The sequence below is a fragment of the Clostridium sp. MF28 genome (genome assembly GCF_002969175.1).
Taxonomy (GTDB): domain Bacteria; phylum Bacillota; class Clostridia; order Clostridiales; family Clostridiaceae; genus Clostridium; species Clostridium beijerinckii.
The window spans coordinates 4,143,908-4,259,250 of record NZ_CP014331.1 but is presented as its reverse complement, the minus strand read 5'-3'; the positions used below and the strand labels follow the sequence as shown (position 1 = coordinate 4,259,250).

Genomic DNA, 115,343 nt, shown 5'->3' with positions numbered 1-115,343 from the left:
ATGAATGTTATACATCCAAACAATATAATAGTATTATTATGAAATCTTCCAAACCTAGAAAGCGTATATAACTCATAAAGCGAAATACAATATATAAATACAAATATTGGGTTAGACATCATTGATAAAAATATAATTCTTCTTATAATCTGCCTGTATTTTTTCATTTTAACCTCCTTGCTTTTTTATTAGTATATATAAATTATACAGCAAATTCCCAATTATTTGTATTGTTCTACTTTTTATATCTAATTTACAACTGAAATGGTCCATATAAAATCTAATTATTATTTAGATTTATGGTCATTATCACTCACTCCCATATTAATCTACATAAGAAAAATTAAAAATGACCAATGATTTACATTTAAAAATCATTGATCATTTTTATTATACACCTATTAATAATGCTCTTTTACTTTTTACTTTGCGCTTATACTCATACATACGTCTATCAGCTCTCTTTATTAATTCATCAAATTCAATTCCTTCTCTTGGGAAGTTAGCAATACCATAGCTATAACTACAAACAATTTTGTTTCCTTCAAATACTAGTGGGCAGTCTTTAAACTTTCTAATCGTTCTTCAAGCTTATTAGTTAAACTTACTAAATCTGAATTCAAAAAGATTCCTACAAATTCATCTCCACCAAATCTTCCTATAATATCGCCCTCTCCAGCCAAAGCATTTAAGCCTTTTGAAAATTCCTTAATTAATTCGTCCCCAGCCAAGTGGCCATAGTTATCATTAACAAGTTTTAAATCATTTAAGTCAAAAACTACAAGGAAAAATTCTTCTATATTCTTATCTTCATTATAAATTTCACTGTGAATTAATTGTTCAAACCACGTTCTGTTACATACATTAGTTAATTTATCATATCTAGATAAATATAAAGTTCTCTCATGAAGTTTATGATTAGTAATTGCAACCGAAACTTGATTTCTCATGTATTCCATTAATTCCAAATCTCCTTCATTAAAACAATTATTGTAGATACTATCAATATTCAAAAATCCATATAGTTCACCATCTATAATAATAGGTGAACTAATAATAGATTTTATTTTCATTCCCTCTGCCGTATCTAGCATTTTTATATTTTCTATTTTATGAATATCATTGAAAATAGTTGTTGTATCTACATTATTTCTCTCATTAGCCCATGCAAAGTGCTCTTCGTACTTTAATTCAAATGTTTTAATATCCTCTAAGTTATAGCCTTTAGCCACAGCTATTTTTAAACTTTTGTCTTTATCTAAAAGCAGCACCGATCCACAACTTCTGCTATCTATACAATTAATGACTTCGTCCAATATTAATTGCAGTAAATTATTAATATTAGATATCTCGTTAATCGAGTACCCTATTTTTAGCATTGATTCTTTTAATTTTAATAATTTACTTATCTTTTCTTTGCTCTTTTTTTGTTCAGTAGTGTCTATTATAACGCCAACTAATCCTTTAACATTATCATCTTCATTTACAACAACTGATTTATTAAAGATTACATCATGATATGTGCCATCTTTATGTGTAAGCCTTTCTTCATAGGCTTGGGATTGCTTTTGACTCATTATATTCTTATCTGAATTACTATAAACTTCAGCTAGTTCCTTTTCGAAAATATTATAAACGGTACTTCCCAAAAATTCTTCTTTACTCATTCCTAAAAATTCTGTAAATGCTGCATTGCAATGATTATATACTCCAAATTCATCCTTAGAATATATAGGATTAGGAATAGCATCAATAAGTGTTTGAAGAAATTTCGCATTATCATATACTTTTTTTCTTTGCACTTCAATCTCAGTAATATCTGTTAAAATTAGTATTTTACCAACTATCTTACCATTATTCTCAGATATATTATTAATATTTATCTTATAATATTTTAGCTTTTCTTCATAACTTATACTCATCAAGCTTTCATTGCTGGAACCATTCTTTATAACATTTAATAATGTTTTATATTTCCTACATACTTCATCAATCTTATGCTCTCCTTTACCTATGTCTCTTAACTCTAAAATAATATTTTTTGCTGAATCATTAAAATTTACTATATTATTTTCGGAATCCAATATTATAACACCTTCTAGCATACTGGAAAATACCTTGTTTAACGCTATTGGGGTAAGCTCCAAAAATTTGAATTTTAATATAGCAAAACTATAAATTATTCCCGAAAAAGAAAGCGTAAATGGAGATAAATCAAGAGTAAATGGTAACAGCTTCAATATATAAATGATATTCGCCCCCCATGGAATTACCCATGCAACTATTATAAGTAAAATTTGTTTTCTAATAATTGCAGCTGATTTTAAATATGCTGCTACCAAAAACACTAACCCTGCAATCATTAGAATGTATGTATAAGCAATATGTATCCAATACCAAGGCCCTTCTATTATCTTTGCTATTGGAAAAACTCCAGTATCATTCATATATAGTTCTTTATAGAATAGATGATGAAAATCATTCGTACAATTCAGAATAAATGTAATTGAAGGTATTATATATAGTAATGCTAAAGTATTCTTTTTAAATTTATCTTTATATCCTGTAAAGTTAAGTGCAAGCATTAACCAAAACACAGCTATAAATGGAATACCTAAGTATTCTATTTTTATCCAGAATTCTACTCCTTCGATGCTTGTACATAATATTTCAAATCCATATCCTAATGCATAAATTGATACAGGAATCAAAGACATTGAAACATATGATTTATCTCTTTTCCATGAAGAATATCCTATATACATTAATGTTAGCGCAGATAATAATAGTATCAAGCAAAAAAAAATGTTTAGCTTCAAAAACATCACCTCATACACTCCATTATACTAAATATATCTTGTAATATTCTACAATTTTATATTTAAAATAAAACATAATGCCACCTAATTCTAAAATTATGGCATATATGTCATTATAAACGTGTTACTAAATTTACACTGGATTATTATGTATCCAAAAATAATCCATTCTCAGAATTTCATAGATTCAGTAACGACTTTTAATCTTATATTAATTTATACTTTTGTGATTATAAGTTTAATTATAAAACACATTAAATATAAATCTAATATGATATATAAATAAAAATGATATCAGCATAAGAAATACTTATTTTTATGTTTCTTGTAATATTAAACTAAAGTTATAAAACACAAATATCCAATCTCTAAAATATCATCTCCAAAACCATCCCTAATGAATTCTATCATAGCATCAGTATTATTACCTATTATTCTTGAAAAAGCTACAGTGTAATTCTTTATGTCTTCCTCATCTATTTTATTTTCCATGCAATATTTTAAGAATAAGGAATACCTTAACAATAAATACTCTAATATAATCATTTGAAATGAAATAATCATCTCTTCTATATCATCACTGATACAATTGCTAAAAATTTTAGATATAATGCAATTTTCAATAAAGCTGCTATATTGTTCAAATAAACTTTTATAATCATTCCATTTAGATGAAAGTTTTTTAATTTTAGCATTTTCCGCGAAATTAGCAATATCTTTTAAAAGAATATTAAAAATAGAAACTTCCTTGTAATTCTCTATGATATCTAAAAATAGATTATTGACTTCCTCAACTGAGTCATTTGTGTTTATCTTTATTCCCTTATACATGTCAATAAGCTCTTTTACATAATTACTATTCTTATACTTTTCTAATTCTTTTAATAAGGCATGTTCTCCAAAATTCTCATTTTCTAAAATAGTCGATAACATTTGAAAGCTAATAATAAGCTTATTTTCTAGCAAGAAATTTTCTTGCTGCAGTATGTTTATGATGGTTTCTCTAACTTTAATTTCTAACGCATTACTTTCTAAATTATTATGACTTTCTGAAGTCATATTTATTTTGCCAGTCTCACTACCTATAACCTCTAATACTTCTGGACAGGAACATGATAATGAAAGCTCTCTTCTATCCTCAAAAATATTCTCTATTCTAGGAAAAATTTGGCATGTTAACGATAAATAATTTTCCCCATGATCTTTTACTATATTGCATAATCCATGGCTGTCTAAAAGCGGACATGCTTCATTTGTTTTCTTATTTATAAAATACTCATCTTTACCTTCATATCTTTTTATTTTTACATTATTTAAAATATTATTAGATTTGTCATTTTTCCAATTATCATATGTATTGTCATCTACACTAATATCCCATCCTTCACAACATGTGAATTTACACTTATCAGCTGTGCACTTAAACTTATCATAGTTTGAAATTTTTAAGGTATCTATTTTATTCATATATATCTCCAGTTTTTTATAATATTAACTTAACATTAACCATTATAGTTTAATTCCTTATCCTTAGTATACTGTTTATATAAAATATTCATATTTATTTCTCACTTTAAACTATTTCCTTTAAATATAACGCTTTTATAAATAAGATGCTCTTACTTTACCATGAAATAAAACTCTAAAAATATAATATAAAAAATCCCCTTCACTATTATATCCTCATGTATAATAGTGAAGAGGTTAATTTTTTAATAATTATTGTTCTATTAACTGCTGATAAAGTACATTTCACATTAATTTCCTGAATTTGCAGTTGTCCCACCTGTCGATGACTTTGTATCCATATTTTTAGTAGTTCCATCTGTAGAAGTTTTCTGATCTATATTCCCATTTGTTCCACTTGTTGATGCCTTTGCATCCGTATTTTCACTTGATGTTCCTGATGGCGACTTTAAGTTTGTGCTTCCATTTGTTCCACCACTTGTTGATGCTTTTGTATCTATATTATTTGGGCTATTTGCATCTGTTGATGTTTTTATATCTGAATTTCCCGATGCTCCACCTGCTTGTGTCTTTGCATCTGGTGTTCCAGTATCTCCATTTTGTGATGTTTTTGCGCCTGAATCTTTATTTGCTTCATTACCTGAAACTTTTACTGGAGAATTTTTACTTTTTCCATTTGTCGGTATTTTTTCATTCGCATTCTTAGTCTGTTCACCTTCTGACTGCGATTCACTCGTTGATTGCTTCTGAACTTCAGTTTTTTCATCTGAAGTTTTTGCATTAGTGGACATCTCTTGAAAATATAATGCTCCTAATGCTCCAATGCTTATAATCAAAATGAGTGATATAATGGCTATTAGCGCCTTTCTATTGTTATATGAGTTTTTATCTCTACCAAATCTCGTACTATTTTCTTTACCACCTATTTTCTTAGCAGTTTGTCCTTTATTTACTGTAGATCTGCGCCCTCTATTAGAAGTTGAAGCTTTATCATCCTTCGTTATATTACAAAGTAAATTCTTTATATTTTTAGGCATGTTAAGTAATGAGGATATTATTCCTCCTTGCTCAATTGATTGTATCTCTTTAAAATTTTCAGGTGATCTAATTGTTACAACAGGCTTTTTATATTCTCCATACTTACTTTCCACATACAATGTAGCTGAAAATTCATCATCTTTACTTAAGAAAGGTATATATATATCTAAAATGTTATCTTCTATTGAAGAATCAAATTTCAAACCTTTCGTTATTTGAGCATCTCCAATTTTCAAATCATTTTGTAACCCTTGTATATTTAAGGTTAACTTATGAATTGTTTTATTTGATATGTTTCTTACCGTAAGAACATATGCACATATTTTTTTGTTGTTTAATTCTAGTGGTACACCTTCTCCTATATTGCATAATATTTTAGGAGCCAGATTTTTATAATACTCTAACAGTAATCCAGATATAAATGATATTATTATAGTTATAATTGCAGTTTCGATAACACTTATCATAGTAATTTTCGCTTCCTTGTTTTTAAAAATTGTGTAACTAAATTATAGAGTAGAGGGATATTCATGTCAAACTTGAAAATTAATTATAATTTCTCCAATAATTCATATATAGCAGTACAGATTAATCTATAAATCCATTTAAATTACTATTCATAAATATTCTACATATGCTATATTTATGTTTATTATTGACTTTTTGTTATTATTAATAAAGTGCTTTTACTTTTATTTATCTTCTCTAATATCTATGCTATTTGTTTTAGTAGTTCGTTTTCAAAATTACTGTTTGTAAAAAAAGATATTGCAATAAAAACTCTACTGCAATATCTTTTGATATATACTATTTTGCAAAAAGTATTAATTCTTAATTCTTACAAAATAAAGGAAAACTGCGATATTTATTTTGTAAAAGCCTAACAATTGGTACACCAACTATTGTAACAACAACAAACTCGCCAATTGCAACTTCCCCAATTGATAGTACAAGTGGAAATTGATAAATATAGTTAAGCATCCATCCAATTATTACTCCATTAAAAATAGTAGGCCAAAGCGATGCTATTATTAATGATGTTTTCTTATTCTTTACAAACTTTTTCGTAATTGAGACAGCATAAACACTAATAAATGTTGCTACAGTACCAAATATTATATCTGCTAAACCATTAGGTCCAAGAATATTTGCAATAAAACATCCAAGAGTAAGACCTACAATATAAAACGGATCAAAAAATGCTAATAGTACCATTATCTCTGAGACTCTAAATTGTATAGGACCATAGCTTATTGGTGCCAGAACAAGTGTTATAACTGCGTAAAGTGCGGCTATGATAGCTGTTTTAACTAGCCTTTTCACTGTATTATTATTATTCATATAAACTCCTCCATTTTACTAATGATATTTTTAAAGGTAACCTGCTTAATCAACCTTCCCCATAATTTCCGTACTCTCAAAGAACAAAATCTCCACAAATTTTGCTTCAATATAGATTCCTAGAAAAGAACAAAATCGCAGGCGACTGTGGAGCCGGAGATTTTTTTACGCATCTGCCTTTTCGAACGCATGTGAGAAAAATCTGGCAGGCGAATATATTTTCTTTTTTATTCTCTTTTAAAAGCCAACCTTCTAAATCAGCCTTTCTTATAAGTTATCCACAGATTATCCAACAATATAATTTCCCACAAGTGTTGATTAACCAAATTTTTACTTTAAATTATTAACTTATTTTTGATATTTTTCAAAAATAAGTTAATAGATATATAGACTTCGACCTTAAGACTTTTTTTAAGCAATTTTCTTACAAATTGAATTAGTGATAATTTAACATATTTTAAATTTTTAGTCGTTTCAACATAAGTAAATTGAAGCAAAACATAAGCTATCAATGATATGAAAAGTTGATTATAGACAGCATTTTCAGTTGTTCCAAATATTCTTTTTACATTCAAGTTTTGTTTTATAAATTTAAAGAAGGTTTCAATTTTCCAACGTTCCTTGTATATTTCTGCTATTTTTTCTGGAGTAATGTTCATTAGGTCAGTGCACACTTTTACTGATTTACCATAATAATCAGTAAATTCAACTACTCTAAATCTATTTTGAGTTTTTTTAGTCTCTTTTCCTAAATAACATGTAACATCTCGAATTACAGAAGAATTTTCTACTACTCCTAAACTTCTCAATTTCTTTGGTTTTGAAAGTATTGTATTATTTTTTATTCTTATAACAAAAGATTGTTTTATTTCTTTAAACATATCAAATCTCTCATGATTTTCATAAGCCCTATCTTCAACTAAAATAGAGTGTACATCTATTAAACCTTCACCTATCGGTCCATCATGCTTTTTAGCAATAGTTTCAATAACTTTTTGTGGTGTAAAGTCATTAATATTTAAAGATATATGAAGTTTTATTCCAGATTTCTTCCCATTAAATTTTGCCCATTTAAGACGGTTTTCACCTACGGTCACGGTAGTTGAATCAATTGCTATTAATTGTTTTGGCAAATTTAGAATTCTTCGCATTCTACGATTACATTTAGAAACAATAATCTCAAATAAAGTTTTAGAAATTTTGTAATCTACCTTAGAGGCTTTTTTAGAAATAGTTGAATAATCAACTGGTGTTAGCCCTACTGATTCCATATGCTCAACGCCATCCCTATAACTCTTATATTCATTCGTAGCTGCTGCAATAAAGAATTTTATTAAATCATATAATGTGAATTTTCTTGCAGTATCAACATATTCTAAAATTTTACTAAATTTTTCAACTTCCTTTTCACTTAAAAATGTTTGAAATATATCAAATATAGTGGTAGTATTTTTCATGAGGGCATTCTCCTTAAGTATTATTTTGGTTCGCACTTTAATATTACTACAGAATGACCTCATTTTTTATATATTTTCACTTCTATTTTTTGGTTAATCAACACATATGATAATTTCCTAGAGAATAAAAAAATCGCAGGAAAAATCCTACGATAAATATACTCAACAAAAATAAAAGATTCCATTAACACAAATTAATTTAATCTTTATTATTATTAATTATTTAACCGTAGTTTTATTTTAAGTCAGGAGGCTTTCGAACTGACTATATGTTATTTTTTACTCTTATGATTATATCAAATAGATGAACTTACCACAAGCTATGCATTAGCTTTCCACTATATATTCTATATTAATTTATTAGATTTATTCTAAGTAAATTAATATGAACTTTCAATAAAATCTATATGTTATATTTCTATGATTTTAGTAAGAAACATAACATCTCCGACTAAAGTATCAATAATTTCTGCATCATTAAAATTTTCTTAATTAAATTAACGTCAATATTAACTTTTAGTTATGCCATTAAAAGCGCAAGTGACCATATTCCTTATAAAATTCTCATCTACTATATCACCTGTTATTAATAATCTATAAAATAATGGACCAAAAACTAAATCCATAACTAATTCTATATCTAAATCCTCTTTTAGTTCTCCCCTCGAAATACCACGTTCTAGAATATATCTTGAATCAAGTCTACGAGGCTTAAAATATACTGTTCGGTATGTTTCAGCTAATTTTTGATCAGATTGTCCTTCTGCTATTATCTCATTAATTACCTTCCCCTCGCGACTAGTTAGAAAATTTGCTAAGTTATTTACTTGAATTATTATATCATCCATAGTTGATCCTGTATCCGGAACTGGGAGTCTCACAACAGCTGCGTCAAAAAAAGCATCCATAACAACAGCTGCCTTATTGGACCACCATTTATAAATAGTAGCTTTACTAACTCCAGCTTTCTCAGCAATCTTTTCAATTGTAACAGATCCAAAACCACTTTCAAGCAATAAATCATAGGCAGCGGAAAGAATTGCATTTTTAGTTTTCTCGCTACGAGGGCGTCCTAACTTTTTCTCCATATGTAGTTACCTCCATTGTAATTAACTTATAGCCTATACTTAGTAAACTATACGTCTATTATACTATATATATTATACTTATCAATTCTAATTTATCTCTTTTAAACATTTGACTTAATTGTTAGTGATATTATACCTCTTATGCCTTTTTAATAGACTTAAAAATAATTTTTTTATTTCTTCAAAAAACTATTTACAATACTGAACGTTTAGTATAATATATATTTATAAACTAAACGTTCAGTTTTATCAAATGCCTTATTATTTTATTAAGAATTTTTAAGATATATGGCGGGAATAATATTTATTAATATTCAATTAAAAACAAATAAGTAATAGATCTTATAAATTTCATCAAATTATATGTATTATTAGGAGGAAAAATAAATGAAAGTTGTAGCATTTAACGGAAGTCCAAATAAAGAAGGTAATACTTATCATGGAATAAAATTAGTTACTGATGAACTAGAAAAGGAAGGAATAGAAACAGAAATAATTCATGTGGGGAACAAGTCTATAAGAGGTTGCATTGCTTGCGGATATTGCACAAGAAATAAAAATGGTAAATGTGCCATTGCTACCGATCCAGTTAACGAGTGGATTGAAAAAATGAAAGATGCTGATGGCATAATCTTAGGGTCACCAGTACACTATTCAGCAATTGCCGGAACAATGAAATCATTTTTAGATAGGGCTTTTCGTGTAGCCGAAGCTACTGATAGTATGTTAAGACTTAAAGTAGGCATTGCAGTAGTCGCAGTAAGACGTGCAGGTGGAATTCCAACCTTCGATCAATTGAACAATTATATTAATCATTCTGAAATGATTATACCTACTTCAAACTATTGGAATGTAATTAACGGAAGAGCCCCAGGTGAAGTAATGCAAGATGAAGAAGGACAACAAATTATGAGAATCCTAGGCAAGAACATGGCCTGGCTTATGAAGCTTATCGAAAATGGTCAAGGAGTTATAAAAACTCCTGAAAGAGAAGAAAAGATTTTTACTAATTTTATTCGATAAACTTTTATCGAATCTAACCCTCATATAATTGTAGCATTGATATTTATAAGAAATTTTTATTACTTGTAAATTAGACCTTTGCTCAATTATATGTATTATATAATTTTAAGGAAGTGATTTATAAATGTATCAATCAACTAATGCTGTATTAAAAACAAATTCATCAATAGATAATGCTAATACTAGACCTATATTAACTAAATTACTAATCTTAGTTATGTCAATAGCTTGTGGACTTACAGTAGCAAATCTATATTACATTCAACCGCTTTTAGGAGACATAGCAAAAACTTTTCATGTTGACCAATTAAGTATAGGTTTTGCAGCTATGCTCACACAAATAGGTTATGCAATCGGAATGATATTTATATTGCCTTTAGGAGATATAAAAGAAAAGAGAAACTTAATAGTAATAATGCTTTTATTCTCAGTAATTTCACTTATGAGTATGTTTTTCTCTTCAAATATATATATTCTTACGATCTCTTCTTTTGCCGTTGGGTTTACTTCTATAATCCCTCAACTTATTATTCCTTTGGCAGCACAGCTCTCAAATCCGCAACAAAGAGGACAAATTATTGGCACAATAATGAGCGGTTTATTAATTGGAATATTACTTTCTCGTACAGTTAGTGGCATATTAGGAAGCTACCTTGGCTGGAGAATAGTTTATCTTATCGCAGCAATTATGATGTTTGCTCTCATGTTTATTCTTAGAAAATTAATACCATTATGCAACCCTATTTCCGACATTAAATATTCTGAGTTATTAAAATCGATGATACACTTAATAAAAACAGAACCAATCTTAAGAGAATCCTCTCTTAATGGTGCATTAATGTTTTCAGCTTTCAGTGCCTTTTGGACATCCCTTATATTTTTACTTGAAAGTTCTCATTACAATATGGGAGCTGAAGCAGCTGGCTTACTTGGGTTAGTAGGTGTTAGCGGTGCTCTTGCTGCTCCACTGGTTGGAAAAGTAGCTGATAAAAGAGGTTCAAGATTTGCTATAGGCATATGTATAGTCGTGGTTATAGTTTCCTATTTATTATTTTTCCTATTCGGATTCAAAATTTGGGGATTAGTTTTAGGAGTAATTCTTCTAGATTTAGGAGTACAATCTTGTAATGTATCTAATCAGGCAAGAGTACATTCTTTAAATGAAGAAACACGTAATAGACTTAATACTATTTATATGGTTAGCTTTTTTCTTGGTGGGGCGTTTGGATCGTTTTTGGGTTCCTATAGCTATTCTCACTTTGGATGGTATGGGGTATGTACTTTTGGTATAATAACTCAAATCCTTGCGCTTATTATACACAATATTAGCAAAAAAGCATAAAGTTCTATTTTGCATATTTAAATTTTATTTATTAGAATTTTCCTTTTATTCACCTGAGAAATAATCCTGCATTAATATATATGTTGCAATTCACAATGCATATTTATCAATTCACAATTACAGATAAAATTCTTGCAATACTTTTAGAATTATGATGAAGAATTATTTATCAAATATATATATTAATATTATGTGATAACTTATAAAAGGACTTACCTTTATATGGTGAGTCCTACTTTTTAATAATAACATTGTCCGCTGCATTTGCCATCAAGTAACTTATTTTTTATATATTCTTCATAAGTTTCACTTATTTCAGTATTATCTAATATAGCTATGGCCTTTTTTAGGCTTTTTATATCTTTTTCCATATTCTCAATAGAATTTCCTCTTCCGACTACCTTTAAATGAGTAATGCCAGCTTTCTTTAACTTTTTTAACGAGCATAATCCACATCCAGTTTCTCCAATGAAATATGAACCTTCCATTCCCTCTTCGCTTTCACTTCCATATTCATTTTCTGGATCAAATTGATTTTCTATATCGAATTCTTCCTTATCCTTGTCATCTATGGCTTTGTAATAAGACTCAATTCTCTTATCAACTTCGCAAAAACTAATCTCATTTTTATCTATTCTTAATAGTTCATATGGAACTTTACACAAATGTATCATTTCATCACAATGCAGGGAGCTGCAAAAAGCACCAGTATAATGGCATCTTTCATTTAAAATAAATGCTTCATATTCAAGATTTTTTACTTCGTTGCTTCTTATACATGATTTCATATCTTCAATTGTATTTTTCCTATGAAATATGTATCGTGATATATTTAGTTTATTGAAAAATTCGATAGAAAGCCGGTTTAGTTCAGCGCATTCTCCACTTAAATGTATTGAGCACTTTATATTCCTTTCCTTTAAATATAATATAAGCGCAATATCTGCTACAATAAAATCATTAAAGCCAATATTTATCAAATCTTTTATTATGTTAGCTATCATTTCATATTGTTCTTCAAGATAGTATAAATAATTAAAAGTTATATTTACTGGTACTTTATAAAAATCAACCATTTTCTTTAGTATTCTCATGTCCTCAAGTGAATTTATTTGAATGTTATAATAAAGTACTTCTCTCCTATTTAAAGGAAATAAACTTCCATATTTTTTGTTCCATTCATAAGGAACATATCCACAGAACACTTCATCTGCTCCAGCCTTTACTAGTTTTATATAATCATCAATACATCCCATTCCTGCTACTATCTTCATTATGTTTTCCTCCTTCATAGATAAACCTATATGTGCGTTTGTGAAATAGTTACATATCACCGTTAAACTCTACATAAGTATAAGCTCATATTTCAATATCTATAGAAAATTTAAAACAATTCTATCGATTCCGCTATTTATGTAATACTCTAATTCTTTTGGATTTTTAAGCAAAGTATCATCAAAAGTGAATAGCGAATTATATCTTCCAACCATTTTTAAGTGCTTTGGATAAGAAAATACATAATCGCTACAATACTTTGGGCAGTCAGTAACAAGTTTCTGATTTCCTCTATCCATAGTTGTACACATTGCATATAGTGGACAATATTGAGATGTATTTGTTTGATAGAAAGGAATATGCATACTATGGTGCCCATCTGCAATAGAAATTTTATAACCACAATTTTCATATTCATATCGTTCTATTTTACATTCTCTCAAAAACTTTGTAAAAATTGAACTATTAAGACTGTTTGTTGCTATAAGCTCTTTATTTTCTAAGTACCCTTTCTTGTAAATATATCTTGGATCCTTTTTTCTCTTATTTAATAAAACGCCTAGTGACAGCTTGAAAATATCTATCTTATCTTTAAGCAATTTTAGCATTCCAAAATCATTTACAACAATTTCTATCTTAGTATTATTTTCATTACACCAATTATATACTGCCTCTATTATATCTTTTGTTTTTTCTATATAACACTCTCTCATATATGTAAAACATAATGTTATCTCCAGGCTCTCTTCTTTGGCTTTCTGCATCATGCCTTTTAACAATTTTATTTTTGGAAATAAGTTATGACAAAATTCATTTCCAATATAAATCCTGTTAATATCTTTCTTAAATAACTCATGACCCCCTATAAAATTTTTATTTAAGTAATCCATCTTAAATGTTTGAATATCATTATCCATAAACTTTTTATATAATATATCATTATCTAAAGAAATAGCTATTTCCAATGAATCGACGATATTGTCATCCCAATCCGCATAATTTACGCCTAACAACCATTCTTCTTTCTGTTCTAAATAATCCTTATAAAACTCCTCATCTAGCTTTGCCGGATAATTAACCATTTCCTTTGAAAATTCATTGCCATCACCAAAAGCTTTTAACATAATATACTTTGAATACTTTTTAAAAGCACTTCTTACATTATGTGAATATTCTTGTGATTCAATGTTGAAAATATATGTTAAACTAAAATCTTCTTTTCTTTTTTCCACTATATTATAATCTTGTATTATTACCTCTTCATATCTGTTTTCATCGAACTTATGAAATGCAACTTTTATACTGCTTATCTTTTCTATTTCGTCAGCCACACGCACTGTCAATTTTTCAGGAGATATTTTTATTATATGTACTTCTTTGTCATCTAATAAACATGTTATGAGTCCTGCTGGCAATAATTCAACTTCTTCTTTTTCCAAAATTATACCTCCTAAACTTTTTCATATATATCTTCAAAAATACTTCATATACCTTATTTTATCTGATCCCACTTAATTCATCAATTTAACTATATATATTTTGCAATTAAGTTTCTACATTATAACTTATACTTGACTTGTACTAGCAGCAATGCCATTCTCCCATCTCTTTTGCATCTGACAGAACTTTGAGCAACACGAAAGCCCACTGAAATCAATGGGCTTTCTATTGCATAAGTATAATATTGTTCCAGATAAGCTAAAGAAAAATAGTACTATATCAACTATATAAAAGTATTTCTATAATATAAACTTATAAATTCTAGCTTCATATGGCTTAAGTTCTATGCTATCAATCGGATCATTTTCATTAACATTATAATTTGAAATTAAAAGTTCTTTAGATTTAAATTCAAATTTTCTTTCAAGTACAAACTCTGTCTCATTTCCTGTAAAGTTACATATAACTAATAACATTTCATTTTCTAAAGTTCTTGTATATGCAAAAATTTCTTTGTTTTCTTCTAAGATCAATTCATATTTTCCATGAACTACTACTGGATTTGTTTTTCTTATTTTTATTAATTTCTTATAGTAATTAAATATAGAGTTTTCGTCTTTTAATTGTGATTTAACGTTTATTTCCTTGTAATTAGGATTTACTTTTAGCCAAGGCTGTCCACTTGTGAACCCTGCATTTTGACTATCATCCCATTGCATTGGAGTACGGGCATTATCTCTGCCTTTTGTATATATAGATAGCATTATATCCTCATGAGTATAACCTTGTTTTTTTCTTTCATTATACATGTTCAGAGTTTCTATATCCTTATAATCCTCTAACTCTTCAAATCTTACATTTGTCATACCAAGCTCTTCACCTTGATATATATATGGAGTCCCCTTCATTCCATGTAATAATGTAGCAAGCATTTTCGCACTTTCTACCCTATATTCTTTATCATTCCCCCACCTTGAAACTATTCTTGGTACGTCATGATTATTCCAGAATAAACTATTCCAGCCTGTGCCTTCTAGCTCTACTTGCCATCTAGATAACGCCTTCTTTAAATCTAATAATTCTAACGGCTTTAAATCCCATTTTTCCTTACCTGGTTGTTGATCTAATAAAATGTGCTCGAATTGAAATATCATGCTAAGTTCACTATCATCTGGATTTGAATATTTCTTAGCTATTTCTGTAGTACATCCCCAAGTCTCTCCAACTGTTAGTAAATCTTTGCCGCCGAATGTTTTCTTATTCATTTCTCTAATATATTCATGGAGTTTTGGACCATTATGCGTAACTTTTTTATCTGGAATCTTTCCTATAAGTTCAATTACATCCATTCTAAATCCGCCAATACCTTTATCAATCCAGAAGTTCATCATTTTATAAATTCTATTGCGGACCTCTTCATTTTCCCAGTTTAAATCTGGCTGTTTTTTACTAAATAAATGTAAGTAATACTGCCCTGTAGTTTCATCATATTGCCATGCACTACCACTAAATGTTGATCTTAAATCATTTGGTTCTTCTCCATTTACTGGATCTCTCCATATATAATAATCTCTATAAGGATTATCTTTTGATTTCTTAGCTTCGATAAACCATTTATGTTCGTCAGAAGTATGGTTTACAACTAAATCCATAAGAATTTTTATTCCTCTTTTATTTCCTTCCTGAATAAGATCATCCATATCTTCCATTGTTCCGAATTCATCCATTATATCTTCATAATCGCTTATATCATATCCATTATCATCGTTTGGTGATTTATATACTGGAGATAACCATATTACGTCTATCCCCAATTCTTTCAAGTAATCTAACTTCTCTATAATTCCTCTTAAATCTCCAATTCCATCTCCATTAGAATCATTAAAACTCCTAGGATATACCTGATAAACTACACTTTCTTTCCACCATTTTTTATCCATGACTTATTCTCCTTTTAATATTACTTATTTTATTTCGTTTAAATGCATTTTTATTATTTAACAGCTCCAGTTACAATACCATTTCTTATCCATTTTTGCGCAAAGATGTATACAATAAACATTGGTAATAATGCTAGTAAGTATGACGCAAAAGCCAGATTATAATTTGTAGTAAATTGGGACTGGAATACGTATTGAACTAAAGGCAATGTAGCCATCTCTGGCTTACCTAAGATGATAAGTGGCAACATGAAATCATTCCATGTCCACAAACAAGTAGTAATTGCAACCGTAGCATTAATAGGTTTTAGTAAAGGGAAAATTATTCTCCAAAATACTTGAAATGTAGAAGCACCATCTATTGTTGCTGCTTCTTCAAGTGAAACTGGAATTGATTTAATATAACCTGAATATAAAAATATATTAAAAGGTAATCCAAATACAACATACAAACATATTATTCCAATGATGTTATCCATATTTAACATATTTACTTGTTTTACAAGAGGCAGCATAATTATTGGAAATGGTACAAACATAGCACTTAAAAAGTAATAGTACAATGCATTAAAAAACTTTTTCTTTCTATTTCTAGCTATGGCATATGAAACCAAAGAATTTGAAAGTATTGTAAGAATTAATACTGAAATTGTTATTGTTAAACTGTTTTTTAGAGCATCAAAGAAATTTGTCATTTCAATAGCTTCAGTAAAATTTTCAAAACGCAATGACTTTGGAAATGATAACGCACTTGGTACCATATCTTGTGGAGATTTTACAGCTATTAATATTGTTAGATACAATGGAAATATTATAGCCACCAAAGCTCCTGCTATCATAAGCGTAGTTACTATCCAATTGGTTTTGTTTCTCCTCATAGTACTTTTTCCTCCCTCTTTTCAAGGACTCTAAGCTGAAATAATGATATTGCTACAATTACGATGAAGTAAATAACAGCATTTGCGGATTGATATGCAAAACTTCCTTGGTTAAATCCTCCGTTATAAATTACATAAGATATTGATTGAGTAACAGTTCCAGGTCCTCCTCCTGTCATAGCTACAACCTGATCAAATACCATTAAAAATCCTTTCATACATAAAACCATGTTAATTGTGAAAAATGGTGCTATTAATGGAAATGTTATGCTTTTAAATCTTTGCCATGAACTAGCGCCATCAATATCACAGGCTTCGTAAACATCAGTATCGATTGTCTGAAGTCCAGATAAATATATGATTGTATTAAAGGCTATGGATTGCCATGCCGCTACGAACACTATTCCAAGCCATGCAAGTTTTTCATCACCTAAGATGTTTTTACTAAGCATAGAAATGTTCATAGTCTCTCCAATGTTTGGTATAACATGAGCAAATACAAAATTGAATATAAATGCTACTATTAAAGTTCCTAATATATTAGGAATAAAATATATTGACTTTAAAGTATTTTGAAATTTTATTTTTGAGTTTAAACCCACAGCAATTAAAAGACTTAATATGTTTACTATAATTGTAGTTATAATTGCAAATTTGAAAGTAAAAATGTACGCATGCATAACATTAATATCTTGAAATACTGCAATATAGTTTTTTAATCCAACAAAACTCCAATCACCATATCCTTTTGAATTGGTAAAACTATAAAATACACCTTCAAAAAGGGATAATGTATGAAATATAAAGAATAACAAAACTGCTGGTATAGTCATAATATAAAAAGCTTTTTTCTTTTTCAAAACCTTCAGCCCCCTATTATTTTTTCATTTGACAAATAAATATTATTAGCATATAGCATAGGTTGTCCTAAAATCAGTCTATTTTCATAGAGACATTATTTTTCATGCTTATCAGTAAATATCGCATCCTCAACTATCTTTTAGGACATCCTCATGCCTTTTATTTTCTCTATTTATTGTTTGCTACTGGCTTTATCGTATTCAGTATCAAGTTGTTTTAAGAATTCTGCCTTATCTTTTTTACTATAGAACCCTTGAACTAAACTTGCTGCATCAAATGAGCTTGGATAGTAGTGATCAGGGAAAACACCAATTTTTCCATTTTTAAAGCTTTCTTGTACATCTGTTACACTTTGATCATCTTGTGTCACATCTTTAACTGCAGAAAATGCAAATTGATCTTTTATATATTTTTGAGCATTCTCCTTTTGAGTCATAAATTCTATAAATTTTTTTGCTTCATCAGAGTGTTTTGACTTACTTGTTATTCCAAATAACACATCTATACCAGATACTATATTATTTTTAGATGGATCGTTACTTGCAGGTAATGGGAACATGCCTATATTTATATTAGGATTTGCTTTTTTTATTTCACTAATAGCCCAATTACCTTGTAAATACATTGCTGATTTACCTTGTGCAAAGGATGCATTACCATCATTGTATGATACTCCTAAAATATCTTCTTGCCCAAGAGTTCCTATAGTCTCCATTTTGTCCACTATTTCTCCATGTGTAGCTTCAAAAGTTGTTTTTCCTGCTTTTTTATCAGCTAAGAAATTACTAGGCTCCAAGTCACTAGCTATAACATTCCAGAAACACATTCCAGTCCATGCATCTTTAAGTGTCAAATAAAGTGGTAATTGACCTGCATCTTTAATTTTTTTCGATACAGCCATAAATTCATCCCATGTTTTAGGAATTTGCAATCCTAGCTTTGAAAATATATCTTTATTGTATAGAACGCCATCAGCATTAGTAGCATATGGAACTCCATATATCTTTCCATTATCATTACTTGCTATGCCATGAAGCATATCTAAATATGGTTTTTGTATGTTTTCAAGAATGCCATCATTAGTAAGATCAACAAGAGCATTTGCATCTACTAGTGCACCATAATTTACATCTGCACCTAAAGCTACTAGATCAGGCATATCATTTTTAGCAAGTCTTGTTTTTAAAACAGTGCCAGCATTTGCAGGTGAATTAATTGAAATTTCAATATTAGGATTCTTTTCTTGAAATTCATTTGCTAATGATTGTAATATTGTTTTATTTTCTGCCTTAGTTGAAAATAACTCTAATTTTACTTTTCCATTTTCTGTGCTGCCTCCCTTAGAACCACATCCTGCTAATAATGAAGTTCCAATTACTGCACTAATAGTAATTGACATTAGTAATTTTAATTTTTTATTCATTTCTCTTCCCCCTACTTTGTAATTTCAGTATACGATTACGTAAATTTAATATTATATTAACTATACTATTTTAGGCACATCAGCCTTAAAAAGTACATTTTAATATCTTTTTCTATTCCTTAATACTTAATCGTTTACGTAAACTATAAAAATTTACGTAATATCTTTCTCAAATCTTATATGAAATTATATTACAAAGTTTTAAACTTAGAATTGTATATAGAAACTTGTAATATAGCTTCATACTATTCTATAAATAATCATTGAAATCTTATATTCCTATAATAATTTATATATTACTATTAATTTTCTACATTTAAATCATAACTGAGTACTTAATATCTTATAACTTTAAATGTAGATTTATTAGTGCAGTCTATATATCTTTAATTTTTTTAACTGTTTCTCTTTCTATAATTTCAAATGGCATTATTATGCTTTCAACTTTTTCGTTGTAGGATATTCTTTTTATTAACATTTCAACAGACTTTTTCCCCATATCATATAAAGGTTGTGCTACTGTTGTTAAAGGTGGATATGACATCTCAGCTATATTTGTGTTATCATAACCTACTATAGATAGATCATCTGGTACTTTTAAACCATTCTTATGTGCTACTGATAATGCTCCAACAGCACAATCATCAGATGCCGCAAAAACAGCTGTAAATTTCTCACCTGTCTCTAGAAGTTCATTCATTCCTTCAACCCCATCTATAAATCCAAACCCTTTTTCTTTAATAAGATTTTTCTTTATGGATATGTTATTATCTCTTAATGCTTGCAAAAATCCATTTAAACGTGGCACTCCTGCTATAGGGTCTTCAGTCGGTCCAGATATAATTGCTATCTCTTTATGGCCATTTTCAATTAAATATGATGTTGCTGAATAAGCAGCCTGATAATCATCAACCTTAACATAAGGCAATGAATACTTGTACGATAATCCTGAAACAAGAACTGTTGGAATATGTGAGTCTATTATTCTTTTGCATAAAGTATCATCTGGAGGTATGCTGCAAACAATTAATCCATCTACCTGTCTTTCAGATAATACCTGAAGATATTCTGACATTCGCTCCCACTTATCTCCACCATTACAGATTATAACGCTGTAATTATTGCGCTGCGCAAAATCTTCTATTCCATTTAAAATTTCTACATAATATGTAGTGCTTATCTTAGGACGTAACACTCCAATAGTTCGTGTTTCTTTAACCTTGAGATTTCTCGCAATTGCATTTCTTTGATAACCAAGTTCATCCATAGCTTCAATTACTTTTTTTCTAGTCTCTTCTGAATAACCATCTAGATTATTTATTATCCTAGAAACTGTGGCAACAGAAACATTGGATTTCTTAGCGACATCTTTAATTGTGGGTCTTTTAATATTACTATTCATAACATATTCCCCTTTTTCAGTAAACGTTTAAGTGATTAAATCTTATCATAATTGGATTTAATTGTCTATATCTTCGTATAATATTTTTTATATTTTTAATTTCTATATAAAATTAGCTGTTTTTATATTATACGTTTACTAAACAATGAACGCTTAAATCTTCTTACAAAATATGGCTTTAAACTTCACTTAATATCTTGCAGAGCTATCAATTCAACACTATACTATATTATGTGAAGTATTTTGGGCATGTGCTAAAGCGTATTCAAAATAGCAGTCAATAGCCAGTCTATTTTATATATAGAGTCTAGACTCTTAAAATGCAACATTTATAAGAAATTACGAGTTTCTAAAGGAAATGTTTTAGAGTCCAAGCATAAAATATTCATAGCAAATTTGGACATGTTATTTCATGTATCTAATAAAAACTCGGCGAAATGAGAGGGAGATTTATGAACAAAAAAGATATATTAGAATTAAAAAGACGTTTAAAAAAAGATGACTGTACATTTACTAAAATGTGTGGTTGTTATGTAGATGGTCAAAAAGATATTGTATTAAAATTTAAAGAAACTTTTTTAAATCTAAGAGAGGAAGAATTCTTTAAATATTTAGAAATTGCCAAGAAAACACTATCTGGAACAGTTGGAAATAACATTCTTGAACTTAACTTTCCTCTTGATGAAGAAGGCATAGGTGGCAGACAGCTTTCCTTAATGGAGCTAAAAAAAAGTAAATTAAAAGATGATTCTATGCTCGATAGCTTTTATAAAATGATTATAAATAGTTATGAATATACTGGTAACTTTCTAATACTCGTTTTTCACGATGCCTATGATGTTATGACAAAAACTACGGATAACTCAAAATTAGATGAATCTGAAGAGGTATATGAATATATATTATGTGCAATCTGTCCAGTATCACTTTCAAAACCAGCTCTTGGATATCTTGAAGATGAAAATCGAATTGGAGCTCGTATTAGAGATTGGGTAGTTGGTCCACCAGACCTTGGATTTGTATTTCCAGCATTTATAGATCGTAGTACTGATATTCATTCTATTATGTATTACACAAAAGATGCAAAAGATCCTCATCCCGAATTTATGGAGGAAGCTTTAGGTTGTAGTTCAAAACAAACAGCTACTGAGCAAAAAGAAACATTCCAAAATATAATTCGTAAAGCTGTTGGAAGTGATGATGAAAAATCAGAGCATTTATTTATGGAAATTCAAGAAACTCTCAATACTATAGTAGATGATCATACTACTGTTAACGGCAAAAATGCTGAGCCTATAGTTTTGAGTAATGATAATATTCAAGATATTTTAATCGAAAGTGGAGTTCCTGAAGAGATCACTGCAAAGATTGAAAAATCATATACAGAAGCATTTGGAGATACTCCGCCTGTAGCAGAAAATTTAATTGATAAAAAAGCACTTGCAGCAAATGAACAAAGAAAAAAGGAAGAAAAACTTGAAAAGAAAGTACGCATATTAGAAGAAAGACTTGAAAAGACAAAACTGGATGCTTTAGCAGATTCAGAGAAAGAAGCTGCTTTAGAATCAGAAACTGAATCAGCTTTGAATAAGATCTTAGAGTCAGAGCCTAATTCTGCTTTAAAGACAGAATCTGATACCATCTTAGAAGTGGCTTCTGACTCTAATTTAGATGAAAATCTTGATTCAGAAACAGCATCTGATGCAAATAATACTGAAAACACTGAAATAGAAACTGAGATTAGCGATGCTCCAAATTATGATATTGTACTTAATGTAAAACCTCAAAAAGTATCTCAAATAAAATCACAAATAATAGACGGAAAGAAATGTATTATAATTCCTATAGATGATGATGAACAAGCTAAAGTAAATGGCGTTAATGCTTTGCTTTAACTTACTGCAAATAATACTTTTCTCATTTAAATAGCCATAAAGATCCTGATTAAGGGTCTTTATGGCTATTATAATCTATATATAATTCAGTAATGAGTTTATATTTAAAATTCGGGAAGTTATATACCTGATTAAACCTAAAATATAGAGGCTTGATTCTAATACATATAATATGATTCAATATTCATTACTTTATATACATTCCACCAGGAGTTTCTGATAAATTAACTATGATATTTTTCTTTTGAGTATACGCTTCTAATATAACTTTGTGAGTTTCCCTGCCTATACCAGATTCTTTGTATCCACCAAATGTTGCACCTGCTGGGAAAGTATTATAAGTGTTAACCCATATACGTCCAGTCCTTATTCCTTTAGCAACTCTTATCGCACGATTTAAGTTAGTAGTAAATACTCCACCACCTAAGCCATATTCACTATCATTTGCCATAGCAATGACTTCTTCTTCTGTCTTAAATTTAATTACAACTCCAACTGGCCCAAATATTTCTTCTCTAGCTATTCTCATATCATTAGTAACATCTGTAAGTAAAGTAGGTTTCATAAAGTATCCATTCTTAGCATCACCCTCAATGAATCTTTCCCCTCCTGTCGCTACTTTTGCTCCTTCTTTTTTACCTATTTCTATATATTTAAGAATTTTTTTAAGTTGAGATTCACTAACTTGCGCTCCCATTTGAGTATTAGGATCTAATGGGTTTCCAACTTTAACTTTTTCAAAAGCAGCAATTGCTTTTTCCATAAATTCATCATAAAAATCTTCTTGTACAAATATTCTAGAACCTGCAGAACAAACTTGTCCTTGGTTAAATAAAATTCCCAATTGAATACCTTCTAATGCAATGTTCATATTTGCATCACTAAAGAAAATATTAGCTGACTTTCCTCCAAGCTCTAAAGTTGCAGGAATAATACGTTTAGCCGCAGCAAGTCCAATTTGTCTTCCAACTTCTGTAGATCCTGTAAATGCTAATTTATCAAGTCCTTCATGATTTTGCAGATATTCACCGCTCTTTGATCCTTTTCCTGTAATAACATTAATTACACCACTAGGAACAATATTTTGTATTAGTTTCATAAGCTCTAATACGCTCAATGAAGTAGTACTTGATGGTTTAAATACTGAAACATCCCCAGCTGCTAACACTGGAGCTAACTTCCAAGCCGCCATTAAGAATGGAAAATTCCAAGGAACTATTTGCCCTACAACACCAATTGGCTCACTTAATATTAAATTTAAAGTATTTTCATCTATCATTGTTGCAGAACCCTCATCAGCACGAATAACACCTGCAAAATATCTAAAGTGATCTGCTGCTAATGGAATATCTGCTCCTGTTGTCTCTCTAATTGGTTTTCCATTATCTAAAGTTTCTACTGTAGCTAAGTATTCTGCGTTTTCTTCAATAATATCAGCAATTTTATTTAATATATTTGCTCTTTCTACAACAGTAGTTTTGCCCCATGTAGCAAAGGCTTGTCTTGCAGAATTAACAGCATCATCTACATCTTTTTCTGTAGCATCTGCAATCTCAGCTAAAAATTCCCCATTAGCTGGATTATAAGTCTTTATTGTAGCTCCATCTGAAGCATCTCTCCATTCTCCATTGATAAATAATCTATATCTATTTTCTAATTTAACATTCATAATAAACACCTTTTTTCCTCATATAATCGATCTTTTATAATTTTATTATAGCACTAAATTAATTGTATTCAATATAAAATAATTATTTAACAATAATAATTATCCATATAATTATTGGTAAATATTGAAATCACATGGTGTTCCTGTATAATATTATAAAATTTTTTTATTTAAAGACAAAAAAGTATAATATAAAACAAACACTTTGTTAAGAATTTATTTTATATTATACCTTTCATATTTGAAAAAGGTGCTATATTTATTTCTTATTAATAATTAAAATTAGCTCTCTTACTCTCTTTTCCTATTCCTTTATTAAAATGTCTAATGTATGTGCACTTGCTCCAAGCAACTCTGGTCTTTCACATGTAGAAAAATGATAGTTAATAAAAAGCTTAAATGTCTCTTCATCCATAGAATTCAAAACAGATCTCATGTAATTCGCTGGCCCATCTGCTGAAATTAATTTTATCCTTTTTAGTCTTACTTCTTCATTTAACTTATTGATATCTTCAATCCTTACATAATCATATAAATCTTTTGGTTCAGATATAACATGAAAATCATCAGTAAGCTTTCCATTTTCAATAGATGAACGAATATTATTTTCCTTAAAACCATATGTTATTACGCTATATTCATTCATGCAATAAGCTACTAAGATAACTCCTCCAATTTTTGTTACTCTCTTCGCCTCTTGTAAGGCTTTTGCTTTATCCTGAAAATTGTATAAATGATACATCGGTCCAAATACCAATGTCATATCAAATGTATTTTCTTCAAATCTTGATAAATCTAATGCTGTCCCTTGATATGCTTTTACTGAACTTCCTTTTGATTTCAAAATACCTAGATTATGCTTTACAAGTTCAATTGCTGTAACATCATACCCATCATTCGCTAGCTCCACAGAGTATCTTCCTGTTCCAGCACCAACATCTAAAATTTTGGAACCATTATTCTTTTCTAGATACTCATGAATATATTTCATAGAAGTTAAAAACTCAACTTGTGCATATTTTCTAGTTAATCTTTTATCTTCACAAAATTTATTATAGTATTTCTCTAATTCCATTGTCATCTCTTTACGTTCCTCACCTATCATTTATTAGAAATTATTAAATATAAATATTAATTTCTTTCCTGATTTCTAACAACTATTATACTATATATTGCAACTATTAAAAATATAGATTTATTCTTTAAATATCTATGAATAAAGGTAACCCCACAAGAATCTAATTTCTAGATTCTTGTGGGGTTATAATGAAATAGAAATACTCTTTTTACAAATACACAACTACTAGAAAAATAATATTTTATAAATCAATATAAATATAATTCCCTATTATCTTATAATTGTCACTGTATTTTCCTTCAATACTTTTTTCTCTGGCTTAATACCATCTATATAACCAATACAAATAGAACCACAAACCTTATGTTTTTCTGAAATTCCTAAGCGTGTAAGTAAATTTCTTACATTTTCATCATTGTCAAACCATGTTAATTGATTTATCCAACATGCTCCAAGTTCCAAGTAATTTGCGGTTAAAAGCATATTTTCTATAGCACAAGCACTATCTGCCATTGCATTACTATAGTTAGACTCATTCGATACTATAATCAATGTTGGAGCGTTGTAATAAAAATTGTAGTCATCTTTCTTCGATGCAACTTTACCTGCTTTTTTACTTTTATAGGTATTTTCATCAACTTCAAGCTTTTCAAAAGCTTCTTTAATATATCCATTTAACTCTAAAAGAATTTCTTTATTTTGAACTACAGTAAATTGCCATGTTTGAGAGTTACCTCCACTTGGTGCATGTTTTGCTGAATCTAAGATTGTAAATAGTTCCTCATCTTTTATTTGTTCCTCTTTGTATTTTCTTATACTTCTTCTTGATTTTATATTTTCAATTACATTTTCCATATTAATCCTCCTTGTATAATCTAGTTGTAACATTTGATAGAAAACTATTTATCTTTCTAACGAACATTACACCTCTTATTATTTTTAATATTCTAATTTATTACTTTGCCTACGCCCCGATAGGGAATATGCATTTCATATCTTAAATAGTTTTTTATTTAAATTCCTTAAAGGAATCTAACCAAGTTTTATATAGTCTAGTATAATACTCCTGAATAGAAGATAGATGTAAACCTCCTGGGAGGTCTTTTAGAACCTATACCCGTAAAAAAGCGTATCATTTCATCAGGTAGAATTCTATGTTTAGCTGGTTGGGTTTCCCTTCGGGAATTACCCGTGTCACAAACAAGGTTATAAGCTATCTGACAGAGTGGAAGTTCTATTCTATATCTAAAATTTAATTTAAGGAGATATATACAATGTCTAATTTTTTTTATAGTCCTGTAATAGGAATTGATGTTTCAGCTGATTTTTCATATACTGCAATACTCGCACCGAATGGTGATATTTATAAGAAGTCATTTAAAATAAAGCATGATCTCAATGGCTTCAACCACTTAGTTGATGAAATAAAAAAAGTGGAAGAAGAGTTTAACATGAAAACTGCAATTTTCATGGAGTCCACTGGCGTGTACCATTTATCTCTTTTCCACTATCTTAATAAATATTTCGATAACACATTTGTTATCAATCCACTCGTTACTAAGTCTAACAAAAATGGCGACATAAGAAAAGTGAAAAATGATAAAAAAGACGCTTTATCTATTGCAACAATAGGAAAATTTCAAAACATTAAGTTATCACAACAACTTAGCCTTGATATTTTTCTTCTGAAAAATCTTGTAAGAGAGTATTACAAACTTACAGATACTAGCTCTACTTTTAAGAAAAAATTATCCGCTGATTTAAGAGTTATTTTTCCTGGCTATAATACTATATTTTCAGATTCAACATCTAAAAGTTCAATTGAGCTTTTAAGTCAATACCCAACGCCACAATCAATTTTAGAGGCACCTAAGGAAAATATAATTAAGATTTTCCTTAATAGCTCTAAAAAGGGCATTATCTGGTCGGAAAATACATATTCCAAATTATTTAAGGTTGCTAATGAAGCTAAAATAATTGGCTTACCGTTAGACGGTTTAGCCGTCAAAATAGCCAGCTCTATAACATTAATAAAAACTATTCAATCAGAGATTGATACATTGCTACAGAAAATTAACAATTTTATACAGTCTGAAACTTTTCCTGAATCTATTAGAGCTAATATTGAACTAATTGATTCAATTCCTGGCATAGGGCAATTAACTGCTATTACTATAATAGCTGAAATAGGTGATATTGATGGTTTTCTTAAGCCCAAACATCTTGTAGCTTTCTTTGGTATTGATAGCTCAGTTAATCAATCAGGTAATTTTAAAGGCGATGATAATAAAATTTCAAAAAGAGGAACTCGAATCGGTCGAAGAGCATTATATTCTGTTGCACTAGCTTCAATCCGTAACAATCGTAATGGAGTTCCTATAAATAAAGTCCTATTAGATTATTATCAAATAAACCTTAAAGGCAAAAAGCCTAAAATCGCCTTAGTCGCTATAATGCATAAAATTATAAACTACATTTTTGCTGTTCTCCGAAATCAAACTCCGTTTGAGCAAAGAGATCCAAAAATACATAAGCAAATGTTCCTAGAAAATAACTCTTTAAACAAAGTCGCTTAATTTTATTCCAATTTCTGTAACCGTTCGTGTTTTGAAACGGTTTGTTTGCCATACTCTTTTTCCAAAAACTATTTTTTTTAAAATTAACTTGACTATTATTAGCTGGTCTTTTTAATAATTATATTCTAAGTCTAATTCAAATAAAATGCTAATCTTGGATATTAGAAAAGTGATTAAAACCTTGCAATCACTTTTCTTTAGCTATTTAATGATATCTAAAGATATAAATTAATAAATAATGTTCCATAACCTATGCCATATCAACTCTTTCTTTAATATTCTCTCCTCTTTTACAATATAAAAGAAATAAACTTAACCCTAGTGCAACTACAAAGAAAATTGTAAAAAATCTGAAACTTGAATCTATGGACTTAACTAAATTTCCACTTATATTTACATTAGAAAAGCTTCCCAAACCTATAATTGCCTTAGAGACTACATCCGCAGGTATAATAACTTCTATTGTTAATATGGCTAATGTCTGACTTAAGGCTTTACCAACATTCATTATAGTATAATGCATCCCTGATGCTGAACCAGATTGTTCTTTAGGCACTGCTGACAATACAGTTTTAGCTAACGACGGCCAAGCTAAGCCATTTGCTATTGATAATAATATTAGTGGTGTAACTATAGCTTTAACTGATAGCTCTCCCCCAAGATTTCCAAGAAAGAATATCCCTATAATAAGAAATACAATTCCAAATGTAAGAGTCTTTAATGATCCGATATTATCTACAAGTTTACCTGCAAATGGACCTAATATAAGCTGTGGTACAGATAGTGAAATCATCAATAGCCCTGACATAGTTGGACTTAAATGTAATGCACTTTGCAAATATATACTCAACAATAAAGGTAATGAAAAATATGCAATACAATAAAATAATGTAATTATAAGTCCAATTGAATAATTTCTGTACAAGAGCAGCTTGAAATTAAATAATGGATTTTCTACGCGTAATTCTGTGATTATAAATGCAACCCATAATAAAATTGTAACTATACATAGCCCTAAAGTTTTATATGATACCCATCCTAATGATTGTCCTTCTGAAAGTACTATCATCGTTAATATTAAACCTAAGCTGAATGTTAATATCCCAATCCAGTCATTTTTTTGATTAATATTAGGTTTAGTCTCTTCCATTACTAAAAATGCTCCAATTATGCAAAGAAGTACAAAAGGTACTGTAATAAAGAATATTGATCTCCAACCAAAGCTGCTAATTAAAGCACCACCAGCTACTGGTCCAATTATTGCTCCAATAACCCATGAAGTAGCATTAATACTCAAGGCTAGCCCAAGCTCATTACTATGAAAAGTCTTAATTATAGTTGGAGTTGCAGTTGCCATAGCCAATGCTGCTCCACCTCCTTGAATTAACCTATATAAATTTAATGTCAATCCTGAGTCTGCAATTCCACAAAGTATTGTACCAACTGCAAAAATTATAAGTCCTAACATGAAAATACGCTTTGTTCCAACTGTATCTGCCCATTTTCCAGCAGGCAATATTAAAACTGTACTTGCAATAATGTAACCAGTAATTATCCACAATCCAGTAGTTAATGAAATGTTTAATCCTTCCATCATATTAGGCAAACCTATTATTACAATAGTAGAATCTAAATTTGTAATAAATGAAACCAATGTAACAACAAGTAGAATGCTCCATTTGTGTGATTTAGAATTTGTCATATAATCTCCTTATTTATAAATGGAATAAATTTTCGAGTGTAGATAACCCCTTATATGATTAATCCCATCGAAGCCATTTAATTTTGTTTTCTATACATAGTTTACAAGAGATTATATATCATGTAAAATGATTATATGAGATATCAAGATTCACTTTTAGTGATTTATATATTGGGGTGATAAAATGGAAAGTAGTGAATTAAGAATTTTCAGAGCTGTTGCTCAAGCAGGCAGTATAACAAAGGCTGCGCAGGCTCTGGGATATGTTCAATCTAATGTTACAGCTAGAATTCAACAATTAGAGTCTGATTTAAATACACAACTCTTTTATAGACAGCGAGGTATGATTTTAACTCCTACAGGTGAGAAATTACTAGCTTATGCCGAAAAAATCATTTATTTATTGGATGAAGCTGATAAAGCCTTAAATGATTGTTGCGATCCTTCAGGAAGTTTATCAATCGGTGCTGTTCACACAGTATCTGCAATACGTCTTCCTGAAATCTTATCTCAGTATCATAAAGCTTACCCTAAAGTTGATCTGTCTCTTATAACAAGTCAATCAGATGAACTTATTTATAAAATAAAACACTTCCAGTTAGATGGAGCTTTTGTCAAAGCTCAGTCCTTTAGTGATGAGAATATCGTAAGTGAACTTGTGGTCGAAGAAACCTTAGTTCTAATATCAAGTCCTAAATATGATAATATAGAAGATCTATATTCAAAACCATTTTTGATGAGTACAGCAGGATGTCCTAATAGAACACAACTTGAAAACTGGCTCAAATCCAAAAGCATTCATAATATTCGATATATGGAATTTAATAATTTAACTTCTATTATTGAAGGCGTTATTGCTGATCTTGGTGCATCATTTGTACCAAAGTCCACTATTGAAGATTATGAAGAGAAGGGACTTCTAAAATCATTCTCAGTGCCCGATAAATATAATACTACAAAAACATTTTTTATAAGGCGTAAAGATTCTTTAATGACTAACTCACTTTCAAAATTCATTGAAATGACTGAGCTAAATACACCATATAAAAGAACTTAAAATATTAGCTAAATCCCCCCATGAAAAATCAGAATTTCGTGGGGAATAGTTATGAATCTCACCCTTGCACGTAAATCAAATATTAAGTCGTATTTTTCTTTTTGAGCTAAAAAGAAAACTCACTAAATACACTTTCGCCTTTACCTAAAGGCTTTCTATCTCCTTCATAAAAACCGAATTCATCATCATCTTCCTCATCAGTAACCTCAATATCCGTATTTTTCTTTATATCTTTCTTCGGCTTCTTATTTTTATTCATCACTAAAGGTACAGGTATATTGTCTTTCGGTACACCATTAATTTTCCCTGTGCTTATTATGTTCTTATTATCGCTGATTCCTTCATTTTTAATTTCTATATTATTCTTAGTATCAATTGCATTCTCCATATTACACATATTGTTGTCTTTCTGCTGTTGCTTTTCAATAATTTCATTGCCAAGCTCTTCTTCAATATCATGTTTTTCATCATAGATATTTTCAACACTTTTAGTCTCTTCGCTTTTTAACTTACTATCCTTTTTACCCATTTTTTCTTTATCCGCAGTAATATCTTTAACCTTTGCTTTGATATTTTGATGCTTTGCAAAATTCTTTACTTTATAAACATTTTCTTCAATAACTTCAACCATTTCTAAATCTATAAATGTATCTAATGCCAATTTTACTTGACTTTCATCCCTATTAAATTCTATAGCTAAAGTCTTTAATGTATATGGAATGCTTTTTGACATATATAAGTTGCCATCTAGATTAACTCTCCCAGCTAAAATTACAATTCTGGTCCAGATATAATAAATAACATCTCTTTCTGGCATTCTATCTATTATTTTAAATTTTGTATCATCATACATATCAACTCTAAATCTTACATATCTTCTCTCTTTCATCTTAATTGCTCCTCCTAAAAATTTTTATTTTTCTATTCTTTTCAATTAAGATATATGTCCCAATTAATAAAATAACAGAATCTTTATAAATTTTTTTCTAAAACTTTTTCAAAACTAAAATACCCACGAAAATCTAAAATTTAGATTTTCGTGGGTTTCACTGCTGATTTTATAATCTTATTGTTTCTCCCCCCATAACTTTTACAGCCTTATCATCTACACTAATCCATACTGTTATTGCAGTAGGGTTATACACAATATCTCCCTTTGCAGAGAATTCAAGTTTCTTTAACGCCTTAATATATCTCATTACCTCGATATTAGTTGCAAACCAAATTTCTTTATTTTTTGAAACTAACTCACAAAAGTTCTCAATTAAATTCCAATTATTATTTCTCTCAAATTCAAAACTATGTCCCCAAACGTACATTAGCTTTAACTTTCCCTTGAATTCATAATCTGAGAACTTTTGACCAATTTCCATAAGATTATCATCATGATGACAGGTTGCATTCCAAGCCAAGAAATCTTCTGGAATATAGAAATCATGATGTGAAACTACAGTTCTTGAATACTGAATTCCAAGACTCTCAAGAGTTTTCATCAGCTTTCCATTAAAAGCTCCATAAGGATAAGACATCCCTTTTATAGGATAGCCAACTAAAGACTCTAAGCATTTCCTGTCTTCAACTATTTCTTCTATAATAGCTTCAACAGGTATCCAGTCTAAAAAGGGATGAGTTTTTGCATGCACTGAAACCTCATGACCTTTGTAAAGTTCTGCGACTTCCGCTTTAGTAATGAAATTTTCTTTATCTAAGATTCCGGAGTTTAAATGAAACGTACCTTTTATTCCATATTTATTAAATATGCTTACTAATTTTCTATCAAAAATTTGGCCATCATCATAACTCATGGTTAATGCTTTTGTTTTTCCTTCTGGAAATAAATCAAAATTAATATTCATAACTTTCACCTCAAATTTTATATATAGATATCCAAATTTAAAACCACATTTATGTGATACCTTACCGAAATCATAAATATTTTGATTCCGAAAAGCTATGAAAATATCGCTGAAGGTTCTAAGCCGCAGGTTGTGTTATACTCTAAATATTTACAACTTCCACATTGCTGAAGCCTTTTGTTATATATTCCTTCAGGTACTATATTAAAATTTCTGCTATTAATAATGCTAAGTACCATTGCTTTTATGTCCTCTGATGCAACCCTAACGCTTGCAGAGCATCCTTTACAACTATCTATATAGGACATATAATTACCCAAGTTCCAATGTAACTAATGACATAGCAGGAAGCACTGCTGTAAGTTTGCCTTCAGCTATACTAGCACCATCAAATGATTTCAAGGATACTTTTTCTGGATCTTCAAATGTATTATGCGCATTCATTGCTTCTGCAGTAAGTATAGTTCCTGTTACCTTAGCCATTGCTTTTCCTCTAAGTTCACACTGAATATCAACAGACTCTGCAGGACTTAAATTACATAAAGATATATGAAGCTTGCCATCCTTATCCATTGAAGCAGTGGCACTTACCTGTGGTATCTTATCATCACCACAATTATAATTAGGTGATTCAATATTTAAGTCAATTAATTCAGCATCCTGATGAACTTTATACATATTAAAAGCATGATAAGTTGGAGTTAATATCATCCAGAACCTTCTGTGAGTATAACAGCTTGAAGTACATTTATTGTCTGAGCTATATTTGTCATCTGAACTCTATCACAATGCTTATGGAAAATGTTAAAATTTACTCCAGCAACTAAGGCATCCCTTATTGTATTTTGTTGATACAAGAATCCTGGATTTGTTCCTGGTTCAACATCGAACCAAGTTCCCCATTCATCCACTATTAAAGCAACTCTCTTATCTGGGTCATACTTATCCATAATTGTTGAATGCCTTGTAATAAGTTCCTCCATCTTCATTGATTTTTTCATAGTAATAAACCATTCTTCTTCGCTAAATTCTGTAGCAGAGCCTTTACCTAACCAGAAATCTCCTGGTACTGTGTAATAATGCAAGCTCATTCCATCCATAAATTTACCTGCTTCTCTCATAAGAACTTCAGTCCATTTATAATCATCATCATTAGGGCCACAAGCTATCTTAAATATTTTATTATCTCCAAAGTTTCTTACATAGCTTGAATATCTTCTATATAAATCAGCATAATATTCTGGACGCATATTACCACCACAGCCCCAGTTTTCATTTCCGACACCAAAGTATGTAAGCTTCCAAGGTTCCTTATTACCATTTTCTGCTCTTAAATTTGACATTGGTGATTCTCCATCAAAAGTCATGTACTCAATCCATTCTCTCATCTCTTGAACAGTTCCGCTTCCTACATTTCCACAAATATATGGTTCTGCTCCTAAAAGCTCACAAAGTTCAAAAAATTCATGTGTACCAAAATGATTATTTTCTGTAACCCCTCCCCAATGTACATTTACCATCTTAGGTCTTGATTCAGGATCACCTATACCATCTTTCCAATGATACTCATCAGCAAAACATCCTCCCGGCCATCTTAAAACTGGAAGCTTTAACTCTCTTAAAGCTTCCACTACATCTTTTCTTATTCCATTTATATTAAGTATTTCTGAATCTTTTCCCACCCAAAAACCACCATAGATGCACCTTCCTAAATGTTCAGCAAAATTACCATAAATATTCTTATTTATTTTTCCTTTTTTAATATCTGTATTAATAATTATCTTTGACATCTTACACCTCTCAAAATTGATTTTAGTACATAAAAGATACTAAGAAACTACTAAATTATTATTTTGATTATGCCTTATATATGCTATTTATATTATTCCTTTACCGCACCTGCTGTAAGGCTCTTTTGTACCTGATCACTTAAAAGTATATATATAAGTATTGTTGGTATTGTTGCTATAACAAGACCTGCGCCTATATCTCCCCATTTTGTTACATAATTGCCTACCATGGACATAATACCTACAGTAAGTGTTTTAAATTCGGCTTTATTTATAAAGGTTACCGCAAACATCAACTCATTCCATGAAGATAGGTATGTGAATATAGCTACAGTAGCCATAGCTGGTCTTATAATAGGGATAATTATAGAAAAGAATATTCTAAAAATACCACATCCATCTATTACTGCTGCTTCCTCCAATTCCTTTGGAATACCTCTTATAAATGCTGCTAATATAATGACTGCCATTGGAATAGCGAAAGCTGTATAAGGTATAATTAAAGCCCAATATGAATTTAGCATTTTTAAATTCTTAAGAACCATAAATAATGGTAATAATGCTGCATGTATCGGCACCATCATTCCTATTAAAATTATTATCAATGTAGGTTTACTCAATTTCCATTTCATACGACTGATTGCATAAGCTGTCATAGAAGATAATAAAAGTACTAAAACTATAGTAATTACTGTGACAATCACACTGTTAAAGAAATATTTCATAACATTGGCCTGTTTGATAGCACTTTCATAGTTTTCAATACGCCAAACATGTGGAAGACCAGCAATGTTGCCACCAAATATCTCCCCATTATCTTTAAATGAGAATAATACTAACCATATAAGCGGATATATCTGTATTATTGCAACAATAATAAGAAATATTTGTATAGGTATTTTACCTATTCCAAGCCTAATAATCGAAGAATTTTCACGTATCTTCATATTGAATCACATCCTTCCACTTTTCTATTCTATTTTAATAAGTCTGTCTAGAATTACTGTAAGTATTAAACACTCTATTATAATAAATACTGACATTGCACTTCCATAACCGTATTTATAATTATCAAAAATAGTAGTATACATCAAGGTACTTGGAACTTCAGTTGAGAAGAATGGACCACCATTAGTTAATACATAAATTAAATCGAATACCTTTAATGCACCAATTAATGAGAAAGTCATACAAACTTTTAAAATAGGCTTCAAAAGAGGAATAGTTATATATAATGCAGTTTTTACTGGAGAAGCTCCATCTATCTTAGCTGCTTCACTAATATCTGAAGGAATCGATTTTGCTCCCGCATACATAATTAACATATGATAACCCACGTATTGCCAGAGTATAGGAATAAAACAGCTTATAAGAGCTGTATCTTCTTTTCCTACCCAGTCATGTGCTAATTGGCTTTGCCCAATAGCTCTAAGTATTGTATTAAGTAATCCATAATCAGCATTATATATTTTTATCCATAGCTGTCCAATTACAACAGTAGAAATAATTACAGGTATAAAATACACTGTACGGTAGAACTTTTCAAATCTAACTCCTGATGCTAAAATTAGCGCTAAAAGAAGAGATATTGGTAATTGAATTACTATGGAAACAACTGCAAATAACAATGAATTCTTAACCGAATGTAAAAACCTCATATCCATAAACATATTTTTATAATTCTCTAATCCAATAAATGTTCCAGTTCCTACACCACCCCAGTCAAACATACTATATTTTACTGATAAAATAATTGGAATAAATATAATTGCAGACATTATGATTAAGGTAGGAAGAACAAATATACAAATTATTTTCTTGTTTGATAAAATAGAATTTATGATAATCACCTCTTCAATAAAGACTGTGGTAAAATCCTTTGTTTCACCACAGACTCAGTATTATACTAACTCTTTTTATTTTTCTCCTTCTACTTTAGACATCTTATTGCAGAATTCTTCTGGAGTAATCTTCTTTCCTAAAAGTTCTGCAATCAGATTTTTATGTGTCTCTGAAGAATCTGCAGGAAGTATATTATCCCACCAGTTAATAAATGATGTACCTGTTGCCATTAATTCTGCTGATTTCTTTGTTAAATCAGAAACTGTAGATGTATCTAATCCTTTTGTATCCCAGCATGGCAGACCGGCATTTGCTAAGTAACCTTCTTTACCTATTTTTTCACTTAAATAGATTAAGAATTGAGCTGCCTCTTTAGGATGTTTTGTATTTGCATTCACATAGAAACCATCTACACCGCCCCCATAAAATTCTGTTGCCTTACCTGCACCATCTTTAAATAAAGGAAATGGAACTGCTACAGTTTTTCCACTGCTAGCTGCTGACTTATCTTCTATTGGTGAATTCACCCAGTTTGCTTGGAACATCATAGCAGAATTGCCTCCTGTGAAAGCACCTAACATTTCATCGTAACTCATACTAAACATATTATCGTTAAAGGCTCCAGCATCAGCCATTTCTTGAATCTTTTTTGCAGCTTCTACAAATTCAGGAGAATTAAATTTTGATGGATCTTTTAGAGCCGCCGTTGCTGCATCATTTCCTGCCTGACGCATAGCAAAAATGTCAAACCAATACATTCCACGCCATCTATCCTTTTCACCTAATGCTATTGGAGTAATATTGGCTGAACGTAATTTCTTTACAGCATCAAGCAATTCATCATATGTGGTAGGTATCTTAGCTCCTGCCTTATCAAATAACTCCTTATTACAATATAAGCTTGCTATAAATGAATACATTGGCAAACTATATGTCTTACCATCAACTACACAACCATTTATAGTACCTTTAACCAACTTGTCCTTAACATCTTGAGTTAAATATTCATCAAGGGCTAACATATTCCCTGATTGTATATATGGTTTAACAAAACTTCCTCCATACATATACTCTATATCTGGTCCCTCATTTGCTGCTATAGCTGTTTTAATCTTTGTCTTATATTGTTCTCCTGTAACTCCATCTTCTTCAACAATTATGTCCGGATGTTCTTTGTTCCACTGTTCAACAGCATCTTTTAATAGCTTTGAAGTCGGATCAGTATCTCCAACAGATTGATGCCACATGGCCAATTTAATTGTCCCATTCCCTCCGTCAGAACTATTTACACTTTTTGAACTTGAACATGCAGTGAAAGAAAATGCCATTGCACTAACAAGTGTAGCAGTTATTATTTTTACAACATGCCTTTTCATTAAATATCCCCCTTATACGTACTTTTTATTTCTCTTATATTTTAAGAGTATGTGATATTGTTTACAATTCAATATCTGTACATAAACATTCAAAAAAACAACATTCTATTTATACCTTTTTGCACTTTTTAAAATCATTAATGCAAATACCTGTATGTTTCTTAAATAAAATGCTTAGATAATGCGAATCGCTTATTCCTACTCTTTCGCTAATCTGCGTTCCATTTAAATTAGTTTCCAATAAGAGCTTTTGAACTTTCTTAATTCTTATAGAAGTTAGATATTCAATAAAAGTCTGAGAAGTTTGCTGTTTAAATAAGCGTCCCAAATGCCCTGGACTTATGAAAAATTCTTTTGCAACACTTGATAGTGACAGCTCCTGATTGTTAATATTATTATTCAAATATTCCTTTACATCTTCAATAAATGTATTTGCTTTTACATCATTTGATTTTTGCATTAAACCAGTAATGTTTTCTACACATTCTTTCATGCACTGTTTTAGCTCTGGCAGATTATCAGCATTTAAAATCAATCCATTTATTTTTTCATGGCTTTTCCAGATGTCTACAAGATTAATTTTCTGCTCACTAGCAATACGCTGGCAAACAAATAACACATCTAATGCTTCTGATCTCATTTTTTCCATGGCCTCTAGGTAATCAATAGCTGAAGTAGTAAAGATCTGCTCTAAAATTTCTAAAGCATTCTTCTTTGCTCCTGCATTAATAAATAAATTTAATCTCTTCATCTTATCCTCATCCCTGTTAAAGAGAATATTTTCACCTACATGTATATCAGCATAACTAGTAACCTGATTCTTCCCTACAATTACCTTGTAATTCACCGCTTCCATGGCTTCTTTATAAGAAAATCTGATATTTTGAATTTCTCCTTTTTTCATACCAACTCCAAAACTAACCGAACACTCTAACCTATCTAAAATCTTCTTCTTTAATAATTCACAACTTTCTATTAAATCTGTCTTCTTGTTATTTAATAATATAGAAATCCTTCTTCCGTTATCAAAGAATACAAAAACATACTTATCTTCGCTAAAAAAATTCTGTATGATATTGAAGCACTGCATAGATATCAAAATTTTATTTTCTTCTTTTTTCTCATTCTTTATAGAATTATTTACTTCCATCAAAGCTATCTGAAATATATCACAGTTAGGATTTATATTTATCTTAAAATAATTGCATTTACTTATAATCTCTTCAAAAGTTAGCTGCTCCAATAAAAGTTCATTTAAAAACTTTTCTCTTAAAATTGGTAAGCTTTCTTCGACCTGCTTTTTCAATTGATTATATTCTATTTCACGATTTCTTTCTGAGCCTATTATATTTCTAAGCTTGCTTAAGGTCTGCATAAGCTCAGATGAGTTTATAGGTTTTAAAATAAAGTCAGATATTCCAAGTTTAATACTGCTTCTTGCATATTCAAAATCATCGTAACCCGTAACAATGATAATTTTAATATATGGATATTTTTCTACTATACGTCTGCTAAGTTCAATTCCATCCATAGCAGGCATACATATATCAGTAAATATAATGTCCGGTTTTAATTTATCTACCAATTCCAAGGCTTGCTCCGCATTTCCTGCTTCTCCTACCATCTCCATATTTACTTCTTCCCAATTAACCTTCATCCTTATAAGATTCCTTATTAAGTATTCATCATCCACAATAATAACCTTTAATATATCCTTCATTTTTAATCCTCCTTATCTTCGATATTTATATACAATAAAATTTTTGTACCTTCTCCCAGCTTGCTTTCAATTTTAAAAGCATCATCCTCACCATAAAAAATCTTTATTCTTTCAAGAGTCCCTCTAAGTCCAAAGCTTTCCTTAATACTCTTATTGTTAATGTTCATAATATCATCTATTTGTTCCTCGCTCATTCCAGCGCCATCATCTTCTACAGATAAAATAACAATACCATCATCCATGTGCGCACTAATTTTTATAGTACCACTTTTTCCATTTTCTCTAATTCCGTGATATAGTGCATTTTCAGCAAGTGGTTGCAATATAAGCTTTGGAATCTTATACTCCAGGCAGCTTGCCTCAAGGAAATATTCTACTTCAAATAAATCTGGATATCTTATCTTTTGAATTTTTAGATAATTTTTGACCATTTCTATTTCTTCTCCAATAGTTATAATTTCCTTTCCCTTACTTACGCTTGTCCTATAATAATTTCCTAAAGCCTCTACTAATTCGCTAACCTCTCTATTGCACCCTGAAAGAGCTAATGAATTAATTGAATCTAAAGTATTATATAAAAAATGTGGCTTAATCTGTGCTTGGAACGTATATAATTCTGCTTTTCTTATCATTTTTTGTTCCTGTATGACCCTTGCGATGAGTTTTTTTATTTCTGCTATCATTATATTGTAACCTCTGCAAAGTTTTTTCAATTCATAGCCATGAGCCTTAATCTGTACTTCATTGAATACACCTTTCTCTATATCTTTCATGGAGTTTAGCAAATATTTAATAGGTGTAGTAACAATTCTTGATATACCAACGGAACAAACAAATAGGATAATACCATTAAATAATATGATTACAAAACCAATAAATATCATAGTCATGTTCTCTTTATACAGTTGAGCAAAAGGTATCACGCTAACAAATTTCCAATTATAATCATTCTTAGAGCTATAAGTTATCAAATATTCTGTTTTATCTATTTTTTTCATTTTATAACCTATATCATTCCCTACAAATTCATCTCCTGCCTGCATCATTTCATCATCAACATCTATGCCTCCATGTACATTTTCTTTGTCATCATTTACATTCTTTAATGATGTGATTTTTTGATTTTCTTCATCTAATACTGCTATATTGGTTTCAACATCATTCGATATATTGTCAAAAACCTGCTTAAATGATTTTTGTGGAATATTTATTACTAAAACGCCTAATTTATCTACATTATCCATATCCCTGACTAAACGTATCAAAGAAACATAGTTATCTTTATTATTTTCAAAATTAACGCCTCCTCCATTGAGTTCTAGTATAAAGCCTCCTTTCTTTTCCATAACACGTTTGTACCATTTTGCATCAATAATCTTTTTGGCTGGAATGCTTGGCAATACATCTGCCCCCACTGAATAGATATTATTAGAATTATCTAGAATATAAACTGAACTTACATAAGGTACTGATTGAATAAATTTGTATAAGTACGAGCTTACTTTAGCCTGAGTATTTAAATCCTCATACATACTCCCTTGTCGTAAAAGTTTCTGTAAATCACTATTTGACAAAACCATTTTAGATAGACTATCCGCATTATTAATCATCAAATTAATATTTGTCTGTATAGAATTTAATGTCTGAACAGAAACTTCACTGACCTTTTTTTGAGTAATATTTAAATATATTTTTTCATAGAATAAGCTACTTACAGCAGTTGAAGCTACAATAAGCGCGAAATAAAACAAGGCTATTATTACCCCAACTTTACTATTAGATAATTTTTTATTTAGTTTTTTGAGCCACATTGTTAGATTCCTCCCATGAATTCAAAATAATAATACAAAAACTTATTGAAATCGTTTTTTCAAGCTTTTCACTAATAAATACATCATTAACCAAATAAATCACAAGGCAATTATTCTAAATTATATCATATGAATGCAACAAATTTTAGAATTACTTATAAATAATGTAATTTAATGAATCAATTATTTTACTACAATCTTACAGATTCCAAAGCTTCTTAAAATCGCTGATAAACTTCAGCTGTACATATGATTCTATTTAGTTTGGTATTTTCAAGATAGTAATAATGATTAATGAAGAATTCAACTGTAACCTTGTATTATTAAATATTAATAATTTTTATAAGTAACTAAAAAAACACGAAAATCTAAATTTTCAGATTTTCGTGTTCTTTTATGATATAGTTAATAATATTACCTTTAAAATAATCTTTTGCTACTAATTAAATTGATTCTTTTCTCTATTTACATCTCTTAATAAAATTATTTTTACTTAATATTATTGGAGTTACAGGTTCACCATAAAAATCTTCTGCCTCTCCAATTACTTTGCATTCAAATTTCATTAACATATTTAGAGTTGCATCTCTTGCTTCAATGTAAATTTCGTCAGTATAAGAATTAAAAATTTCTTTTAATGAAGCTATAGCAAGCTTCTGACCAATTCCCATGCCTCTTAATCTTTTATCAACAGCAAATCTTCCCCAATGCCATTTATCCTTTTCTTTCCATGCTGATACTACTCCAATAATATCTTCTCCTACTCTTGCGCACCACCAAATTGGTTTTAAATTTTCACTCACTGGAACCAATTCTTCTGGAATGCTTTGCTCATTAGTAAATACTTCTGTTGCTAATTCAATTGCTTCTTTTATATAATTTTCAGAAATTCTTTCTATTAATATTCTAGAATCATTCTTCTTGAGATTGTTTTTTAATGCAAGAACGCGAAATAATCTAAATGCTCCCACAATATTTTCTGTATCTTCACTATCCCCTAAATTTAAAATTTCATTAATAAATTTATTTGCTTCATGGTCTCCACTATTTATAGCCTTAATACCTAATGGAAGAATACAAATATCTTTCATTCTTTTATCAGCTTCTGATTTCTTCAGCTCCAAATAATTTTTAGCCTCCAAATTATTAAGTATCCTGCTTAACGAAGCCTTATCAATACCTAAATTTATTAGCAATTCATTAAAAGGAGTTTTTCCATTTTGTTTTATGTAATTTAATATATGAGCTTGAGCCAGTGTTAATTCAGAATTTAGGCAATTGTGATTAAGCAGCCCTAATTCTCTCACAATTAATCTTACCTCTTTTCTAATTATCTCTTCGTTTCTCATATTCGCCTCCAAATTAATTGATATTATCAACAATTATAACTCACTTTCGTTTTTATTACAAGTTGACTTCATAAATCAATTTATAATTTACAGAGCTTTTATGACTATTACAGGAAAGAAATAACGTGCTACATTATTCTGAATTCTTATGCTAAAAATATGGCATAATTATGATTCCATTAAGAGCAATAAGCTTAATGATGAATATTATTTATTCTAAGATAAGCTGCTTTAATTTATTCTTTGTTTCATCATCTATAGGCATTTGAATGGTGATACTTGCTCCCTCTATTTCTGTGGACCTAAATGAAATATAACTTAGGTATAAATCCCCTACTAAAGGATGATGTAAAAGTTTTTGACCTTCTGGTGTTCCCATAATACCTTGATTATTCCACCATTTATTAAATAGAGGATCTTTTTCATTTAATTCATTTATAATTGCATTTATTGTATTATCATTCTCATAATAACCGTAATTTGCTCTCAATTGTTCAACACGTAATTTAGAATGCCCTTCCCAATTATCTAACAGTTCTTTTAGATAATCATCATTAAAAGCTCTCCAAACTGAGTTTCTTTCTTTTTCATCCATTTCTTCATAATTACCATAAACTTTTAGTGCCGCCATATTCCATCCAATCATTGTTAATTTACTATCAGTAACATAAGCTATACTTGGATTTTGATTGTCTAAGAATTTTTGTAATGTATTAGAAATAGCAACATCTGCAAAGTCTTCTACAGGTAATTTCTTATCTGATAAATTAAATAAATATCTTTTTTCTTCATTATTTAATTGCAAAACCCTACTCAAGGAAAGTAACACATCTATTGATGGATTAACATCTTGTCCTTGTTCAATACGCACATACCAGTCAATACTTACTCCGGCTAAATCAGCGACTTCCTCTCTCTTTAATCCTTTCACCCTTCTTTTTTTATCAAATTTGAGTCCAAATTGTTCTGGTCTTAATGTGGATCTTTTCTTTTTTAAAAATAATCCAAGTTCTTTGTTTTTAGATATCATTATTACCTCCCCATCTCTATTCATATAAACTTTATTATTATATATGTTGTAATTCACAATGCACATTTCACAATCGCAGCTAAAATTCTTGCAATACTTTTAGAATTATGATTAAGGTCTGCCAAACATAGTATTATTAATCATATGATAACTTAGGTTCTATTTAAAATAATACTTTCATTATACACTATCTTCATAAGCTATAGAGAGGAAGATGTGAAAATGAATAGAGCTTTAAAAAACAAAAATTTTTCAAACAAACTATTATTAATTTTATCAATTATTTGTGCAATTATAGTAGCTAATTTGTACTACGATCAAGTTTTATTGACCAATATTTCCAATGATTTTTTTATACCTGCTTCATCATCTGGTAAGCTTGTAACAGCTATACAAATAGGCTATACAATGGGATTGTTGTTCATTGTTCCACTAGGAGACAGGTATAGTAGAAAACTATTAATCATTTTAAGTATTATTTGTTCAGCTATATTATTATATTTAATGACTTTAGTCTCTACCTTTAATTTAATAGTAATTATAGGCTTTTTTATGGGGATTTCAAGTGTTTCAGCACAGCTTATAATCCCATTTGTTTCTTCAAATATTTCGTCAGAAAAACGTGGTATAATTGTTGGTCACTTATTAACCGGAGTATTTCTTGGAGTTTTACTCGGTAGAGTTCTAGGTGGAGTTCTAGGCCAACTAATTGGCTGGAGAGGAGTTCATGAATTTGCAGCAATAGTTTTATTAATTTTTGCAGTATACTTATTTTATTCTCTCCCAAATGATAATGTAAAAAAGGAAAGTTCATATAAAAATATCATACTATCTTTACCTCCATTATTAAAAAAAGAAAAAGTATTAAGAGAAACAATAGTTTTTGGTGCTGCTGCCTTTTGTGCCTTTAATATTTTTTGGGTTTCATTATCCTTTATTTTAGAAGGTTCTCCTTATAGTTATGGAAGTGCAATAGTTGGACTCTTTGGCTTTTTAGGTATAGCAGGTGCGTTAGCCGCTGGATTTTCGGGAAAACTTACAAATAGTAAAAAAGTAAGCTTATGGAACCTTTTTGCTTTAGCTATAATGTTTGTTTCTTTTTTAATCTTAGGTGTAGGCTGGTCCAAACTTATAATTATAATTCTCGTAACCTTTACTTTAGATGTTGGTTCAAGAATGAATATGTCTCTAAATCAAGGAAGGATTTATAAGCTTAGTCTCCAAAATCATAGCAGATTAAATTCACTTTACATGGTTGGGTATTACTTAGGTGGGTCCCTTGGATCGTGGATAAGTACCTCTGTATATCATTCATTTGGTGTTATTGGAATCACAATTGCAAGTTGCAGTGCACTTTTGATAGCATGTGTTTATTATTTAATCACTAATGGTCTCTTAAATAGAGAAAATAATACTAAATCCTCAAGTGCATTTACCCATGGAAATCAACCAACTCGTCAGTAATTTGTGAAATACTTTAAGACATAATCAAAAAAATAACAAGCTCATATTCCCAAAAAATTATTTACTGCTAATAATGATAATACTGCTGTGATTATTTATCCTATGATAATTTATCATCTATTTAAAAGAATTCTTTAATTGTATAATGAATTAAAAAGAATTTACTTTCATTAATTTTATATTGTTAAGCATATTATAGATATCCAACTTTAAATTTAGACTTGTGTGATGCTTACCGAAATCATAAATATTTTGATTCCGAAAAGCTATGAAAATATCGCTGAAGGTTCTAATCAGCAGGTTGTATCCACTTTAGCATGCTCCAACTTTCAGTTTGACAAGCTAAAGTGGAACAACCTACAGCTAAGAACCTTTAACAGCTCATTTTCAAATGTTTTCTCCACAAATATATTTATGATTTCTAGTGAAGATATAAACTTAAAATTTTAGAAGCTTTATAAATATGTTCATTTAATAAATTGAATTCTTAAATTGGAAATCTATATATATCTTTAATACGATAATACTATTAAATAAATCTTATTACTTAAAGGAATATGTTTAAAGTAAAGGAGAAGATAAAAATGAATTTGATAACTGTAAATCAAGATAAATGTATTAAATGTGGTTTGTGCGTAAATGAGTGCCCAGAACGTGTATTAGAACTTAGTGAAAATGGACCTAAAGAAATTTGCGGTGAAGAGTGTATTTCCTGTGGTCATTGTGTAGCTATATGCCCAAGGGAAGCAATTGATAATATAAAAACACCATTAACCAATCAAACCAGCTCAAAAAAATTTCCAAAACTAAGTCCTGAGGAAGCAGAAAACTTTCTTCGTTCAAGGCGTTCAATCCGCTCATATAAAGAAACTCCTGTGCCAAGAGAAAAATTAATAGATCTTGTGAATATTGCACATTTTGCTCCTAGTGGACATAATCTTCAAGGAATATCTTATACTATCATTGATGATAGAAAGATACTTGATAAAGCTGTTAAAATTGTCATCGAAGAATTTGAAAAGGATAATGTATCGAGTGAATTCACAAAGCCATACCGTGAAAAAGGAATTGATACAATTTTGCGTGGAGCATCCAGCCTTATCCTAGCAACTGCTAATTCAAACTTTCCACGAGGAAGAGAAAATTCAATTCTTTCATTAACATATTTGGAGCTATATGCGCCAACACTAGGCTTAGGATCATGTTGGGCTGGGATGTTTGAAAGAATTGCTATGAAAGATAATTCTCCATTACTTAAATTATTTAACATCCCTGAAGATAAGAAAATCACTGGTGCTATTATGGTGGGATATCCTAAATATACTTATCCAAGATTAGTTGATAAAGATCCATTAGAGTTTACTTTTGTAAATTAGCATTGCTCTATAAAATCAAGATAAATATTTGAATATTTTACATTAAAACAACCCACTAAAATCTACTATCTATTTTAGTGGGTTTCATGGTAGAAAGAAAAATGCAAGACAAAATACTCTTTGTTGCATAAGTTCAACTAAATTCAACTGTGAATATAAAGCTCTATCTGAAAAGTTTTACTTTATAAACATGATGACTTCTTTAGTCGATCAGCTCTTCTTCTTAAATGTAGATTTCAGTGCTCTTTTCACTACATCAACAAAACTTAATGAATAAACCATATGATTTGGATCAACATAATTTCGAACAGTACGAAGCACTTTCTTTGCTTCTTTAGAAGAAAAAGTATATGTTCCATTTTTCTTCGTTCGAATTGCATATCGTGGAATCCATTTTCCTTTAAATAATACAGATGCAATCACATAGTCAACTTCTTCCCAAGGAATTTGAATAAATTTACGATAATCACGAGAATTATAGAACTCAAAACCTTTGTCACCTATCATAATCTTGCCGTAATCTGCAACGCCAGCAAAAGATGTTCCATCAATTGCTAGATCAACCTTTGTATTGAGTGACTCAACCATCCTATCTACCTCTTTTCTACTTATATACACATTTATTTTTATTATATATTCTTTACATGTTTTTATCAATTATTCCAAAGTCTATTAAAAGTAACACGATTAATATTGTTAACAAAAGCCCAGGCTAAAAAGCCTAGGCTAAGTAAAAAAGTACTACATTAAACCGATCAAGTGGAAAACAATACCAATTATGAACAATCCAAGAATTATAAGAATTGGAGATACCTTCCTCTTAAGTAACCACATACAAAGAAGTGTAATTAATAATCCTACAAATCCAGGGATTAATGAATCTAAGTTATTTTGTAATGTTGTAATCTTAGTATCAGTTAATGACATACCTGATGCTTGTTGTAATAGAGCTTGCTTAACACCTTCTGCTCCAGCAGGAAGTTTGCTCCAATCAATAAATGCACCATCACTTAATTTAACAGATGATACTACTGGTGCAAATTTAACAGATACCCATCTGTTAACTAACGATCCTAAGATGAACATACCAAGGATAGATGCTCCTTTTGTAATATCTTGTAGCATATTACCTGATAAATCTTCACTAATACGAGATCCTGCTTTGTAACCAAACTCTTGTGTATACCACATAAATGCCATACGGATGATATTCCAAGCGAAGAAGAAGATAATTGGTCCAAGGATGTTACCACCTAGAGCAAGTGAAGCAGCTAATGCTCCTAAAATTGGTCTTACAGTGAACCAGAAAACTGGATCTCCGATACCTGCTAAAGGTCCCATCATACCAATCTTAACACCTTGAATAGTTACATCGTCGATTGGTGCACCATTTGCACGTTCTTCTTCTAAAGCTAATGTTACACCAACAACTGGTGAAGCTACATATGGGTGAGTGTTAAAGAACTCTAAGTGACGTTCTAATGCTGCAGCTCTCTCTTCTTTAGTCTTATATAATTTTCTGATTGCTGGAATCATTGCAAATGCCCAACCACCATTTTGCATTCTTTCATAGTTCCAAGAACCTTGAAGGAAAAATGAACGGAACCAAACAGAAATACGGTCTCTTTTTGTTAATTTTAATTCTTTTGACATTTTCGTTTCCTCTCCCTTCTTAGTATCTATCTATTAGATCCCCTAAAGGATCACCAGTATTTGAACTTCCACCATTACCTGAGCCACCTTGTTTGCTAAGTGCTAAGTAAAGAAGTGCTAAAGCTACACCTATTGCACCAAGTCCGATAAGTGTAATTTGTGAAACAGTTGCTAATACAAAACCAATTGCAAAGAATGGCCATACTTCTTTTGTAGCCATCATGTTGATTACCATTGCATAACCAACAGCTACAACCATTCCACCACCAATTGCTAAACCGCCTGTTAACCAAGTAGGCATAGCAGCAAGTAATGAACTAATAGGACCAGCACCGATTGCTAATACTAGTGCAGCTGGAATCGCAATACGTATACCTTGTAAACAAATAGCAGCGATTTGCCACATATCAATAGCTCTAAGATTTCCTTCTTTAGCAGCAGCATCCATAAAATGTACGAACGCTGTAGCAAGTGTACGACAAATAATTGTTAATAATAATCCTGCAACTGCTAGAGGAACAGCAATAGCAATCGCTGAAGCAACTCCTGCTTCACCTTGACCTCCAAGAACTAAAATAATTGCAGATGCAACAGCGGCTAATGCTGCATCAGGTGCTACAGCAGCACCAATATTTGCCCAACCTAAGGCTATCATTTGAAGAGTACCACCTAAGATTAAGCATGGTAGTAAATTACCTGTAACCAAGCCAATTAATGTACAAGCAATTATCGGTTGGTGAAATTGGAATTCATCTAAGATACCTTCTACACCAGCTAAAAATGCTATTAAAATGACTAATATAATTTGAACTATATTTAAAGTCATGGTTATTAATCCTCCTTTTTCTCTAAATAATTAGATTATTTTAATTTTTTTAATTCTTCTTGTGCTTTTTTAAGTATTTCGTCCATATTTGCTTTTGAATCATTTGGTACTTTACGCACATCAAAAGTAAGTCCAGCTTGTTTAAGCTTATTAAATATATCGATATCTTCTTGATTGAAAGCTAAAACTTTGCTTGGTTGAACCTTACCTGGAGAATGAGCCATTGAACCAACATTGACCGTCTTTAGCGGTATTCCGCCTTCTACAGCTCTAAGCACATCTTTTGGATTTTCAAAAAGAAGCATTGCACGTTGGCCTCCAAAATGCTTATCATCTTTTGCAAGTTTAATCATATGATCAACTGGAACAACATGAGCCTTAACCCCCGGAGGAGAAGCTTGCGTAATCAAATTCTTACGAAGAGTATCTCTAGCTACATCATCTGACACGACAATAATTCGTGTAGGATTTACAGTTTTTGTCCAAGCAGTTGCTACTTGACCATGAAGTAAACGAGAGTCGATACGAGCTAAAACGTATTCAAACGATCCAGGTGCACCTGCATTAGATTGCCCTGCTCCCGCTCCTGAAGCATTACCAGTATCTGCTGGTTCTAACTCCTCGGGTTTAACTTTAACTCCTTCTTTACCTGCATTTAAGATATAAGCTGCAATTTCATGAGCAGATTCCATTGAAAGACGTGCACCATAAGTTTCAATCAGCATTGGCAAATTCAAACCAGCTACGATTGCCCATTTGTCTTTATGTTCTTCAAATAGCATATTCGCTTGGTTGAATGGTGTACCACCCCAAAGATCAACTAAGAATAAAACCTCATCTTGGTTGTCAAAGGATGCGATTGCATCTTTCATTTTTGCTCTAAGATCATCAGGTCCTTCGCTAGGCATCAACGTAACAGCTTTTACGTTTTCTTGTTCTCCGAAAATCATCGCACCAGATTGCATGATGCCTTTAGCAAATTCTCCGTGACTAGCAAGAATAATTCCTACCATTTTTATACCTCCTATTTTTTATTTGTTACAAAAACAAAAGGCATAAGCATTTGGAAATAAAACAATAGTATATATTCGTATATCGTCACAATATTTGTACACCAAAATTAAATCATAAAAAAATATGATAATACCCTATAAAAACTGTACAAAATATGTGTTTTTAACGAATAAATATTACTTCATTTTACTTCTCTATGCTTATGCCTGATCGAATCAGTAACATGCTAGATATTATTATTATTTCATTATAGTCTACTAAAAGCCCTTTCTAGGCACCCCTCTCTAGACTACGTTTTCATAATAGCACTTTTTTTTTCATTGTGCAAGATATTTTTTAAAATTTTTTAACTGGTGTTTACACCAAAATTTTAACATTATCACAAAAAAAGTAAACTCCAATAGCATGTCATAATATGGTTATATAAAAACTATATTATCGGAGTTCTAAGACTTAGTGGGTAAATATTAGAAATAAATTAATATATTTTTCTACCTTTTTCATCCTGTATTCCAGACATTCTATAGAAATATGTATTAACTTGGTCTCTCCAATCTCTAGCGCTATCTAGTTGTATATTAAGTCGTTCAAGAACTTGCTCATATACCTTTTCATCTATGATATCTTTTAATTCATTCCACTTATGGATAAAATTATCTACTATTTCAAAGCCCTCAAAATGTGTATCATAGATATGCTGAATTACTGTTTTTCCTGATTTCAATACCTTAGTATAAGGTACATGATGGAAAAATAATAATAATTCATCCGGGCAGCTTTCTAAATTATTATATTTACTCTTAATAGGTTCATTATATTGTTCTGAATAACCTGTTCCTTTTTCAATGGTACGATCAATTCCAACGCCTTTACAGTCTGCTCTATGATATGTACCCCAAGGCGAAAATTCATATCCATCTACATCTGGTCCATAGTGATGTCCTGGCGATACCATCCAACCTATTCCAAGAGGTGATGTATACTTTTCATATGCTTCCCAGGAATTTATTAATATATCTTTTACGTTTTTCATAACTACTGGATTATTGCCAAGAGTTAGAGTTATCCACTCTTCTGCAATCGCCTCACTAGTAATATCACTATTCCAAGCAAGACGCCCATATCCATAAAGATTAGCTTGAGCTAAGAAGTGACCAGTCCAGTTTTCATCGTTTCCTACATTAACTATTGCATTAATTCCACTGACTCTCTTAGCAACATTGCTTTCAATATTACCATTTGCGTAAGTTTGAGTATTTAAAACCTCTTTCCACATAGGAATTAAATAGCATACATGCTTTTGTTGTCCTGTGTATTCCTGAGTTATTTGAAGTTCCAATAATTTATTAGTTTTATCCATTGTCCCAAATAATGGTGATACTGGTTCCCTAACTTGGAAATCCAATGGACCATTCTTAATTTGTAAATATACATTATCTAAAAATTGTCCATCTAATGGGTTAAAACAATCATAAGCTGCCTTGGCTCTATCTATTGAATGATCTCGCCAATCCTGCTTGCAGTTGTATACAAAGCATCTCCATATTAATATTCCTCCATATGGTACAAGTGCTTCTCCAAGCATATTAGCTCCATCTGCATGGTTACGTCCATAAGTAAATGGCCCTGGTCTTCCCTCTGAATCAGCTTTTACCATGAAACCTCCCAAATTAGGAATCACTTTATACATATATTGAACTTTTTTATTCCACCATTCTTTTACCCTTTCATCTAATGGATCAGAAGTATCTAAATCCTTCAATGTAATTGGAGCAGCAAAATTTATACTCAAATAAGTTTTAATTCCCCATTTATCAAATATATCACTAATATTTTTCACAATATCAATTTTACTATCCATTAAGTGAGTCTCTGCTTCATGAACATTAGTGTTATTTATGATTACTCCATTAATTCCAATAGAGGAAAGCATTCTTGCATAATCATTAACCCTATCTAAATCAGAAGCTACCTTATAGTCATCATTAAACGCTTTTCTTAAGGCCGGTCTAGTTGCTGTTATGCCACCAATTTCATCCATAACCTCCTTCATAATATCTTTGTTCCTGCAGCTTTCGAACAAAACAGAAGCACCAGCAAAGCCACGTTCAATAGTTCCATCTCCATTATCCCAATGATTTATTAATCTAAGATCTTTCTCTGGATTATCTACTATTTCAATTCCTTCAAGCTGCTTATTTTGTTCAAGTAAACGCAATAAAGCAAACACTCCATAAAGAATACCATTATCATTCTTAGCAGAAATACTTATACATTTATTTTTTCCATTAATAATCTCATGTTTTATCTTATATCCATCATTAACTAAACTTTCATCTTGATTTTTCTCCAATTTAATATAGCTAATATCTTTAATGTCTTTTTCATTTTCGTAAATTGCTTGAGTCTTTTTACTATCACAAATTTCTTTAAATACCCTTCCTAATTCAGATACTGCCGAATCTATAATTTCGCTTTTACAGGAAACCAAGACATTTTCAAGATATTCTTTATACTTACTGTTTTTAATATTACTGTAGCTTAGCCAACAAGAATATAATTTACTTTTTTTATCTATCATCTTAACTACCTCCACATTTTCAGTATACTACTAGTTATTAATTGTTTTTAGATAGTTTTGTAATTGACTTCTGTAAGCTTTCCAATATTCCATTTAAATATGCTACTCCAAGAGCTCTATCATAAAGTCCATATCCTGGCATAGCTACTTCTCCCCAAATCATGCGACCATGATCTGGTCTTACAATTCCTTTAAACCCTATTTCATATAAGGCTTTCATAACTTCATACATATCTAAAGATCCATCAGAGGATAGATGTGCAGCTTCATCAAATTTTCCTGGAGCATAGTGTTTAATATTTCTAACATGAGCAAAATGAATTTTTCCCTTTAATGCTCTTATAATATCTGGAATATCATTATTCATATTTGATCCTAAAGATCCAGTACATAAGGTAACTCCATTACATGGACTATCTACCATAGTTACTAGTCTTAATAAGTTTTCTTTACATGTCATAATTCTTGGTAATCCAAATACTGGCCATGCTGGATCATCTGGATGTATTGCCATCTTTATATTGTACTTCTCACACGTTGGCATGATTGCCTCTAAGAAGTATTTTAAATTACTAAATAATTTCTCATTATCCACATCTTTATACATTTCAAATAATTCTTTAATTCTAGCCATACGCTCAGGCTCCCAGCCTGGAAGCATAAAGCCATTAGATTTTGAATCCATTGAAGATAATAAATTCTCAGGATTAATTTTGTCAACAAGTTCTTGGTCATAAGATAACACTGTTGAACCGTCAGGTCTTACTTTAGCAAGGTCAGATCTAGTCCAATCAAATACTGGCATAAAATTATAACAAACAACATCTATGCCTTCTTGCCCTAATCTCTCTAAAGTAGTAATATAATTAGCTATATATTTATCTCTATCTGGTGTACCTACTTTAATCGAATCATGTATATTAACACTTTCTATACCTGCTATTCTAAGACTAGCCGCCTCTACTTCAGCTTTCATGGCTTTAATTCTCTCATGAGGCCAAACCTCTCCTGGCATTGTATCGTATAAAGTTGTTACAACACCTGTAACTCCAGGAATTTGTCTAATTTGTTCCAGTGTTACTGAATCTGCTTCTTTTCCAAACCATCTTAATGTCATTTCCATATATTTCTCACCTTTTCTTTGTTTATTTTTGTATGTTAAATCCAATATTAAACATCTCTATTACTTCTTATTTATTCTCAAATCTAAATTTATTAAATATCCTGTTAACCGAAATAATTCAATCGTTTAGTAATTTAATTAATTAGAACTCATATGAATTATAAACTCTTTCTATTCGAAACATTTATCCCAAGAACATCCTGCAAGACCATCTATAATGGATCCGCTTGCCCATGGCATTAGGCAAAACCACGTACTAGCAAGTGAGCCGTCACTATATTTTTCTGATACTAACCCTTCACAATGACAGAATCTCTCAGACATCCAGCCTTTTTTCCCATAATCATATTCTTTATCATATGTGTTATAGGTCTGGCATCCCCAGCCTATTACATCCATCATACGATTTCTTACATATTTATCTTTACTGTTCTCCACAAAATACAGCAATTCGTCTACAAGATTACTTGACATTGGATGAATATGAGGATTAGCGATGGATGTCACACTTCCTCCACAGCTGGACCATCCAATTCTACTAAGTGGATTTATTTTAACAGGAGAGTTATAGCAGAACTTAAAAGAAAATTCATAGCATATTGCATCTCTCATGTGTTCTAAATATTGCTTTTCACCTGTTAAGGCATGTAGAAATCTGACTGCTTTTATGTATGCTAAAATCCCCTCAGAATCTGTAGCCTTATCTGTATCCAATGGTGCTCCATAGCATTCCATATGCTTAATGTATTCTTCATAATAATGCTTTTCACTTTTCCTTAAGCTATCTATATGTGATTTGTCTCCTGTAATATAGCAATAATATCCTAATGCGGCCATACACCATGTGCCACTAAACGAATCGTATTCAATACCAGCTCCAGTTTTCTCTGATAAAATAAAAGGATATTCTTCATCAGTATTTTTTGTCTTTTCAACTTTCATAAGAACTTCTTTTACAAATGCCATCCAATCCTCATGAAGGCAGTTTTTAAGTTTATTTTCATAATCATAAGCCTTAAGAATATAAAATAATGACTGCCCTATTAAGTAGGAACTATGTCCTGGTGTATGCATACCATCGAACCACCATCCATTAACCGACCATTTTCCATCACTATAAGCCTCATAAGGTAACCCATTAGCAGGGTTTAGGGATTTTTTAATAATATTTTCTATGCAGGATAGTGCCTGCTGACGCATACACTCATCCTCAAGCCGCAAAGCTGCCATTAACATAGGTGTTGCTACTGATAACCCATTAGTCCAAGTAATCGATATAATTTTGTTATATCTGTATCCTCCAGTATCCTTATCTTCAAAAACCTGACCAGAATAACTCAACTCTTCTGGAAGCCATGCATCTTGATAAACAGCACGGGCCAAATCAGCAACTGTCGTTCTTATATCGCTGGCATTTCTTGGATTCTGATGATAATGATAATATACCTCTTCAATCACAGCATTAACATCCAGCATTGTTTTAGAGTCAAATTCGTATAAATCCAATGTGAATTCAACGTTCTCCCCAGGCTCCAATTCAAAACAATTCTCACCTAGTGGTGCTCTTTCTCTAACATCATGTGATTTTATAAATAGCCATGGTGCATTTTCATAACCCAATGTATAACCTACAGTTCCTTTAGATAGCGAACATGTATATCCTGCATATTGATAAAATTCACCTTCAACTTCGGGTTTCCATTGCTGTTTCATTCCACTTTTACTTATGAAATATGGGCTTGCACTAAATCCGTATATTTTATCACTGTCATATACCAAGGCTACTGGATGGGATAACCTGTCGCCTCTTACCATCCACCAAGGTGAGGATGGGCGCTTCGTCTCCTCTCTAAGTCTTGGAAACTCATTAGGAACATTCTGTGGACACTCACCACGATTTCTACCATACATAAATGCTGGCATGAAATAGCGTGGATTTACTTTATTGAATGGCAATTCAACATGAATAACTCCATACCACTTTGCATTATTTTCGTTATTAATCAATACTTTTGCATGAAATGGGTTCTTTATACTCCCATTCCCGCCTAATATCTCTACAGAAGCATTTAATCCCTGTTCATGCAATGTGAGATAATCAGTATTCTCTTGTTCCTTACTTCTTGCCATCATGATAAATTCCATGTTAATTAACCTCCAATCATTATTCATATGACTGCATTTTCTATGCATATTCGCCATTTATCATTTAATACGCTCTCCCATACTTCTTAGATATTCTTATATCTTTCACATCGCTAATCGTCGTTGTTATCTAAAAAATAGAAGCTTCATTCTTTTGGTATGTCCAAAATACAAAAGCATAGCTATCATAACTTAACTATGCTTTGGTCGCTAATAGCAATAATAGCTTACCCCTTCATGCCTGTTGTAGCAATTCCTTCTACAAAATGTTTCTGAGCAAAGAAGAATATTAGTATACAAGGTAATATACTTACTAGTGCCATAGCCATTATCTGATTCCAGTTAACTGAAGCTGATGCATCAAGAGATACCCTAAGTGCTAAAGGCAACGTTAACTTATTAACACTATTAATATAAACTAAGGAATTGAAGAAATCATTCCATGTCCACATAAATTGAAATATTCCTGCTGAAAATAATGCTGGTTTACTTAGAGGCAACATAATCCTTAAAAAAATTGTAAAGGAATTACAGCCATCAATTGTTGCCGCTTCATCCAATTCTCTCGGAACACCTCTAAAAAACTGAACTAACATAAAGATAAAAAATGGATATCCGGCAAAAATTGCAGGTACAATAAAAGGATTATAACTATCAATCCAGCCTAAATCCCTAAATAGCATATATTTAGGAATAATAACAACAGCATTTGGTAGCATCAGTGTAGATATCATAAGAGCAAATAATATCTTTTTAAATGGAAACTTAAATCTTGCAAAACCGTAAGCTACCACCGCACTTGAAATTACCGTAAATAATACAGTTGGTATAACAAGTTTTATTGTATTAAGGAAAAATGTACTATATCCATATTGTCCACTTCCCTTCCATCCTTGTATATATGAATCCCATGTAAATGCTTTAGGAAGTAATGATGCCGAACCAAATAATTCATCATTACTTTTAAATGAAGCAAAGAAAAGCCATACAACTGGATAAATCATGATTATTCCGACTACTACTAAAATTACATATCTTAGAATTGTGCTTCTTGACTTTTTATTCATTAAAACTCTCCTCCATCATCGTAATAAACCCATTTCTTTGAAGATTTAAATATTATAAGTGTGAAAACTAATATTATTAAAAATAGAATCCAAGATAAGGCAGATGCATATCCCATTTTAAAATATCTGAAAGCTTCTAAATACAACTTCATTCCATATAAATAAGTTGATTGCATAGGACCTCCACCTGTTATTACAAAAGCGGATGTGAATTCTTGGAAAGCTCCAACTAATTGCATAATAACGTTAAAAAATACTATTGGTGTTAACATTGGTATAGTAATTGTAAAGAACATTCTAATTTTTGATGCTCCATCCATTATTCCGGCTTCATATAGTTCTGCTGGTATCTGTTTTAAGCCCGCAAGAAACAACACCATAGATGAACCAAACTGCCAAACAGTAAGTATATCTATTGTGAATAACGCCAAACTAGGACTACCAATCCAATCAAGAGGTGGTATTGAGAATACAGATAAAATCTGATTTATTGTACCTTCTTTCATAAACAAGAAACGCCATAATACAGATACTGCTACACTTCCCCCAAGTATGGATGGAATATAGTATATAGTCCTAAAGGCATTTATAAATTTTAATTTTGAGTTTAATATCATTGCAATCAGTAATGCAAACGCTAATTTTGCAGGAACTGATGTAAATACATATACAATTGTTACACTTAAGGATTTCCAAAACTCTGGATCCACTGTAAATATACGTATATAATTATCTAAACCAACAAATTTAGGGTTTCCACCTAAACTTAAATTAGTAAATGAATAATAAAATGATGAAACTAAAGGATATAGCTGAAAACCAAGAAAACCTAATAGCCATGGGGCTATGTATAATAATCCAGTGTATTTTTTCAATGTCTTACTTCTTTTATGGTGAAGACTACTTTTTAATTCTATTGCTGTACTTTGTTCCACGTAAAAACCTCCTACCTTTACTTTATATTAATCTCTTGCAATGCTAATTATTTACTAATAGATGAGCTCCAGCATAATATATTAATCCTTCATTAGAAACACCCAATAATCAATTTGGTTAATATCTATGCTGAAGCTTCTAATTACTACATTGCCATACATTGACTAATTAATTCTAGTTTGCAGCACTCTTTAATTCTTTTAGCTTACTTTCATAAAGTTTAATCATGTCATCTGCTGCTTGGTCAGGTGTAAACTTTTTATATGCAACATTTTCAATTTCAGTTAATAAAATATTTCTTAATTCTGAATTACTAGAAACACCATTGTATATTAGCCCTGGGTTTTTTGTTGCTTGCTCAACAGCTTTTACTGATAATGGATTTACTTTGTTTGCATCTAATGCAGCCTTTCTTGAAGCCTCTACAGGAGGTATAGATCTAACATCTCCTAAAATTTTAGCTGCTTCCTTATCGTTAAAGAAAAAGTTCATAAACTTTGCTGCTTCTTTTGCATTAGGAGATTTTTTATTAATACAAAGTAAAGTCGCAGGTCTTACTACTATTCCTGAATTCTTTGCATCTTTAGGTACTGGGAATAATGTAACATCAGCACTATCTCCTAAAGTACCAAGAAGTACACCCAAACCAGCTGCCCAATTAATAGTCCCACCAAACTGCTTATTTATCCATGCAGTATTTTGCTCTGGCTTAGATTTGAATGTAAAGCTTTGTTCTGCTGGTTGTACAATACCTTCATCAAATAGTTTCCTTTCAAGTTCAAATGCTTGAGTAAGTGTAGCTTTATCAAATCCCATTGTATAATCATCTTTTACCCATTGCTGACCAGTCTTTTGAATAACATATGGCATAATAATAAAATCTAAAAAGTTATTTTGTTCAGCATTCAATAAATAGTTATTACTATTTTGTGCATGAACTTTCTTGCCTTCTTCAATTAATTTGTCCCAATCTAAATCTTTAGTTATATCAGCATTAGCGTTTTTCATTATATCCTTGTTGTAGACTATAGTTAATGCATTTAATCCCATTGGTAGACCTTGAATTTTTCCATTAAGTGTACAATATCCATCCAAGAATTTTTTATCGAATCCACTCATGTCAATTATGTCTTTAAATTCATTTAAATCATAAAACATTTCTCCTTGTTTTGCATAATCATAAATCCAAGGGTTGTCTACTTGAATAAGATCTGGTGCAGTACCGCCGCCTAACTGAGTTGATAACTTATCCTGATACCCATCAACTCCACCATATTCTGCTTCTATCTTTACATTAGGATTTTCTTTCATGTATAAATCTATTGCTTCTAAAGTTGCCTTATGGCGCGTATCACTTCCCCACCAAGAGAATCTTAGAGTTACCTGATCTCCTTTGCTACTATCTTTACCAGCATCTTTTGAAGCACCTCCACAACCTATAAACATAGATGTGGCTATTGAAAAAGCACATAAAATACTAATGATTTTTTTTCTATTTTTCATAAATATCCTCCTAATTTTATATAGTGCTAAATGCACCAGAGATTTCACTGTTATTGCTGCAGCTTTAATGTTATTCTAACATACATGTAATTATTTACATAAGTGACCTATTATTATAAATGGTATCGTTTTAACAGGACTTTTTTATAGTTCACTTAAAAAAAGTATCTTTATCTTATAAAATACATCATTTTCTTATAATCATAAATATATGCGCTATTTAAAATGTATTAAAAATAGAATACTCACCTTATAAATACAATTCTATCATTTTAGCTGTTTCTATAAAGGCGAGTATATATTTGTGATTTTTATACTTTAAATTTTTGTAATATTACAATTTATCCTCTCTAAATACAATGGAAACATAGTCTGGAGTAACAAAAGGCTCTCCACCTTCGGAATACATAAATGCCTTATATGGATATGCTTCATTAAAATATGGTGTACTTTTAGAAACATTAATATTATTAGCACAATAGATTAAATTACTTAATAACTCTTTGCTATAGGGTTCACTAGAATGAGAGGTAAGAATAATATCAACCTCTAATTCGTTTAATTTTTTAAGGGTCTCAATATATTCACTCATTTTTCTACTTTCTTCAAGAAACATCCATACATGCTGCAATATTGTATCTCCAGAAAGCAACAGCTTGTTTTTCCTTTCAATTAATGACATACACCCAGCTGTATGTCCTTTACAATAAATTACTTCAAGTTCATATCCTCCCACATCAAAAACTTGTCCTTCTTTTACAGGAATAAAATCTATACTACAATCCATATTTATATATTCTTCTTCCCTAAAGTCTTTTGGAAGTCCTATATTTTTTTTATAATTATCTACAGTCCATTTTCTCTTATCTGACAAAAGAATATGCTTCGCTAATGATATATCATCTTCATGAATATGTATTTCATCAAACTGATAGTTCCCTCCCATATGATCAAGATGCCCATGACTGTTGACTACAACAATAGGCAAATCAGTTACGGATTTAATTACTTGTTTTAAATCTCCAATTCCATAACCCGTATCAAATAGTAATGCCTTTTTATTTCCCACAATTAATGTACAGCATATATTATTGGGATCACTTATATGATATACCCCTTCTATTATTTTCTTAATATTATAATATTCATTATACATACCAAACACTCCTATGCTTAATATCACTTATTACTAGCTATAACTTAATCGCTCATTTTTTGCAAATAAAATTAAACTATGTATTTTCTCAATGTACATTAATGCTATTCTAGCACAAATGTAATTATTTACATAAGATATCTATCATTATAAATGGTATCTTTAAAACAGAACTTCCTAATGACTGATTAAAAAAGGTATCTTTTTCTTATAAAAAGTATCTTCTTCTTATTATTAGCATCACTTTCTCATAGGTTTCAGTGCACTTGCTGTTTTGTATATGCAATTTTGGTTGTTATATGGTAAAATCTTAATGACTACTTAACCATATAATATAAGTCGTAGTCTTGCTTTGATAAAGCATTAAATTTACAGTAATTATAACATTAGACTCAATCATATGACTCTTTGAAAACATCTTGATAGGGGGAACATAATAATGTACAAACTACTTGTAGTCGATGATGAAAGTGAATCAAGAAACTTACTATGCAGCTATTTTCCATGGAATGATTTAGGTTTTGAAATTGTTGATCAATTAGAGAATGGAAAACTTGCCTTAGAGTACATTTTAAATACTCCTGTAAATGTAATCCTTTGCGATATAAAAATGCCGTTTTTAGATGGCATTGGCCTTGCAAAAGAGATATTTAATCGTAAGCTAAAAATAAAAGTTATCTTTCTAAGTGCATATAAGGACTTTGAATATGCACATAGCGCTCTAGTTTATGGAGTTAGTGATTATATTGTAAAGCCTTCAAAATACAATGAAATTTTTGAAGTTTTTTCTTCTTTAAAAAAAAGCTTGGACAGCGAATGTTCACCTAATGTAGATAAAGTTTTGGATGAGGATATAAATAATTTTAAAGACTCATCAAGTTATAACTCAAAAATTATATCATTTATCAAAAATTATGTGAGTGAACACTATAAAGATGCAAGGCTTGAAGACATTGCTGAATCAGTTCACATGAATCCTAACTATCTAAGTCAATTTTTTAAACAAAAAACTGGAGAGCGTTTTTCTAATTATTTAATAAGGGTGAAAATGAATCGCGCTGCTGAGTTACTAAATGATATAAGATATAAAACTTATGAAATTAGTGAAATGGTTGGCTATAGTAATACGAAAAATTTTACTAGAACTTTTAAAAACTATTATGGCAAGAGTCCCAAGGAATATAGAAATCAAAAAGATACTATTAATCCTAAGCCTTTTGAAAGGTGATGAATTTTTTGAATAAGAATTTTTTCAGAAAAAATTTGATTATATTTTTAATTCCTTTACTAATACCAACACTACTATTAGGCTCTTTGTCAATAGCTATTACCCAAGGATATATAAAAAACCAAATAGCTCAAAATAATACAGATCTTCTAAATCAAACAAAATCTAATATTGACCTGATTTTTAATGAAATCGATACCCTAAATATTCAATTTGATTATAATTCTAATATTGCTTTTACTTTAAAAAATGTTTTAAAAGAAGAAACAATATATTCATCAGATTTGATAAATACAGATAAAATTTGCTTCTTTCTGAATTCATTTGCTAATTCAAAACCTTACATTTATTCCATACATATTTACTATGAAAATGAAAATGGTAGGTTTTATACAACTAATAATGGTATAACAAATCTAAACAATTACTTTGATAGCTCTTGGTACAAGAACTATTTGAATCATCCATCAAATGAAAAATTATGGATAGAAACAAGGGATGTAAAGCAATATGACTTTGAAGAAAAAGAGACAAAACTTATAACAGTTTATAAAAGAATGGCTCTTAATAATGGTGTGATAGTTTTAAATATTAAAGCTGATTACATACAAGATTTACTAAATAAATCTGTTACTGCACCTGAACAAAAGATATTTATATTAGATGGAAACAATAGTGAAATTATCAGTAACAAAACTTCTAATAATATAAATAATTTTGATATTAATGAACTATTAAAATCGAATACTAATGTAATTTACTCTACATCAGAAAATAAATTTTTAAGTAAAACAATTATTCATTCTGACAGATTTTCATGGAATTATATATCTATAATTCCAGAGGATGCTTTATATTATGTTTCTATAAGATTAGGCAAATATACTATTATATTATTATTAGTTTCATTTATTTTAGGATTAATTTTAACCTTTTATCTTACTAGAAAAAATTACAAACAAATTTCGAATATTATATCAATAATTGATTCAGCTAAGAAAAATCAGACTCTTCCTGTAATTAATAGCAATGCAAAAAATGAATTTAGTTATATTATAGAAAATCTGATTACTACATTTATTGAACAAGACTATTTAAAGGTGCAGTTATCTGAAAGAAAATATAAATTAGAAAATATGGAACTTATTGCATTGCAGTCTCAAATAAATCCTCATTTTTTATATAACACATTACACACAATATATTGGGAAGTAATAAAGGCAACCGGGAGTAATAGTAAACCTATTAGGATGATAGAAAATCTATCTAGTATATTAGACTACTCCTTAACAACTCCTTGCGGTAAAGTTTCTGTTGGCGACGAAATTAGATACACTAAAACTTATCTAGATATTCAAATGATAAGATATGCAGATAAATTTGATGTATTATGGACCTATAATAATAATGTAGAACCTGTCCACACAATTAAATTATTGATACAGCCATTGGTTGAGAATTCTATATATCACGGCATTAAAAATAAAGATGGAAAAGGTAAGATTAAAATTAAAATATTACTCAAAAATAATCTATTAACACTCGCAATTATTGACAATGGCATTGGAATTGACACACAAAACCTTAAGAACATAAGAGACAAGCTTAATTTTGACGGTGAATACTCAAATCATATTGGCTTGTTTAATACAAATAAACGCCTTAAGTTAACCTATGGAGATAATTATGGTCTCCTTATAAATAGTAAATTAGGACTTGGGACTGTAATTTATATTAAAATACCTATATAGTATGGTTAAAAATTATAGAGAATTTGATTGTGTTAATTAGCTTGATATCTAAATATTTTAAAATTCCTTTAAGAACCATAGTGATTACTAAATGAATATTACTTATTATTCAACTTATCATAATATTTAGTATATTATTTAAATTAATAAATACCATTTAAATCTTTTGTTCCGAAATTTACAATCTTTAAAAATTCAAATTTGCTATTATAGCAGAAAGAAGCTTCTCACAAACATATATTTAAAAGTAATTTTTATTGGATTTAGGGCAAGGGTGCTCTGCTAAGCAGAATACCCTTGCCTTTTATAATTTGGAATATAATGGAGGCGTTTATTATGGAACATGGAAAATTAAAACGAACTTTAAAAACAAGCGATCTGGTAATTTTTGGTTTGGTATTTATGATACCTCTAGCTCCTGCAGGCATGTATGGTGTATATTTAGGACCATCTGGTGGAATGGTTGCATTATGTTATTTGATAGGAATGGTGGCTATGTTCTTTACTGGAATGAGTTACAGGGTAATGGCACAGAAGTTTCCAACAGCAGGTTCTGTATATGTATATGTTCAAAAAGGTGTATCACCCGCATTAGGTTTTCTAACTGGCTGGGCCATATTATTAGATTATTTCTTAATGCCAGCAACTGTTGTTATTATTGGGAGTATTTATGGCAATGCACTTATCCCTTCTGTTCCAGCTTGGACTTGGATACTAATATTTATCGTCTTTAGTACAGTAATTAATGTTTTAGGTGTAGATTTGATGTCTAAATGCAGTTGGATACTATTTACATTACAAATTGTTGTGATTATAGCCTTTATAGGCTGTACTATAAGACTTTTACTTAATGGAACAATTCATTTCAGCATGATTTCATTCTATAATCCTGAGCAGTTTGACTTGTCTAGCATCCTAAAAGCAACAGGTATCGTTATTCTTAGCTATTTAGGATATGATGCTATTAGTACCTTGGCAGAAGAAACTATTAATCCAGAAAAATCTGTAGGAAAAGCAATTATACTTTCGATTTTGATTATTGGACTAATATTTATTGCAACTACTTTTTTTGCAGGAATGGCTTATCCAAATTATCAAGACTTAAATCCTGATACTGCTTTCACAGATGTTGTTACCTTTGTAGGTGGAACATGGCTTAATATATTAACAACAATTACATTGATAGTTTCCTTTGGAATAGCAACAACTCAAGCTTCACAAGTTGCAGTTGCAAGAGTACTTTTTGCAATGGGACGAGATGGAGTACTGCCAAAGCAACTTGCATATGTCAGTAAAAAAACACAAAGTCCCGTAGTTGCTACTGTATTAGTAGGAATTATTATAACACCTATTTCACTGTTTTGTTCCCTTGACTTCATTACTTCAATCGTAAGCTTTGGTGCTTTACTAGGCTTTATCTTATTAAATATTGCAGTAATCAGTAGATTTTTACTAAAAAATGATGAACCAATCAGCTTACAAAAGAAAATAATAAATTATGGAATATGTCCTGCTATTGGCTTAGCAGTAACTATGTGGATTTTTATTAATCTGGATGCAAATGCACATTTAATCGGAGCAATTTGGCTGTTAGCTGGCTGCTTATATTTAGCAGGTGTCACAAAATTCTTTAGAAATCCTGTCCCACAGTTAGAGTTAAGTTAAGAACATTCAAAAAGCAAAGCAGCTTACTTATAAAAAAGGAATACTCAAAGCACCTGTTGCTCTGAATATTCCTTTTACTTTTTATTCATTATATGATAATTATTCGTTTTTTATATTCGGATTCTTTTAATGACTTTATATACATCTTAGGTGTTGTATCTGTAAATTCGTGAAAATCCTTAATCATATGAGACTGATCATAATATCCTAGATCCATAGAAATCTGCGCTAAATTAGATTCAAATATATCTTTATCTAACTCATTTAAAGTACTTAATAAATATTGAAACCGCATAAGTTTACAAAATACTTTCGGAGATAATCCAAACTCCTCCGAAAATGTCTTATTTATATATCTAACTGAATATCCAGTTGCCTCTGCAAGTTCATTAATTTTAACTTTTCCTGCTGTCTGCATAATGTTGTTCAGCATATATTTCTTTAAATCTTTGTATTTATTTATTTCATTAAAATTAGCATAAAGCTTTATATATCTTTCTAAAAACACCTGTATCTGATAATTGAAATCTCTACTTGAAGTAACTTTTTCAAACAATTCGTTATCTTTTATCACTTCTAAAAATGGGATTTCCTGTTCAACCAAGTCTGACATGGTGATATTTTTGAATTTAAATGGGCTTCCTGGTAAAAATCTTACTCCAAAGAAGTATTTATTTTCACTATTATGAGTCAAGGTTGGACGAAGAACTGTTCCACATATATGTGCATATGGAACCTTATCATCACAACAGAATAGGATATCAATACACCCATCTGGTACTGCGATAAAAGGTCTTTCTATAATATCTTCTTTTTGGAAGCAGTAGAAATGAGAAATTCCATAATTCATTATAACTGCCTTATAATAATGAGATGTAGTCATTACAAAATATGGCTGCTTAGGCCTAATAATATTTCCTTTTGTTTCCCCCACCATATCTCCTTCACTCCCCCTTTTTTCTTAAACAAACTAAATTTACTTTAATTTGTAAAATCATCTTTTAAAAGTATAATTAATAGAAAGTCATATATGTAAATTCTGATCAACTTTCATCTATCGTTAAAATTTTTTAGAATCCCTCAAAAAATCACATTAATAATTATTAATCATTCAACATATAATTATTAAATTTTAAAAACAGATATTTATATCAACTATACATTATTTATTTTATATTGAGAATACATTTTTCATGGTTATATAGGAATAAATTTATTCTCAATTCTATATATTGCAATAATAATTTTACATTTTGAAAAATTTTGTAAATGTTTAAATTATATCTATCAATTAAACTTTATGATTTGTTAATTACAACATATATATATTCATCAAATAAATCATTGTAAAAAAATAGCCAAGTAGATCTCCTTGGCCATTTAGACTTGGTATTTTCTTTCGTATTTCTAAGCTTTCTTATTGTTCATTAGTTATAATTACTGCATCCATTTCTATTTCAATTAACTGAGAAGGCCTATTAAGCATAGGAGTACCAACCATTGTAAAAAGCGGTTTGATATCATGAAAAATCTCTGAATAAGCCCTTGCAATTTCAGCTCCATACTTCATATCAATTGTATAACCTTTTATTCTAATTACTTCTTCTTTTTTAGAACCCGATTTCTCTAACAATTTTACTAACTTTTCTAAAATGTATTTTGTCTGCTCATAAGCACTGTCTTCACCATAAACTGTGCCGTCAGGCTGTACAGAAGTAGTACCTCCGATATAAACAAATGGACCTACTTTTACCATTCTAGAATATCCTGTTTTTTCTTCTAATGGAACGCCTGATGAATAATTTGTTCTCGTTAAATCCATATTAATTCTCCTTCTTTGACACTATTTACAAAAAATCTCATACTGAAAAATTAAACTATATCTTGTAATTACTAAATAATTAATCTTTTATTATTTGATATCTAAATTTTAGCTTTAAACCTATCATAACGGAAAGCACTTATATCAAGAGTAGTTCCATTTCCTTCTACCATTTCTGATAAGAGCATACCTACTGTTGGAGATATTCCAAAGCCATGACCAGTAAAGGCACAGGCAAGGATAAGTCCTGGTACTTCCTCTACATGACTTATTACTGGCACGTGATCTTTACACTCATCTATCCAGCCTGCCCATGTACGAACTATCTTGGCATCTTTCAAGTCTGGAAAGTACTTCATTATTCCTCTACATATACATGAAGCTGTAATACTTGCTGTAGTTGGTGTTCCATTATCCTTATTAAGAGCTTCATAACCTGATGCACCTCCAAATACAAAGGAACCATGTTTACTTTGATGTCCATAAAAATCCGCTTCAGCAGTACCAAGCATTTGGTAAAACATTGGCTTTTGAGCTTCTGTAACAAGAACTTCTAACAAAACTTTATTCATTGGAATATCTATCCCAACTGTAGCAGCTATCCTTCGGCTTTCATAGCCTGCTGCAAGAATTATATGATTTCCTTCATATACATTATTCTTAGTTACTACCTGCCTAGCTTTTCCTTTTATTTTTCTAATTTCAACAGCTTCTTCTCCTGTAATAAAACGAGCACCTAATTCTCTTGCTTTACGATAAAAACCTAAAGTTGTAGTCAAAGGATTAGCATGTCCATCAGTAGGACACCAGCTTGCACCTATAACTTCCTCTGAAAGATATGGATTAATTTTCCTTACCTCATCTCCAGAGATTATGTTTACCTCAAGTCCACAATCCTGAGCATTCTTTGCAAGATTAGTCAGTATCTTCATATGCTCTACTGTTTTACCTAATCTTAAATTACCCTCTTGATAATATTCTACATCGACTCCTAATTCTTCTGAAAGATTAGGCCAAAGATTTTTTATCCCATACATGGCAAGTGGAAGTTCTCTCTTATCACGTCCTGATTGACGAACTCCTCCGCCATTTCTTGTTGAACCTCCATCTCCGATACTGTCACCTTTATCGAGGACAATAACAGAATGGCCTTTTTTTGATAAGTAGTATGCTGCTGCATTTCCAATTACACCACTTCCAATGATTATTACATCTGCACTGTTTTTCATGCTATTTACCTCCTACTTGTTCATTTCCGAAGACTTCCATTTCTATAGGTCTCATAGGTGCACGTGATACTGCTGGTTCTAATTCTAAAGGTGATATTTTAAGTTCTCTTGCTACAATCCCCTTAACCAATTTACCGCAGGTTTGTCCCTGACAAAGACCCATACCTGTTCTTAAATATCTTCTAATTTCAGTTATGGTAAACATACCATCATGTACTGCTTTTCGTATTTCACCCTTTGTAATTTCTTCGCAGCGGCAGATTATCATATCATCGTCAGGCTGCGAAATAAATTCACCTATATCTCTTGATCTATCATTTACTTTACTCATAATCTTACCTCCTATGCCTGCTTAAAGAATCTTACTTTCATTCCCATTTCACTTGGAACCTTTATTGTTAATAAGTTTGTGTTATCAAAGGCTTTAACAGATTTAACATCTACTACTTCCACTTCACATGCTTCTTTTCCACTTCTATCGAGTCCAATGCCTTTTGCACCTTTTTCTGGCAGCGGTAAAAATTCATAAGGAAGAGTAACTGAAGTATAACCTTCTTCAAAATCTTCATTCACAAGAAAAATTGATTGTCCAGAACAAGATGCAACGCACATTCCACAGCCAATACATGTTGATTCTTCATCGACGACTGGAAGAGAGGTAATATTTATTCCAATCTTGATACAGCTTTTAGGGCACGCATCTTGACATGGATTACAAGGAATATTTTGTGAACATTCTATAACTGGATGTATTCCCTTCATAGACTTAACCCCTGGATATTTTGTCACTTCTTCATCAGTTAAATATCCTTTCTTAAGAAGATTTTTTGAAACCTCAAAGCCTTCATCTGTTTTTTCAATATCTTTTCCTTTATTTTCTGGACCAAACATACCTTGTCTTAAACTAGATAATGCCTTTTCCAATTCCTCTGCCTTTTCTTCTAATTCTTCTTTCTCAATAAATCCTAATCTATAAGAAGCTGCTACCCCTGCAATTCTTCCTTCTATCATAGCCGAACTTGCTTCTTCAATTCCTGAAACATCTCCTGCTGCAAATATTCCTTTAATTGAAGTCTCACCATATTCATCACAAACAGGAACATACCCACCTTTTTTAGGATTTTCCTCCATGATGCAGCCAGCCATTTTAGTAAGCTGGGACATAGGAGAAAGTCCTACTGCAAGGCATATAGTATCAACATCAAAATGTTTTTCTGTTCCAGGTATTATCTGCCAGCTGCTATCAACTTCACCAATAGTAACTCCTGTTACACATTCTTCACCTTCTGCTTTGATTATAGTGTGAGATAAATAAAAAGGAACTCCGCATCTAGCCACCTTAGCCGCGTGAACCCCATATCCACCGATTCTAGGTGCCGCATCTACTATTGCAACTACTTCACAGCCTGCTTGTCTAAGTTGATATCCTACAACTACTCCAACATTTCCGCTGCCAAGCATAAGAATTTTCTTTCCTGGTTGTACTCCATGAAGATTCATCATTGTTTGGGCTGCACCTGCACCAATTACTCCTGGAAGTGTCCATCCATCGAAAGTAACCATATTCTCAGATGCACCTGTTGCAATTATTACTGCGTCTCCTTTATAATGAATAACTTCATCATCTATCTTTACAGTAACTTCTTTATCTAAATAAAGACCAATAACTATAGCATTCAAAACAACTTCTACTCCCGCATCATTTGCTTCTTGTAAAAGCTCTTCACCTATTTTAAAGCCTCTAATTTTTGCTCTATGCTCTTTTGATCCAAAGAACTTGTGTATTTGCTTAAATAGTTGTCCACCAGGCTTAAAATTTTCATCAAATACAACAACCTTTAGTCCTCTTTTTGCTGCTTCTATAGCTGCTGACAGACCCGCTGGCCCTGCTCCAACAACAATACAATCATATCTTTTCATACGAATACCTATCCTTTCATAAAAATTTTATGCTTCTTTTTGGGTTGAAACACCATATTGCGTTTGAACCTTCATACCTTCTACAAGAGGTGTTACACAAGTTCTTACATTTGGCTTACCATCAACTACCATTACGCAGTCTGTACATCTACCAATAGCACAGAATATGCCTCTTGGTGATCCTTTTTTAGTATGTCTATGAACTAATACACCCGCGGCTCTTAGCGCTGCTGCTATTGGTTCTCCTTCATATCCTTCAAATGCTTTCCCATCAAATTCAAAATTCACTAAACGTCCTTTATTAGGCTCACCTAAAATTGGATGCTTTTCAATTCTCATATAAAGATCTCCTTTCAACTGTAATAATTAAACTTAGGCTAATTGTGGCTCATCCCAAAGATTTAGCTTAGTCCCAATTCCTTTTTCAATAGCATTTCTATAAACTATAGTCCCCCATGCAACATCTTCTACTGGCATACCACCAACTGAATAAATTATGATTTCATCTTCCTTGCGATGTACTGGCACTTTACCAATTAATACATCACCTAAATCATCAACTTGTTCTTTGCTCATTTTACCTTCTGCAATTAAGTCCATACAGTGTACTGCTGGAATTGGAATAGAATTATATGCTGGGAACTCCATTTCTTCTTCCCAAGCTTCGTACAATTGAATATTATCTGTAACAGTTCTTGCTCTATTTAAAATAAAATCATCATCAAATCTTGCTGCTGCTGGACAACATAATACTGCACCTGGTTTAATCCATTCTTCATTTATATATGGATATTCATTTATATCACCCGTTGGACTTGATGTAGCAATATGCACAATATCACAATCTCTAACAGCATCTTCTATTGTGTCTACAACAATGATGTCTTTAATTTGTGGATAATCTTCATTAAGGTACTTTATAAATCCATCAATTGATTTTTTACTTCTTCCTTTTATTTTTACAGTTTCAATTTCCGATCTAACAGCCATAGTTGCTGCAAATGCTGTTTTACTCATAACCCCTGGTCCAATAATTCCGACAACCTTTGAATCTTCTTTAGCAAAATATTTCACCCCAACACCAGGAACTGCACCTGTTCTATAAGCACTTAAAATATTTGCTGACATATATGCAATTGGAGCGCCAGTATCTTTGTCATTTAAAGTTAACATAAGTATTGATCTTGGAAGCCCCTTATCTCTATTTTCTGTATTTGAACCATACCATTTCATTCCGGCCATATCAAACTTACCGCCTAAATAAGCAGGCATTGCCATAAATCTTCTGTCTGGACCATCCTTAGGCATATTAGGGAATGGTGATTCTTCAGGGAAAACCATCATAACTCCGTGTGAATTTCCATTAGGCCCACCCATACGATAATCTCCAATTTTTAATAACTTGAACATTTCTTCCATGGCCTCTACACATCCAGCCATTTCTTTAACTCCAGCCTTAATCATATCGTCTTCATTTAAATATAAGAAATCTATTTTTGTTTCGTTCATATTCTCATTACCTCCTATAAATATAATTATTTTTTATAAAAAAAGAGATCTAACTTCTTCTTTGAAGCTAGACCTCTTTGCCTTTCTTGTATTTAATATTACTTTATGAACTTAAAATAAAATTGTAAAAATCGGAACTAATTAATAAGTACTCAATTATATTAAAGCTTACTTTTTGCAAAACACTAACGATTTAAAGAGTGATGGCCAAAGTGGCACATTGTTTATAAATGCTTTATTTGTAACTGTTGCTATACTTAGTAATAACTTCTTTAAGTTTCATAACTTCAATTGGTTTACTAATATAGTCATCCATACCTGTATTAATACATATATCTCTATCTCCTCCCATTGCATATGCTGTCATTGCGATTATAGTAATATGTTTACAAGTTAACTTTTCTTTTTCCCGAATTATTTTTGTAAGTTCAATTCCGCTCATATCTGGCATCTGAATATCCATAAGAATTATATCAAAATCCTCATTTTCAAGTATATTCAATGCTTCTAATCCATTTGAAGCTATTTTTATTTTCCACCCTGCAATATTACATAATTGATTCATAAATCGCTGGCTGATAGTATCATCTTCAACTTGTAATATCCTAGTTTCTAAATAAGTCTTGTTATCTATACATATTTTTTGAATATTTGATGATTCCCTACTATCAATAGCAATATCAAACAAACAAGTAAAGTAGAATGTACTTCCTTTACCATAATGACTTTCAACAGATATTTCTCCCCCCATAAGCTTAACGATATTTTTAGAAATGGCAAGCCCCAGACCAGTGCCTTGGAATTTTTTTGAAGCCGATATATCTAACTGTGTAAAATAATTAAATAATCTCGGAATGTCTTCTTCCTTAATTCCAATCCCTGTATCTTTTACAGAAAACATTAGCTTCACTTTATTCTCTTTATCCTCAACTTTATCTACGGATACTTGAATTTTACCTTTTTCAGTAAACTTAATTGCATTTCCTATTAAATTGCTTAAAACTTGCATTAATCTACCCTTATCTAATATGATTTCATTCGGTAAATTATTGTCAACAATAATCTCAAGCTTCAGTCCTTTATTCTCCGCTAAATATGTAAATAAATTTCTACTTTCATTCATTAAATTAAATATGTTTATACGTTCTGGCTTTAGTTCAATCTTGCCTACATCCATTACTGAGAGATCAAGTATATCATTAATAATCTGAAGAAGATGTTTTGAAGAAGTTTCAATCATTTTTACTATGTCAATTTGCTCATCTGTCAACTTTGAAAATTCCAATAAGCTAGTCATTCCCATAATCCCATTCATAGGTGTCCTTATTTCATGACTCATATTTGCCAAGAACTGACTTTTAGCTGAGTTTGCTCTTTCTGCTTCCTCTTTTGCAGCTTTAAGCTTAGTCTCAGTTAACTTATGCTCTTCGATTTCTTCTTCTAACATACAGTTTGTTTTTTCAAGGTTTCCATTAACCTCCAACAGTTGAGAAGTACGTTTATCAACAAGAACCTCAAGCTCATTATTCAATGAAAGAAGTTCCTCATTTGTGTCAATTAATTTCTCATAAATCTTTGAATTAAAAAGCATTATTCCTAGAATTATCATGATTGTTTTTGATAAATCTAAGTATTTTTCCATATAATTAGGAAACATAATATCTTCCACGTCCATATAACCCATTAATTCATTATCAAAAGTTATCTTAAAAATAAATCCTGCTCCTGAGGAAGTAAGAAAATAATTTTGCCTAAATTTTGAATTGTCGATATCATATAGTTCACTTTTATACAACTTCTCTTGATGGAAAACTATCTCTCCCTTTTTATGTTCAATTACAGGAAGAAATGCGAGATGCTTAGCACCGGTCAACATTTCAAATAAAGTAAAAATATTCTTAATCAGGTCTTCACGTTTTAAAAGTGTTGCTTTTTTTTCAAGAAAATCAAATACAAGAGCATAATCAGTGACTTGCTTGTTTTTTAAATTTAAAATGTATTCTAGTCTATTAACTTTCCAATTTTTATATGAATTATTTATAGTGCTTGAAAAGCAATCCAAACCTACATCTATAATTTCATATTCCATTCCTATATATTCTGAAAACTCTATTAAATCAAGTAAGATATTGCTATATGCGCCACTGTCAATAAGAACCACCTTTTTACAGTATTCTGAAAAAAATTCACGTGCAGTTTCTTGATTAAATCCGTATATGTCCATAATAATATGCTTCCATCTTTTTAGCCAACCTGGTGTAGTCAAATAATACCCCATTGAAGAAAGGTAATTTATTAGATCACCTCCAGCCAATAATGAAAGACATGAATTAAAAATACTTTCACCAGCAAGATTCTCATCTCTTCCAGAACCCTTCTGAGTTGGCAGCAAAATAACTGAGTCACTGCAATAAGCTGATTCAATAAGGCCATCATATAATTTCTGTCTTTGACGCTTGCAATTTATACAATCCATTGAATAGTATTTAAATTCAATCTCTTCATTTTTCAAAGCGCCTCGCGTACTCTCCACTTCAGCTTTGAAACTTTCACAAATTAAAATACATAGTTTATCGTTCATATAATCACCTCCAATTTAATGGATATCTTCCCCACTTATTTACACTCTCTGATATTTCATAAAGAATATCCTCACTAGCCTGATAAGGAATGTCTCCTAAACTATCACACAAGATAAAGCCACCACCATCTCCAGCTTTTCTTATTGCTTCCTTAACATTTAATTCAGCATCAGATCTAGTCCATCTGCACATTTCTATGCCATTTAAATTTCCAAGTAATGTGGCTCTTTTGCCGACTTTCTTCTTCATTTCAGCTAGATCGTCAGTATGGCTTACTAGAATAGCTTTAATCCCAGATTCAAGGATTTCCTCAAGTATTGAGGCAGAGCTTGCCGAGGACGTAGCAATGGCTACATCACTTTTAATAGTGGGTATTGTTCTCTTTGCAGAAAGAAATCCAGTCTTTAAATATATGCTTTTAGGAATAATTGAAGACACAGACATAGAATCTATAGTCGTTATAAAGGATGCACCTGCCGCCAATTGCATATTAGCCCATTCAGTGCAAAACCTTTCATTGATTTTTATAAGATGCTCTAACAACTCTGGTTTTTCATAAATAAGTTCAATATACTTATCAAAACCCATTTGAAGAATAGGAAGTGAAAAAGGTGATAACACACCCCCAGCAATAGGGACGGACATCCCCACTTCCTCCTTCAGTATGGATATTGTTTCAAGACAATTTCTAAGAATTTTTGAATTTTTAACATCTGGTGGTTGTAATTTTAAAATATCGTCAAAGTTTTTTATTATTGGTTCACCAGCATTAGGAGGTCCTGCTTCATTGAAAATAACTTCACTTCCAAAAGCTGCATACTCATGAGCAGCAGAATAAAATGGATTCAAACAATCATTGTTGAATTTTTTGAGAAGCATCATTTGTCCCCTTGCTACATTTTCAGGTTTACTAAAATAGTTTTTAATAGATACATCTAAAAATTTTGCGCAGTAATGTGTACACATTAAAAACAATGGAACCTTGTCTGGTTCATGCTTACTCATAGTTGTCAACACTCTTTCCATAGAAGTATACCTTTTTTCCATTAAGAATCCTCCTTCATCCATTGTTCTATAATAGGAATATTATCGGCTGCACTTTTTCCCATTTTATCTGCACCCACCTCTTCCCAAAGAGTGCTGTCCATTAAAAAAGGTGCCCCCCCAACTAATATTTTAATTGAAGGATCCTTTTCATGAAGCATTTGAGATATTTTCTTAATTTTTAAAGCAGATGGATACATTAATACTGATATCATAAGTATTTTTATACTATCATCAGTGACTCTCTTTATTATTTCCTCCGGTCCACTTATAGAACCATAGTCTATAAGGTCAAAACCACTTGACCTCACAACGGCACTTACGATTTTCTTTCCAAGAGTGTGATAGTCCTCAAGAGTAACTATTGCAATCGGCTTTGCATTCTTAATTATGAAGTTTTTTTCCTCCAAAATAGAACTTGCAATTTCCTCACAAAGCCTGCTGCTCATATATATCTGTGATAAAGCTACTTCTCCTCTTTCCCACTTTTCCCCAATTGAAGTCAAGGACTTAACTATATACTCATCAATAAAATCAATCCCATTTTTTTCAGCTAAAAAATGTTGAAGAATTTTATTAACTTCTAACTTATCGTAATTAATCAAAGCCTTTTCAAACGCCTCCCAATTCATCATTTAGCTCCCTTCTTTATTAAGTAAACTTTTTAATTTCACTTAATATTTTCTTGTTACTTTACACCATAGTTTTATGTTAAGAAATATTTATGTCTAAATAATTTAAAATTTTTATATGAATGTTAGTGGATTTTCTACTTAGTTATGTTAAAGAGTAATTGAATTATTAATAAAACTATTATACTCTTTATTATTATATTTTAACATTATTTGCATATAAGTTCCTATTAATTACAACTTAAATTCCTTATCCCCACTTTTGGGTACTATTTAAATATCAACTTAAATCTCATTAGTTATGAGTAAAAATTTTATTTAATTCATCAATCAAATTAGTTGCACAAGAAACTAATTTATGTTATTGTTATATTAGTTGCAAAGGAAACTAATATTCAAAGGAGAGAACATTTATGGAAAAAGATATACAAAAAGATAAGGTTCTTTGGACAAAAAACTTCGTTATTATAAACATAATAAACCTCTTAATATTTTTTGGATTTCAAATGTTATTACCTACACTTCCGCTCTATGCTAAAAAACTCGGAGGGACAAACTCTATCATTGGATTAGTAACTGGAGCATTTGTAGTATCTTCAGTAATAATTAGGCCAATCTCTGGATTACTTCTTGATAAGTTAGGCCGACAAAAGGTGTTTTTAGTTGGATTATTTATTTTTATTATATCAGTATTTTCTTATTCAATAGTTCCATTTATTAGTGCAATTATTATGATACGGTTTATCCATGGCTTTGGCTGGGGAGCAGTAAGTACAGCTTCTAATACAATTGCTTCGGATAATATCCCAAATGATCGTTTTGGAGAAGGAATGGGATATTTTAGTCTGACAAGTAGTTTAGCTATGGCAGTAGCTCCTACAATTGGACTATTTGTGATATCAAAATATAGCTTTCAAGCTCTATTTTTAACATCTACTATACTAGCCGTGCTTGGAGGTATTATTGCTTTTAAATTAGAATATAAAAAAATTGAAAATAAAGAACAAACTAAAATAAAAGCTTCATTGTATGAAAAAATATCTATAAATCCTTCTATTATAGTATTTTTTGTAACAATAACTTATGGTGCATTAACCAGTTTCTTACCTCTTTATGCTTCACAAAAAGGCATAGAGAACATTGGAATTTTCTTTACAGTCTATGCAATATCCTTATTTATATCTAGACCAATATTCGGTAAAATAATAGATAAATTAGGTTTTGACTATGCAATTATTCCAGGTTTTATATGTGTAATTATATCTATGTTGCTGTTATCTGAGTCTTCAAATATTAGCATGTTTTTAATCGCCGCATTTATTTACGGAATAGGCTTTGGTGCAACTCAATCTACTTTACAGACAATGGCCATGGTTGGAGTTCCACCTTCACGTCTAGGTGCTGCCAATGCTACATTTTTCACTGCATTTGATTGTGGTATAGGATTAGGCGCAGTAATTTTAGGAGTAGTTTCATCAAACGTTGGATATGCTCAAATGTATCTGTGGGCAAGTGGAGCTGCTATTATAGCATTTATTCTTTATTTCATTATTGGCAGAAAGAGAAAACCTCAATTACAATTAAAAAAGTAGTATTTTACCTTAGGATTAGTACGTAACACAAATTCTCAAAATGTATATTAATCACATACAAAGTTAGCTCTGCGTTTTATCAATGGCAGAGTTTTCTTTTTCCAAATAATATAATCTATATTTTAAAATACCAATTCATAATTTCAAAAAATATATATCCTAGTAAATCATTGAAACTATAATTATTTATATATATAATTTAAGATGGTTTTATCCGATAGCTAGCATCCGTAGCACTCCCTTTTCTTTAAGCGGGAGATAACGGCTACACACTTCTGGACAATGTACCCCTTGAGGGTATAAGTTCAACTAAATTCAGCTGGATTTAAAACTCCACCTGAAAAGTTTCACTTTATAGGAAACTAATGTAAAGGAGATAAGTAACTATGGAAAACATTAGTAAACTTAATGCAGCAATTTATAGAAATGCTCAGAGCATAATAAATTCAAAGCTTATAGATTTAAATATTAGAAGTGGCCAACATGATTTTTTATATGTGATTTCAAAAAATGAAGGTATAAGTCAGAAAGAGTTAAGTGAGTTTCTGTATGTAGGTAAATCAACTACTGCAAAAGCAGTAAAAAATCTAGTAGAAAATGATTATGTAAAAAGAATTCAAGATGAAAATGATAAGCGTATTTATAGGTTATATTTAACGGATGCAGGAAAAAAAGTTATACCTAAAATAGATGCAACCTTTTTAGAATTAGTTGCTATTTTTTCTAAAAGCTTATCTAAGAAAGAAGAAGAACAAACAGTCATTATTCTAAAAAGAATCCTACATACGATTTCTGAAGAAAAAAATAAAATTAATTCTGATATTGATTAATTTATAGATTGTTTCATCTTTTACAAAATATATAAGATTAAGCCGCCAGTATCAAAAATACGACCACCTGCAGCCAGCTATTTAAGCCACATGCAAATGGTCGTGGGTTTCATAAATAATATCAATGAACATTTCACTTGGGGAGAATTATTTTACTATAAAACTTGTTCTGTTCTTTCAATTATATCATCTTGAGTTTGTTTCGATAATACATTAAAGAAAGCACTATATCCTGCTACTCTAACAATTAGGTCTCTATGCTCTTCTGGATGTTTTTGTGCATCAAGTAAAGTATCTCTTGATACTACATTGTATTGTACATGAAAACCTTCTAAACGATTAAAGAAAGTTCTAATTAATAAAATTAACTTTTCTCTATCACTTTCCTTAGATAACATTTGTGGTGTTACCTTTTGATTTAATAATACTCCACCAGTAATATCGTGTGTTGGTAATTTTGAAACTGATTTAAATACTGCTGTAGGACCATTCTTATCCATTGCATGAGATGGTGAACACCCTTCAGCTAAAGGCTCTCCAGCCTTTCTTCCATCAGGAGTTGCCAAAGTTCCTGCTCCTTGTGGTACATTAGCTGAAATTGAAGAAGTTCCAGCATAATAGCATCCTCCAATTGGTCCTCTACCATATCTAGTATTTTTGTATTTCTTTATCTCATCAATATAGATTTCATAAGCTTCTCTTAATAATAAATCTATATAATCATCGTCATTTCCATACTTAGGAGCATCATTAAGTAATATATCTTGAATTCTTTTCCCCTCTTCCCCTTCAAAGTTATTAATTAATGCATCCCACAACTCTACCGCGGTAAAACTCTTATCTTCAAATACACATTTTTTAATTGCTGCAAGAGAATCTCCAAGGTTAGCGATACCTACTTGTAGATCACTGATAAAGTCATATACGGCTCCACCTTCTTTTAAGTTTAAACCTCTTTCAATGCAATCATCAGTTAAAGCTGAGCATAATACATCTGCTGTAACTTCTTCTATTGCTAAGTCTGCACAACTATCTATTATTACACTATGTCTTGTAAATTCACGAATTATCTTATCCCAGGCTTTCATAACCTCATCAAAGGTTGTCATATCCTTAAAGTGACCTACACCCTCGCAGAGCTTAGTTCCTGACTCGGGATCAACTCCATCATTTAAAGCTATTAATAATGATTTAGGGAAATTTAAAAAGCTCATTCCAGTACATCTATAACCCCATTTACCCGGAACCGCTACTTCAACACATCCAATTGCACTATAGTTATAGGCATCTTTTTCATTTACACCTTTTTCTATGAATGATGGAATAATAACTTCATCACTATTAAAGGCTGGCATTCCGAATCCTAATCTTACTACTTCTATGCATTCTTTCATAAAATCATCAGATAACCATCTATGATAACGTACTGTTAAGTTAGGTTGTGGTAATTTTGTCTGAGCAACACTCTTTAGAATTAAGTAGCTTAATGGATTTACTGCATCTTTTTTATCTACAGTCTGGCCACCAACTGTAACATTTTGATATAAGGGACTACCTGCACTAAAACGTGTATGTGACCAGCTTCTTATCTTATTTATAGTAAAAGTCTTAAGCCACAAGTTTGTTAATAATTCAGTAGCACTATCCTCAGTAATCCTTCCAAGTTTTAAATCTTTTTCATAGAAAGGATCTAAGTATTGATCCATTCTTCCATATGAAAGTGAATGTCCATTTGACTCAATTTGCAAAACTAAGTGAATTATCCACAAAGATTGAACTGCTTCATGGAAAGTTTCTGCTGGATAATATGGAACTTTATTTAATATTCTTGACATTTCAAGTAATTCTTCTTTTCTATTTACATCAGATTCTTTTTCAGCTAATTCTAACGCTAAATCTGCATAACGCTTTGCAAAAGCTGCTACTGCATCAAGTACAATTAAAATTGCTCTATAAAAATAAGACTTATTTAAATTCCTATAGTCTGTAAGGTCTAGTTCCTTTAATTTTTTTTCTGTTCGCTCTTTATAATTAATTAACCCAAGTTTTAATACAGTTTCATAATTTACCGCTATATGAGCATCCCCAGAAGTAATATTCCCCTCTGCTTTTATAATCCCTAGATCATAAAAAATTCTACTTTCAGCAGGCATCCCTGCAAGACCTCTGTCTTTTAAAGTTTTATGCTCCCAAAAAGGTGCTATTTCTCTTAAAACATTCTTACTTTCTTCAGTAATATAAAATATATCACCTTCACGTTTTTCAAATTCATCAAGTTCATTTATAACCCAATCCATTGCATATTCGGGGAAAATAGGAGCTGAGCGATTTGATTCTGCTTGATTTCCCGCAATTATCGAGTTATCTTCAATAAATATAGTCATATTTTTCAATATATTTTCTAAACATAACGCTCTACGTAATACCATTGGCTTACCAGCGTGTTCTTTGTAACTTTCCGTAGTAAGTCTAGCTCTTTCTACACTAACCATAGATTTTGCATTTAATAATTCTTCTCTAAAATTATGCATTCTATCAGTTAATTCTCCAAAATGATTCATAAATATTCTCCCCTCATTATCAATTTCATATTATAATAAACCTTTTACTTTCATTTGAAACTATTTTTATTTTCTTTCATAACTAAATTATATATCAACAATATCTTTTGTCAATATTATTATTTCATTTGAAACTTATATAATTATTTTCGAAATGAATAACAAAATCCTTTTTATTTAAGATAACAAAAAAATGCATAGATTATAATTTTTACTCATTAAAGTAAACCCTATACCTATGCATCTTATAAATTCCTATATTATGGTTGTTCTATTCTTATAAACTATATTAATTTACACTTACCATTTGAACATCCACTTTTTCCTTCTTTAAACTTTCTAAAACATCTTCAGGAATATTAGTATCTGTAAATAAATAGCTTATCTCTTCTGCTTTAAATTGAGCTACCACTCCACGCTCAGAAAACTTTGATGATTCTGTTAATATTATAATTTTATTAGAACTTTCAGCCATGGCTTTTACCGTTTCTGTACGCATTAAGTTTTTTCCTGTAAACCCTATTTTGGAATTATAACCATCAGTTCCGATAAACAATTTATCAACAAAAAAATCTTTCACACATTTTCTTGTTAGAGGTCCTACTGATACCTGAGATTCCGGCTGGTAATCTCCTCCAAGCAACACTACTTTCGCATTTCCTTCTCTAATATAGTTTGCAATAAATGTAGAATTAGTTATTACTGTTATATCCTTTTTATTATATGCGAGTTCTTCTGCAAGTAAGGCACAAGATGAGCCCGATTCAATCATAACTGTTTCACCATCATTTACAAGTTTACTTGCCAATTGTGCTATTTTTCTTTTTATATCATAATTAAAAGCTAATCTGCTATTGATATCATCACTTGAAGTCATAACAGCATACCCATGTTCACGCTTCAATAATCCTTTTTCTTCTAATGCACCAAGATCTTTACGTATAGTCACTTGAGATACATTTAAAAGCTCTGATAATTTACTGACTTCTATACGCTTGTTTTCATTGACAATTTCAAGAAGCTTTGTATACCTACTTGTCATGGAAACTCCTCCTTCTCTTAGGTATATTCGAAAACTAACTAGTCGGCATACCTAAATCCAATGGTAATTATATCATAAACTATTTACAAAATGAACTATTTATATTTCGAATAAAAGCAATTCTGCTTATTATTGATTATATACTACTTCAAATAATATTAAACATCAAATTATTATTCTTATGAAATGCACTCTTATTTCAAATGAAATTTTTTATTTACACTTATATTTTTTCATGTTAACATTGAATCATCAATTGAAACTTAAATTATTGCGGTTCAATCATAATACTAATCTTGCTTTTACTATATGGGGGTGTTTTTATGAAAGATATAAAGGCTTGCATTTTCAATATTCAAAAATACAGCATACACGATGGTCCTGGAATCAGAACTGTAGTTTTTTTCAAGGGCTGTCCCTTAAGTTGCCTATGGTGTTCAAATCCAGAATCTCAAGATAGTAAGATACAAATCATATGTGATAAAACTAAGTGCACACAATGTCTTCATTGTATAGACGTTTGTCAAAATAATGCTATTTCCTTAAATGATAATCATATAAAAATTGATTCTAACAACTGTATTTCTTGTTTTGCTTGTAAAAATTCCTGTCCTCATAAGGCTCTTTCAGCAGAAGGTGAATTTTTAACCCTTTCTCATGTTATGAATGAAGTTATGAAAGATGAAATGTTTTATGAAGAATCAAATGGTGGCGTTACTTTATCTGGTGGTGAAGTATTAATGCAGCATGAGTTTGCATCAGAATTATTAAAACTATTGAAGAATAGAAACATACACACAACCATTGAAACCACTGGATATGCTTCAAATAAAACATTCTCAAAGTTTATACAAGATGTAGATTTATTATTATTTGATATAAAACACTATGATAGAGAAAAGCATTTTAAAGTAACAAATGTTTATAATGATTTAATTATTGAAAATTTGAAAATTGCTATAGATAACGGTAAAGATGTCATTATTCGTATTCCTGTCATTCCAAACATAAACTCTAGTTTAGAAGATGCTAAAGAATTTTGTAAATTACTTGAGTCCGTTAATGCTAAGAAAATAAACTTACTTCCATTCCATCAATTTGGGCAGAAAAAATACGAACTTCTGAACAAACCATATACTTTCCAAAATACGCAGCAACTTCATGAAGAAGATTTATTAGATTATAAAAATATATTTCTTAAAAACGGATTTGATTGTTATTTTTAAAAGATAAAATTAAAAATAATATCAATATTTTTAATAAAATCCTGCGTCATTTAGATATAATTTACCTTTGCTAATTCTAAAATACTTTTCTATTTCTACTTTTTAATATATTTTTATAGTGATGTTTTTCTCTAAATGTCTATAAACTAAAATAACCCAAGACAATACTAATAAATATTGTCTTGGGTTTTATAGTTACAACGCAGCGTAACCTTTAAATTTTTTATATTAAACATTCACCGTTTGTTTCTATTACTTTTTTATACCAATAAAAAGATTTCTTTCTTTTTCTCTCTAAAGTTCCAGTTCCATCATCTTGTTTATCTACATATACAAATCCATATCTCTTACTCATCTCTCCAGTGGATGCTGCAACTAAATCGATACATCCCCAAGATGTATATCCTAATAGTTCAACTCCATCTTCCATGGCTTCTTTCATTTCCATGATATGCTGTCTAAGATAATCAATTCTATAATCATCATTTATTGAGCCATCCTCTTCTATTGTATCTTTGGCACCTAGTCCATTTTCTACTATAAATAAAGGTTTTTCGTACCTATCATATAGCGTATTCATAGTTATTCTAAGTCCTAACGGATCAATTGCCCATCCCCATTCACTAACTTCTAAATGAGGATTTTTTATAGATTTAACAACATTAGCTTCAGTTTGATTTTCCATATCCTTAGATGCACATCTAGAAGCATAATAACTAAAAGATATAAAGTCTACTGTATTTTTTAATATATCCAAATCATTTTCTTCCATTACAATACTAACTTCTTTTTCTGCAAATACCCTCTTTGAATATGATGGATACTTACCTCTAGCTTGTACGTCTATGAAAAATAAATTTTCTCTATCCTTTGTATGAGCCATCCATACATCTCTTGGATCACATGAATACGGATAAAAGTCTCCTCCAGCAAGCATACATCCAACTTTATTTTCTGGATTTTGTTCATGGGCTATTTTAGTTACTAAAGCACTTGCTACTAACATATGATGAGCTGCCTGATACTTAACCTGCTCTTTGTTTTCACCTTCTTTGAAATATATACCTGCTCCCGAAAAAGGACTGTGTATCAATATATTTATTTCATTAAATGTCAGCCAGTATTTAACCAAACCATCAAATTCTTTAAAGCAGCATCTTGCATACTTTTCAAAAAATGATATCATTTTTCTGCTCTTCCATGATCCATATTTATTAACCAGTTCCATTGGAACATCAAAGTGACATAATGTCACTAATGGTTCCATATTATATTTTTTACATTCTAAAAATAAATCTTTATAAAATTTAATTCCTGCTTCATTAGGTTTACTATCATCTCCATTAGGGAAGATTCTTGTCCATGCGATTGAAGTTCTAAAAACTTTGAATCCCATTTCAGCCATCAGAGCAATATCTTCTTTATAATGATGATAAAAATCAATTGCCTCATGACTTGGATAAAATTCACTATCTTTCAAAGTCAAATCTTCTTCTAACCCTAATTTTACTTTCATTCTGTTTATTCCATGTGGTATAACATCTACAGTGCTTAAACCTTTTCCATCTTCTCTATACGCACCTTCAGCCTGATTTGCTGCAATAGCTCCCCCCCACAGAAATTCCTCTGGGAAACTGTATTTACTCATTGTCTGCCCCCATTATTTCAATATTATCTTCTGCTGGAATATCTTCAAATCCAAATATTAGAGTTAACACGAAAGATAATACGACTGCCAGTATCATTATTCCAATTATCCAAATAAGGCTTGATGGATTTTGTGGATCAAAAAACTGAACACTTGTGAATAAACCTGGTGCAGCCATAGATCTACTTGCGAGTCCTGCTATCCCTGCTACGGCACCACATACACCACCTGAAATTAATGATGCTATCAAAGGCCTTTTAAATCTTAATGCTACTCCATACAGTGATGGTTCTGTGATTCCTGCAATGATTGCAGAAGAAGCAGCTGCAATTGCAGTTTGTCTTAACTCTTTATTTTTAGTTTTAAAAGCAACAGCTAAAGCTGCTCCTCCTAATGAAAGGTTAGCACCTATTTCTGAAGGCATTACCATTCCTTCCATTCCTGTTTCTGCTATAGTTGTTAATATAGTTGGAGTAAATACTCTATGCATTCCAGTCATAACAAGTAGTGGCCATAAAGCTCCCATTATTGCTACTGATACCCATCCTAATTTGCTGTGAACAAAATAAACTAAACCTGATATTGCTGTACCAATCCATATACCTAAAGGTCCTATAAGTCCAATTGCTATTGGAGCTGCAATCAATACTATAATCGCTGGTTTTAAGAAATTTTTAGTTACTTCTGGTGTTATCTTATCTACAAATCTTTCAATATATGATAATATCCAAGTCATACAAAGTGCTGGTATTACCGTATACGTATACTTAACAGATGCAATAGGAATAAACGCTAAAGTTACTTCCTTACCTTCTGATGCGCTTACCATTAGTTTCATAAAATCTGGATGTACCATAAGTCCTGCTATTGCAATAGCTAAATAAGTATTAGTTTTAAATTTCTTAGATGCTGATACTGCCACCATAATTGGAAGGAAATAAAACGCTGCATCTCCCATAGCATTTAGTAATGTATATGTAGTACTGTCTGCTGGTAGTACTTTTAACATAGATAACATCATTACTACTAACTTTACCATTGAACCACCAATAATTGCTGGTATCAATGGTGACATTGTACTTACTAATGCATCCAATATATTAGTTCCAACTTTTTTGATAGTTAGCTTTTCTTTTTTTATCCCTTTTGCAATGTCACTTTGATCTCCAAAGTTTCCTAATTTTAAAACTTCCTTATAAACATAAGATACATTATTTCCAATAATAACTTGATGTTGCCCACCTTGGTTCACATATCCCATTACTCCATTAATTTTTTTAATCTCATCTACATTTACTTTTGAGTCGTCCTTTAAACAAACTCTTAAACGAGTCATACAATGAGTTACACTTTCAATATTTGAGATACCGCCTAAATTTTTCGCAATCGTTTTCGCAATTAATGCATAATCCTTTGCCATTTTATTACCTCACTTATATTTATTATTTTCGAATAGCTATTGAATGTATCTTAATATTAATTGAAAAAGCTTATTCTGTCACTATGTAAACCATTATAAAAAACATGTCTGTTTTTTAATAATTTGTTATTGCAAAAAAACAAAATGTTTTTTTGCAATTAAAATCGAAATGTATTCTTGACATTTCATATATTTAAAAACTGTGATTAACAAACAAAAAAGTAATTAAAATAAGCTTTATCAACTTGAGTTAAAAACTTCAAATCAATAAAGCCCTATGTAAAATACTCTTATTTTTTGCGCATAGCTATTTACTCATCTTGTATAGATTCTTCTCGACGATTTTGTAGTTTCCTTCCAATTCTTTCTATTATACTGATTATTGGAATTTGAGTTGTAATATCATATATTCCTACTTTAACATATGGCACATAATATGGGATATTATAATCAGACATTTTTGCTATAGTGCAATTTTCAGTGTTAGTAATACTAACAATACAGCAATCATCTTTTTTAAATCTATTTATATGACCTATAATATCTTTTGATTCTCCAGACACAGAACATACTATCACAACTGAATTTTCATAAAACTTACCTGTAGTCGGGTAATATGGATCATCAATGCATAGACTAAATTGCCCAACACTTGATAGATATCGTGCTCCATATCTTGCTACAATCCCAGACATGCTACTTCCTATAAAAATTGTTCTCTTTGCTTTTAATATAGCTTTTACAATTTCATTTATCTTCTCATCATATTCTTCAGTATTTGTTTTCTTAAAAAAATCAATTATCTCTGTATTATCTTCACTTACTTTTTTAATTTCTTTTTCTTCTATAAATAATTTAAATTTTAGTTTAAACTCTGAATAACCACTACAACCTACTTTTTTACAGAAATTTAATATGGTTGTGGTTGATACATGCGATTCAACTGCTAATTCCCTTATTTTCATATATCGGACCTTATCTTTATTATCCATAATATAATTATAAACAGAAATTTCTAAATCATTAAGACTTTTGATTTGACTATAACTGAACATATAATACTTCCTTCCATTGGACTATTGCATACATTATATCAACTGATAACGTTTTTTTCAATCAAGATAGATATAAGTTTGAGTCAATTAAAAGTTGGAAATAATTTTTATCTTAAGTTTTCCTCCAGTAAATTTTTCAGCTTCATTAAAAATTTCTAAGGTATTTTCAGCATAATCACCTAATAAGTCTTTACTTTTTTGAAAGTCAACCCATTCAATTGTAACTGGCAATTGAATATCAGCAGTTAGACAATCCCAGAGTGCATCTAAGTTTTCACCGTAATAAGCAGGAAGCTTTAATTCCTGTTTTAAAATTTGGTGTAACATATTCTTATCAGTAAGCTTACTGCCTTGTATTACTACTTTATTCAAGCTATTCACATCCTTAAAAAACTACTTTCCTTTATATAATAATTTGAATGTTTTATAATGATCTGAGGTAGAGTAAATTAATCCATCATTTGAATAAAGAATCCTATCATCCCCACGATGTCCTCCATTATAGTTAATATCACATTCATACCAAATTCTATTAGGCGCATCTGGTAGAGATTTTTCAGCATTCTTAAAAATATCTCCTCCTATGCTTTTACCAGGCGCTACTTTGCTAAGATCGTCTCCTGGCTTCCATCCAAGTTTATTAGCCTGCGCTTTTGTTATAAAATTTTCAGGCAAAGTTCCATTTTTATGTATATAATCTGCAACGCCTTGAAAATCATTAATAATTTTTTTATTCTTTGAATCCCCATCTTGGCTAGAATCTATCTTTTTATCTTCTGATTTTGTAGCTTCTACATGGTTATCCTGCTGCTTATTCACAGCAGTTTTATTTGTTGCTGCACACCCAAATAAACCTATTAACATAAGTAAAAGTATAAAAACAGCAGAGATTTTCTGCATAAATATTTTTTTCATTTTTATAACCATTCCTTTCACGCTTCTCTCAATGCAAAAAATACAATGAAATTTTATTGATTCTTGGATTTAAGCGAATTTATTTTATATTCTTTATTCATAGATATAGCAGTCAACTACAAATCACGTAGAGACAAGTAGGCTACACCTATTTATGGAAATAAGCACTTTATCAAACCAAATTATATCAGCCGTAAAATGGAGTAATTCTGAATATTCTTTTTCCATGTGTATCTCCATCCCATAAATTCTTTTGTATCATTCTACTCTTTTTATTATATCTAATACTTCTTGTTTTTTCTATAATTTTACACATGAATAGTAGAATCTACTATTCATCTATATATTCTGTATATCATAGCATTTATATGTAAATTCTCCCAAAATAAAATACCCCCTTTATGAAAACAGTTTTTTATTTTAACTGTCTACTATAAAGGGAGCATATCAAAATCCAAATTTTAGATTTTCGTGGGTTTCATGGTGGAGGCGAAGCGTGACCTTTGAAATTCACCAATAAATTTCATCTTATTCTAATCCTCAACATATTACATATTAACAACTTTACTTATAAAATCAACTTCATTATTTATCAATGTATACGGAGAATATTCCTTATAACTATCTAGATCATTTAATGTTACTATTTGAACACCTCGTTCTAATGTTGTTAATGTTAAATATTTAGATAATGAAGCTAACCTTTGTCCTTGTTCAGCTTCTAATACTAAACTACCTTCTTCATTAAATTTCTTTGCTATTAGATAACACATATTCTAGCACCTCCTTAAAATCTTCTTCATCTTTAATTTCGCCATTATCATATTTTTCTCTTAATAATTTTCCAATATTGTTATCTTTAATATGTTTATATAAATGTATATGAAGCCAATCATTTATCATTCTATCTCTTTTAGTATTTACTTGTATTTCTATTGGATAATGCCTATTACTATTTTGATAATACAGATGTATTCCTCTATAACCATCATCATTAACTTTGCCAGTTCTCATATCTGCAACTTTAAAGATTTCTAAATCCTGAATTAAAATTTCTTTATAATCTGAAATAATTATCCTAATTCCTAATAAATCATTATAGCATTTATTAACTTCTGTGCTTGGATAAAATTTGTTATATTTTAAAATACATGAATGTAATGACTTTATTCTATAACTAAATTTAACACCTTTAAGCAAATCAGTACTTTCGTAAAATTCTTTCAATTCTAATATTTCATTAATAACATCATCTTTTTCAAATTTTCGTAATGTATTCTTTAAACTTTTGCCTAATTTGCTTTCATAACTTAAACTCTGCAATAATTCTTCTGTTATCCCATATAATTGAAAACTAATTAATATCACCACTTTCTTTAAATTATAGCATATACTATTATACCCAAGAGTTTAGTAAAGTTAAACATTTTTAAAAACTAAAATAATTTGCGATTTAATATTATGCTAAAAAAGATGAACTAAAAAAATTCATCCTATTTAAAATCTAATTAATATCTTAAATCTTCTATATAATTTTCATTTTCCCCATTCTTATATTTCCAAAATTTCCATCCATTTGTTGACATATCATTCCCAGAAATACTTTTCTTTACCGCATTGGCTGCTGTTGATACTGAAGTATACTTTTTACCATCCCATAATATTTCTTGAGTTTCCCTATTAAAACTTGCCGTTACTCTATTTTTTCTATAATCGCAGAATATATCAATATTCTTTCCAAAAGACTTCTTTTTAACTTCATAATGTAATTTTACTATTTCATCTTTCCTATTTATAATATTTTCATTTAGTTCTTTAAAAATCATTTTAGCTCTATCTTTTATAAATTCATCAAAAAATTCATTATAAATACCATCCATAATGTCTACTGGAATAAGATGATTTTGTAATGATTCTTTAAGCTTATTATTGCACTTGTATAGTTCATTCATATAAACATCAGGAGTTTTCTTTCCAATTTTTATATTTGTTATTTTAGGAATTAATGTCCTATTTACAACACAATCTAAGTATTCAAGTTCATCTTCTGAAAATTTATCATTTAAATAAGCCTTTGGTATTATATGATGGTCATCTATTTTTTGATTAAATAGTATTTTGGAGTCATTTTGCCAATCTGTTAACCCTCCTGCTATATAATTTACAAATGTTAATACACCTTTATATACAGCACTACCCTTTTTATTAAAATTATATAAATCTTCTGGACGTTCTATTATTATTTTAAAATTTCTAAAATAATTTAAATTATTTATTTTTTGATTATTTGCTATATTTATAAGTACATTACAATCTTGAATTATTATTTCATTTGTAGCTCCGCCTGTATATCTTTGCGCAAATATTGACGCCCAATACCAATATTTGAAGAATTCCATTTGGCTTTGGTTCATTTGACTAAATGACTTATTAGGCAAACTATCTAAAAATATAATTGTTGGTATTAACATATTAGTATGAGGAATCCAATCCTGAGTAGTAATAAAATTATTTTTATACAGAAATTCGATACTATCTTTGTATAACTTTGCAATGTTTGTCCAATATTTATTAAAATGTTCAGCTATTAAATTACTTAAAATATATCCTTTATCAATATTCTTATGATTACTTACAATATAAGAAATACTTCTAACTAATACTTCTCTTTCAACTTTAAAATCACATATATTCTGAAGCTCATCGATTTTTTGCCTTAGTCTAAATCTACTATTAAGTTTTGCAACTAAAATATCAATGAAATCTAATCTAATTCCCAAACTATTACTTCTCTCAAAAAATAACGCAAATTTATCTGAACTCATATCCAATAAGAAATAAGAAACCATTTTTTCAGCTTTAAAAAGGTCTTGCAATTTCTGAGAAATAATTAAATACTTCTCAAAATAATCATCTCTTAATTCTTCATCAATATCATTTAGAAAATCTAATTTATCAAAGTAATTTTCTTTTATATATTTTTCTCTTACACCTTTCCCCATTAATTCAAATACATCACCAATATTTATAGATAGTCTATTAGCATCCTGTTTACCCGAAAAGCAAAACATAACATCTTCAAGATTTAAATTATTAAAATCTTCTTCATTATTAATTTCTTCTGAATTCTTTACAATTAACCAAACATCATCTATCTTTTTTAATGCTCTATATATAGACGTTATTCTTTGCTGACCATCCAAAACAGCTCTAAATCCATTAACTTTTACTTTTTCTTGAATTTCATCCTCAGTAAACACAATTGTTCTTAATTGCGGTCTTCTTTTTCCTTTTGATTTTCGTTCTCTAGTATCAATTTCTCTAACTGCAATTTCAAATGAAGGTACACCATATATTATAGAACCTATAAAAATATCTCTGACTAATGAATCAAACAATTCATATGTCTTGCTTTCATCCCAAACAAAATCTCTCTGAAAATCAGGCAACACTAATAGTATATTATCTATTTGCTTAACTATTTCAACTATCGACTCAGTATTTTGTCTATTATTATCTGCCATATAAAAAATCATCTCCTCATATAATTGTGGCAATCCAATCTATTATTTATAACTTTTGGAGTAAACATTTATAGATACCTTTTATAAACAAAAAAAGATATATCAACACTACATTAGTGTTAATATATCTTTTCTTTCGTGGGTTTCATGGTGGAGGCGACGGGTGTCGAACCCGTGTCCGAAAGTAGATTGATTTATCTTTCTCCGAGTGCAGTCTAAGTTTTAAAATTCCCTCAAAGTATCGCCCTTAGACAGGCTATACTTCTCAGTAGCTTCATGAATACCCCTCTAGCTCAAAGCTTTGCTAGGCTTCGTTTCCCACTTTAATGACACCAGTGATCCAAGCCGTAGGCAACCTGGGCTGATGAACAGCTATTAAACTAAGCTGCTAATGCAAAATTATCTTCTGCGTTTACATTTAGTGCATACTTTATTAACGAGGCTCCATGCGTCCCTCGACTCGCTTAACAAACCCTTCTTACCCCCGTCGAAGCCAAAACGCCCCCAAGTTAAAGATGGTTTAATAACATATTTTGTTTTCAAAGAAATGTTCATCTTGTATAACCTATTCTAACTTAATAGATGCTAAGTGTCAACTGGTACATTGTTACTTAGTTAGAATCAACAATCAAAAAATTCTGTATTATAACTTAAAATCATTAAATACTTTTATTAAAAAATTTTACAAATTTTAAGTTTTAAATTAATAATCAAAGGATAATATTTATTATAAATTTTATCCTTTGATATAAATCAATAAATCTTAATTTACTTTATTTCTATTGCGACCATTGTACAATCATCTTTTAATTTTCCACTCTCTAAAATACTATCACTTAAGAAATCATCTAAGTAATTCTTAAATTCAAATATGCTTGCATCCCTCATATATTCCTGTATAACTTTATCCTCTTCTAGAATAAAATCTAATCCATCAGTAAAAAAGAAAATTTTATCTCCTGATTCAAAAAAGATCGTTTGCTCACAGAATTCACTATTATCAAACATACCTAGAAAAGATCCTTCTACAATCTTCTCTTCTAAACTTTCTCCTTTTTTTTGAAAAAGAAATTGGTTAATTCCCGCTCCAACTACTTTAAGCTCATTACTATTAAAATCCATGCTAAAACAACATACAGCAACATAATTTTCTTCGTAGTATTTTACTAACTTCTTATTTAAACTTTTTACTATCTCCATTGGATCATGGTGACCCTTATTAACTTCTTGAAAACACAAAATATCAAATGCAGAAATATTTAGAGCTGCCGATATTCCCTTACCTCTAACATCAATTATCATTCCAATAATAAAGTCTTCGTTTATTTCATAAATTCTATAGAAATCCCCACTAATTGTATGGGCTGGCATATACACACTCATAGTATCAATAAAATTTTGAGCAGGAAATTCTTTTTGAAGCGTACTCCTTTGTAACTCAGCAGCTTTCTTTATATCTCGCTTCATTTCAGTAATATCCCTTATTGCTGCCAATATGGCTTGGTTACCTTCGTATAATATGTAGCTATATGAAACTTGAACATTTATTAATTTATTATTTGGCACATAGAAATCATAATCATAAATTTCTTTAATTTTTCGTTCAGATATTATATTTCTAAATACTTTATGCAAAGCCTTTTTATATTTCTCTTGAAAATGTCTATATACATTACTCCCAATCAAATCATCATAAAGCGTTGCAAACAAATTACAAGCTTCATTATTAGCTAAGGCAATTTTATTATCCACTATAATAATTACAGCATCAGGCGCATTATCAATTATTTGTTTATATCGTTCCCTGCTATCTTTAGTTATCTTATCAAGCATTTTTTTCTCAGTTATATCTCTAAGCCTTTCAACAATAAATAACAATTCCCCATCTTTACCTAATACAGGATTATAACATACATCCATGAATTTATTTAATTCTGGAATATATCTTTCACGCGATAGCATTTTCTTAGTCGCCACTACTTCTTCAAATGAGCAATCTAAGCATTTTTCGTTTCTAGATAGCACCTCATAACACATTTTTCCCTTTATTTCTTCTGAGGTTTTATTATAAAACTCATACCCTGCTTCATTAAAAAAAGATATAGTATAATCTGTATTGTATACTTTTATTACATCAGGTATTCCATTTAATATTCCTTTAAGCTCTTCTTCTAATATTTTGTATTCAGTAATATCAGTTGCAATTACTAAAGCAAAATCTTTTTCTTCATGACTAAATATAGATATATTAGATTTAGCGTAAATACGTTTTTCATCCTTTGATTTTAATGTAAGCTCTATTTTATCGCATACTCTCTTATTACTTAAATTTTCAAATATACTAATCTTATCTTCTATATTAGTTAAGTTCAAAACATTTGAAGGTAAAATTTTAATAAGTTCCTCTCTAGAATAACCCAATTTACTACAAACTTTATTATTAAAATCTATAAAGTTCTTTGGAACAAATCCCTTGCTAATCTCAATTACAAACACTAACTCATTTACCTTGTCCCAAATTTCTTTGTAATTACTTTGACTTATTTCTACGCTTTCATCTAATGTTTTTATACTTTCTTTACCCTCACGCATATAATCGAAAGTCCTTTCTATCTGAATTTTACTTCATAAAAACTCCAGATATTTTTATGGACAAATTTCAAATACCTTATCTAACCTTGTTAATTTAAATAACTTCTCAACTTCTGGCTTTAGTCCTTTTAATTTTATACTTCCATTTTTTTCAGCGCATTTTTTATAAACAGCTACTAATGCACCAAGTCCGGTACTATCTATAAAATTACAATCATTAAAATTGAATATAAAATTCTTTTGTCCTTCATCTATTAACTTATTTACTTTTACTCTAAAATTTGCGACTTCATCAACAACAAAGTCTTTTGGTATACTTATTTCCATCAATTATCACCTCATATTTTAAATCTTTCTACAAGCTTAGTTAATTCTTCTGCCATAGCGCTTGTTTCCTGCGCTGTAGCTGTTAAATTATTAATTGCACTAGCTTGTTCTTCTGCTGCCGAAGATACATTTTCACTATTTGACGCATTGCTTTCTGTTACTGTTGCTATATCATTTATAAGCCCAATTACCTTATCAGACGATGCTACTTCATCACCAGTAATATCAAGTATCTCAGTGACATGTTTAACTATATTTTCTATTGCATTAATGATATCTACAAATGCTTTATCTGTTTCTGATACTATTTTTACTCCATTGTTTACTTCTGACTTAGATCTTTCCATTGCTATTACCGCATTCTGTGTTTGCTTTACCATTTCACTAACTAGTACAGCAATCTCTCTTGCCCTATCATTTGATTCTTCGGATAATTTACGAACCTCATCTGCAACTACACTAAATCCCTTTCCATGCTCCCCTGCTCTAGCAGCCTCTATAGCTGCATTCAATGCTAAAAGATTAGTCTGCTCTGCAATAGAATTTATTATGTTTATAATACCATTTACTTTACTCGATAATCCACTTAAAGATTCTAATGCCTGCGAAGTTTCTTCACTGCCTTTACTTATAATATCCATTGCCTTTACAGTTTCCTCAACTTTTTCTCTTCCAAGATCAGCTGCTGACATTGTATTAGCTGCATTTGAACTTGTAGCTTTAGCTCTACTTTGAGCTAATTGAACAAGACTTGAAAGCTGAACCAACACTTTTGAAACATCAACTATAGATTCATTTTGTTTTTCTGCATCTTGCGCCACTTGATTAACTGTAGCACTTATTTCTTCAGTTGCGGCACTTATTTCTTCTGAATAAGCTGCCATTTCTTCTGATGCTGCATTCAACTGTTCTGCTGCGTTAGTTACATTTCTTACTATTCGATCTTGATGCTTTATCATTTCATTGAATGATTTTCCAAGTTCCTCAATTTCATCTTTGCTTTGTATATCAATCTTAACAGTTAGATCTCCTTCTCCTGCAGATCTCATTAATCTCTCTAGTTTCTTAATTGGATTAATTATTCCTATTGTTGAATATGTATAAGCACATATCATTGCTATAATGATTGATATTAAAGAAATAATTATTGTATAGTTCCTTATACTTAAAGCCGCTGACATATATTCATCATATTGCGCTGTAACTGCAATCACCCAGTTACCAACAGGTTGGAAAACAACATATTTATATATATTCCCATATGTATAGAAGCCTTCTGAAGATTTTCCATCTTTCATTTCCTGAACTAAGACTTTTAAATCTTCTCCTGCATTATCATTTGCATTTTCTTTTAGAATTTTACTTGAATCTGGATGATAAACAATTAATCCATTTTTATCAATCATATATGCATATCCACTTTTACCAACTTTTATTTGAGATGCATAACTTGATATACTATCAAACTTTATACTTCCTACAAGTGTACCAATCAATTTACCATTTTCCTTCAATGGATAAGCTATAAAAATAGCTGGATTACCAGTAAATCTAGAAGTTAATACTTCACTAACAACTTCCTTACCGCTACTAAGTACTTGTTTCATATAATCTCTATCACTTAAATCTATATCATTCTCTTTTGACTGAGTATTTACAATTACCTTACCATAAGCATCTGTAATAATTAATACTTCCATAAAATCTTTATTTTTCTCTTGGACCGCTCTTATATATTCAGAAGCTGTATCTAGATTGCTTGTATTTGAATTTTCAACTGCTTTTATAATATCGCCATTCAAACTTGCAACTTCCAAAGAATGTTTTGTTGAATCTATCGTTTTATTTATTAAATTAGATGTATTGTAAGTCTGTTCCTTTAATTGTTGTTGAACAGCCGTTTGTATAGATGCGCTGGACATTCTATACGAAATATACCCAAGTAACCCCATTGGTAAAGAAATGAGTATAAAAAAAGTAATCATAAGTTTTATCTTTAAAGAAATTTTCATCTAATTGCCTCCCTAGCATGTACAATATTCATTAGGTATCAATTACTAACCATATATCAATCTATATGTCACATAAAAGACTCTTACGCATAATTATAGAACTTCCGTCTAAGATTAGTTCATCAGTATAACAACTTATAATATACAAGCCTCTACCTGATTCATCTAATATATTCTCTTCGTCTATTTTCTTATGCAAATTTATATTCTCAAATCCTTGCCCACAATCTTTTACTATAACACTTAGTAAATTATCTTTCAATTCCCAATCAACATAAATTGGTTTACTGCTATCACTACTATTTCCATGAATATACGCATTATTAACGGCTTCAAATATTATAAGTTTCACTTCAAAAGATTGTTTTTTCAAATCCAAAACCTCAATGATATCATTAACCTTCTTATCAAGACCATCTAGTCCATAAAATATCACTGATCCTTTTGTTACTGACATATTAACTCCCCCTCTTTTACATAGTTAAAGTATTTTTTCATGATTAACTAAAAATCCTACTTATCTTATCATTTTTCATTAATATTAACTAATTTTTCCAATCAATTAAAGATAAAATATCCCCATTACATTATTACACTTATTTCATCTGCTTTCAACATATTACATCATATCCATTGGTTTTTTTAATATGCTATATTGTATGAAATATAACATCTTCAAAAAATAATTTTCACAATATATTTTCATGTGAACTTCTTTTAATCAAAAAAACATAAAGTGATAATTTATTTTCAATATCACTTTATGTTTTATATGATTCACCTTCTATTGTCCTAGTTTTATTTTATAACTAACCATATCATTAGTTTGTATTTTTCATTTAACTCCTAAAGTCTATATCTTCTTAAAGTTAATAAGTATTACTATATCTTAAATTTTTGTACCATTTCATTAAGTTTTTGAGCAAGCTCTGCTTGACTTTGAGCAGTTAACGCTACTTGTTCAATAGCTTTTGTTGTTTCATTCATACTATCTTTTATCATTTCAGCTCCTTCACTTGATTTTTGCGATGTTTGTGCCATATTTTGAATTGCTTCACTAACTTGTCCAACTGTAGCTGTTATTTCTTCTGACATAGCAGCAATTTCTTCTGACATGTTACTTACAAAGTTTGAATCATTATAGTACTTGTTACCTACTTCACTATAATCATTAAATTGTTCTTCTACATTTTTGCTTATAAACTCCAATATATCACTACCTGTGTTGATGCTACTATTAAATGCTAATTGAACTTTATTAATTGTGTCTTGAATATTTATTACTGCATCAGATGATTGCTCTGCAAGTTTTCTTACCTCTTCTGCTACTACAGCAAATCCTTTTCCTTGTTCTCCAGCTCTTGCAGCTTCAATTGCCGCATTTAATGCAAGTAAATTTGTTTGTTCTGCTATGCCTCCAATTGTTTCTGCCATAACTTTTATACTCTCTACTACTTTTCCATCTTCTATGGCTTTTTGCATTTTTTCTTGCTTTTCAATGTATAATTTCCTAGTTTCATTAATAGCTTTTTGACTATTATTTTTAACTTCCATAGATTTTTTCTTAGACTGACTTGCATTATTGCTTCCCTCCATGGCCTTAGAAGAAAGTACATTAACGCTTGAATCTACTTCTTCAATAGATGCACTTATTTCCTCAGTAGTCGCGCTAGATTCTTGCATTGCAGAGGCAATATTATCTACTGCTTGATCTATGGTGTTGGCCTTTGAAGATATTTCTTCAACTGTTGCTGAAAGTTCTTCTGAGCTTGCACTTAAATCCTGCGAGTTTTCCATAATTACTTTAACCAGTCTACTTACATTTTCTTGCGCAGTGTTTAAAGCTACGCCTGTTTGTCCAAACTCATCTCCCCTTGTAATCGTAATCGCATTAGCGAAATCATAGGTTGATAATCTTTTTGCAAAGTCCTTTATCTCTCTTAATGGATTCAATATATTCTTGCTTAACATATATGCCATAAAAAGAATTATTAAAAATGCTCCTGTTGTAAAAATTAATATAGTATATCGAACACTCTTAAATTGAGATATATTATTTAAATTAGCTTGCTCCGCAGCCTTTGCATTTGCATCAATATTTTTTTGAATGTTTTCAAGTAAAGAATTTTTAATTGTGGTTAAATCGGAATTGCTAATTTTAATTGCTTCATCATAATCCCCGGTTTTCGCGAATTCGATTGCTTTATTTCTTACTTCTATATATTTTGCTAAATCATTTTTCAAATTATTATAAGTTTGTTTTTCGTCTGACACTGTAATTAAATTTTCATATTCTTTCATACTCTTGTCATTTTTTATGTCTAAATCATTTATAACCTTTAATAATCATCTAGTTTTGTTTTATCTCTTTCGAAAACTAATCTATTATATGTAGCTCTCATGTCATGGATATTTCCCTTTATTTCTCCTAAGTCTTTAATAGATATTAAATTATTTCTATACAAGACATCTGCATTATCATTTATTTTTGCAGAGCTTAATATTCCTTCTGTTCCTATTGCGGCTATAAAAATACAAATCACAAAGAACACTGAAACAAGTTTCTTCTTAACACTTAAATTAATAAGAATTTTCATTATAACACTTCCTTTTTTTAATAATATATCCCCAATTTTTCGTACAGAAATTAATTTAAATAAAATAATCCTGCAATTATAAATACATAGTTATTTTCCATTATAAACTCTAGTCATTTTTTATCGACTTATTTCATTATTTGTAATAATTTTACACCATTTCAAAATATATTTCAATATTCGCTATATAATTACTACATTTCTTACTCCATTGTTTAGTGATTAAGATGCTGTATTCAACTTGTTAATATATAATTAATTAAATTCAAATAACAAACTTAAAGGATAATGATATAGAAAAACCAATATGTAATGTTAGAATTAATATGCTATATTAGGTAATTCCTATAATTAAATTGCCCTATTGAATTTTAAAACATATATGATATAATGTTTACATAAATTTCATATTAATCCAAAATAATCATTATGAGATTAATACGAAAATTTATTCAGTTTAATATCTTCAAAGATAAAAATTTTTAAGTTTTGTGCAACCGATTGCAATATATGCAAAATATAAACTCTAGTTACGCATTATTTTATTCGTGACTAATACTTAATAGAGAGGGGGAAAATAATTACTACTTTGCATGTACAAACAAATAAATATACTATTGCTGCATTTTTTGCAACCGATTGCGCTATGTTAAGGAGTGTGTATCAATGAGAAAAAAAATAATATCAAGATTAATTGCTTCATGTTTATTTTTAAGTTTAAACTTACTTCCAATTTCAATACCAAGCTTTGGAACAAACGGAATTTTAACTACAGCTTATGCCGCTAGTAGTACTAGCCTCCCATCTAATACTAAAGATGGTGCTATTCTTCATGCCTTTGACTGGTCTTTTGCAACTATAAAGAATGAACTACCAAACATAGCGGCAGCAGGATATAAATCAGTTCAGGTTTCTCCTGTACAAGGAACAAAAAGTTCAAGTAAAGATCCAAGTCAATGGTGGTTATTATATCAACCAACCAATCAATCTGTAGGTAATGCTCAACTTGGAAACTACGATGATTTTAAGGCACTTTGTACTGAGGCTGATAAATATGGAATTTCAATTGTTGTAGATGTAGTAATGAATCATATGGCTAACAATGGAAATCCAGATCAACTAGATTCCAGTATAGATGCTAGCTTCAAAGACCCTAATTTATATCATAACCAAGGACAATGTAGCAATTGGACTAATAGATATGATGTGACGCAAAAAGGTATAGGCATGCCAGATTTAAATACTCAAAATTCCACTGTCCAAAATAAAGCAATAACATTTTTGAATCAATGTATAGATGCTGGTGCTGACGGATTCCGTTTTGATGCTGCTAAACATATTGAAACTAATATTGGACTAGACTCTAATCAATCTTGGGCTGGAAACTACTGGAGCAATGTTCTAGGCAATCTACACAATAAATCCAACCTATTTATTTATGGCGAAATCCTACAAGACGGTTCAGTAGATAATATTGCCTCTTACGAATCATTTATGAATGTTACTGCAAGTAATTATGGCGGAGCAGTAAGAAGTGCAGTTACTTCAACAAATTTAAGTTCACTTGGCACTACCTTGGGTGGCGTTGACTCATCTAAGGCAGTCGATTTTGTTGAAACCCATGATACTTATGAAGATGGATCAAGCAAAAATTTAACAGATACTCAAAGAAAACTTGGCTGGGCTATAGCTGCTGCTCGTGCAAGCGCTACACCTTTATTCTTTGACAGACCTACTGGCAATATTGGCTCCAAGGGTGATGATCTTTGGAAGGATGCTGACATAGTAGCAATTAATAAATTCCATAATGCAATGGTAGGAAAAAATGAATATGTTAGGTGGACAAACAATAATACAACCATGTTAATAGATAGAGGAACAGATGGTACTGTAATAGTAAACGATGGTGGAAGCACTTCTATTAACTCTCCTACTAATTTAGCAAATGGCACTTATACTAATAAAGGTAGTGCTAATTGTACTTTAACAGTTTCAAACGGAACAATTTCAGGAAATATTCCTGCTAATTCGGTAATTGTTCTTTACAATGATGGATCAATACCTACACCTCCTCCTGTACCTTCTACTTATGCTCCTCATTCAGGTTATAAAGTGGATTATGATAGCAGCACTTTACTACAAGGCAACAGTTTTACTTTATACTATAGTGGTTCTTTAGCAAATTCTAGTTCAGTTAAACTCCACTGGGGATATAATGGCTTCTTAAATCCATCAGATGTTACAATGACTAAAGGTTCAGATGGATTCTGGGCAGCAACTATAAAAATTCCTTCATCAGCTACAAAACTAGATTTCGATTTTACTAACGGATCCAACTGGGATAATAACTCCAGCAAAGATTGGCACTTACAAGTTTCTTCATCATCTGTGCCAGTACAAGTTAATCCAGCGCCAACAGCTAGTAAAACAACCACTATATACTACAATGGAAACTTAGCAGCAAATTCAACTTCAGTAATTTTACATTGGGGATATAATGATTTTACAAATCCAACTGATGTTACAATGACTAAACAATCTGATGGTAGATGGGCCGCAACTATAACTATTCCATCTGGTGCTTATTCTTTAAATATGGCATTTAAAAATGATTCAGGATCTTGGGATAGCAATAGCTCAGCTAACTATAACTATTCTATATCTCAATAATTCTAATTCATAATTACGTTATACCAATCCTTCAACTTGATTAATATATAATAAAAAACAGAGGTTACTTATAAACCTCTGTTTTCTATTAAATTTCTATTCTTTTAGACTAAACTAATCAATAAATAATATCATAGCTTTATTCTTATTTTTATAAATTAACTATGCAGTAGCTGTAACACTTTCTTCTACATCTACATCTTTTTCATTTACTAATAAGTTTACAAACTTTTCTCCATAAGGGAGGCAGAATTGTATAAATGGTCCAGTTGTTATCATTGCTATCACAGTACCAAGACCAACTTTTCCTCCTAATATAAATCCTATTATTAAAAATCCAGCATCTAGTGTTATTCTAATCCAACGGTATTGTACCTTAGTCTTATCTTGTATTATAAATGGAACAATATCATTTGGGGCAACTCCTACGTTTGTTGCTGATAAAACTGCAAACCCTATTGCAATTATTAAACATCCAAATACAACCAATAATGCCTTTATAAAATAGTTATAAGATTCAACTGGGAAATATGAAACAACCTTCACTCCAAGATCTATAATTGGTCCTACTCCTACAACACAAATTAAAGTTCCTATCTTTATACGCGATCTCTCAACTAAGAGTATAACAGCAAATAGTACAATCAATATAATCATATTTGCTACCCCTGGCGTTACCTGATCTGCTCCACTTATCATCTTAACTACAGAAAAATTCTTTAATCCTGTTTTATCTAATGCAAACGCTAAACCTTGCGTAAATACAGTAAATGGATCAGAGCCAATATTAGTCTTCAAAAATAATGCTACACCAAACTGAATTATACTCATTCCAACAAAAAATAAAATAATTCTTTTTAATAAGTTCATTGCTTTATTCATATTATTTCTTCCTTTTTTATTATAATTTATTGCTACATATAAACTGAATAAACATAAAATAGATATAATTATGTATCACTTTTTATTATATAATTTTCTATATATAATCTTAAATAATATGCACATGTACAAACATAAAACCATTTTACTATCTACCATCCATTTTGTCAAAAGAAAAATTCATTTTCATTCATTTTCCACCATATTAATTCATTGTATATAAAACAATTTAATTTACATTTGAGTATAAAAAAGGATATTTGTTCTAATGGCTTTTATTTTTAGCCATTCAAAACAAATATCCTCTTATTTTATATAAAATATTAGCTTAAGTATATATCTTATTAGTTACTGAAACCTAATGAAGATCTTATTTTCCTTGTAAATACTCATCTATAGCTTTTGCTGCTTTTTTACCAGCACCCATAGCAAGTATTACTGTTGCTGCTCCTGTAACTGCATCTCCACCAGCATAAACTGCTTCTTTAGTAGTAAGACCTGTTTCTTCTTCAGCTACAATACATCTTCTCTTATTGATTTCTAATCCTTGAGTTGTTGATGAAATTAATGGATTTGGTGATGTTCCAAGTGACATTATTACAGTGTCTACATCCATAACAAATTCTGAACCTGGAACTTCAACTGGACTTCTTCTTCCTGATGCATCTGGTTCTCCAAGTTCCATTCTTACACATTTCATTCCTTTAACCCATCCATTTTCATCTACTAAGATTTCTGTTGGATTAGTTAATACGTCAAAGATTACTCCTTCTTCCTTAGCATGATGTACTTCTTCTACTCTTGCTGGAAGTTCTGATTCACCTCTTCTATAAACGATATGGCTTTCAGATCCAAGTCTTAAGGCAGTTCTTGCTGCGTCCATAGCAACATTTCCTCCGCCTACTACTGCAACTTTTTTACCAGATCTAACTGGAGTGTCGTATCCTTCTACTGCTGCTTTCATTAAGTTTACTCTTGTTAAAAATTCATTTGCTGAGCATACTCCATTTGCATTTTCTCCTGGTATTCCCATGAATCTTGGAAGCCCTGCACCTGAACCTATAAATACAGCTTTGAATCCTTCATCTTCAAACAATTGATCTATAGTTATAGTTCTGCCAACTATAACATTAGTTTCTATTTTAACACCAAGTTTCTTAATGTTTTCAACTTCATTTTTAACTACTTTTTCTTTTGGAAGTCTGAATTCTGGAATTCCATATTCTAAAACTCCGCCTGCTTTATGAAGTGCCTCAAATATAGTTACTTCATATCCTTTTTTAGCTAAATCTCCAGCACAAGTAAGTCCTGCAGGACCACTTCCTATAACTGCAACTTTCATTCCATTTTTAGGTTCTGTTGCACTTAAGTCAACATTATGTGATGCTGCCCAATCTGCTGTAAATCTTTCAAGCTTACCAATAGATACTGAGTCACCCTTTATTCCTAAAACACATCTTCCTTCACATTGCCTTTCTTGTGGACATACTCTTCCACAAACTGCTGGAAGTGAGCTGTATTTTGAAATTTCTTTTGCAGCTTCTTCAAATTTTTCATCTTTAACATAAGAAATAAATCCTGGTATATTGATTGATACTGGACATCCTTCTACACACTTAGGATTCTTACAGTTTAAACATCTAGAAGCTTCTTTAGTTGCTTCTTCTTCGTTATATCCAATACAAACTTCTTCAAAGTTTGCTGCCCTAACCTTTGGATCTTGTTCTCTTACTGGTATTCTAACTAATCTCTCATTCATGTCCATTATTTATCACCTCTGCAACCACAGCCACCGTGACTATGAGTATTTCCTTCTTCAACTTCTAACTGTGCTTTTCCTTCTTCTGTTTTATACATAGCTTGTCTTCTCATTGATTCATCGTAATTTACTAAATGTCCATCAAATTCTGGTCCGTCAACACAAGCAAACTTAACTTCTCCTCCAACAGTGACTCTACAAGCACCACACATACCTGTACCATCAACCATTATTGGGTTTAAGCTTACTGTTGTTGGAATTTTTAATTCCTTAGTTAGCATAGAAGTAAATTTCATCATTATCATTGGTCCAATAATAATTGCATGATCGTAACTTTTACCTTGATTATTAACTAATTCTTTAAGCATATCTGATCCAGTTCCCTTAAATTCATATGAACCATCATCAGTTGTTACATAAAGATTTCCAGCAGCATTCTTTAATTTATCTTCATATATTAATAAATCTTTGTTTCTGCTTCCTAAAATAACATCTACAGCTATTCCATGTTCATGCATCCATTTTACTTGTGGGTAAACTGGTGCTGCACCAACTCCACCTGCCACAAAGATGAAATTCTTTTTCTTTAATTCTTCTATATCCTCATGTATAAATTCACTTGGTACACCTAATGGTCCAACAAAGTCAGCTACATGATCCCCTTCATTAAAAGCAGCTAACTGTTTTGTTCCTTTTCCTACAGTTTGAAAAACTATAGTTACTGTTCCTTTTTCCTGATCATAATCTGCTATAGTCAAAGGTATTCTTTCACCTTTTTCATCATTTTTTATAATAATAAATTGTCCAGGCTTTGCAGATTTTGCTACTCTTGGAGCTTCTATATCCATTGAAAATATATTATTTGTTAGCTCCTTTTTGTTCACTATTTTATACATGCCATCGCACCCCTTTTAATTATGTTAAGTTTTATCACTTAATATATAGTTTACACTATTATTCTGAATTTTTAAAATACTTTTTATGAATTCTCATATATTTCTACTTATCTATAGGACCTATGTTACTACTTAATACTGATGATTCTCGAGCATTTTCTAGTGATATCCCTATGCATCTAAATTTATCACTGATATCTATATTAAGTTTCTCATAATAAAAAACCTGATATTAAGATTTCTAATTATCAAAACTCAATAAAAAAATGATAATAAACCTTAATTTTATAAAGATCTATTATCATCATCATAATCTTATTTATTTTTAATATGTACTTCTATTCAATCCTAAATATATTTCTAGGGAAATATTCGCTATGTATACTAAATATTATACAAAATTCTTTATAGGAAATACTATTTTAAATTCAGTAACTACATCGCTACTTTTCGCATATATCTTACCATTATGACTCTCTACTAAATCCTTTACAATACTTAACCCGTATCCATGACTTTGATCACTATTTTCCTTTGTAGTAAACCCAACTTTAAATATATCATTCAGATGTTGTTCTGGAATTCTAGGACCATTATTCTCTATTCTTACTATTACATTTCCTAAATATTCATAAGCCTTTGCAATTATTATACCTTTGCCGTTCATTGCTTTTATTGCATTATTTACTATATTAGATATTATTCTATAAAACTCCATTTCAGTAATACTCACTACAGAGAAATCACAATTTTCTTCTATTATTACATGTATTCCCATATCAATAGCCGGTTTTAATGCAAGGGATAATATAGAATTTCTATTCTCGCTAACTTCTACAGCTGTTGGCGTAGAGTCATTCTTATTTATAATATCTTTTAGAGACTTTTTTAAATCATCGAATCTTTCCATTAGACAAAGTCCATATAAATACGATATCTGTGCTCCGTAATCATGCTTAATTTTCCTAAGTTCACTATTTTTTTCTTCTAGAGCTTCATTTAATTTAAATATTTGATCTGATTTCTTCTTTATATTTGCAAAATATTTTATGATAAACGCTAAAAATACGCACAAGATTGTGATTATCATATTTTTTAACATTTTAGATTCATCATTATAGATTATTAAATAAAAGGCCAAAACGAAATCTAGACAGAAGCTTATTGTTATAATCACAATCATATTAATCTTTTCACTAACTGCTAGCTTGTACATTTCTATAAACTTGCCCATGTATTTTATACATAAGTATAAGAATAAAATATAAGGAACATATATAATCAAAATATTAGCTATATCAGCATATTCTACTGGTATAAAGCCTTCTATAAAACCAAAAAATAAATTATATGATATAATTCCATATACCCCCATAAAAGAATATGTCAATGTATAGGGAATCATTGACTTTAGTTTGTTATCTTTATATGAGAAAATCATTACAACTAAACATGATATATGTATTATAAACACACAGATAGATATGTTTCCAAATATACTTGTAAAGCTACTGTTTATAATAAAAGTAACTATGGTTATTAAAACTACTTTAAGTTTGTTTAATTTATTTTCACTCTTCAAGCAGCATTCTGTTGAATACGCGAAAATTATAGCTTGAATCATAGAGACTATTATATCTGCCAATAAACGCACCAAAAATTCCTCCTTAAATTTACGTGAAAGTGACTTATCTCAATTTTTTCATAGATTCAGGCATTTCTTCAATTCCTGCTGTAGCTGCTGATGCTGGAGCAAATATAATCATTGAAAGTGATAACATCATTAATACCTTACCTAATAAATTTTTAATTTTCATAAAATCCATTCCCCTTTCAATTTTGCTTAAAATTTATCATTAATATTTCAAAACATTAAGCATCTTTTTTATTAAACATTAATATGGTGTTAAATAGGATTGTCCATGTTATAAGCGAATAATAGTTGCTAAAATTGTACAGACATATAGATGTTATACCAAGTATTGTTGCAATACTTAGACCTCTTATTCTGTTTTTATTTATTAATTCTTGGCGCGTAATTGGCATTTTAGGATTTATTATTGGAACTTGATGCCATAGGCAAAATATACTTAAGATAATTAGTATACAGTTACCTACAAATGAGAGAGTGCACTGAGAATTTAACACCAATATTCCAATTGCTAATAGCACTGTGGCTATAAAACACTTAACCTGAGTATCTTCATGGTATCCGCCTATAAAAATCTTAGTCATACTCATGACTGCTAAAATTATAATAATTTTGTCGAAATATCCAAACAATGAAAATATAACTATAACAGAAAATAGCTTTATCGTCTCAAATAAAATACTAACTAGAATATATTCCATTTGTTCTAGTTGGTCTTTACTATAGTTATCATTTGTAGATATGCTATTTATAATTTTTTTTGAAATACTCTTTACCATATTTATCTCTCTTTTTATATATTTTTCTATATGTTAAATATATTATAGTCCCTTATTTGCTAATTTTCAACATATATTTATTCATCTCCAAGTCGTTAATAAGCATAATTTGTAAAAATATTTTTCCAACATTAATTAGATGATTATTATAAAAAAAGTGCCTTAATAAGTAACTATTAATAGGATGCTTTTTCTTTAATATATTATAAATATTAATTTAGTCTTAAGTATAATTTTATATACTAATGCAAAAATCGGTATTTTTCTACATTTAAAATTTAAATATGATTAAATATATATTCAAATTAATTTATAATTATATATATATTTTTTTTAATTTAATGAATTGTATATATATCTTTTATTCATAGGAATATTTTCACTTCAGTCTCAGCACTGTATTCTTACTACATACTTTTCTATTACCTCTTCTCATTTTGAAATACTATGGTAAATTCTGCATGAACTTATTGTACTGAACATTGAACAATGTTAGTATAATATTGTTCAATAATTGAACTCATTTATATGAATAAAACATTTCTTATTTTTATTCAATTTAATAAATTTCAGGAGGAGAGAATTATGGAAGATATGTCTTATTGGAAAGAAGTTTGGGAAAGAAAAGGAAATGGAAATACTACATGTTTAGAAGAATTAGACGGATACGAAGATACTACTGCTGATGTAAAAGAAATAGCTAAACAAATTGTTAAAGAATTAGACATTAAGGAAACAGATAGAATATTAGAAGTTGCCTGCGGAGCAGGTGGACTAGCTCAATATATAAAATGTGGTGAATATGTAGGAGTAGATTATTCCTCTTCTCTTGTAAAAAGGCACATAGAATTACTTAATAATTCAGTTCTTCACGGAGAAGCAAATAATCTAATCTTTAAAGATAAAACTTTTGATAAAGTATTTTGCTTTGGAGCATTTCACTATTTTCCTAATCAAGAGTATGCTAAACAAGCAATTTCAGAATTGAAAAGAGTTGCTAAGGAGGCTATATTTATTGGAGACCTACCTATGACTTCACACAGAAAAGAGCACTTACTTTATGATAAAAATGACTTTAAAGACTGGAAAATAACTGATGGATATTATAATCCATGCAGGTTCAATGTATCTCTAAAATTAGTTTAATTGATAAGTAAAGACAGGTATCTCTCAATACCTGTCCATTTACCTTGTTCCTGATGAACCAAATCCATTCTGATTTCTTTCACTTTCAGATAGTTCTTCTATTTCTATTATGTCAACTTTAACTACAGGTTTTATAACCATTTGAGCTATTTTCATTCCTGGTTCCACTTTGAAAACTTCGCTTCCATGATTAATTAGAATAACTCCTATTTCTCCTCTGTACCCTTCATCTATAGTACCTGGAGAATTTAACGTAGTTATACCATTTTTTAATGCAAGACCGCTTCTTGGTCTTATTTGAGCTTCAGTATTTTTAGGGAGTTCAATTTGTATTCCTGTATGTACTAATCCTCTTTCTCCCGGCTTTAAAGTTAATTCTTTAACTGCATATAGGTCTAATCCAGCATCACCTTCATGAGCATAATTAGGTATCACAGCTTTATCATCGATTTTTTTTATTTTTAAAATATAATTATCCATTCTAACACCTACTTAAAGATTATATAATATTATGATTATATAATTTTCCAATACAAAAATCCACTTCTTTTCTTTAAATTAAAGTATTCTATAATTTTTATTACTTAATTAAACATATGCAAAAGGTTATATTTACGAATAAATTAATTTATTTTTTAAATATAACCTTCATTCTTTATTTAATTCTTATATTTGTTTTGTGCCATAAATTTTTTAAATTTATTAACTACTACTATTTTTTGTTTCTTATTAGTATTGTCTATTATTATTTCATTCCAATTTATATACTTAGGTTTTTCAAAGTATCTTTTATCAATAATCTCAATTATCCTATAACAGCCTTCCTCAACTCCAGAAAAAATAACTTTTCCTTCCTCATCTGTAACTTTCGATTTAACAAGAACAGGAGATAATCCATTTATTTTATATAAATTAATTTTTACACCTTTTAAATATTCGTGTTCTTCACATTCCAAAATTGATGTAACAATAATTTCCCCTCCATTACAATCTTTTTCCTCTACTCTTTGGGGACTTGCAGATTTCTCATTTAATATGAACTCTTTATTATCTCTTTTCTCCTTATTATCATCGGATATTTCAAATTTATAATTGGTATTATTTTCTACAGATACTATATCATTAATATTTTCTTTTTCATAATTTCTAGGAACAGTATCACTCATAAAAAGCTCCTCTTAAAAATTGGTTCTCTTTATATAATATGATAAATAAACTTTTATGTGATTATGAATTGAAAACATTCTAAAATGTATTGTTAGTTTAACCAAGAAAAATGGAACTACCTATTTCTATTAAAAAATTCAGCACATTATAGTCATTACAAATAAATTCTTTCTCATTTACTGAAATTGAAAGGTATATAACTGCTAATAGCTCTCCGTTACAAATTATTGGAGATATACAGACTGATTTCCAGTCAGGAAGCCCATAACTATTGTGACTGTCCATGCTCTCCCAATCTACTAAATATAAACCTTTTTCTTCCTCAATGACTTGATTTACTAATTTAAAATTAAACCTATCATCTAAATTCCAATTATCCTTATTTCTTCTCTTACTATACGTATTAACTATTTTCTTCTCTTTTACAATAAAAATTGTAGCTACATCGCACTCAATCGTCTGCATAATCTTTAAAATAAGATTATAAATCTTTTCTTCCTTACTACATCTACGTTTGGCAATACCAGCTATTTCTTTAAGCATTAACATAAAATTATAATCTTTAGCCGCATTTCCTGATAATACTCCAGTTAATTCGTCATTTGTATTTCCACTTGCTCCGCACTCATTTTCCCAAACGATGCATCTATTTTTTCCATCACGTTTAGCCTTATATAGAGCCTGGTCAGCTCTCCTTATAATTTCTTCATTGTTAAGAGATTCATAAGAACTCATTGCTATTCCTATACTTACAGTCACTTTTCTTTTATCTCCTAGAATCCTTGCTTCCTCTATATTTTTTCTTATTCTCTCCCCTAAATTTATAGCTGCTTCACAATTAACATTAGGCAAGAGAATTATAAATTCCTCTCCTCCATATCTTCCAATAATATCACCTTTGCTCATGCACTTTTTAACTTCATCTGCAACCTTAACTAAGACTTCATCTCCAGTTTGATGTCCATACTTGTCATTTACGCCTTTAAAATCGTCGATATCAAACATCATTACAGCAAATTCACTTTCTCTTGCCTTCGCAGAATCTAATAAAAAAAGTAACGCTTCTTCAAAATATTTTCTATTATAAACACCTGTCAGCTTGTCTAGTGTAGAGCTTATTGTAAGATTATACTTTTCTAATAAAAAGGTTAAGAAAGGTTTAAATTTCTCTATTGTTTTCTTTGATTCATTATTTATATAATTTAATGCGTTGTTAGTAATAAATATTAATCTTGCATTAATTCCTGCACTACTATTTATGTGTTTTTCTCTATTTATTATTTTCATATACATACAAGATCTTATTCCATCTTTCAGTACCTTATCATCTAACTGATAGAATCTAGGGTCATTACTGCAAATTGCGAATGTATCTTCATCTGAATCAACTTTTAGTGAGAGGTATCTATTTATTTCATTTTTGTCGCTAATTCTATATGTGCATATAACATCATTTTCTCCCTGCTCGTTCTCTGTAACAATCATAGCCTTATCTGCTAAAATTAATCTAGCCATATACTTCATCACATTTTTTATATCATCAATAGTATTATTAGAAAACTTCTCAAAGACTTTAAATATATCTCTAAAATCATTGTAATAGCATTTTTCATATAAATATTGAACCAATTTAAATGTATCTTCATTATCTAGTATATTCATTAAATCTAATTCTTTTAATATTTGCTCTAAATCCTCAATTGTTTTTATAAATTGTGTTGATTTAAAACTCATATTTATACCCAAATCTTCATTTAAGCATTTTACAAATAACTTACGGGTTTCCAAAAACCTACTATTATTTGCATATGATAACTTATCATTTTGTGGTAATAAATTTATTGTATCTATATATAAAGCTATAGATTCATAATAATAATTCAATGCCAATACATTACATTCAAGTTCATTATACTTCTCACCAATCGCAGAATATATATCAGCTTTAATTTCCTGATTATCCACAAAAGAGCATACTCTTAGTGCCTTATTTATCAGAAAATTATATTGATTTCTATTTCTAAAATTGAGTTCTAGATATACATAAATTCCTTCAACATTATAATTTTTAGGATATCCATTGAGATCAAAGAATAATTCTTTAGCCAATCCCTTATATCCAAGTGTTAAAATTCTTCTAATAGCACTTATCCTTATTTCGAGACATGTATCTACATCCTGTAATAGCTTAATTTTTTTCTCTAACTTATTGTATACATTTCTTATATCACTCTCATTTTTACATTTATATAAAATAAGCTCAAAGTAATTGCAAACAACTATTTTATACTTAGAACTATTGCTATTAAATATTAGAGCATATATTTTTTTCAAGTGGTCATATGCCAAATCATAATTACAAATCATCAGATTATATAAAGCATATGTATAGTTTGTATTTATAATTCTATCTTCCAATAGCTTTAATCCTTTTTGCATTTGCATTATTAAATTATGATACTTTACTACCAGACTTATCCTTCCTGATTTTATATATAACAAACAAAGTTCATTGCAAATATTAAATGAATAAGAGTCTATCCCCTCTTCTCTTTCTCTTTCTAGTGCTCTTAATAGATATTTCTCTGCTTCTAAATATCTTTTTTCCTGACTATAAATATCTGCTATGCAAATTAGACTCAATATTTCTCTCTTGTATACTTTCTGTTTATTTCCTTCTCTAGCTATTTCTAAATATTGCTCTAAAATCTCCTTGTTATCTCTTCCTTCTTCCTTACAGACAGATGCATCTAATAGTTTAATATATAATTGACCATTAATATTATTGTTGTTAATAAATATACTGTTTGCATATAAACATAAATTTTTGGCCTCTTTATAATTCCCCTTCTTTATATATATATTAATAAGGATACTCACTACCCAACCATATACATCCTCTTTTATCTTATTTTCTTCACATATAATTATTGCTTTTTGTGCATTAAGCATCGTTAATTTATTGTTATATTCTAATCTATATTTTAATGAAAGTGCATAGTAATAATAAACCTCTCCCTTAGGATAGTGTTCTTTATCTAGCAATCTTCGTACACAATTTAAAGAATAATCTATCCCTGTATCTATATCTGTAATACTATTAATTTTCATTATTATCATTTCAAGCAGCGTATATATTTCAATTTCAATTTCGTCATTCTGTATTGCTATTTGATTTGCCTTTTCAAAATGTTCAAAACTTTTTTCATGGTTAGATTTTTTTTCATAAAGCTTTGCAATCTTAATTGCCACTTCACTTCCACTTGAATCACTAGGATATGTTAATACCTTCTTATAATATGATATTGCCTTCGATATATCACCTAACAGATCCTGAGCTTCTGCGTATTTTAATGTATAAAAATATGCTTTTTCGTAACTATTACTTTTTTCTAAATGCAATAATAATTCTTCTATATAATAATCTGTATCAAGTAAAATTTTTTCCATAAAAATAGATGCCTTAGAGTGTAGTTTAATTCTTTCTTCTTCACTTAGCTTTAAATACAATATATTTCTTAATAAATTATTTCTAAAACCTATAAGTATACCTTGATCACTTATTTTATCAGTCAAAATGCCTTTTGATTTTAAATTATCATAAATTTCTATATTATCAGAATCCATTATTACATATTCTAAAATTATTTTTTCTGATAAAGGAGTTTTAAATATAGCTAACTCCTTTAAAATATTAATTTCTTCTTCATTTAATGAAAAAATACTTGCCTCTAATCTTCTTTCTAGAGATTTGGGTATAAGTATATCTTGAACCTTAATATTAGTCTTCCATTCTCCATTATTGCTATCAAAATATAAGGTTCCATTACCGTATAATTCATTTATAACTCCACTTATATACTGCGGATTCCCTAGCGTTTCTGAATATATCTTTACCGCTAACTTATTAACATCAGTACCTGTATTAAGCATACTTCTAATCATCTTAGTAGTATTATATTGATTAAAATAATTTATTTTATATTCTTCGTACGTCTCTACTTGTTTTAGTTCATTTATAAACTTTATGAAATTTTCATCAACACTGCTTTCATTCATAGAAAATATTATCATAACATTTTCTAAGTTATTTCTTAAAAAGATTATATATTTAATAAACAGTTTGAAAACTTCATTTTTTTTATCTAAATCATCTATTATCATTATAAATGGCTTAGTCATTGTATATTCACTTATGAACTTCCCCATTCTATTAATCAATTGAAGCTTTTGTTTATTATTTTCACTATTTGTAGAATTTTTTTCAAATAATATAGAAATAAATTTTTTTATATAAATTTCATACTTATCTCTCAAATTCTTATCTACTTTATTTAAAATGTAATTTAGTATTGTATTATATTGCTCTTCGTTGCTTGCATTTTTATTATTAAAATCATCAATATATATAATGTCTTTGAAGTATTTGTTTTCAAATCTATATTTAATTTCTTCTAAAAGTCTGGTTTTTCCGCTTCCATCTTCACCATTGAAATTTATAAACTTATTTCTCTGCTTGTTTTCCAATATCCTCTGAAAATTTTTTTCCACTATTTTTATTTCTTCTGTCATTCCTATTATATCTAAATCCGTTTTAATCTTATTTAAAGCCTCACTAATAAACACTCTATAGTTCTTCTTCATTTTTTTGTTTATATTTTGTATAAAATATTTAAGTTTAAACGATTTATTTATAGTATTCACTCGATTATATATATTTTTTATATCTTCTAATCCTTTAAATCCTGTTTCAAGTTCTGATTCTGTGAATATTTGTCTGCACAGTTCTGCAACTTGTACAATATTATCTTTATTTGAATTTATATCTTCTCTTGTTTCGATGTTATATTGGTAAGGTAATGAATTTATTAAATTGAACTTTCTTAATTCATTTGCTAACAAATCTTTCATTTTGACTTTCACATTATTGTTAGAGTCGGGAATTAATATTACATCCTTCATACTAATATCATCAAATATATATCCCTGCATGTTTAGCGTATTGATAGCAGCACAAATCTCCATAAATGTATCTAATTTCTTATGAAAGTCACATTTATTAAAATAATCTTGTGTATCCAGTTTAGCCTCTACATACTCCATTAAATACCCATATTGAGGAGTATCAAGTTTTATCCCATTAATACTATAAATTATTTCAATATTTATAATGTTAGTAACGTTCTCAAAATTAAGATTTTTAATAGTCTTAAATTTACTCAATAAATATTCTCTTGTTTTCTCATATGTAAAACCATTTTTCAAAATACATAGAACATAT

At 30.0% G+C, this 115,343-nt stretch carries 88 protein-coding genes, 1 other RNA gene and 2 pseudogenes (2 of these 91 running past the window's edge); 15 read left to right on the top strand and 76 right to left on the bottom strand.

The features are described from left to right. The 8 genes from AXY43_RS18695 to AXY43_RS18665 form a co-directional block, all read right to left on the bottom strand. Nucleotides 1-167: the start of a WD40/YVTN/BNR-like repeat-containing protein gene (locus AXY43_RS18695; protein WP_105411958.1), read on the bottom strand. Its footprint begins 1,528 nt before the window's first position; the window shows 167 of its 1,695 coding nt (coding positions 1-167); the start codon lies at nt 165-167; its stop codon lies beyond the left edge, outside the window. A gap of 223 nt (nt 168-390) precedes the next feature. Next, complete coding sequence (locus AXY43_RS28535; RefSeq protein ID WP_279220090.1) at nt 391-510, bottom strand: hypothetical protein; 120 nt, start codon at nt 508-510, stop codon at nt 391-393. Between the two features lie 41 nt (nt 511-551). After that, a complete protein-coding gene (locus AXY43_RS18690) occupies nt 552-2,819 on the bottom strand; it encodes a histidine kinase N-terminal 7TM domain-containing protein (protein WP_279220043.1) in 2,268 nt (755 codons plus the stop codon). Nucleotides 2,820-3,152: 333 nt separating this feature from the next. Next, nucleotides 3,153-4,286: a flagellin lysine-N-methylase gene (gene fliB / locus AXY43_RS18685; RefSeq protein ID WP_039772575.1), complete on the bottom strand. Its 1,134-nt coding sequence runs from the start codon at nt 4,284-4,286 to the stop codon at nt 3,153-3,155. Nucleotides 4,287-4,576: 290 nt separating this feature from the next. Further along, nucleotides 4,577-5,791 (bottom strand): hypothetical protein, encoded by a 1,215-nt coding sequence (locus AXY43_RS18680; RefSeq protein ID WP_105411957.1) that lies wholly within the window; start codon nt 5,789-5,791, stop codon nt 4,577-4,579. Between the two features lie 364 nt (nt 5,792-6,155). Next, nucleotides 6,156-6,665, bottom strand: a complete 510-nt coding sequence (locus AXY43_RS18675) for a QueT transporter family protein (protein WP_039772571.1) — start codon at nt 6,663-6,665, stop codon at nt 6,156-6,158. A 335-nt stretch (nt 6,666-7,000) separates the two neighbouring features. Further along, nucleotides 7,001-8,122 carry an IS4 family transposase gene (locus AXY43_RS18670; RefSeq protein WP_172462699.1) on the bottom strand — a complete coding sequence of 374 codons (1,122 nt, stop codon included), beginning with the start codon at nt 8,120-8,122 and terminating at the stop codon, nt 7,001-7,003. 509 nt (nt 8,123-8,631) lie between these two features. Continuing rightward, nucleotides 8,632-9,210 carry a TetR/AcrR family transcriptional regulator gene (locus AXY43_RS18665; protein ID WP_011968085.1) on the bottom strand — a complete coding sequence of 193 codons (579 nt, stop codon included), beginning with the start codon at nt 9,208-9,210 and terminating at the stop codon, nt 8,632-8,634. Nucleotides 9,211-9,597: 387 nt separating this feature from the next. Here AXY43_RS18665 and AXY43_RS18660 point away from each other — a divergent pair, with 387 nt between their 5' ends. Both AXY43_RS18660 and AXY43_RS18655 read left to right on the top strand, forming a co-directional pair. Continuing rightward, the gene (locus tag AXY43_RS18660; RefSeq protein ID WP_105411955.1) at nt 9,598-10,233 is read left to right on the top strand and encodes a flavodoxin family protein; all 636 of its coding nucleotides are present in this window, start codon (nt 9,598-9,600) and stop codon (nt 10,231-10,233) included. A gap of 124 nt (nt 10,234-10,357) precedes the next feature. Continuing rightward, nucleotides 10,358-11,575, top strand: coding sequence for an MFS transporter (locus AXY43_RS18655; protein ID WP_105411954.1), 1,218 nt, complete (start codon nt 10,358-10,360; stop codon nt 11,573-11,575). A gap of 239 nt (nt 11,576-11,814) precedes the next feature. On the opposite strand, the gene AXY43_RS18650 is transcribed toward AXY43_RS18655, so the two are convergent. The 7 genes from AXY43_RS18650 to AXY43_RS18620 form a co-directional block, all read right to left on the bottom strand. After that, the gene (locus AXY43_RS18650; protein ID WP_105411953.1) at nt 11,815-12,849 is read right to left on the bottom strand and encodes a U32 family peptidase; all 1,035 of its coding nucleotides are present in this window, start codon (nt 12,847-12,849) and stop codon (nt 11,815-11,817) included. Nucleotides 12,850-12,948: 99 nt separating this feature from the next. After that, complete coding sequence (locus AXY43_RS18645) at nt 12,949-14,289, bottom strand: hypothetical protein (protein ID WP_105411952.1); 1,341 nt, start codon at nt 14,287-14,289, stop codon at nt 12,949-12,951. A gap of 300 nt (nt 14,290-14,589) precedes the next feature. Beyond that, nucleotides 14,590-16,230, bottom strand: coding sequence for a glycoside hydrolase family 13 protein (locus AXY43_RS18640; RefSeq protein WP_105411951.1), 1,641 nt, complete (start codon nt 16,228-16,230; stop codon nt 14,590-14,592). Nucleotides 16,231-16,283: 53 nt separating this feature from the next. Beyond that, nucleotides 16,284-17,108, bottom strand: coding sequence for a carbohydrate ABC transporter permease (locus AXY43_RS18635; RefSeq protein ID WP_023976566.1), 825 nt, complete (start codon nt 17,106-17,108; stop codon nt 16,284-16,286). Then, nucleotides 17,105-17,968, bottom strand: coding sequence for a carbohydrate ABC transporter permease (locus AXY43_RS18630; RefSeq protein WP_105411950.1), 864 nt, complete (start codon nt 17,966-17,968; stop codon nt 17,105-17,107). Before AXY43_RS18630 ends, AXY43_RS18635 begins: the two co-directional genes overlap by 4 nt. A 173-nt stretch (nt 17,969-18,141) precedes the next feature. Then, nucleotides 18,142-19,392 (bottom strand): ABC transporter substrate-binding protein, encoded by a 1,251-nt coding sequence (locus AXY43_RS18625; protein ID WP_105411949.1) that lies wholly within the window; start codon nt 19,390-19,392, stop codon nt 18,142-18,144. A gap of 376 nt (nt 19,393-19,768) precedes the next feature. Continuing rightward, nucleotides 19,769-20,794, bottom strand: a complete 1,026-nt coding sequence (locus AXY43_RS18620; RefSeq protein WP_011968076.1) for a LacI family DNA-binding transcriptional regulator — start codon at nt 20,792-20,794, stop codon at nt 19,769-19,771. Between the two features lie 452 nt (nt 20,795-21,246). Between AXY43_RS18620 and AXY43_RS18615 the strand changes: the two genes are divergently transcribed. Next, a complete protein-coding gene (locus AXY43_RS18615; protein WP_077304428.1) occupies nt 21,247-22,689 on the top strand; it encodes a DUF4317 domain-containing protein in 1,443 nt (480 codons plus the stop codon). A 187-nt stretch (nt 22,690-22,876) separates the two neighbouring features. Here the strand turns inward: AXY43_RS18615 and AXY43_RS18610 are convergent, their stop codons facing one another. The 3 genes from AXY43_RS18610 to AXY43_RS18600 form a co-directional block, all read right to left on the bottom strand. Further along, nucleotides 22,877-24,358: an aldehyde dehydrogenase family protein gene (locus AXY43_RS18610; RefSeq protein ID WP_039772599.1), complete on the bottom strand. Its 1,482-nt coding sequence runs from the start codon at nt 24,356-24,358 to the stop codon at nt 22,877-22,879. A gap of 304 nt (nt 24,359-24,662) precedes the next feature. Further along, nucleotides 24,663-25,439, bottom strand: coding sequence for a class I SAM-dependent methyltransferase (locus AXY43_RS18605; protein ID WP_087703076.1), 777 nt, complete (start codon nt 25,437-25,439; stop codon nt 24,663-24,665). A 267-nt stretch (nt 25,440-25,706) separates the two neighbouring features. Continuing rightward, nucleotides 25,707-26,291: a nitroreductase family protein gene (locus tag AXY43_RS18600; RefSeq protein WP_105411948.1), complete on the bottom strand. Its 585-nt coding sequence runs from the start codon at nt 26,289-26,291 to the stop codon at nt 25,707-25,709. A 419-nt stretch (nt 26,292-26,710) separates the two neighbouring features. On the opposite strand from AXY43_RS18600, the gene AXY43_RS18595 reads away from it, so the two are divergent. Further along, nucleotides 26,711-28,012: an IS110 family transposase gene (locus AXY43_RS18595; RefSeq protein ID WP_105410909.1), complete on the top strand. Its 1,302-nt coding sequence runs from the start codon at nt 26,711-26,713 to the stop codon at nt 28,010-28,012. Nucleotides 28,013-28,262: 250 nt separating this feature from the next. On the opposite strand, the gene AXY43_RS18590 is transcribed toward AXY43_RS18595, so the two are convergent. Beyond that, nucleotides 28,263-29,714: a DHA2 family efflux MFS transporter permease subunit gene (locus AXY43_RS18590; protein ID WP_105411947.1), complete on the bottom strand. Its 1,452-nt coding sequence runs from the start codon at nt 29,712-29,714 to the stop codon at nt 28,263-28,265. A 184-nt stretch (nt 29,715-29,898) separates the two neighbouring features. Between AXY43_RS18590 and AXY43_RS18585 the strand changes: the two genes are divergently transcribed. Then, nucleotides 29,899-30,771 carry a LysR family transcriptional regulator gene (locus AXY43_RS18585; RefSeq protein ID WP_023976556.1) on the top strand — a complete coding sequence of 291 codons (873 nt, stop codon included), beginning with the start codon at nt 29,899-29,901 and terminating at the stop codon, nt 30,769-30,771. A 106-nt stretch (nt 30,772-30,877) separates the two neighbouring features. On the opposite strand, the gene AXY43_RS18580 is transcribed toward AXY43_RS18585, so the two are convergent. The 11 genes and pseudogenes from AXY43_RS18580 to AXY43_RS18530 all read right to left on the bottom strand — a co-directional run bounded on the left by AXY43_RS18580 (nt 30,878) and on the right by AXY43_RS18530 (nt 43,545). After that, nucleotides 30,878-31,660, bottom strand: a complete 783-nt coding sequence (locus AXY43_RS18580) for a phage replisome organizer N-terminal domain-containing protein (RefSeq protein ID WP_105411946.1) — start codon at nt 31,658-31,660, stop codon at nt 30,878-30,880. Nucleotides 31,661-31,829: 169 nt separating this feature from the next. Further along, complete coding sequence (locus tag AXY43_RS18575; RefSeq protein WP_017209455.1) at nt 31,830-32,627, bottom strand: polysaccharide deacetylase family protein; 798 nt, start codon at nt 32,625-32,627, stop codon at nt 31,830-31,832. A gap of 95 nt (nt 32,628-32,722) precedes the next feature. Continuing rightward, a complete protein-coding gene (locus AXY43_RS18570) occupies nt 32,723-32,935 on the bottom strand; it encodes a hypothetical protein (protein ID WP_105411945.1) in 213 nt (70 codons plus the stop codon). 4 nt (nt 32,936-32,939) lie between these two features. Continuing rightward, nucleotides 32,940-34,417, bottom strand: a pseudogene (locus AXY43_RS18565) (alpha-N-arabinofuranosidase). A 92-nt stretch (nt 34,418-34,509) separates the two neighbouring features. Beyond that, on the bottom strand, nt 34,510-35,364 hold the full coding sequence (locus AXY43_RS18560; protein WP_105411944.1) for a carbohydrate ABC transporter permease: 855 nt from the start codon (nt 35,362-35,364) through the stop codon (nt 34,510-34,512). Between the two features lie 24 nt (nt 35,365-35,388). Further along, on the bottom strand, nt 35,389-36,258 hold the full coding sequence (locus AXY43_RS18555) for a carbohydrate ABC transporter permease (RefSeq protein WP_105412519.1): 870 nt from the start codon (nt 36,256-36,258) through the stop codon (nt 35,389-35,391). 75 nt (nt 36,259-36,333) lie between these two features. Further along, nucleotides 36,334-37,635: an ABC transporter substrate-binding protein gene (locus AXY43_RS18550; RefSeq protein WP_105411943.1), complete on the bottom strand. Its 1,302-nt coding sequence runs from the start codon at nt 37,633-37,635 to the stop codon at nt 36,334-36,336. Nucleotides 37,636-37,744: 109 nt separating this feature from the next. Next, nucleotides 37,745-39,355: a response regulator gene (locus AXY43_RS18545; protein ID WP_077830203.1), complete on the bottom strand. Its 1,611-nt coding sequence runs from the start codon at nt 39,353-39,355 to the stop codon at nt 37,745-37,747. A gap of 2 nt (nt 39,356-39,357) precedes the next feature. Further along, nucleotides 39,358-41,166, bottom strand: a complete 1,809-nt coding sequence (locus AXY43_RS18540; RefSeq protein WP_105411942.1) for a cache domain-containing sensor histidine kinase — start codon at nt 41,164-41,166, stop codon at nt 39,358-39,360. 461 nt (nt 41,167-41,627) lie between these two features. Further along, the gene (locus AXY43_RS18535) at nt 41,628-42,515 is read right to left on the bottom strand and encodes a bifunctional helix-turn-helix transcriptional regulator/GNAT family N-acetyltransferase (protein WP_105411941.1); all 888 of its coding nucleotides are present in this window, start codon (nt 42,513-42,515) and stop codon (nt 41,628-41,630) included. Nucleotides 42,516-42,726: 211 nt separating this feature from the next. Beyond that, nucleotides 42,727-43,545 (bottom strand): helix-turn-helix domain-containing protein, encoded by an 819-nt coding sequence (locus AXY43_RS18530; protein WP_105411940.1) that lies wholly within the window; start codon nt 43,543-43,545, stop codon nt 42,727-42,729. Between the two features lie 222 nt (nt 43,546-43,767). Here AXY43_RS18530 and AXY43_RS18525 point away from each other — a divergent pair, with 222 nt between their 5' ends. Both AXY43_RS18525 and AXY43_RS18520 read left to right on the top strand, forming a co-directional pair. Further along, nucleotides 43,768-45,009, top strand: coding sequence for an MFS transporter (locus tag AXY43_RS18525; protein ID WP_039773173.1), 1,242 nt, complete (start codon nt 43,768-43,770; stop codon nt 45,007-45,009). A gap of 584 nt (nt 45,010-45,593) precedes the next feature. Further along, the gene (locus AXY43_RS18520) at nt 45,594-46,385 is read left to right on the top strand and encodes a nitroreductase family protein (RefSeq protein ID WP_023975727.1); all 792 of its coding nucleotides are present in this window, start codon (nt 45,594-45,596) and stop codon (nt 46,383-46,385) included. A gap of 210 nt (nt 46,386-46,595) precedes the next feature. On the opposite strand, the gene AXY43_RS18515 is transcribed toward AXY43_RS18520, so the two are convergent. The 11 genes from AXY43_RS18515 to AXY43_RS18465 all read right to left on the bottom strand — a co-directional run bounded on the left by AXY43_RS18515 (nt 46,596) and on the right by AXY43_RS18465 (nt 60,389). Continuing rightward, complete coding sequence (locus AXY43_RS18515) at nt 46,596-46,973, bottom strand: DUF956 family protein (protein ID WP_023975728.1); 378 nt, start codon at nt 46,971-46,973, stop codon at nt 46,596-46,598. Between the two features lie 153 nt (nt 46,974-47,126). After that, nucleotides 47,127-48,038: a PTS system mannose/fructose/sorbose family transporter subunit IID gene (locus AXY43_RS18510; protein ID WP_011968058.1), complete on the bottom strand. Its 912-nt coding sequence runs from the start codon at nt 48,036-48,038 to the stop codon at nt 47,127-47,129. Nucleotides 48,039-48,057: 19 nt separating this feature from the next. Continuing rightward, nucleotides 48,058-48,864, bottom strand: a complete 807-nt coding sequence (locus AXY43_RS18505) for a PTS mannose/fructose/sorbose transporter subunit IIC (protein ID WP_017209435.1) — start codon at nt 48,862-48,864, stop codon at nt 48,058-48,060. Between the two features lie 35 nt (nt 48,865-48,899). After that, a complete protein-coding gene (locus tag AXY43_RS18500; RefSeq protein ID WP_023975729.1) occupies nt 48,900-49,877 on the bottom strand; it encodes a mannose/fructose/sorbose PTS transporter subunit IIA in 978 nt (325 codons plus the stop codon). Nucleotides 49,878-50,356: 479 nt separating this feature from the next. After that, entirely contained in the window at nt 50,357-52,459 is a 2,103-nt protein-coding gene (locus tag AXY43_RS18495; RefSeq protein ID WP_105411939.1) for an alpha-glucuronidase family glycosyl hydrolase, read from the bottom strand. A gap of 37 nt (nt 52,460-52,496) precedes the next feature. Then, complete coding sequence (uxuA, locus tag AXY43_RS18490) at nt 52,497-53,582, bottom strand: mannonate dehydratase (protein WP_105411938.1); 1,086 nt, start codon at nt 53,580-53,582, stop codon at nt 52,497-52,499. A gap of 171 nt (nt 53,583-53,753) precedes the next feature. Next, entirely contained in the window at nt 53,754-55,727 is a 1,974-nt protein-coding gene (locus tag AXY43_RS18485) for a hypothetical protein (RefSeq protein WP_105411937.1), read from the bottom strand. A gap of 227 nt (nt 55,728-55,954) precedes the next feature. Continuing rightward, the gene (locus AXY43_RS18480) at nt 55,955-56,794 is read right to left on the bottom strand and encodes a carbohydrate ABC transporter permease (protein ID WP_017209431.1); all 840 of its coding nucleotides are present in this window, start codon (nt 56,792-56,794) and stop codon (nt 55,955-55,957) included. After that, nucleotides 56,794-57,729: a carbohydrate ABC transporter permease gene (locus AXY43_RS18475; protein ID WP_017209430.1), complete on the bottom strand. Its 936-nt coding sequence runs from the start codon at nt 57,727-57,729 to the stop codon at nt 56,794-56,796. The genes AXY43_RS18480 and AXY43_RS18475 overlap by 1 nt, the downstream gene beginning before the upstream one ends. A 175-nt stretch (nt 57,730-57,904) precedes the next feature. Further along, nucleotides 57,905-59,233 carry an ABC transporter substrate-binding protein gene (locus tag AXY43_RS18470; RefSeq protein ID WP_077829036.1) on the bottom strand — a complete coding sequence of 443 codons (1,329 nt, stop codon included), beginning with the start codon at nt 59,231-59,233 and terminating at the stop codon, nt 57,905-57,907. A 334-nt stretch (nt 59,234-59,567) separates the two neighbouring features. Further along, on the bottom strand, nt 59,568-60,389 hold the full coding sequence (locus AXY43_RS18465) for an MBL fold metallo-hydrolase (protein WP_105411936.1): 822 nt from the start codon (nt 60,387-60,389) through the stop codon (nt 59,568-59,570). Nucleotides 60,390-60,828: 439 nt separating this feature from the next. Between AXY43_RS18465 and AXY43_RS18460 the strand changes: the two genes are divergently transcribed. From AXY43_RS18460 to AXY43_RS18450, 3 genes are all read left to right on the top strand, one after another. Next, complete coding sequence (locus AXY43_RS18460; RefSeq protein WP_077829034.1) at nt 60,829-61,617, top strand: response regulator transcription factor; 789 nt, start codon at nt 60,829-60,831, stop codon at nt 61,615-61,617. Continuing rightward, on the top strand, nt 61,617-63,368 hold the full coding sequence (locus AXY43_RS18455; RefSeq protein WP_242986220.1) for a cache domain-containing sensor histidine kinase: 1,752 nt from the start codon (nt 61,617-61,619) through the stop codon (nt 63,366-63,368). The genes AXY43_RS18460 and AXY43_RS18455 overlap by 1 nt, the downstream gene beginning before the upstream one ends. Before the next feature lie 336 nt (nt 63,369-63,704). Beyond that, entirely contained in the window at nt 63,705-65,033 is a 1,329-nt protein-coding gene (locus AXY43_RS18450; protein ID WP_009172308.1) for an APC family permease, read from the top strand. A gap of 88 nt (nt 65,034-65,121) precedes the next feature. On the opposite strand, the gene AXY43_RS18445 is transcribed toward AXY43_RS18450, so the two are convergent. From AXY43_RS18445 to AXY43_RS18400, 10 genes are all read right to left on the bottom strand, one after another. Then, nucleotides 65,122-65,970, bottom strand: a complete 849-nt coding sequence (locus tag AXY43_RS18445; protein ID WP_023975738.1) for a helix-turn-helix domain-containing protein — start codon at nt 65,968-65,970, stop codon at nt 65,122-65,124. Nucleotides 65,971-66,450: 480 nt separating this feature from the next. Next, entirely contained in the window at nt 66,451-66,855 is a 405-nt protein-coding gene (locus AXY43_RS18440; protein ID WP_105411934.1) for a Rid family hydrolase, read from the bottom strand. Nucleotides 66,856-66,956: 101 nt separating this feature from the next. Further along, entirely contained in the window at nt 66,957-68,084 is a 1,128-nt protein-coding gene (locus AXY43_RS18435; protein WP_105411933.1) for an NAD(P)/FAD-dependent oxidoreductase, read from the bottom strand. Nucleotide 68,085: 1 nt separating this feature from the next. Next, nucleotides 68,086-68,415 (bottom strand): (2Fe-2S)-binding protein, encoded by a 330-nt coding sequence (locus AXY43_RS18430; RefSeq protein WP_009172312.1) that lies wholly within the window; start codon nt 68,413-68,415, stop codon nt 68,086-68,088. An 11-nt stretch (nt 68,416-68,426) separates the two neighbouring features. After that, nucleotides 68,427-70,004 (bottom strand): FAD-dependent oxidoreductase, encoded by a 1,578-nt coding sequence (locus AXY43_RS18425; RefSeq protein WP_009172313.1) that lies wholly within the window; start codon nt 70,002-70,004, stop codon nt 68,427-68,429. A gap of 27 nt (nt 70,005-70,031) precedes the next feature. Beyond that, on the bottom strand, nt 70,032-70,343 hold the full coding sequence (locus AXY43_RS18420) for a (2Fe-2S)-binding protein (RefSeq protein WP_023975740.1): 312 nt from the start codon (nt 70,341-70,343) through the stop codon (nt 70,032-70,034). A 33-nt stretch (nt 70,344-70,376) separates the two neighbouring features. Beyond that, nucleotides 70,377-71,513, bottom strand: a complete 1,137-nt coding sequence (locus AXY43_RS18415; protein ID WP_023975741.1) for a tyramine oxidase subunit B — start codon at nt 71,511-71,513, stop codon at nt 70,377-70,379. 235 nt (nt 71,514-71,748) lie between these two features. Beyond that, on the bottom strand, nt 71,749-74,094 hold the full coding sequence (locus tag AXY43_RS18410) for an ATP-binding protein (protein ID WP_105411932.1): 2,346 nt from the start codon (nt 74,092-74,094) through the stop codon (nt 71,749-71,751). 4 nt (nt 74,095-74,098) lie between these two features. Next, nucleotides 74,099-75,142, bottom strand: a complete 1,044-nt coding sequence (locus tag AXY43_RS18405) for a uroporphyrinogen decarboxylase family protein (RefSeq protein ID WP_105411931.1) — start codon at nt 75,140-75,142, stop codon at nt 74,099-74,101. After that, a complete protein-coding gene (locus AXY43_RS18400) occupies nt 75,142-75,774 on the bottom strand; it encodes a cobalamin B12-binding domain-containing protein (RefSeq protein WP_084670574.1) in 633 nt (210 codons plus the stop codon). The genes AXY43_RS18405 and AXY43_RS18400 overlap by 1 nt, the downstream gene beginning before the upstream one ends. 410 nt (nt 75,775-76,184) lie before the next feature. Between AXY43_RS18400 and AXY43_RS18395 the strand changes: the two genes are divergently transcribed. Together AXY43_RS18395 and AXY43_RS18390 are read left to right on the top strand one after the other, a co-directional pair. Next, the gene (locus AXY43_RS18395; RefSeq protein WP_039773180.1) at nt 76,185-77,363 is read left to right on the top strand and encodes an MFS transporter; all 1,179 of its coding nucleotides are present in this window, start codon (nt 76,185-76,187) and stop codon (nt 77,361-77,363) included. Nucleotides 77,364-77,749: 386 nt separating this feature from the next. Further along, nucleotides 77,750-78,193: a MarR family winged helix-turn-helix transcriptional regulator gene (locus AXY43_RS18390; protein ID WP_105411930.1), complete on the top strand. Its 444-nt coding sequence runs from the start codon at nt 77,750-77,752 to the stop codon at nt 78,191-78,193. 155 nt (nt 78,194-78,348) lie between these two features. Here the strand turns inward: AXY43_RS18390 and AXY43_RS18385 are convergent, their stop codons facing one another. Both AXY43_RS18385 and AXY43_RS18380 read right to left on the bottom strand, forming a co-directional pair. Continuing rightward, a complete protein-coding gene (locus AXY43_RS18385; RefSeq protein ID WP_105411929.1) occupies nt 78,349-80,754 on the bottom strand; it encodes a glycyl radical protein in 2,406 nt (801 codons plus the stop codon). Nucleotides 80,755-81,043: 289 nt separating this feature from the next. Continuing rightward, the gene (locus AXY43_RS18380; RefSeq protein WP_077829027.1) at nt 81,044-81,796 is read right to left on the bottom strand and encodes a DeoR/GlpR family DNA-binding transcription regulator; all 753 of its coding nucleotides are present in this window, start codon (nt 81,794-81,796) and stop codon (nt 81,044-81,046) included. A gap of 323 nt (nt 81,797-82,119) precedes the next feature. Here AXY43_RS18380 and AXY43_RS18375 point away from each other — a divergent pair, with 323 nt between their 5' ends. Continuing rightward, nucleotides 82,120-83,022, top strand: coding sequence for a glycyl-radical enzyme activating protein (locus tag AXY43_RS18375; protein ID WP_105411928.1), 903 nt, complete (start codon nt 82,120-82,122; stop codon nt 83,020-83,022). A gap of 223 nt (nt 83,023-83,245) precedes the next feature. Here AXY43_RS18375 and ascB read toward each other — a convergent pair whose 3' ends face one another. The 14 genes and pseudogenes from ascB to AXY43_RS18305 all read right to left on the bottom strand — a co-directional run bounded on the left by ascB (nt 83,246) and on the right by AXY43_RS18305 (nt 99,112). Next, the gene (ascB, locus tag AXY43_RS18370) at nt 83,246-84,670 is read right to left on the bottom strand and encodes a 6-phospho-beta-glucosidase (protein ID WP_105411927.1); all 1,425 of its coding nucleotides are present in this window, start codon (nt 84,668-84,670) and stop codon (nt 83,246-83,248) included. Continuing rightward, entirely contained in the window at nt 84,663-86,090 is a 1,428-nt protein-coding gene (ascF, locus tag AXY43_RS18365; RefSeq protein WP_105411926.1) for a PTS cellobiose/arbutin/salicin transporter subunit IIBC, read from the bottom strand. The genes ascB and ascF overlap by 8 nt, the downstream gene beginning before the upstream one ends. A 311-nt stretch (nt 86,091-86,401) precedes the next feature. Beyond that, nucleotides 86,402-87,145, bottom strand: coding sequence for a MurR/RpiR family transcriptional regulator (locus AXY43_RS18360; RefSeq protein ID WP_105411925.1), 744 nt, complete (start codon nt 87,143-87,145; stop codon nt 86,402-86,404). Nucleotides 87,146-87,232: 87 nt separating this feature from the next. Further along, the gene (locus tag AXY43_RS18355; protein ID WP_105411924.1) at nt 87,233-87,517 is read right to left on the bottom strand and encodes a barstar family protein; all 285 of its coding nucleotides are present in this window, start codon (nt 87,515-87,517) and stop codon (nt 87,233-87,235) included. Nucleotides 87,518-87,538: 21 nt separating this feature from the next. Further along, complete coding sequence (locus AXY43_RS18350; RefSeq protein ID WP_105412518.1) at nt 87,539-88,060, bottom strand: ribonuclease domain-containing protein; 522 nt, start codon at nt 88,058-88,060, stop codon at nt 87,539-87,541. A 548-nt stretch (nt 88,061-88,608) separates the two neighbouring features. Next, on the bottom strand, nt 88,609-88,833 hold the full coding sequence (locus AXY43_RS18345) for a DUF6718 family protein (RefSeq protein ID WP_105411923.1): 225 nt from the start codon (nt 88,831-88,833) through the stop codon (nt 88,609-88,611). Beyond that, entirely contained in the window at nt 88,805-89,431 is a 627-nt protein-coding gene (locus tag AXY43_RS18340; protein ID WP_242986218.1) for a hypothetical protein, read from the bottom strand. Before AXY43_RS18340 ends, AXY43_RS18345 begins: the two co-directional genes overlap by 29 nt. A gap of 137 nt (nt 89,432-89,568) precedes the next feature. Next, nucleotides 89,569-91,584 carry a GmrSD restriction endonuclease domain-containing protein gene (locus tag AXY43_RS18335; RefSeq protein ID WP_105411921.1) on the bottom strand — a complete coding sequence of 672 codons (2,016 nt, stop codon included), beginning with the start codon at nt 91,582-91,584 and terminating at the stop codon, nt 89,569-89,571. A gap of 148 nt (nt 91,585-91,732) precedes the next feature. Continuing rightward, nucleotides 91,733-92,090: a transfer-messenger RNA gene (gene ssrA / locus AXY43_RS18330) on the bottom strand. 262 nt (nt 92,091-92,352) lie between these two features. Further along, nucleotides 92,353-94,176, bottom strand: coding sequence for a PAS domain-containing protein (locus AXY43_RS18325; protein WP_105411920.1), 1,824 nt, complete (start codon nt 94,174-94,176; stop codon nt 92,353-92,355). A gap of 54 nt (nt 94,177-94,230) precedes the next feature. Next, complete coding sequence (locus tag AXY43_RS18320; RefSeq protein WP_011968016.1) at nt 94,231-94,503, bottom strand: STAS domain-containing protein; 273 nt, start codon at nt 94,501-94,503, stop codon at nt 94,231-94,233. 11 nt (nt 94,504-94,514) lie between these two features. Further along, nucleotides 94,515-96,515 carry a methyl-accepting chemotaxis protein gene (locus AXY43_RS18315; protein ID WP_105411919.1) on the bottom strand — a complete coding sequence of 667 codons (2,001 nt, stop codon included), beginning with the start codon at nt 96,513-96,515 and terminating at the stop codon, nt 94,515-94,517. 61 nt (nt 96,516-96,576) lie between these two features. Then, nucleotides 96,577-96,972 carry an ATP-binding protein gene (locus tag AXY43_RS18310; protein WP_011968014.1) on the bottom strand — a complete coding sequence of 132 codons (396 nt, stop codon included), beginning with the start codon at nt 96,970-96,972 and terminating at the stop codon, nt 96,577-96,579. 425 nt (nt 96,973-97,397) lie between these two features. Continuing rightward, a pseudogene (locus tag AXY43_RS18305) lies at nt 97,398-99,112 on the bottom strand (methyl-accepting chemotaxis protein). A 666-nt stretch (nt 99,113-99,778) separates the two neighbouring features. Here AXY43_RS18305 and AXY43_RS18300 point away from each other — a divergent pair. Next, a complete protein-coding gene (locus AXY43_RS18300) occupies nt 99,779-101,782 on the top strand; it encodes a carbohydrate-binding protein (protein WP_105411918.1) in 2,004 nt (667 codons plus the stop codon). 162 nt (nt 101,783-101,944) lie between these two features. Here the strand turns inward: AXY43_RS18300 and AXY43_RS18295 are convergent, their stop codons facing one another. From AXY43_RS18295 to AXY43_RS18275, 6 genes are all read right to left on the bottom strand, one after another. Continuing rightward, entirely contained in the window at nt 101,945-102,664 is a 720-nt protein-coding gene (locus tag AXY43_RS18295; RefSeq protein ID WP_017209401.1) for a YczE/YyaS/YitT family protein, read from the bottom strand. A gap of 370 nt (nt 102,665-103,034) precedes the next feature. After that, on the bottom strand, nt 103,035-104,429 hold the full coding sequence (gltA, locus tag AXY43_RS18290) for an NADPH-dependent glutamate synthase (protein WP_105411917.1): 1,395 nt from the start codon (nt 104,427-104,429) through the stop codon (nt 103,035-103,037). Continuing rightward, nucleotides 104,429-105,319: a sulfide/dihydroorotate dehydrogenase-like FAD/NAD-binding protein gene (locus AXY43_RS18285; protein ID WP_041895316.1), complete on the bottom strand. Its 891-nt coding sequence runs from the start codon at nt 105,317-105,319 to the stop codon at nt 104,429-104,431. Before AXY43_RS18285 ends, gltA begins: the two co-directional genes overlap by 1 nt. Nucleotides 105,320-105,710: 391 nt before the next feature. Continuing rightward, entirely contained in the window at nt 105,711-106,973 is a 1,263-nt protein-coding gene (locus AXY43_RS18280) for a sensor histidine kinase (protein WP_105411916.1), read from the bottom strand. Between the two features lie 34 nt (nt 106,974-107,007). Next, nucleotides 107,008-107,136, bottom strand: coding sequence for a hypothetical protein (locus tag AXY43_RS28530; RefSeq protein WP_017212455.1), 129 nt, complete (start codon nt 107,134-107,136; stop codon nt 107,008-107,010). 55 nt (nt 107,137-107,191) lie between these two features. Further along, on the bottom strand, nt 107,192-107,749 hold the full coding sequence (locus AXY43_RS18275) for an accessory gene regulator B family protein (protein WP_011968006.1): 558 nt from the start codon (nt 107,747-107,749) through the stop codon (nt 107,192-107,194). 585 nt (nt 107,750-108,334) lie between these two features. Here AXY43_RS18275 and AXY43_RS18270 point away from each other — a divergent pair. Next, nucleotides 108,335-108,895: a class I SAM-dependent methyltransferase gene (locus AXY43_RS18270; RefSeq protein WP_023973628.1), complete on the top strand. Its 561-nt coding sequence runs from the start codon at nt 108,335-108,337 to the stop codon at nt 108,893-108,895. 39 nt (nt 108,896-108,934) lie between these two features. Here the strand turns inward: AXY43_RS18270 and dut are convergent, their stop codons facing one another. The 3 genes from dut to AXY43_RS18255 all read right to left on the bottom strand — a co-directional run. Further along, nucleotides 108,935-109,375, bottom strand: coding sequence for a dUTP diphosphatase (gene dut / locus AXY43_RS18265; RefSeq protein WP_011968004.1), 441 nt, complete (start codon nt 109,373-109,375; stop codon nt 108,935-108,937). A gap of 179 nt (nt 109,376-109,554) precedes the next feature. Beyond that, complete coding sequence (locus tag AXY43_RS18260) at nt 109,555-110,061, bottom strand: prealbumin-like fold domain-containing protein (RefSeq protein WP_011968003.1); 507 nt, start codon at nt 110,059-110,061, stop codon at nt 109,555-109,557. Between the two features lie 97 nt (nt 110,062-110,158). Then, nucleotides 110,159-115,343, bottom strand: partial view of a diguanylate cyclase gene (locus AXY43_RS18255; RefSeq protein ID WP_105411915.1) — the 3' portion only. 170 nt of this gene lie beyond the right edge of the window; the window shows 5,185 of its 5,355 coding nt (coding positions 171-5,355); its start codon lies off the right edge, out of view; its stop codon occupies nt 110,159-110,161.

Bases quoted from the DNA above. Each gene is read 5' to 3' on its own strand.
- fliB (WP_039772575.1), bottom strand. From the start codon at position 4,286: ATGAATAAAATAGATACCTTAAAAATTTCAAACTATGATAAGTTTAAG.
- AXY43_RS18680 (WP_105411957.1), bottom strand. From the start codon at position 5,791: ATGATAAGTGTTATCGAAACTGCAATTATAACTATAATAATATCATTT.
- AXY43_RS18675 (WP_039772571.1), bottom strand. From the start codon at position 6,665: ATGAATAATAATAATACAGTGAAAAGGCTAGTTAAAACAGCTATCATA.
- AXY43_RS18670 (WP_172462699.1), bottom strand. From the start codon at position 8,122: ATGAAAAATACTACCACTATATTTGATATATTTCAAACATTTTTAAGT.
- AXY43_RS18665 (WP_011968085.1), bottom strand. From the start codon at position 9,210: ATGGAGAAAAAGTTAGGACGCCCTCGTAGCGAGAAAACTAAAAATGCA.
- AXY43_RS18660 (WP_105411955.1), top strand. From the start codon at position 9,598: ATGAAAGTTGTAGCATTTAACGGAAGTCCAAATAAAGAAGGTAATACT.
- AXY43_RS18655 (WP_105411954.1), top strand. From the start codon at position 10,358: ATGTATCAATCAACTAATGCTGTATTAAAAACAAATTCATCAATAGAT.
- AXY43_RS18650 (WP_105411953.1), bottom strand. From the start codon at position 12,849: ATGAAGATAGTAGCAGGAATGGGATGTATTGATGATTATATAAAACTA.
- AXY43_RS18640 (WP_105411951.1), bottom strand. From the start codon at position 16,230: ATGGATAAAAAATGGTGGAAAGAAAGTGTAGTTTATCAGGTATATCCT.
- AXY43_RS18635 (WP_023976566.1), bottom strand. From the start codon at position 17,108: ATGAGGAGAAACAAAACCAATTGGATAGTAACTACGCTTATGATAGCA.
- AXY43_RS18625 (WP_105411949.1), bottom strand. From the start codon at position 19,392: ATGAATAAAAAATTAAAATTACTAATGTCAATTACTATTAGTGCAGTA.
- AXY43_RS18620 (WP_011968076.1), bottom strand. From the start codon at position 20,794: ATGAATAGTAATATTAAAAGACCCACAATTAAAGATGTCGCTAAGAAA.
- AXY43_RS18615 (WP_077304428.1), top strand. From the start codon at position 21,247: ATGAACAAAAAAGATATATTAGAATTAAAAAGACGTTTAAAAAAAGAT.
- AXY43_RS18610 (WP_039772599.1), bottom strand. From the start codon at position 24,358: ATGAATGTTAAATTAGAAAATAGATATAGATTATTTATCAATGGAGAA.
- AXY43_RS18605 (WP_087703076.1), bottom strand. From the start codon at position 25,439: ATGACAATGGAATTAGAGAAATACTATAATAAATTTTGTGAAGATAAA.
- AXY43_RS18600 (WP_105411948.1), bottom strand. From the start codon at position 26,291: ATGGAAAATGTAATTGAAAATATAAAATCAAGAAGAAGTATAAGAAAA.
- AXY43_RS18595 (WP_105410909.1), top strand. From the start codon at position 26,711: ATGTCTAATTTTTTTTATAGTCCTGTAATAGGAATTGATGTTTCAGCT.
- AXY43_RS18590 (WP_105411947.1), bottom strand. From the start codon at position 29,714: ATGACAAATTCTAAATCACACAAATGGAGCATTCTACTTGTTGTTACA.
- AXY43_RS18585 (WP_023976556.1), top strand. From the start codon at position 29,899: ATGGAAAGTAGTGAATTAAGAATTTTCAGAGCTGTTGCTCAAGCAGGC.
- AXY43_RS18580 (WP_105411946.1), bottom strand. From the start codon at position 31,660: ATGAAAGAGAGAAGATATGTAAGATTTAGAGTTGATATGTATGATGAT.
- AXY43_RS18575 (WP_017209455.1), bottom strand. From the start codon at position 32,627: ATGAATATTAATTTTGATTTATTTCCAGAAGGAAAAACAAAAGCATTA.
- AXY43_RS18570 (WP_105411945.1), bottom strand. From the start codon at position 32,935: ATGTCCTATATAGATAGTTGTAAAGGATGCTCTGCAAGCGTTAGGGTT.
- AXY43_RS18560 (WP_105411944.1), bottom strand. From the start codon at position 35,364: ATGAAGATACGTGAAAATTCTTCGATTATTAGGCTTGGAATAGGTAAA.
- AXY43_RS18550 (WP_105411943.1), bottom strand. From the start codon at position 37,635: ATGAAAAGGCATGTTGTAAAAATAATAACTGCTACACTTGTTAGTGCA.
- AXY43_RS18545 (WP_077830203.1), bottom strand. From the start codon at position 39,355: ATGAAGGATATATTAAAGGTTATTATTGTGGATGATGAATACTTAATA.
- AXY43_RS18540 (WP_105411942.1), bottom strand. From the start codon at position 41,166: ATGTGGCTCAAAAAACTAAATAAAAAATTATCTAATAGTAAAGTTGGG.
- AXY43_RS18535 (WP_105411941.1), bottom strand. From the start codon at position 42,515: ATGAGAAACGAAGAGATAATTAGAAAAGAGGTAAGATTAATTGTGAGA.
- AXY43_RS18530 (WP_105411940.1), bottom strand. From the start codon at position 43,545: ATGATATCTAAAAACAAAGAACTTGGATTATTTTTAAAAAAGAAAAGA.
- AXY43_RS18525 (WP_039773173.1), top strand. From the start codon at position 43,768: ATGAATAGAGCTTTAAAAAACAAAAATTTTTCAAACAAACTATTATTA.
- AXY43_RS18520 (WP_023975727.1), top strand. From the start codon at position 45,594: ATGAATTTGATAACTGTAAATCAAGATAAATGTATTAAATGTGGTTTG.
- AXY43_RS18515 (WP_023975728.1), bottom strand. From the start codon at position 46,973: ATGGTTGAGTCACTCAATACAAAGGTTGATCTAGCAATTGATGGAACA.
- AXY43_RS18510 (WP_011968058.1), bottom strand. From the start codon at position 48,038: ATGTCAAAAGAATTAAAATTAACAAAAAGAGACCGTATTTCTGTTTGG.
- AXY43_RS18505 (WP_017209435.1), bottom strand. From the start codon at position 48,864: ATGACTTTAAATATAGTTCAAATTATATTAGTCATTTTAATAGCATTT.
- AXY43_RS18500 (WP_023975729.1), bottom strand. From the start codon at position 49,877: ATGGTAGGAATTATTCTTGCTAGTCACGGAGAATTTGCTAAAGGCATC.
- AXY43_RS18495 (WP_105411939.1), bottom strand. From the start codon at position 52,459: ATGATAGATAAAAAAAGTAAATTATATTCTTGTTGGCTAAGCTACAGT.
- uxuA (WP_105411938.1), bottom strand. From the start codon at position 53,582: ATGGAAATGACATTAAGATGGTTTGGAAAAGAAGCAGATTCAGTAACA.
- AXY43_RS18485 (WP_105411937.1), bottom strand. From the start codon at position 55,727: ATGGAATTTATCATGATGGCAAGAAGTAAGGAACAAGAGAATACTGAT.
- AXY43_RS18480 (WP_017209431.1), bottom strand. From the start codon at position 56,794: ATGAATAAAAAGTCAAGAAGCACAATTCTAAGATATGTAATTTTAGTA.
- AXY43_RS18470 (WP_077829036.1), bottom strand. From the start codon at position 59,233: ATGAAAAATAGAAAAAAAATCATTAGTATTTTATGTGCTTTTTCAATA.
- AXY43_RS18465 (WP_105411936.1), bottom strand. From the start codon at position 60,389: ATGTATAATGAATATTATAATATTAAGAAAATAATAGAAGGGGTATAT.
- AXY43_RS18460 (WP_077829034.1), top strand. From the start codon at position 60,829: ATGTACAAACTACTTGTAGTCGATGATGAAAGTGAATCAAGAAACTTA.
- AXY43_RS18455 (WP_242986220.1), top strand. From the start codon at position 61,617: ATGAATTTTTTGAATAAGAATTTTTTCAGAAAAAATTTGATTATATTT.
- AXY43_RS18450 (WP_009172308.1), top strand. From the start codon at position 63,705: ATGGAACATGGAAAATTAAAACGAACTTTAAAAACAAGCGATCTGGTA.
- AXY43_RS18445 (WP_023975738.1), bottom strand. From the start codon at position 65,970: ATGGTGGGGGAAACAAAAGGAAATATTATTAGGCCTAAGCAGCCATAT.
- AXY43_RS18440 (WP_105411934.1), bottom strand. From the start codon at position 66,855: ATGGATTTAACGAGAACAAATTATTCATCAGGCGTTCCATTAGAAGAA.
- AXY43_RS18435 (WP_105411933.1), bottom strand. From the start codon at position 68,084: ATGAAAAACAGTGCAGATGTAATAATCATTGGAAGTGGTGTAATTGGA.
- AXY43_RS18430 (WP_009172312.1), bottom strand. From the start codon at position 68,415: ATGAGTAAAGTAAATGATAGATCAAGAGATATAGGTGAATTTATTTCG.
- AXY43_RS18425 (WP_009172313.1), bottom strand. From the start codon at position 70,004: ATGAAAAGATATGATTGTATTGTTGTTGGAGCAGGGCCAGCGGGTCTG.
- AXY43_RS18420 (WP_023975740.1), bottom strand. From the start codon at position 70,343: ATGAGAATTGAAAAGCATCCAATTTTAGGTGAGCCTAATAAAGGACGT.
- AXY43_RS18415 (WP_023975741.1), bottom strand. From the start codon at position 71,513: ATGAACGAAACAAAAATAGATTTCTTATATTTAAATGAAGACGATATG.
- AXY43_RS18410 (WP_105411932.1), bottom strand. From the start codon at position 74,094: ATGAACGATAAACTATGTATTTTAATTTGTGAAAGTTTCAAAGCTGAA.
- AXY43_RS18405 (WP_105411931.1), bottom strand. From the start codon at position 75,142: ATGGAAAAAAGGTATACTTCTATGGAAAGAGTGTTGACAACTATGAGT.
- AXY43_RS18400 (WP_084670574.1), bottom strand. From the start codon at position 75,774: ATGATGAATTGGGAGGCGTTTGAAAAGGCTTTGATTAATTACGATAAG.
- AXY43_RS18395 (WP_039773180.1), top strand. From the start codon at position 76,185: ATGGAAAAAGATATACAAAAAGATAAGGTTCTTTGGACAAAAAACTTC.
- AXY43_RS18390 (WP_105411930.1), top strand. From the start codon at position 77,750: ATGGAAAACATTAGTAAACTTAATGCAGCAATTTATAGAAATGCTCAG.
- AXY43_RS18385 (WP_105411929.1), bottom strand. From the start codon at position 80,754: ATGAATCATTTTGGAGAATTAACTGATAGAATGCATAATTTTAGAGAA.
- AXY43_RS18380 (WP_077829027.1), bottom strand. From the start codon at position 81,796: ATGACAAGTAGGTATACAAAGCTTCTTGAAATTGTCAATGAAAACAAG.
- AXY43_RS18375 (WP_105411928.1), top strand. From the start codon at position 82,120: ATGAAAGATATAAAGGCTTGCATTTTCAATATTCAAAAATACAGCATA.
- ascB (WP_105411927.1), bottom strand. From the start codon at position 84,670: ATGAGTAAATACAGTTTCCCAGAGGAATTTCTGTGGGGGGGAGCTATT.
- ascF (WP_105411926.1), bottom strand. From the start codon at position 86,090: ATGGCAAAGGATTATGCATTAATTGCGAAAACGATTGCGAAAAATTTA.
- AXY43_RS18360 (WP_105411925.1), bottom strand. From the start codon at position 87,145: ATGTTCAGTTATAGTCAAATCAAAAGTCTTAATGATTTAGAAATTTCT.
- AXY43_RS18350 (WP_105412518.1), bottom strand. From the start codon at position 88,060: ATGAAAAAAATATTTATGCAGAAAATCTCTGCTGTTTTTATACTTTTA.
- AXY43_RS18345 (WP_105411923.1), bottom strand. From the start codon at position 88,833: ATGTGTTATCTAATAGCAAAGAAATTTAATGAAGAAGGTAGTTTAGTA.
- AXY43_RS18335 (WP_105411921.1), bottom strand. From the start codon at position 91,584: ATGGCAGATAATAATAGACAAAATACTGAGTCGATAGTTGAAATAGTT.
- AXY43_RS18325 (WP_105411920.1), bottom strand. From the start codon at position 94,176: ATGCGTGAGGGTAAAGAAAGTATAAAAACATTAGATGAAAGCGTAGAA.
- AXY43_RS18320 (WP_011968016.1), bottom strand. From the start codon at position 94,503: ATGGAAATAAGTATACCAAAAGACTTTGTTGTTGATGAAGTCGCAAAT.
- AXY43_RS18315 (WP_105411919.1), bottom strand. From the start codon at position 96,515: ATGAAAATTTCTTTAAAGATAAAACTTATGATTACTTTTTTTATACTC.
- AXY43_RS18310 (WP_011968014.1), bottom strand. From the start codon at position 96,972: ATGTCAGTAACAAAAGGATCAGTGATATTTTATGGACTAGATGGTCTT.
- AXY43_RS18300 (WP_105411918.1), top strand. From the start codon at position 99,779: ATGAGAAAAAAAATAATATCAAGATTAATTGCTTCATGTTTATTTTTA.
- AXY43_RS18295 (WP_017209401.1), bottom strand. From the start codon at position 102,664: ATGAATAAAGCAATGAACTTATTAAAAAGAATTATTTTATTTTTTGTT.
- gltA (WP_105411917.1), bottom strand. From the start codon at position 104,429: ATGGACATGAATGAGAGATTAGTTAGAATACCAGTAAGAGAACAAGAT.
- AXY43_RS18285 (WP_041895316.1), bottom strand. From the start codon at position 105,319: ATGTATAAAATAGTGAACAAAAAGGAGCTAACAAATAATATATTTTCA.
- AXY43_RS28530 (WP_017212455.1), bottom strand. From the start codon at position 107,136: ATGAAAATTAAAAATTTATTAGGTAAGGTATTAATGATGTTATCACTT.
- AXY43_RS18275 (WP_011968006.1), bottom strand. From the start codon at position 107,749: ATGGTAAAGAGTATTTCAAAAAAAATTATAAATAGCATATCTACAAAT.
- AXY43_RS18270 (WP_023973628.1), top strand. From the start codon at position 108,335: ATGGAAGATATGTCTTATTGGAAAGAAGTTTGGGAAAGAAAAGGAAAT.
- dut (WP_011968004.1), bottom strand. From the start codon at position 109,375: ATGGATAATTATATTTTAAAAATAAAAAAAATCGATGATAAAGCTGTG.
- AXY43_RS18260 (WP_011968003.1), bottom strand. From the start codon at position 110,061: ATGAGTGATACTGTTCCTAGAAATTATGAAAAAGAAAATATTAATGAT.